We start from the raw sequence: 115,343 nt of genomic DNA on the forward strand, positions 1-115,343 counted from the left end.
AATAGGAATTAAAGATAATGTTTTAAATAAACCTGGTAGATTTACAGATGATGAATATAATGAAATAAAAAAACATCCACAAATAGGATATGATATATTAAAAGATATAGAATTTTTAAAAAATTCTGCAACTATTCTTTTATATCATCATGAAAAACTAGATGGGACAGGATATCCTAAAGGTATAAGTTCAAAAGAGATACCTTTACTTTCAAAAATATTAATGATAGCAGATTCTTTTGATGCTATGACTTCAAAAAGAGTTTATAGAAAGAAAAACATGTTGCCAGAAGAAGCTTTTGAAGAGATGAAGAGGTGTAAAAATCAATTTGAACAGAAATTAGTAGAAGTTTTTATAGAGGCCTATATTGAAAAATATTCAAATAAATAAAAAAGAGTGGAATTTTCCACTCTTTTTTATATTAAACAGTTGTTTTTTTAATATCCCATATTTCATCAGCATATTGTTGAATAGTTCTATCAGATGAGAATTTTCCACTATTAGCAATATTTAACCAAGCTTTTTTAGCCCATCCTAATTCATCTCTAAATGCTTTATCTACTCTTAATTGAGCTTCTCTATATGAAGCAAAGTCTTTTAATACATAGTATTGATCAGGTCTATTACCATCAGCACCATACATTAATGAGTTATAAATTTCAGTAAAAATACTTCTATCATCAGAGAAAGTACCATCTAATAATTGTTCCATTACTTTTTTTAGACCAGGAACACTATTATATTCATTCCAAGGATTATATTCACCAGTTGAATTTAAGGCTACAACTTCTTCAGCAGTTAAACCAAAAATGAAGTTATTTTCTATTCCAGCTTCTTCAACAATTTCAACATTTGCTCCATCCATAGTTCCAATTGTAGGAGCTCCATTTATCATAAATTTCATATTTCCAGTTCCTGATGCTTCTTTTCCAGCAGTAGAAATTTGTTCAGATAAATTTGCAGCTGGGAATAATTTTTCAGCAACAGATACTCTATAATTTGGTACAAATACTACTCTAATTTTTCCTTTAATATCAGGATCGTTATTTATCTTTATAGCCACTGCATTTATTAATTTAATAATTTGTTTAGCTCTTTTATACCCTGATGCAGCTTTAGCACCAAATATAAATGTTCTAGGAACAATATCTAAATCAGGATTAGCTTTTAAATTATTATATAGATCAATTACATGTAATATATTTAACAATTGTCTTTTATATTCATGTAATCTTTTTATTTGTACATCAAACAATGAGTCAGGGTTTATATAAATTCCTAAAGTATCTAAAATATATTTTGCCAATTGTTCTTTTTTAGTATGTTTAATTTTTATAAATTCCTTAAGAATTTTTTCATCATCGGCATATTTTTCTAATTTTTTAAGTTCTGATAAATCAGTAATCCATTTATCACCAATTAATTTTGTAATTAATTCAGATAATTCAGGGTTAGATTTTAATAACCATCTTCTTTGAGTTACTCCATTTGTTTTATTTTGGAATTTTTCAGGATATAATTCATACCATTCTTTTAATTCTTGATTTTTTAAGATTTCTGTATGAAGAGCAGCAACTCCATTTACAGCATGTGAACCAACTATAGCTAACCATGCCATTTTGATCATTCCATCTCCAATAATTGCCATTTTTTGATGTTTTTGCCAATCAGTAGGATATTTTTCTCTTAATTCTAATAAAAATCTTCTATTTATTTCATCTACTATTTGATATATTCTAGGTAGTAATTTTTTAAATAAATCAATTGGCCATTTTTCAAGTGCTTCAGCTAATATTGTATGATTTGTATAAGAAAATACTTTAGTACAAATTGGCCAAGCTACTTCCCATTCAAGTTTTTCCCAATCTAACAATAGTCTCATTAGTTCTGGGATTGCAACAACTGGATGTGTATCATTTAGTTGGATAGCTACATATTCAGGTAATTTAGAAAAATCATTTCCGTGTTTAGCCTTGAATTTTTTCATAATGTCTTGTAAAGAAGCAGAAACAAAGAAATATTGTTGTCTTAATCTTAATTCTTTTCCAGATGGACCAGAATCATTAGGATATAAAACTCTTGAAATATCCTCAGCTTGAGTTTGTTTTTTAACAGCTGTATTATAATGTTGATCATTAAAAGCTTGAAGATCAAATCCATCTTCTGATTCTGCTTGCCATAATCTTAAAGTGTTTACATTTTTTACTCCATAACCAATAATTGGCATATCATATGGAACAGCAGTAACAACTTCTGCACTTTCTCTTCTAAAATGTTCTCTGCCATCAGCATCTTTTACTACAATAACTTCACCACCAAATTTTACTTTTACAGCTTCAGATCTTCTTTCTACTTCCCAAGGATCTTCATAATCAAGCCATCTATCAGGATATTCTACTTGAAATCCATTTTCTATTTTTTGTTTAAACATACCATATTTATATCTTATTCCATAACCATGACCTGGTAATTCTAAAGTAGCTAGTGAATCAAGGAAACAAGCTGCTAATCTTCCAAGACCACCATTTCCAAGACCGGCATCTTCTTCTTGATCTTCAATTTCATTTATATTAATATTTAAATCTTCTAAAGTTTCTTTAACTTCATCTAAAATAGTTAAATTAACTAAGTTATTAGAAAAAGCTCTTCCCATTAAAAATTCAGCTGATAAATAATAAGCTTGTTTAACATTTTTTGAATCATAAGTTTCTTTTGTTTCTCGCCAGTTTTCCATTACTAATTCCATAGCTGCTTTAGATACAGCATCAAAAAGTTCTCTTTTAGTAGCATCTTTTAATGTTGTACCAGCTAGTTTTAAATGTTTTAAAATCGAATTTTTAAAATCGTCTTTTTTAATTGACATAATTGCCATCTCTCCTTTTTTTATAAATTATATTAAATTATATCTAATATTGTAACTTGCATATTAATTTTAATTCTAAAAACTTAAAAAATCAAATTTTTTTATCATTTTTTTTTAATTAATTGAAAAATGTGCTAAATATAAGAAACTGTCAAAAATAACACACTTTTAAATATGGTTGTAGTATAACAACAACGACAAAGTTTGTCAATATTTTTTTTGAATCGGAGTTTTACTCCGAAAATGTGAATAAAAAATGTCAGTGTTATAAATTTTAAAAAATAACACTGACATTTTTTTAAAAAAGAATTAAAAAAAGAATTTTTCTTATTAAATTTGTGATAAAATAAACAGCTATTGGAGCTATATCAAGACGCATATTTCCAATAGGAATTATAATACGTAAAGGAGCTAATATAGGCTCTGTTAAAAAATGAATAGTATCAGTAAGTTCATTTCTTGTATAAGGCATTATCCAAGAAAGAACAATTCTAATTAAAACCAATAATTCAACAGCTCTTAAAATAAAATCAACTAATTGATAAATAAATACCATTATTCACCTCACTATAAAAAATATTTTTTAGATTTTACAATGTATTCAAGTCCAGAATAAACTGTAAAAAATACAGGTATATACATTATATACTCAGAAATATTAGAATTTCCTAATAAAACAATTATTAAAATAGCAATCATTTGAGTAGTAGTTTTAATTTTTCCACTCATACCAGCTGCTATTACCGCACCTTTAGAAGCGGCAAGATTTCTTATACCATTAATTAAAAAATCTCTGGTTAATATAACTATTACCATCCAAGATGGAATATACTTTAATTCAACAAAAATAATTAATGCAGAAAATACTAAAATTTTATCAGCTAAAGGGTCCATTAATTTCCCAAAATCAGTAATTAAATTGTATTTTCGAGCTATATAACCATCTAAAAAATCAGTTATACTTGCTATAGTAAAAATTATAAATGCAGTATATTCATTATTTGGAATTTTCAAATAATAAATAAATGGTATGATTAATATAATTCTAAAAATTGTTAAAAAATTTGCTATATTCATAAACTCACCTACTATTCCGAGATAATTGGACCTAACAAATCGTAATTAAAATTTTGTTCGATTTTAACTTTAACTATTTTACCAGGATTTGCAGTTCCATCAGTAGTTAAAACTTTTCCATCTATTTCTAATGCTTGACCTTTTGTCCTACCTTCTAGCATAAATTCTGATTCTTCTGAGATACCATCTATCATAACTTCAATTTCTTTTCCAATTAAAGCCCTATTTTTAATTTCAGCAATTTCATTTTGGAGATTTACAAGCTCCACTCTTCTTTTTTCTTTTATTGTTTCTTCAATTTGATTTTCCATATCATATGCTTTTGTGTCTTCTTCTCTAGAATATGAAAAAACACCTACATAATCAAATTTAAACTCTTGAATAAACTCTTTTAATTCTATAAATTCTTTTTCTGTTTCACCAGGAAATCCCACAATAACAGTAGTTCTAATTGTAGCATCTGGAATTTCTTTTCTTATTTTTGATAAAATTGATTTTATTTGTTTAGAATTTTTTGCTCTTCCCATTTTTTGTAATTGTAAATCTGAAATATGTTGAATAGGAACATCAAAATAGTTACATATTTTTGGTTCATTTTTTATTACTTCTATTAATTCATCAGTTATAGAATTTGGAAACATATAGTATAATCTAATCCATTCTATTCCTTCTACTTTTACAAGTTCTTTTAATAAATCAGGGAGAGCTTTTTTATTGTATAAATCAAGTCCATATTCTGTAGTTTCTTGAGCTAAAATATTTAATTCTTTTACTCCGGATTTTGCTAATGCAGTAGCTTCATTGACAATATCTTCAATAGTTCTACTTCTCAATCTTCCACGAAGAGATGGAATTATACAATAAGTACATTTTCTATCACAACCTTCAGCAATTTTTAAATATGCTGTATGAGGGAAAGTAGTTAAAATTCTTTCTGTTTGAGCATTTGCTAAAAAATCAAGACTTTCATTTTTAATAACTCTATTATCTTTTAAAACTTCATCAATTACTTCTTCTATTTTATCAATATCACCAGTTCCTATAATAGCGTCAGCTTCTGGCATTTCTAGTAAAAGTTCTTCGGCATATCTTTGTGCAAGACAACCAGCTACAATAAGTTTTTTTAGTTTTGCTGTTTTTTTATATTCGCCAACTTCAATTATTGTTTGAATTGATTCTTCTTTTGCATCTCCAATAAAACCACAAGTATTGATAATCGCAATTTCTGCTTCTTCGATATTATTTGTAAGTTCTAAACCTTTTCTAGCTACAAGTATTCCTATAAGATTTTCACTATCAACTAAATTTTTACTACAACCTAAACTAATAATTCCTAATTTCATTTATAACACCTTTCTAAAATAACTATAAAGATATAAATAGCACAGAAATCTGTGCTATTTTTTTAATAATGCTTTTCTACTTACATTTATTTTTCCTTTTTCAGTACTTATAACTTTTACTTCTATTTCATCGCCAACTTTTAATACGTCCTCAACTTTTTCAGTTCTTTCATTAGCTATTTCTGATATATGAAGTAACCCTTCTTTTCCAGGTAAAAGTTCTATAAAAGCACCAAATTTCATTAATTTTGTTACTTTACCAATATATATTTCATCTACTTTTATTTCTTTTACTAAATTATTAATAAGTTTAATTGTTTTTTCTAACATATCCCCATCATTTGTAAAAATAGAAACTCTTCCATTATCTTCAATATCTATTTTTGCACCAGTTTCATCAATAATAGCTTTAATATTTTTTCCAGCTGGTCCTATTAATAAAGATATTTTTTCTGGATTAATATTTAAAGTATGAATTCTAGGAGCATATTTTGATATTTCATTAGGTTCTGAAATAGTATTTTCCATTTTTTCAAGTATAAATAATCTAGCATCTAAAGCTTGTTTTAAAGCAATTTCCATAATTTCTTTTGTAATACCTTCTATTTTTATATCCATTTGAAGAGCTGTGATACCTTTTTTTGTACCAGCAACTTTAAAATCCATATCTCCTAAATGATCTTCTAATCCCATAATATCAGTAAGAACTATATAATCATCATCTTCTTTAATAAGTCCCATAGCAATACCGGCTACATGAGATTTTATAGGTACACCAGCAGACATTAATGCCAAAGAACCGGCACAAATACTTGCTTGAGATGATGAACCATTTGATTCTGTTATATCAGAGACTACTCTTATTGTATAAGGAAAATCATTTTCTGAAGGGATAACATATTTTAATGCTCTTTCAGCTAAAGAACCGTGTCCTAATTCTCTTCTTCCAAGAGCTCTCATAAATCCAGTTTCACCAACAGAATATGGTGGGAAATTATAGTGTAAAAAGAATTTTTTATATGATTCTCCTTCTATTGAGTCAACTAGTTGTTCATCTTCTTTTGTACCTAATGTAGCTGTAGCAAGAGATTGAGTTTCTCCTCTTGTAAATAATGCAGATCCATGAGTTCTAGGTAATACTCCTATTTCCATAGCTAAAGGTCTAATATCAGTTGTATTTCTACCATCAGCTCTATATTTATCATATAAAATGGCATCTCTAACTAATTTTTTCATTAAATCATGATAATAATTTTTTAAATCTTTTTCTAATTCTGCTGGAAACTCTTCGGCTTCATTATTTTGTAAATACTCTTCTTTATATTCTTCGACTAATTTTTCTTCTAATGCATCAATAGCATCATATCTCTCTTGTTTACCTTCAGTTTTTATAGCTTTTTTAAGTTCTTCAGTACCATTTTTATCAACAAAATCTTTAATAGATTTATCGATTTCTTTTATATCAAAAGTAATCTTTTCTTTTCCAGCTAATTTTTGGAATTCTTCTTGGAATTCACAAATAATTTTAATATTTTCATGACCAAACATGATAGCTTCTAACATATCTTTTTCGGATACTTCATTAGCACCAGCTTCTACCATTGTTACAGCTTCTTTTGTACCAGCAACTGATAAATGAATATCACTAGTAGCAAGCTCCTCTGGAGTAGGATTTAACACTAATTCGCCATCTATTTTACCAACAACTACACCACTAACTGGTCCTGAAAATGGAATATCTGATATAGTTAAAGCAGCAGACGCAGCTATAATTCCTAGATAATCTGGTGTATTTTTTTCATCATATGATAAAGTTGTTACAACTATGTGAATATCATAAAAGAAATTTTCAGGGAAAAGTGGTCTAATAGGTCTATCAATAAGACGTGAAATTAAAGTAGCATCAACAGAAGGTTTGCCTTCTCTCTTTACAAATCCCCCAGGGACTTTACCTGCAGCATAAAATTTTTCAATATAATCAACAGTTAATGGGAAAAAAGTAGCACCTTCTCTAGGTTCTTTACTTCTTGTAGCTGTAGCTAAAAGAACAGTTTCTCCATATTCTAATAATACAGAACCATGAGCTTGTCTAGCTATTTTACCAGTTTTAATAGTAAGTTTTCTACCCGCCAAGTCCATTTCTAATATTTTTTCATCAAACATAAATACCTCCTAAATTTTTTTAAGAGATAAAGTTGTAAATAATAAGAAAAAAACAAATTAATAAATAATTAATTTATCCCTTACTACTTACTCCACTTTATCTCTTTATATAAATAAAATATATAATATTATATCATTAAATAAATTAAAAATCAATAAATTGAAAAAATATTTGAAACAGAAATTTATATATGTTAATATTAATTAAGTAAAATTATTTTGGGGGTGCTAAAATGAGTCATTATAGATTAGTAACAAGAAGTGATATGGATGGTTTAGTGTGTGCAGTATTATTAAAAGAATTGGACATGATAGATGATATTAAATTTGTTCATCCAAAAGATATGCAAGATGGTATAATAGAAATAACAGAAAATGATATTATAACTAATTTGCCATATGCTGAAAAAGCACATTTAGTATTTGATCATCATTTAAGTGAAACAATAAGAAATAAGGGGAAAAAGCCAAATCATATAATTGATCCCGATGCTCCATCAGCATCAAGAGTAGTATATGATTATTTTGGTGGTAAAAAAGTATTTAAAAATATATCAGAAGATATGATGATAGCTGTAGATAAAGCAGATGCAGCAAGATTTAATAAAGAGGATGTATTAAATCCAAAAGGTTGGGAACTTTTAAGTTTTCTAATGGATGCTAGAACAGGACTTGGAAGATTTAGAGACTTTACAATTTCAAATTATAATTTAATGATGAATTTAATAGATTATTGTAAAGATCATTCAATAGAAGAAATATTAGAACTTCCAGATGTAAAAGAAAGAGTAGATTTATATTTTAAATATGAAAATGATTTTAAAGAACAACTTAAAAAATGCTCAACTTTATATAATAATGTTTTAGTTGTAGATTTAAGAGAAGAAGAAATTATTTATCCTGGAAATAGATTTATGAAATATGCTTTATTTCCAGAAGCAAATATTTCAATTCAAGTAATTTGGGGATTAAGAAAACAAAATACAGTATTTGCAGTGGGGAAATCTATATTTAATAGAACATCTGAAAAAAATATAGGTGAACTTATGTTAAAACGTGATGGCGGGGGTCATAAAGCGGCTGGAACTTGTCAAGTTAATAATGAAATTGCTGAAGAAGAATTAAAGAAATTAATTGAAGAATTAAAAGATTAATATTAAAAGTCTATCGAATGAATCTTCGATAGACTTTTTTAATTAAAACATGTCTTCAGGTCTTTTAGGTTCAATAAATGCTTCTCTAATAACATATTCTACTGACTCTGGAATAGTTAATTCAATAATTAATGGACCTCTTTTTACAGTTAACCAACCAAGACCTTTTATAACTAATTCTTCTTTATCTTCAATTTCAATAATTTCACTTTTAAATTTATTATTATAATAATCTGTTTTGCAATCATTACATGGTGGTGTTAACATATTACCACTATGTTTTTCAATAATTGAATCAATTTTATCTTTATTAGTTTCATGAAATATTACATTTTTTGATAAATAAACTGAAAAAATAGGTTTTACATCAAATTCTTTTAATATTCTAAAATATGCAAGACCACCTAAAAATAAAACTCTATCTTTTCCAAACTTAAAAGTTTTTCTTGAAATTTCATTAGACGGAACTATATCTAAATTACATTTTTCGCATACTAAATCAGATAATCTTCCTTTTGGAATTATTCCTGGAGTATCAAAAAAAACAAATTTTTCTTTTGTATGTTTTACAGTTTTTAAAGTAGTACCAGGATATTTAGAAATGGTAGCTCTATTATCATTAAAAAGTTTGTTTATTAGACTTGATTTTCCTACATTTGTAGCTCCTATAATAGCTATTTTTGCTCCATTAGGAAAAAAATGTTTAAATTTTCTAAAGATTCCATTTACACCATAATTTTTATGAGTGCTCAAAACAGCGATATCTAAAGCTTCAAGGCCTTCTTTAAATAGTCTCATTTTTATCCAATCAGATACTTCAGAAGCATGTTTATTTCCAGGAATTAAATCTATTTTATTTACGGCAATAATAAATTTTTTATTTTTAAGTAGCGATAAAATTTCTTTATCAAAAGAGCTTTCAAACTCAATTATATCTAAAATTAATAAAATAGCATCCATATCTTTTATTACATTAATAACTTCATTTTTATAAAACTCTTTATCCAAATTAACAGGAATATAAGAGCCATAATTTTTAATTTTGAAACATCTTTGGCATAATGGCTGAGATTGTTCAATAGCAACTTTTTCAGGGACATATCCTATTTCTTTTGGATAATCGTATTGAAGCCAAGCTCCACAACCAGTACATTTTTTATTCAAATTAAATCCTCCTAATCTAATGTTTCTACTGAAATATTTTGATTTGTATATATACAAATTTCGCCAGCTATATTTAATGATTTTTTTACAATATCTTTTGCACTCATATCTGTATGGTAATATAATGCTTTAGCAGCAGCATAAGCATATGAACCACCAGAACCAATAGCAGCAATATCATCATCTGGCTCTATTACTTCACCTTTACCAGAAACTAAAAGTAAATTATTTTTATCAGCAACAATAAGCATAGCTTCTAGATTAATACTTTTTTTTCGCCACTCTTTAGTAAGTTCAACTGCAGCTTTTTTTAAAATACCTCCATGTTCATCAAGTTTATTTTCAAATTTTTCAAATAATTTAAAAGCATCGGCAACTGAACCCGCAAATCCAGTTATTATTTCGTTATTATATATTTTTCTTATTTTTTTAGCACTGTTTTTCATAACAGTATTTCCAAAAGTAACTTGACCATCACCAGCGATAGCTACTTGATTATCTTTTTTTACAGCAATAATTGTAGTTGCTTTAATATCCATTTAGTACCTCCTAAATTAAATATTTTTATTATAATATGTTTTATCATCAATTTTGATACTATTATTTAAGTAATTAAGATATACTTTAGTACTTTCTAAACTACTATGTCCCATTATTTCTTGTAAATAATGTATATTCATACCATTTTGTAGCATATATACAGCAAATGAATGTCTAAAAGTATGTGGACTTATTTCTTTATTAATATTTGAGTTTATTCTTATTTTTTCAACAATTCTTCTAAGTGATCTATCAGTTAGTTTATTGTTACTATTATTTGTAATTAATATCTTGGGATTAAAATTTTCTTTGAATTTTTGCTTTTGAGCTTCTAAATATTTTAAATAATATTCTTTTGCAGTTCGACTAAAAAAAGTAATTCTATCTTTTTTATTTTTAGATACTATATATAATTCTCTTTCTTCGATATTAATATTATTATGAGATAGTTCTAGCAATTCACTTGGTCGTATTCCACTTGAATATAATAATTCAATAATAAATCTATTTCTGATATTATTTATTTTATTTTCTTCGATACTTTCTCTTAATTTGATAAAATCATTTTTAGTTAATATATCAGGAAGTTTTGTATGAAGTTCTTGATTTTCTAAAAATAGTGTAGGATTTTTAATAACTATATTTTTATCTTTTAAATATTTAAAAAAAGTTTTAATAGCAGATAATTTTCTATTTCTTGAACGTTTAGTAATATTTTTATTTTTTAAATGCTTAAAGAAAGCTTTAATATCAATTTCTTCAACTTTATCAATAGATTTTTTTTCGATATTAGAAATAAAATCACTAAACTGTAAAAGATCTGCTTTATATGATTTAATGGTATTTTCAGTTTTATTTTCTGAAATATCTTGATAATACAAAAAATTGTCAATAATTTGATTTAATTCCATAGATACACCTACTCATAATTTTTTTTGTTAATAGTTTTTAGATACTCCATAGTTCTATTAGCAATAGTCATATACCGTTCCCTTTTATCTCTTATTTTTTTTCCGTCAAGAGATCTAATAATACCCATATTTGGTCCCATTGGTTGAAAATTTTTATTTTCAGTAGTTATATAGTCTATAATTGCTCCAATAGAAGAGAGATTATTTAGTTCAAAATATGGTTTATTATTTAATTGATTAGCAATATTAATAGCACTAATAAGTCCAGTAGCAATAGCTAAAACATATCCTTCACTACCAGTTATTTGCCCAGCAAAAAAAATATTTTTATTGTTTTTTAAATTAAGACTTTTGTTTAATAATTTTGGGGAATTAATAAAAGTATTTCTATGCATCACTCCATATCTAATAAATTCAGCATTTTCAAGACCTGGAATCATCTGGAATACTCTTTTTTGTTCGCCCCACTTTAAATTAGTTTGAAATCCTACAAGATTGTATAATTTTCCTTCTTTATCATCCTGTCTAAGTTGTACAACAGCATGATCTCTAGTACTGGTTCTAGGATTTGTAAGTCCTTTTGGTTTTAATGGACCAAATAAAAGAGTTTTTTCTCCTCGAGAAGCAATTTTTTCTACAGGCATACATGCTTCAAATAATTTTTCTTCTTCAAACTTTTTTAAAGGAATTCTTTCTGCGTTTATTAATTCAGTATAAAACTTTTTATATTCTTCTTCTGTCATAGGGCAATTAATATATTCACCATCACCTTTATCATATCTTGATTGAAAATAGACTTTATTAAGATTAATAGATTCTTTAGTAATAATAGGTGCAACAGCATCATAAAAATACAAATATTCATCACCAGTAAATTTTTTTATATCTTTTGCTAGTGCATCACTTGTTAGAGGTCCAGATGCTATAAGAACTGTTTTATCATTAGGAATTTCAGTGACTTCTTTATTAATTATTTCAATATTTTTGTTTTTTTTAAGCTCTTGTGTAACAAGTTTTGAAAAAAGATCTCTATCCACAGCTAAAGCTTGCCCAGCAGGAACTTTTGTTTTATCTGCAATTTTAATTAACAATGAGTCAAAAAATCTAAGTTCCTCTTTCATAAGACCAGCAGCACTATTTATTAGATTTGAGCCTAAAGAATTACTACATACAAGCTCAGCAAATGTTTCTAAATTATGAACTTCAGTATATTTTTTAGGTTTCATATCATACAATTTAACTTTTATTCCTCGTTTTGCAAGTTGATAAGCAGCCTCACTACCAGCAAGACCAGCTCCAATAATAATTACTTCTTTCATTTTTTTCCTTTCTACATAACATATAGAGCCTCAATTTGAGGCTCTATTATTTTTTAGGTATTTTTTTTATATTTTTACATTCAGGATAACCAGTACAAGCTAAAAATTTTCCAAAACGACCTCTTTTAATTTCAAAAGAACTTCCACATTTTTCACATTTTCCAGCTTCTTTAATAATTTGTTCTTCTTCTCGTTTTATATTTTCAAATATTTCTTTTAAATAAACAATATTATTTTCTTCTTTTATTAGTTCTTGTGCAAGCATTTTTCTTATTTCACTAGGTAAACTTATTCTTATATTGTCTTCTTTATAGTTTTCACTCTCTAGATAACTGCCAAAACGACCATATTTTAAAAGTAGATTTTTACCATTCTCTGTATACATATCAGTTTTTTTACCGTTTTTTTCAGTTAATTTTTTTGCAATTGCTTCTTTTACAAAAATTTTACCATTTTCAATATCCTCTTTTGGAATTTCGATACCTTTCAAACTAATTTTTTCTTCGCATTCTTCATTTTCACATAAAAGATATTTTCCAAATCTACCCGTTTTAAGAATCATAATACCATTACACTTCGTACACATAACATCAGATTCTATTCTACGATTTTCTATTTTTTTTACTTCTTTTTCAAAGTTTTCTAAATATCCTTTTAAGTCATTATAAAAATCATTTAATAAATTAATCCAATTAATATCTCCTGATTCTATTTTATCAAGATTTTCTTCCATATTTGCAGTAAATTTTATATTCATAATATTAGGAAAATATTTTTCTAACTCGTTTTTTACAGTAAATCCTAGATTAGTAGGTATAAATTTTTTACCTTCAACAATTACATATTCTCTTTTTTTTAAAGTTTCGATTATAGAAGCATATGTAGAAGGTCTTCCAATTCCCTCTGATTCTAATTTTTTTACCAATGAAGACTCAGTTAAACGAGCAGGAGGTTTTGTTACACCATCTATGATATTTAATTTTGTTAAAATAAATTTATCATTTTCTGTTATATTTGGAAGTGAGCTGTTTTTTATCTCGTCTTCGTCTTTAAAAATTTTATAATAACCATCAAAAATAATTTTAGTAGCTACACCTCTAAAAGTATACTCACCATCACTTGCTAATATTTCCATATTTTTATATTTCATAGGCGCTAATTGAGAAATTAAAAATCTTTCCCAAATAAGTCTATAAAGTTTAAATTGATCAGTATTAAGTTTATTTCCAAGATAATCAGGAGTAAGATTAACATCAGTAGGTCTTATACCTTCGTGAGCATCTTGAATTTTTGTTTTACTTTTTTTAGTTTTTTGATTATTTATATATTCTTTTCCAAATTCATTAATAATATATTCTTTTGCAGCTTCTTTTGCCTCATCAGAAATTCTTGTAGAATCTGTTCTCATATATGTTATTAGACCTTTATGAGAACCATCTATTTCTAAACCTTCATATAAAGATTGTGCTATTCTCATTGTTTTTGAAGCAGAAAAACCTAAATATGAAGATGCTAATTGTTGTAAAGTACTAGTTTTTAATGGTTGAGGTGGATTTTTAACTCTATCAGATTTTTTTACTGAAATAACAGTAAAATCTTTTTTTATTTCAGATTTTAGAGTATCAATTATTTTTTTATCTTTTATTTTACTAACTTTTTTTTCACCAATTTTATTTAAAGTAAAATCAAATTCATCATTAAATAAACCTTTTACTTCCCAATAATTTTCAGGGATAAAGTTTTTTATCGCCTCTTCTAAATCACAAATAAGTTTAAGTGCTACGGATTGAACTCTTCCAGCACTTGTATTTGACTCAATAAGTTTCCATAATAACGGACTAATTTTATAACCAACTAGTCTATCTAATATTCTTCTAGCTTGTTGAGCATTAACCTTATTTGTATCAATTTTTCTTGGATTTTTAATAGCTTCTTTAATAGCTGTTTTTGTGATTTCATTAAATTCAATTCGAATATTATCATCTAAGTTTAATTTTAGTAAATTTGCTACATGCCATGCAATAGCTTCTCCTTCTCTATCCATATCGGATGCTAGAAAAACTTTATCAGCTTTTTTAGCAAAAGTTTTTAATTTTTTTACTAATTCAGCTTTCCCACGAATAGTTTTATATGAAGGAGTAAAATTATTTTCGATATCAACACCAATTTTACTTTTAGGAAGGTCTCTTATATGTCCATATGAAGCCATAACATCATAATTTCTTCCTAAGATTTTTTTTATTGTTTCAGCTTTGGCAGGAGACTCAACAATAACTAATTTTTTTGACACAGTAAACCTCCCTGTTAATTTATAGTAATATTTTCAGATATTCCTTTTAAAGATAATAAATTTTTAAGGTCCTCAAGCTCAAAAAAATAATAACTAAAATTTATTTCATCTAAAATATTTTCAAATTCTTCTTCTGATATAATCATCTTATTTTTTAAATTAAGTAGATAATCACGAGCACTATCTGAGAGATTTTCAAGTTCAAATGGACTCAACATTCTAAATACTGCTCTATTTTTCTCTTTATTAATAGTTTTAAATATTTCATCTAAGATATCATTGATTTCATGCAACGAATAACCTTTTTTTATTAATTTTTCAACAATTAATTTTTCGAGTTTTTCTATATCTTGGTCAAAAGGATTAAGCATTGTATTAATGACTTCACTTAAAACTTCTAAAAATTTTTCCTCTTTTTTCATGTTAAACCTTTCTATTAAATATGATGTTATAAAAAACACTAGTTTCTAAATTATAATAAAAACTTAATAAAAAATCAAGTCCGATTTTATAAAAAAGAAAATTAATCATTCTCCTTGTAATAGCAAACACGATTTCTACCACTATTTTTTGCTATATATAAAGCAATATCTGCTGATTTTATAACATCGTCTATATTATTATGTTTTTTTATATCATTTTTTGCGACGCCCATACTAACTGTAAATTTTATATTATTGTAATTTAAATTTTCAATAATTTCTCTAATTCTATTTGCTATATTTATCGCTGTTTCCAGAGAAGTATTTTCTAAATATATCAAAAATTCTTCACCACCATACCTGCAAATAATATCATTATTTCTAAAATGTGTTTTAAATTCTTTTGAAATTTTTTTAAGAATTTCGTCACCCGCTTGGTGGCCATAAGTATCATTAATTTTTTTGAAATAATCAATATCAGCTAAAATAATAGAATAATTTTCAGATGACCTTTTTTCAGTATAATTGAAGAAAAATCGTCTATTATATAAATTTGTTAAGCTGTCAATATTTGATAAATCATTAACTTTTTTATAATGTAATACGTTTTTTATATATGGATTTATCATATTGATAAAATTTTTAAGTAAATTAATAGTATCTATATCAAAACAACTTGGATTATGCTTTATAAAAAAAATAGGTGATTTTTTATAAGGCTCTAATTGAAGAATTAAATAATCTAAATAGCAGTTTAAATTATTAAGATTATTTAAAAATTCTATTTTAACTTGTTGTTCTACGGAAGTAAGTTTATCGACTCGTTTTAAAATAGAAAAATTTTTGTTATTTAATTTTATATCATATATATTATTTTCATCTATATAAAAAATAATTGATTTAAATGGAATTATTGTGTAAAGAAAAGATGAAAAATTTAATAAAAGGTCATTTAGTTTCAAACTAAAATTTAGTAATTTATTTAATTCTAAAACTCTATTTAAATGAGCAATTTCAACATCTTTTTCTATCTTTTCTTTTAATATTTTTTTATAAATCTTTTTTAAGTGTTCTTTTGATTTATTTTTCATATTTATGTCTCCTACTCTATTCTTTGATACTTTCCACCAGAAATACTTTTTACAAGATTTTTCAATTCTAATTGAGTTATTTGAACAAGAATCTCTCTAAAATCTAAACTTGTATCTAATATAAGTTCATCTAAAGTTTTAGGTACAAGTAGTGAAGTATATACAATAAGTTCTTTTTTACTTAAATTCCAATCAAAATCTAGTCTTTTTAAATTCCAATCAAATTCTTCTATAATATCATCTACTTTAGTAACGAGCTTTGCTATGTTTTTTTTGATTAATTGATTACATCCTTCAAAAGAGGGATAATTAAAAAAACCAGGAACAGCAAAAACTTCTCTATTTTCTTCATATGCAATTTTGGCTGTAATTAAAGAACCGCCTTTTTTATAACTTTCACAAACTAAAATACCTCTAGATAAACCAGCGATGATTCTATTTCTTTCAGGAAAATTCCATCTAAAAGGTTCGGTTCCTAAAGGATATTCGCTAATTATAGTTCCTTGTTCTTCCATTTTTTCCCAGAGATATCTATTTTCTTCTGGATAAATTTTGTCAAGACCATTTGCAACAACTCCGATAGTACTTCCATTATATTTTAATGCTCTAGAATGTGCAACAGCATCCACTCCGCTAGCTAAACCACTTATAATAGTAACACCTGCATTAACTAAATCTTTTGTAAATTTTTCAACAGCCATTTTTCCATAATCGCTCATTTTTCGAGTTCCTACAATACCAATACTTTTTTCAGGAAAATCAATTTTTCCTTTTACATGTAAAAAGGGTGGAGGAGAGGATATATTTTTTAGTAATAATGGATAATTTTGATCAGAAATAGAAATAAGTTTAATTTTTAGCTTTTCTAATTTTTCTAATTCTTTTGAAATATCAATTTTACTGCTATTATAAATTTTCTCTAGAGTAAAATTTGTAATATTTAGTGTTTTTAAAATAGAAATGTCGTCTTGAGCAAAAAGCTCATCTAAAGAATTATAATTTTCTATAATTTTCATTATAGTTTTTGAGTCAATCCCATTAATTAATAATTTGTATAAATCTAACATTAGTATCCCCCTAATTTTTTATAGATTTGAATAAACTTCAATTAAAAGATTTTCAATTTCTTTTGACAAAGGAAAATCTTTTTTTGCTAATTCAAGAGTAGTTTTCGCAGCACTATAACGATTTCTTGCGATCTCTATTTCTGCAATTGCAATATATGCTTCTTTGCTTTTGTTATATTCTAAATATTTATTAAAATTTTTTACTGCTTCAGCAAATTGACCACTTAATTTATAACTAACCCCTATTCCAAAATAACTTTCTTTTATTTCAGGATAATTATTAATTAAATATTTATATTCTTCTATAGATTTATCATAATAACCTAAAAATCTATACATAAGAGCTCTACCAAAAACATTTTTATAATAATTACTTTTATCAGTTAAAAATATCTCTAATGCAGAATTATATTTATTATCTTTAATATAGTTATTTCCTATTTCATAAATAAGTTTAGCGTCATTATAATTGACTAATGATAAGTATTCTTTTGAAATAGTGTAATATTCATCCTTATAGTTATTATCGGTAGAAATTAATTTAGAAAGGACATTTAAATACGCTTTATAAGTTTTTTCTGTTTTATTATTTTCAAATAATTTTTTTGCAATTTCAAAAGCATCAGATACTCTATTAATATCTAAAAATAAATTTATCTTTTTTATAATAAATTTCGTATCATTTGGAAAATCTTCTAAATGTGAATCAAGAAGAAATAATGCACCGTAGTAATCATTTAGTTTTATTAATTTATCAATCTCTGCAAATTCATTTGTAGTAATAGCAGAATTTGTGGAGAAATTTTCAGTAAAACTAAGTGTCGTAAATAATAAAAATATTAAAAATAATAAAAATATTAAAATTCTATTCATTGTCACTCCTTTTTATGTCTAATATTTTAGCTTTAAATTCACCATCAGATACTCTTATTTTAATTATATCATTTTTTTTAAAATTTTGCATAGTTTTTACAACATTTTCATCTTTGTAAACAATAGAGTATCCTTTTTCTAATATAGATAGAGGATTAACTTTCTTTAAGACATCAATTTTGTTTAATAAAGTTTTTTTGTCAAATTTAAATTTATTATCTATAAGAACATTTAAATTGTTATATTTATTGGATAAAACCTCTTTTTTTATTTGGATTAATTTATTAATATTATTTAAAGTATAATTATTTTTAGAGCTAATTAATTTTTCTTTTTTAGAATTAATTTTATTATCTATAATTTTATTTAATATATTATATTTATTATTTAAAATTTCATAAAAATATTTTTTTTCGGGAAGGATTATTTCGATAGCTTGAGTAGGAGTAGAAGCTCTTTTATCTGCAATTAAATCTGTAAGTAATAAATCAGATTCATGTCCAACAGCAGAAATAGTGACTTTTTTACAATAATAAAAAGCTTTAACTGTGATTTCTTGATTAAAAGCCCATAAATCTTCTATACTTCCACCACCTCTACCAGCTATAATAACATCAATAAAATCAAGATTAGAAAGAGTATCAATGCCTTTTGCAATCTCTACATCTGCACCGGTTCCCTGAACTTTAGCAGGATATAAATAAATATTAGCATTTTTAAATCTTTTTTTTGTAGTATTAATAATATCATGTATAGCGGCACCATGTTCAGAAGTAACGACTCCTATATTAAGAGGTAAAAAAGGTAATGATTTTTTTCTTTCGGTGTCAAACCAACCTTTTTCACGGTATTTTTTTTTTAATCTTTCAAGTTTTTCAAAAAGCGATCCTAATTTATCTTGTTTTTCAATAAAACTAACTAAAATTTGAATTTGTCCAGTTTTTTCATAAAAATTTACACGACCAAATAATTTTATCAAATCTCCATTTTTTAAATCATTAGATATTTTTTTATAACGATAATTAAATGCAGTACAATTTATTGAAGAGTTTTCATCTTTAAGTGTAAAATATAAATGACCACTTTTGTAATATTTAATATTTGAAATTTCACCTTTAATAAAAAGATCATAGAAATTTATTTCATTATCAATAAAATCTTTAATTTTTAAATTAATTTCATTTACACTATATATTTTTTCAGACATAGTAATCACGCTACAATTCCAATAATAATTTTTTTAAATTTAACATTATATCTCTTTTTTCAATTGCTTTTTCAAAGTCAAGTTCTTTTGATAAAATTTTTATCTCTTTTTCAAGTTTTGCTATTTCTTTCTCTATATCTTTTTTAGATTTAAAGACCTGTTTTATTTTTATAGTTTCTTTTAAATCAAGTCCATAGTCAAAATTGAGAACTTCTTCAGAAATAGTTCTAATTACAGATTTTGGATTAATATTATATTTTTTATTATATGCTATTTGTTTTTTCTTACGTCTTTCTACTTCTTTTATTGCGTCATTCATAGATTTTGTCATAATATCTGCATAAAGTATAACTTTACCATTTATATTTCTAGCAGCTCTTCCCATTGTCTGTATAAGAGAACGTTTACTACGTAAAAAACCTTCTTTGTCTGCCTCTAATATAGCTACAAGAGAAACTTCAGGAATATCTAAACCTTCTCTAAGAAGATTTATACCAATTAATACATCAAAACTACCTTTTCGAAGTTCTCTAATGATTTCGATTCTTTCAAGAGTGTCTATATCAGAATGCATATATTTCACTTTTATTCCATATTCTAAATAATATTCAGTAAGTTGTTCAGCCATTTTTTTTGTAAGAGTAGTAATAAGAATTCTTTCTTTTTTTTCTTCTCTTATACGGATTTCTTCCATAAGGTCGTCAATTTGGTTTTGAGTTTTTCTTATTTCTATTTCAGGTTCTATTAATCCAGTTGGTCTAACAAGTTGTTCTACAACACAACTACTTGCTCCAAGTTCATAATCTCCAGGAGTAGCAGAAACATATATTAATTGATTAGCTTTTTTTAAAAATTCTTCAAATTTTAAAGGTCTATTATCAAGAGCTGAAGGAAGTCTAAATCCATTTTCAACTAATGTAGTTTTTCTACTTTTATCACCATTATACATTCCTCTAATTTGTGGAATTCCAATATGAGATTCATCTACAAATATAAGAAAATCTTTTGGAAAATAATCTAAAAGAGTAAAAGGTGTCTCACCAGGTTTTTTATTTGTAAGATATCGGCTATAATTTTCTATTCCTTTACAATATCCAATTTCTTTTAACATTTCCAAATCATAGTTTGTTCTTTGTTTTATTCGTTGAGCTTCTAAAAGCATATTTTTTGATTCAAAAAATTTTACTTGTTCTTTTAAATCTTTTTCAATAGAAGAAATAATATTATTAAAATTACTTTCTTCTGCAAGATAATGTGTAGCAGGAAGCAAAGAAAATCTTTCGATATTTTTTCTTGTCGTTTGACCAGTAAGAGTATTAATTTCTGAAATTTCTTCTAAGTCATCTCCAAAAAATTCAAGTCTATATCCAGTATCCATATAACTAGGAAATATATCAATAATATCACCTTTAACTCTAAATTTTCCTCTTTCAAAATCATAATCATTTCTTTCATAACGTAATTTTATTAATTTTGATATAATTTGATTACGTGAAGCTCCGACTTTTCGATCAAGAGAAAGCGTCATTTTTTTGTAAGTATCTGGAGAACCTAAACCATAAATAGCAGAGACAGATGCAACGATAATTACATCTTTTCTAGTCATAAGAGCAGCTGTAGCGGCGTGGCGTAACTTATCGATTTCTTCATTTATGGAACTATCTTTTTCAATATATGTATCAGTAGTTGGGACATATGCTTCAGGCTGATAATAGTCATAGTATGATACAAAATATTCAACAGCATTATAAGGGAAAAATTTTTTATATTCAGAATAAAGTTGTGCTGCTAAAGTTTTATTTGGTGCGATAATTAGAGTAGGTTTACTTGTTTCATTTATTACATTTGCTATCGTAAAAGTTTTACCAGAACCAGTAACACCAAGTAAAACTTGATGTTTATGTCCAAATTCTATATTTTCTTTTAATTTTTTTATTGCTTCAGGTTGATCACCAGATTTTTTAAAATTAGACACTAATTTAAACATATTTATCACCTATTTTTTTAAATTTAAAAAATGCCGAATTATTTCGGCATTTTAATTGTAACATGTTTAATTGAATTCTAAAATTATTTTTTTAAATATTTTTTCATTTTTTATAAATAAATTTGACAAAATAGGATCAAATTGAGAGCCACTATATTTTTTTATTTCCTTAAGAGCAATTTCATGAGAAAGAGCTTTCCTATAAGGTCTAGCAGTAGTCATAGCATCATAACAATCTGCAATTGCAATAATTCTAGCTTCAAGAGGAGTATGATATCCTTTTAATCCTTCAGGATATCCTTTACCATCCCATCTTTCATGATGATATTTAATTATTTCAGCAATTTTATCCATTCCTTCTATATCTTTAATTATTTCAAAACCAAATTCGGGATGTTTTTTAATTTCTTCATATTCTTCATTTGATAATTTACCTGGTTTTAAAAGAACAGAATCTCTAATACCGATTTTTCCAACATCATGTAAAAAAGCAGCCATTTCAATAGTTTCTACATGATTTTTAGGTAAATTAAGTATTAGTGCTATTTCTTTTGAAAGTTTTGCTACTCGAGAAGTATGTCCTTTTGTATATTTATCTTTAGCTTCAATTGCTTTTATTAAGGCTTTAACAATATTATAGTAATGATTTTTACTATTTTCTAATAAAAAATAATTTTTACAAACAACAGCAAATTGACTTAAAATAATATTTAATAATTCCAATTCTTTCGGCGAAAGAATTTTTTGACGAAATAATAGCACTTTACCAATTATATCATTTTTATTTATAATAGGCAAAAGTAAAGCTTTCTCTTTTTCAAAATTAATTGGCGTATAATAATTTTCTTCATTAAATTTATTTAAAAAATTTAATTTATAATGATTAGATAAAATCGCTTCATTTTTACTATTAAATACTTTTTTTCTATAATAATACTTTTCTTTTATTATAAAAAGAGTATCTACATTAAAACTATTTTTAATAAATTTTTCTAATTGTAGTATGATGTTTTCTATATCAAGATTTAATCTAAGAATTTTCGTAAATTCGTAAAGAAGCTTATAATCATTATTTTCATTATTTTTTAAATAGTTTTTAATTAAGTCAAGATTGAAATCATTATAAAAATCATGAGTTATTATTGATTTTGCGCCATTTTTTAAATACCAGTTAGCATCTTCAAACTCTTTATTATTATAAAGAGCTAAAAAAGGTATATTGTATTTATTTAAAATAGAAACAACTTTTTTAGAATTATTCCCAATTTTAATAATACTAAAAACAAAATCTTTAAAAGTATTAAGTTTTTCTAATAATTCTTCAATAGTTTTAACAAATGCAAGTTCAAAATTTAAAGGGGAGTTGATTGATAAATTTTCGTCACTAAAAATAAGAATTTTCAAAGCATTGCCTCCTAGTAATAATAAGTTTTGACCTCAGTACTGTATTCTCCCTTTTTATCAAATATGTATAGAGGTTCAAGTACTTTAAAATCCCCTTTTTTTCCCTTTATAGATTTCAAAATAAACAAATCAGAATTTTTATTATTTTGTTTTGTGTATACAAACCTTATTTCTTTTGGATATAATTTGTAATTTTCTAACTTAGTAATAACTTCATAAAACCTGTTAGTTCGATATATTAAGTAAAAACTACCATTTAATGTAAGATGTTCTCTAACAGATTGAAGTAAATTATCTAAAGTCAATTTTATCTCATGACGTGAAATAGCTTTTATTATATTACTACTAATATTACTAGTTTCACATTTCATATATGGTGGATTAGTAATAATTATATCATATTTTTTATTTTTTTTAAATTCTTTTATATCTATATTATAAATATTAATTAAATTTTCTAATGAATTATATTCTATACTTCTTTTAGCCATATTAGCTATTTCATCTTGAATTTCAATTGCATCAATGTATTCAATATTTTTGTTATTTGAAATAAGAAGAGGTATAATAGCTGTTCCAGTACCAATATCTAATATTTTAGAGGGTTTATCTATTTTTATATTATTGGCTAATAAAACAGCATCAACACCAAATCTAAATCCTTTTTTCTTTTGAATAATTTTTTTATTTACTTTTTGTAAAGTATCAAGTGTTTCATCATTTTCTATAAAAGACATATTATTCCTCTTCTAATTTTTTTAATAAATCTTTATCAATTTTTTCATCTGATTCATAATGGTTGTTTTTTAATGAGTTAGCTTCTTCTAAATCAAATCTAATTTCACGCAAAGAAAATTTATTTATTCCTTTTTCAGGAATTTCAATATACATATAGTCATTTAAAGGGTTAACAGTAGTCACCTTACCAGAACCTAGAGGCGTTTCAACAATTTGATTAACAGCAGGATATTTTTTTAATTCATCTACATATTGTGAATATTCATATTTTATACAACATAATAATCTCCCACATGCCCCTGATATTTTAGATGGATTTATAACTAATCCTTGTTCTCTTGCCATTTTAATAGATACAGAGTCAAATTTATTAATAAATTTTCTACAGCAAAGTTCAACACCACAAAGACCAACACTACCAAGGATTCTAGCTTCATCTCTTACACCAATTTGACGAAGTTCTATTCTTAATTTAAATATAGCTGCTAAATCCTTGACTAATTTTCTAAAATCAATTCTTCCTTCAGCAGTAAAATAAAAAATCAATTTACTTTTGTCATAAGTATATTCTGAAGTGACTAACTTCATTGGTAATTCATGTTCAAAAATTTTCTTTTTACATATATCAAAAGCGGAATCAGCTTCTTTACGAAGTTCTAAAAAATAATCATATTCTTCTTTTGAAGCTTTTTTTATAACAGGTTTTAAAGGTAAAACAAGCTCTTTTTCATCCTTTATAGAAGCTTCTGCATAAACAGTACCTAATTCTTGACCTCTTGCAGTATCGACTATAACATGATCCCCTTTTTTATAAGTTGTTTTATCTTCTTTTTTTATTTCGAAAAAATATCTTTTTTTAGTAACATTAAAAATTACTCCAAGTACATTGTATTCCAAAAAAAATTCCTCCTAACTAAATAATGTTATTTTCTTTAAAGCTATAATAACAATTTTTACCAATAATAATGTGATCTAATAAAATTATTTCTAATTTATATAATAAATCTTTAAGAAAAAGTGTTAAATCAATATCTGATTTTGAAGGTGAGACATCACCAGAAGGGTGATTATGAACAAAAATAACAGATTTTGCTTCATGAAAAAGGATTTTTTTTACTAATTCTCGAGGATAAATAATACTTTTATCAAGAGTACCTTCAAATAAAATCTCATCAGAAATAAACTGATTTTTAGTATCTAAATAAATAATTTTAAAATTTTCTTTTTCAAGATAAGAAAGTTCTAAATATAAAAAATCTAAAATATCCTTTAAAGAAGTAAATTTTATTTTAGAATACATTTTATCCTTTAAAGAAAGTTTTACTAAAGAATTTAATAATTTTATTAAAATAAAACTATTTTCTTTAAAACCTTTTATTTGAAAAAGTTCTTCTTTTGATGCATTTAAAATTGAATTTAAATTATCAAATTTTTTTAAAAGTTCTTTTGCAATAGGTTTAGTATCTTTTCTAGGAATTGAAAATGTTAAAAGTAATTCAATGATTTCATAATCTAAAAAAGAATCTATATCATTATTTAAAAATTTTAATTTTAATCTTTGTCTATGTCCTTCATTGCCCACTTTAATCACCTATTTATAATTATAACTAGATTTATTTTTTTTGTCAATTAAATAAAAAATAGAAAAGAATAAAATTTTTTAAAAAAATAAAAAAGCTAAAGCATTTAGCTTTAGCTTAATATATTAATTCCAATCAGGTTCTACGTGACCGTAATCACCATCATCTCTCTTATAAACTATATTTAATTCATCAGTTTCATGATTTAAGAATAAATAAAAAGATGTTTCAAGAGCTTCCATTTGTAATATAGCTTCTTCAACACTCATTGGTTTAGTTGTAGAAACTTTTGTAGAGATTATTTTTTTTAATTCTCCGTTTATATTTATTTTTTCTTCTTCTTCAGTAAAAATTCGATTTGCTTTTTTTAAAGTAAATTTCTCGCTATGTTTGTGTTTATTATCTCTTAATTTTTCTTTATATTTAGTTATTTGATTTTCTAAAATATCAATAACCTCATCTATTGAAGCATAGAGATTTTTGTCAGCTGCTTCAGCTTTTAACTTTGTACCATTTGCAAATATTAAAACATCTGCAATATGTTTTTCCCCTTCTGATTTAGTGTTTTCCACTGATAATGTGATATCTACTTCGATAATATTATCAAAGTATTTTTTTAGTTTTCCAACTTTTTTTTCTGCATAGTCTCTAATTGCTTCTGTGATTTCAAGGTGTTTTCCACTTATGATAATTCTCATAAGTCCCACTTCCTTTCTTTGTGTAGTATTTTTTAGTTTATTATTATGTAAATATATCATTTAATTGAGATATAAAATAATGTTATACTTATATATACTTATGATTTGAAAAAATCCTTTTTTATTTTTCATTTTTTTTTAAAAATTTTTTCATTTTTATTTTCACTAAATCATTTTCTTGGTAATATTCAACTTCATCCATCAAGGTATGAATTAAAAAGATTCCTCTTCCAGACTCTGAAAGTGTATTTATATTTAAAGAATCATTTAAATGTTTCCCTTTATTTAAAATATTTTCATCAATTATTTCCCCTTCGAAAGATATATCTAGTAGAATAGAATTATTTTCTAAAAAAACATTAATATTAATGCCAGGTTTTTCTATAAGTTTTTTTTGACCATGTTTTATAACATTTGTTAAAGCTTCTCCTAAAGCTAATTCAATATAAGAATGAAATTCTTCAAAAAAATCGTATTTTTTTGAGATTTTTTTAATTTCTTCTCTACAATATTTTATGTCTTTGTATTCAGAATTTATAAAAAATGATTTTAAAAGCATAAATCCTCCTTTACTTTAAAACTAAAGCTCCTTTTTTTAAATGATACCTTTTTTGAGAAACATTTGCAAGCTCTGAACTATGAGTTACAACAATAATTGTTTGATTAAATTCAGTATTAATTTTTTTAAATAAAGAGTTAATATGCTCACTTGTTTCTTCATCAAGATTTCCAGTAGGTTCATCAGCAAGAAGTACTTTTGGATTATTAATAAGAGCTCTTGCTACAGCAACTCGTTGTTTTTCACCACCAGAAAGCATAGAGGGTTTATGATTTAATCTATCTTTTAATTCTAATATTTCTAATAATTCGCTAGCTCTTTTTTTTATGCTGTTAATATTTTTTAAATTTTTATTTTGGACAAAACAAGGCAAAGTAACATTTTCAAGAGCAGTAAATTCAGGTAAAAGATAGTGAAATTGGAAAACAAAACCAAGATATTTATTACGTGTAATATTTTTTTCTTGCTCATTAAGCTCATTGATATTTATACCATCATAGTATAAAGCGCCGCTATTAACTGCATCTAAAAGGCCTAAAATATTTAAAAGTGTTGTTTTTCCAGAACCGGATTTTCCTAAAATACTTATAAATTCACCAGATTTTATTTCTAAATTTAGATTATTAAGTATATGAAGTTTATTTTTATTTTCAAAATAATATTTATGTATATTTTCAAGTTTAAGAATGTGATTATTCATATTTTAAAGCCTCCACAGGGTTTAAATTACCAGCCTTTAAAGCAGGGAAAAAACTAGAAAGAATAATAATTATAAAAGCTGATATAACAATAATTGATATCTCAAAAAAACTTATGTCAACTGGAATACTAGTTAGATAATAAATAGCTGTTAATTTTTCAAATAAAAAATTTTCTATTAAATATAATATAAAAGCTGAAAAAATTAATCCTAAAAATATTCCTATTCCACCTAAAAATATTCCTTCTAATAAAAAAGTATTAATAATAGTTTTTTTAGAATATCCTATAGAACGTAATATACCAATATCTTTTGTTTTTTCTCTAACCATCATATTTAAAATAACACCTATTACAAATCCTGCAACTATAATTATTAATGATACAAGTACAATCATTACAGTTTTTTCTAAAGATATAGATTTTAGTAAAGTACTATTTAATTCACCCCAAGTACGTGAACGGTAATTAATTTTATTTTTTATAATATCATTTATTTTATAAGCATCATAAGGATTTTTTAAACGAACATCTATATTTTTTACAACTTCTCCACTATCTGAAATTATTTGAGCTGTTTTTAAAGGAATAATTACCAAAGTAGTATCATGTTCTAAATATCCAGTCTGAAAAACACCAACAATAGTAAGATAGATTTTTTTATTCTCGGCAGAAATAAGTTGAACTTTATCTCCAACTTTAGCACCTAATTGGTCAAAAAGTTCTTTTCCTAATAAAATAGAAGTTAATTTAGAAAAATTAATATTGCCTGCTACAATTTTTTCTTTGAAATTCATATCATTAATTAATTTATCTTCTGATATCCCTTCTACTTTTATACCAAGCATTGCATTTATGAAATTATTTTGATATTTCAATATTCCTTGAGTTGAAAATTGTGGTACAATACCAGAAATTCCATTTATATTTGATAAATTTTCTTCAATTTTTTTATAATCTTCAATATTATATCCACCATTATCAATAAGAATATGTGGCGAAATAGATAAAATTCCGTTTATCATATTTTTATCTAATCCGTTACCAATTGCAATAGATACAATAAGAACAATTATACCAATAGCTATGCCTAAGATTGCTAAAAAACTTTGTTTTTTTCTTTCAAGAAGATGTTTTTTAGCTATAAAAAATTCTATTGTCATGAATCCTCCTAAATTTTAATAAAATTATGAAAAAAATAATGTTTTATTATATTATATACTTTATTGTATCATAAATAAAGATATTCTTAAAAATTATTTATAAAAAATGTCCTGTAAAAAACAGGACATTAAAATTATTTTCTTCTCATATGAGGAAAGAATATGACATCTCTTATTGAAGGAGAATTAGTAAGTAACATTACTAATCTGTCTATTCCAATTCCTAAACCACCTGTAGGCGGCATTCCATATTCTAGTGCTTCAACAAAATCAAAATCAATTTCAGAATTTGCTTCATCATTACCAAGCTCAGCTTCTTTTAATTGTGCTTCAAATCTTTGTTTTTGATCAATAGCGTCGTTTAATTCGGAAAATGCGTTAGCATATTCTCTTGCATCAATAAATAATTCAAATCTATCTGTAAATCTAGGATCTTTTTCATTTCTTTTTGCAAGAGGTGATATTTCTACAGGATGTCCATATATAAATGTAGGTTGTATAATATGTTCTTCACATTTTTGTTCAAAAAATTCATTTATAATATGCCCTACTGTATACATATGATCAGCTATTTCAACATCATTATCTTTTGCTAGTTGTTTAGCTTCTTCTAAAGTCATCTCTTTCCAAAAATCAACATCTGTTATTTCTTTTATTATATCTACCATATGAACTCTTTTAAAATTTTCTAAAATAATATCTTTATTATTATAATTAATATTTGTAGTTCCTAATACTTCTTTTGCAACTGTAGTGATTATTTCTTCTGTTATATCCATCATATCATGAAAATCAGCATATGCTTGATATAACTCTATCATTGTAAATTCAGGATTATGTCTAGTAGAAATTCCTTCATTTCTAAAGTTTCTATTTAATTCAAAAACTCTTTCAAATCCACCAACAATTAATCTTTTTAGATATAATTCTGGAGCGATTCTTAAATATAATTCCATATCCAAAGCATTATGATGAGTAATAAAAGGTCTAGCTGAAGCTCCACCAACAATTGGATGCATCATAGGAGTTTCTACTTCTAAAAAGCCTTTTGATTTTAACAAACTTCTAATAGAATTAATAATTTGAGTTCTCTTAATAAAAGTATCTTTTACTTCTTTATTCATTATAAGATCTAAATATCTTTGTCTGTATCTAGTTTCAATATCTGTTAAACCATGAAATTTTTCAGGTAATGGTCTCATGTTTTTAGAAAGCAATTTAAATTCTTTAATTTTTAGTGTTAGTTCACCAGTTTTAGTTTTAAATAAAAATCCATAAACACCTATGAAATCTCCGATACCCATTTTTTTAATAATCTCATAATTTTCTTCACCAACAATATCTTTTCTTATATATATTTGTATTTTTCCAGTATAATCTTCTATATGTGCAAAAACATTTTTTCCCATTCTTCTAAAAGACATTATTCTTCCTGCAGTTTGATAAAAAACTTCTTCATTTTCATCATTTTTTAAAATTTCACCAATCAAATCTTTTTTATTATATTTTTCTCCATATGGATTTACTCCCATTTTTTTTAATTCATTGATTTTTTCGATTTTATCATTAATAATTTGATCAATGTGTTTTTCAGTATTTTGACTCATATTTTTCTCCTTCTATATTAATAATTATATTTTTTGTAATCTAATTTTATATATATTTGATTTTGTAGCCCAGATTGTTTTAGGGTATTTATTTATTATATCATTAAAAATCTTTAAACTATTTTCTTTGTCATTTAATTTGTAATAAATAAGACCGATATTATAATAAATATCAATATCTTTTAAAGAAATCAATTTTTTTAAATATTTATTATAAGTACTCAGTGCTTCAGTATATTTATATTTTAAATTATAAATAGAAATTAAATCAATAGCTGCCTGTTTTTTAAGCTTGTCATCATTTGATTGGCTAAGGACTCTTTTTAAATATATTTCAGCAAGTTCAAAACGTTCTTTTAAAATATTTTCTTTTGCATATTGGTAATACTCGCTATATCTAGTTTTATTTTTTTTGTCGTCTTCAATTAATTTTAATTTGTTTTTTTCATCTTCAGATAATAATTTAAATAAACTTGAATAATCTTTATTAGCTAAAAGCAAATTTTTGGCAGCTAAATAATTATTAAATTTAGAGTAAAAAAAAGCAGCTTTTTCATAATTTTTATTTTTTTCATAATAATTGGCTAAAATATTAGCTATATTTATATCAAAATTTTCAAAAAAATATTTTTCAAGATTTTCTAAACCTAAATTATGGTATTTTACATCATTAAAATATGTAATAAAAAGTTCTTTTTTATATCGATTATCATATTTCACTAATTTTTTTAAAACTTGTATTTTTAATTCAGTTTTATTAAAAAAATCATAAAATAGATAATTTATTTTTAACAAATCTACATATTCATTTTCTAGACCAATAAAATTAGAATTCAATTTATTTAAATAATTCAAACCTGTTTTAAAATCATTATCAATTTTACTTAATTCAATAGCTTTTTTGTAACTAAAATTAATATATTTAGAATTAGGAAAATTTAATTCAAGTAAATTTATACCATATTTTAATAATTTTAAATTTTTAGAATTGAAACTCTCAGTTATTATATCATAAATTTGTTTTTCGTCAAATTGATTAATGCTTTTTATTTCAAAGAAATTTATTTCTTTTTCACCATTATTATGTTCAAAAGTTACCTCAAAATTACCAATTGTATCTGGGATAAAAGTAGCACTATATCCACTATCAATCAATTTACCTTTTGAATATGTTGGTTTTCCGGAAATATACCATTTTCCTTTTGTTTGAGAAATAAGAGTAATAGGAGTATTAACAAAATTTACTCCAGATATTTCTATTTTTGAATAAGAAATTGATGAAAATAAAAGCATAATAAATAGTAATTGCCTTTTCATAAAACTCCTTTCTAAAATTAAGAGAGCAAATTAAATTTGCTCTCTTATAATTCTTTTATGTGAATTGTAATATTATTTACTAATTCTGAATCATCATATATAGAATACACTAATTTTATATCTTTTTCAAGTGTTTCAATTTTTTTTGTTGAAATTTTAAATATTTTATTTATATATGAGCTCGAATAACTAAATTGAGTATGTTTATTAAGCTCTAAAATAAGTTTACTATTTATTTTACCCTTTCTAAATATTTTTATACTATCATTTTTTAAAAATATTTTATTTACACCAAATTCATCATTATAAGTATATTTTATAATACCATTATTAATAGTTTTAGTACCATTGAAAATATTTTCTGTTTTTTCGTTAAAACTATCAAATGTAGAAATTTTTAATTTTATATTCATTATTAAAATTCCTCTTCATAAAATTCATCATAGTCATCAAAATCATCTTCGATATAAAGTTCGTTATTATCAATTAAATCTTCATCTTCTAAAGATTCGTAATCATCATCCCAAAACTCTATTTCAGCAGCAGTACCATAATATTCAGATTCCCACTCTTCTAATAGTTCATCAGATTCTTCTTCATCATCGATCAAAACAATGATTTCTTCAAGGTCATCATAATAAAAAATATATTTTTTTTCTTCAAATATATTTTGTGCAACTAAATATTCTTTGCCATGCATTATCATATCACCAATTACTTCAAACTCTATATCATCATCATCAATTTCATAAATAAATCTCTCTCCGATAGAATACATTTTTAACACCTCACTTATGATATTTAATATTATTAGTTATAGAAAACCATCTATATAATTGCTCTAAAAAAAGTAAACGCATTAATTGATGCGGGAATGTCATTTTGGAAAAACTAAGTCTATAATTTGAAATAGACCTAATACTGTCATTAACACCATATGAACCGCCAATGATGAAATTGATTCTACTTACTCCATTAACAGTAAGTCCTTCAATTTTTTTTGACATTTTTTCCGATGAAATATGCTCTCCAGAAACATCTAATAAAACTGTGTAACCTTTTAGTTTTTCTAGAATTTTTTGTATATCAACACATTCTTTTTTTATAGAGTCATCTCGATTATTATCATTGCCTCTTTCTTTTAATTCTATAATTTTAAATTTACAAAAGGGTTTTAATCTTTTTGTAAATTCATCAATTCCATTATTTATATATTTTTCTTTTATTTTGCCAACACAAATCAAATTTACTTCTATCATTATATAACACCTACTTTATTTTTTAGAAACAGACGAATTATAACATCTTAGGAAGATATAAGTCAATACTATTTTCGACCAAATTTTTTATCTAATTCCAAAAATGGAATTTTTAAAATAATAGGTCTACCATGCGGGCAAGTAAATTTTCCGTATAAATATAATTTATTAAGAAGTATTGAAATTTCTTCGATTTCTAATTTTTCTCCTGCTTTTATGGCGTTTTTACATGACATGGATATAATAATATTTTCTCTGATATCTGTTTCTTTTTTGGACATCATCTCCTTTATAATATTAAAAAAAGTTTCTTTAACACTTTTTCTAAAATTAAATGTAGGAACTGTTCTAATAATAATTTCATTTTCACCAAAATCTTCTATTTCAAATCCAAAATCATTAAAAATATCTAAATTTTGTATAACTTTTTCTTTTTCGATTTCACTAACTTCTATACTGATTGGAGTAAGAAGATTTTGTTTTGATATTTTTTTATTATAATATTTTTCTTTTAATTCTTCATAGAGAATTCTTTCATGAACGATATGTTGGTCATATATTTCTAGAGTTTCATTTCTTTCAACTAAAATATACATATTATTTAATTGTCCAAGTATTTTGATATTTTTTAATCTATTTATTTTATACTCCATAATATTATCATTAACAACTTTTTTTTGTGAAATTTTATTAAAATTTTGAAAGTTATTATTACTTTGTATATTAATATTTTCTACAAAACTATTTTTTTCCTCTTTTATTTTATAAATAGAATCAATTTTTTTAATCTCTTGATAATTTTGTTTATTTAATTCAAAATTATTAAATATTTGAGTAGGAGTAGTAGTAATTTTTTCATTATTAAAATATTTGGTAGGTTTAATATTATTATTTTCAATATTTAAAGAGGGCATAGAATCGCTTTCATTTTCCCATAAAGTTTTCTTTAATTCTGATTTAATATCGTTATAAACAGTATTGTCATTAGAAAATTTAATTATTTTTTTAGAAGGATGAACATTTACGTCAATTTCTTTAGGGTTAATATCAAAATATATTATAGCAAAAGGATATTTTCCTTTCATAAGTTTTGTATAATAAGCATCAATTATAGCAGTTTCAATAATTTTTGATTTTACATATCTTTTATTTATATAAGTAAAAATATAATCTTTTGTACTACGCAAAATATCCATAGTTCCGTAGTAACCATATTTAAACTTTTTTAAATTTTTAAGTATATTAAATGAAAAAAGTTCAGTAATACAATTTTCAAAGCCTTTTCCACTTGTTTTTAAAACGATCTTATTATCCAAAGAAAGTTGAAAAGAAACATTGTAATTAGCAAGAGCTTGTGTTAATACGACATGTTTAATTTTATTGTATTCGGTATTTTTTGTACGTAAAAATTTTAATCTAGCGGGAGTATTAAAAAATAATTCTTTTATTTCTATTTCAGTTCCTTGATTTTTTACAACTTCTTTATCTTTTATAATTTTACCAGCATTAACGTATATTTGATGTCCAGTAATGCTATCAATATTTTTAGAAGCAATAGACATTTTAGAAACAGAAGCAATAGAAGCAAGTGCCTCACCTCTAAATCCATAACTTTTTAAATTATAAATATCTTCTTTTGAAATAATTTTACTTGTAGCATGCCGTTCAATAGATAAAAAAAGATCAGTTTTTGACATACCATTACCATTATCTATTATTTTTACATTTCTTCCTTTGTTTGTAACATTTATTTTAATTGAAGATGAGTTTGCATCCAAGCTATTTTCAATAAGTTCTTTTATCATACTTGCGGGGTTTTCGACTACTTCACCAGCAGCTATTATATTTGAAATAGATTCATCAAGTATTTTTATTTTATTCATTTTAAAACCTCTTTCTTAAATATTAATAAATATATTATAATAGTATATTATACAATTTTTTTAGAATAAATACTACAATAAAAAGGAAAATTAATAGGAATAGAGTAGATAATATTAGTGAGTAAATATTTCTTAAAAATTAATTTTAAATGAATTTTAAGAATGATAGAATAATATTCTAGTGTAATAGCTTAGAATAGTTGACTTTTATATTTTAATACATTATAATTTCAATGTTGATAAAATAACCAATGGAGGCGATTAAATATGAAAAAAATTTATTTGGTATTAGCAGCAATTGTTTTACTTGTTTTTACAGCTTGTAGCAATAACCAAACAAAAGGGAATAATGTAATGCAAAAAGTAGACAATAGTGGTATGGAAGAAATGGTTAATTATCCAGCTTGGGTATTAGATCCATCAATAGAAGATGGAATAGGAGCAGTTGGGAGTGCTAAAATAGGAGCAGCAGGCGTATCATTTGCAAGACAAGAAGCTTTAGCGCAAGCAAGAGATGAATTAGCTAGACAAATAGAAGTAAAAGTAAATAATATGTTTAAATCTTATACTAATGCTATAGGATTGGCTGGTGAAGATGGTGTAGAAAAAATAGCTACAAATGTATCAAAACAAGTAGCAAGTCAAACTCTTAGAGGAACAAAACAAAAAGAATTATGGATATCACCAGATAAAGAATTATTTGTACAAGTAGTATTACCTAATGAAATATTAGTAGATGAAGCTAAAAATGCGTTTAAAAATGAAACTCCTATAGGAAATAGTGATAGAGCTTTATGGCAAGAATTTAAATCAGAAAAAGCTCAAAAACAATTAGATTATGAAATTGAAAAAATGGTAAATAATCAATAAATAATACAATGGGGTGACTAAAATTAAATAAAATTTTATGTCACCTTTTTTTGTAAATGAGAGGATGTTGATAAACATGAAAAAAATAATTATATTATTACTATTTGTATTAACTATTATAGGTTGTACCAATAGTAATATAAATAATTTTGGTCAAGAAAAAAAAATAGTAAAAATAAAAAAAGTTTATCCAGAATGGTTTTATAATCCTAGAATGAATAAATATAGTTATGCAGGAGTAGGAATAGCAAAAGAAAGTGCATATGGTGTATATAGACAAAGACAATTAGCTATAGAAAGAGGAATAGATGAAATAGCTAGACAAATTGGTACGAAAGTAAATACAATAACACAGAGAATAGAAACAAAAAACAATTCTAAATTTAGTATATATAGCATTCAAACTGTAGATGGTAATATTGTACAAGCTATTTTACAAGAAATATGGATAGATAAAAGAACAAAAGAGATGTATGCATGGCTTGTAGTAAAATAAAAATAGGAGTGTGAGATTTTATGAAAAAAAGACACTTTTTTAATCTTTTTTTATTAGTTCTTTTTTCTACTTCAAATGTGTATAGTGAAGAAAATTTTGATACATATAAAAAAACACAAGTTGGAGAATATAAAGAATATAAAGAAGATATTTTAAAAGAGTATGAAACTTATAAAAAAGTTTTTGATGAAGAATTAAAAAAATATAAAGAAAATATTTTAAAAAAATGGGAAGATGTTAAGATTAGTGATAAAAAAAATTGGGTATTATATTCAAATGATTATAATATAAGAAAAAGTGCAGATTTTGAAAATAATGAAATAGAAGTTGACATTATTGTAGATGAAAAAACTAAAGATGATGAAATAAAAAAAATATTTATTAAAGAATTTGCTTCTTTTATATTAGAAGATACAGAAACAGCATATAGTAAAGATAAATTATTTCAATCTATTGATAAAAAAATGAAAGAATTAAATTCTAAATATGTTATTTCAAATATAGAAAAAATACCCGTGTTATCAGATATTTTTTTGAATAAAGATTCGAGCAAAGAAGTGAGATATACACAAAATGATGTAAAAGAATTGGTGAATATAAGTAAGGAAAATGTTGAAAAAGGAAAAATCAAAGAAAAAAAATCAAAATTAAAAGGTAAAAAAATAGTGTCTTTAAATATCAAAATGCCAAGTGATGCATTATTAAAAAAAGCAAAAGCATTTAAAAATTATGTGTTTAGTTATTCAAATAGAGAAGGAATAGATCCAGCACTTGTATATGCTATTATTCATACTGAAAGCAGCTTTAATCCAATGGCGAAATCATATGTACCAGCTTATGGACTTATGCAAATTGTACCTAGAAGAGCAGGAATAGATGCGAGTAAAAAAGTATATGGATACGAAAAAATATTATCACCGTCAGAATTGTATAATTCTAGAAAAAATATAGAACTAGGGACAGCATATATAAATATTCTTTATTATAGATATTTAAAAAATGTAGAAAATAGAGAAAGTAGATATTATTTAACAGTAGCGTCATATAATACAGGTGCAGGAAATGTGGCAAAAGCATTTGTAGGCACTACAAATTTAAATAAAGCAATAAATAAAATAAATAAAATGTCTTCAAAAGAAGTGTATAATACTTTACTTAGAAAATTACCATATGATGAGACAAAAAATTATTTACAAAAAGTTACTAAAAGAACAAATGAATATGAAAAAGCTATAAATAGAGGAGAATTATAATGAAAGACTTTAATAAAGTAATATTATTTTTCATAATAAATATAACTATTTTTGCAAATATTACAGGATATGGAAATAAAATTACATTAGAAGAAGCTAAAAAAGAAGCTCTTGTTAACTTAGCGAATCAAATTTCAGTAAAAGTAGATAGTGAGTTTTATAAAGAAGTGAATGTAGATGAAAAAAATAATTATAGTGAAAAAAAATCAAATAAAATAAAATTAACCACAATAAAAGAATTTTTGGGAGTAGAATTTATAATAAATAAATTAAAATCAGGATATGAAGTATATGCAGTATTAGATAAAGAAGATATACCTTTATATCTTAATGAAATAGACAAACTAAATGAAAAAATAAGTTATAAATTAAATATTAAAGAAGAAAATTTGTTAAAAGAAAAAGAAAAATATAAAGAAGTGATTAGTTTGCTTGAAAAAATAGAAGATTATAGATACATCTTAAATGGACTTGGATATAGTAAAAATATAAAAATGATAGTTTCTGTAACTAAGATAGAAAATAATCTTGAAGAAATAGAAAAAAAACTAAATGAAAAAAAATATTTATATATAGATATAAGGAAAAGTTTTAAAAATATTTTATATAATGATTATTTAATAAAAGATTTAAATAGAAAACTGGAATATTTTGCAAACAATAATAATATAATGATAACTACAAATAAAACAAAAGGAAATATTATAGTAAAAATAAATATAGATAATAATATTACAGAAAAAACAAAACCATTTTATTATAATAACAAAAAAATATCAAATGGAATCTATAAAAATAGTCTAACTGTAACAATTGAAATATATGATAAAAGAATAGGTAGTATAATCGGAGAAAAAAATATAAATACAACTTCAAAAAGTGTAATCAGTAAAGATAGTGTAATAAAAAATAATATAAAAAAAATATCAGCTGAAATTAATAAAGAAATAAAAAAAGCTTTACAAACTAATAAAATAGTAATATAATTCTTCTGATAAAGTTAAAGCAGAAAGGGAAATTCTAAATGAAAGAAATAATTGAAATTAAAAGAGACTATGATGTATATAATATTTGTTCACTTTGTTATAACTTAGGAAAAACTCATAAAATTTATACATTAGAAATAGGTAATGAAAATAAAGGAGAAAAAAAGACTAAAAAAATAAAGATATGTAATAGTTGCTTAAAAAAATTAAAATTAGAAATTGATAAAGAATTTTAAAAAAGGTTGTTTTAGGAGTTCTTAAGGTAATATAATATTAATGTAAGAGTCTCTATAAAAATAGGAGGCGAGTATATTGATGTTTTGGGATGTTTTAGGAATTTCTATATTTATAAGTTTTTTAATTGTATTTGTACATGATTTATTACGGACATTTAATACATAAAAAGAGACGTAAAAGTCTCTTTTTTTTATAAAAAACTTTATTTATATTAAAAAATAAGGTATACTTTGTAAGTAATTTTAATTAATTTGGAGGCGGTTAATGTCAGTAACTTATATTGTAGATACTAATGTGATTATAAAAAATCCATATTTTACTGGTGATTTTAAAGAGTGTAAAATCATTCTTCCAATAAATGTACTAGAAGAACTTGATAAAATAAAATCAAGAGAAGGAAATAGTGGATTTAGAGCAAGACAATTTTTTAGATATTTTAAATCTCTAGAACAAAAAGGAAATCTTTTAGAGGGCATAAAAATAGAAAATAATGTTATACTTCAGACTATTCTATACGAAGGAGATATGACAAAATTACCTTCTAGTTTTGATAAAGATTATGTAGATAACAAATTGCTTGCAATTATGCTTGATGAAAGATATAAAAATTGTATACTATTAACTAATGATATTAGTATGAGAGTAAAAGCATCTTCATTAGGTATTAAAAGCGAAGTCTTAGATTTATCAGATAAACATAAATTAGATGATTTGTATAATGGAGTAATAGAAAAAAAAGTAGATATAGATATTGTAAAAAAATTTTATCAAAATGGTGGAATTACTCTAAATGAGCTTGAAATTAAAGAAATGTATCCAAATCAATTTTTTTACGGATATACTGATTATGACTATAATAAAATAATAGGGTATTATGATAGTAATAAAAATTTAATAAGAAAATTGCATTATGAAAACTATTCGCCATATGGAATAAGTGCAAAAGATATTAGACAAAAATTTGCTTTTGAAGCATTGCTTAATCCTAAAATCAATTTTATAACAATTACATCAAAACAAGGTTGTGGAAAGACATTTTTAGCAGTTGCAGCGGCTATGCATCATGTAATTGAATCTGGACAATATGAAAAAATTGTAATAGGGAAAAATACTTCTCCTATTGATAAATGGAGTTATCAAGGATTTACTACTGGAGATACTGAAGAAAAATTGTTAACGCATTTTGGAAATTATATAACTACTTTTGAAAATATACAGGCTGCTAGAAATAAAAAAAATAAAAATGGAATTGATATACTAAATGCATTAAAAAATCAAAATAAATTAGAGGTGTTGGATATATCATCGGTACTTGGAAGCAGTTTTTTAAATAAAATAGTTATTATAGATGAAGCACAATCATTTGATATACATGCTATGAGATCAATAATTACTAGAATAGGAGAGAATTCAAAACTTATTCTTATAGGAGATATAGCACAACAAACAATTTCTAGGCTTGATCCAGATAAATCAGGTCTTTATGCAGCAGTTGAGTGGTTAAAAGAATTGCCAGAAACAGCACATATTACATTGAATAAAGTGCATAGAAGTGAGTTTGTAGAGAAAGCAAGTAAAATATTTGATGAAAATATATTTGGATAGAGTAAAGAAAGATCTTTACTCTTTTTTAATTTATTTAAAATAATATTAATAATTTATAAGTAAAAGCTATTAAAATGATTATAAAAATGATATAATTACATATATAAATTAGAGGTGAAGATAAATTGGAAAGAAAATATATTTATGAAAAAGTAAAAAAAAATATAGAAATTTTAAATAAAGGGCTAGTAGAAAGAGAAGAAATAATATCATTAGCTATACTTGCTATATTATCAAAAGAAAATATTCTTTTGATAGGACCACCAGGAACTGCTAAAAGTGAAATATCACGGCGAGTATCATCTGTAATAGAGAAGAAAAAATATTTTGAATATTTATTAACAAAATTTACAACTCCTGAAGAAATATTTGGACCAATATCAATTAAAAACCTTGAAAATGATATATTTAAAAGAGTAATAAATGGATATATGCCAGATTCGCATATAACATTTTTAGATGAAATATTTAAAGCTAATTCATCTATATTAAATGCATTACTTACTTTATTAAATGAAAAAATATACCATAATGGAAATAATATAGAAAAATCTAACCTTATTTCAATAATAGCGTCATCAAATGAAATCCCTTTAAATGAAGAAGAATTACAAGCTTTGTATGATAGATTTATTTTAAAATTAACAGTTGAATATGTAAATGATTTAAAAGAACTAGTATTTATAGATGAAGATGATTATAATGAGAAAAACATAAAAAAATTTACTTTAAAAGAGATAGAAGAGATAAATAATTTATCGAAAAATGAAAAAATATCAGATGAAATAGTAGAAAAAATCATTAAAATAAAACAAGAAATAGAAAAAGAATATGAGAATAGTAATGAGGTTATAAATGAAAAAATATCAGATAGAAAATTTGTAAAAACAATAAAACTTTTAAAATTAGTTAGTTTTTTAAATAATAAAGATGAAATAACCATAGATGATTTAATTGTTTTAAAAAATATATTTTGGAGTGATCCTAAAAATATAAATAGAGTAAAAACTATAATTATTAATAATATTTGTTTAACAGGAAAAAATTATGATAAAAAAATAAATATGATATATAATTCTTGGGAAGAAAATTTTGAAGAAATTTTTAAAATTCAAGAAAAAGATAGTAATGGAAACTTATTATATTTAGATATTAATGGAGAAAAAACTACAGAAGTAAAAGGGAAAATTCATTTAAAAGATGAATTTGGAGATTTTTTATTTTTTAAAGGACATAGAGAATATATAAAAATAGCAAAGCAGTTATCATCATGGGATCATGATTATGAAGATACTGGGATTATTACAATAGATGGTAGAAAAATATGGAAATATGAATTTTCAAATATTCAAATAATAAAAACAAATAAAAATAATGTTGAAGGTTATGAAAAATTATTTGAGATCGGGAAATTAAAACCTTTGTTATTAAGTGGCTATAATGAATTCATTAAAAAAAATTTAAAATTATCAGAGGATAAAAAGGAAAAACTAGAAACAATAACTATTAATATAAAAAAAGAGTATAAAATAGTTTTTGAAAAGTATAATGAAATAAGTAAAATATATAATGAAATAAAGAAATACATATATAATAATTTATTTATTGTAGAAAAAGATAAAGATTATGTTATAAAGAAAATAGAAAATAATAAAAAAAATATAGAATTGATAGTAGAAAAATACAATAAATTATTAGAAAAAATAAATATGGTGAAAAAATGAAAAATATAGAGAATTTAACAAAAATAGAAAAAATAAAAGAGATGTTTAATAATGAAATTGCAGATGATAACGAATTTAATAATGTAATCTGGATAAATTATATTGAGGATAGAGAAATCAGAGAGAAAGTGGCACTCAATCAGTTTATAAAATTATACTTAGGTGAAAAAAAAGATTTTATAGAAGTGGATTCAATATTAAATAGAGGTATAATTATATTAGACAAATTTTTTGACTATACAAAAAATAATTTAGAATTTACAAAAAAACTCATAAAAGATTTTTTTTTTAAAATAAAAGAAGATATAATAAAAAATAATATAAATTTTAATATAGAAGAATTTATTAATAAAATTGACAAAACAAGATATAATTATAAGAAAAAACAATTTGATAAAATGAAAAATTTATATTTAAATAATGAATTGACTATAGAAGAAATAGAAAAATATAAATTACAAGCTCTAAAAGATATAAAAAATATAAAAGATAGTAGCAAAATAAAGAATTTGTATGAAAAAATAAAAGATAGTAAAAATAAATGGAGTGAAATATTAAAAAAATATGAAGAGTTTTATGAAGATTATTATAAAAAAATAGAAAAATTAAAAGAAGTATGGGGAAATAATAGTATAACAGCTTCATTAGGATGGGATTTAAGTAACTCAGATTTTTCTATGGAAAATATAAATAACTTAATTAAAATAGAAAAATTTATAAGAATAGAAGATAATAAAGAAATAAATAAATTATTAAAAAAATTAGGAAAAAGTAAAGTAGATACAAATAAAATTAAATCTAATAGAATAAGAAAAAGGATTAATTTTAGAAGTAATAATGAAATATTAGGAATAACTAGAAGTAGCGATATAACAAGAGTTCTTTCTTCGGAATATACATTATTAAATAATAAATTATTAAAATATTATTTTTATCAAAAATATATAGAAAGTGAATTATTATCATATCGATTAGCTGATAATAAAAATGAAGATAATAAGAATAATAAAAGAAATGAAGGGCCTTTTATTATTTGCTTAGATACATCTAGTAGTATGGAAGGATTGCCAGAAATTTTATCAAAATCAATAACAATAGATATTATAAAACAAGCTAAAAAACAAAAAAGAGATATTTATTTAATAATGTTTGGAAGTATTGATGAAGTAATAGAATTAAAAATAGATTACACAAAAGAAAATAGTATCAGATTATTAAAATTTCTACAAAAAAAATATTATGGTGGAACAGATTTTGTAACACCAATAAAAAAATCATTTGAATTAATTGATAATAAAAAAATAGAAAATGCAGATATACTTATGATAAGTGATGGACTTGTAAAAATTCCTAATGATTTTATAAAAAAAATAAATGAAACAAAACAAAAAAGAGATATAAAAATTTATTCATTAATTATAAATACTGAAAAAATAAAAGATAAATTTAGTGATGAAGTATATTATTATAAATATAAAAATAGTGAGAAAAAAGTTGATAGAAAGGTAACAAGAAGAGAAATATCATTTTATGCAGATGATTTATCATTATTTATTGATTAAAAAAACTAGATATTAATATATCAAATTAGAATTTTCTTGACTAAATATATTTTATATGATTTAATACATTCGCTTAAAAGCAAAAAAGATAAAAAATAATGGATAAGTAAAATTTTTATTGTTAATTTTAATTGTTTTTATTTTTTAAAGACAAGTTTAGAGTGACTTTAATAAGATTTAAGAAAAAAATCAACTAAATAATTCTTGACTAAAAAAGTTAAATATAGTAATATGAATTATTAATATATATCTCCAGGGGTGCTGTAAAAGGCTGAGAATATACCCTCAAACCTGATATAGATAATGCTATCGCAGGGAGTGAGTGTAAAAAAACACTTCTTCATAGCAAGAAGTGTTTTTTGTTTAAAGAAATATAATTATTTTAAAGAAAGGTTATTATGAAAAAAGCTATTATAGTATTAAATAATAAATTTGATATAAATATAAATTTTGATAATTATGATGTGTATTGTGCTGATGGAGGAGCAAATTATTTATATGAAATAAAAAAAATCCCTAAATTAATAGTAGGAGATATGGATTCTATAAAAAAAGAAATATTAAAATATTATATAGAAAAAAATGTAAAAATAGAAAAATATCCAAAAGATAAAGATATAACTGATGGAGAATTAATAATAAAAAAAATATATAATAAATATGAAGAAATAATAGTTTTAGGTGCTATTGGTGGGAAAAATTCACATTTTCTAACAAATCTTTATTTGTTAGAAAAATATCCTAAAATAAAATATTTTAATAATAACGAAGAAGTTTTTATTATAGAGAAAAACTGTATTTTAAAAAATTATCAAAATAAAGAGATATCTTTTATACCAATTGATAAGATGATAAAACTTACTCTTAAAGGGTTTAAATATAATTTAAATAATAAAGATGTTGAAAGAGGGAGCTCTCTTTTAGTGAGTAATATAGGAATTTTAAACGAATTAGAAATAAAATTTGAAAAAGGTAAAATGATATGTATAATTAATGATTTTATATAAAATATATAAGACTAAGGAGGAGATTAAATGAAGAAAATATTATTAATATTTTTATTGTTATCTAATTTTATATTTGGAGAAACGTTAACTGTATATATACCAGATGCAATGAAATGGATGGAAAAAGAGATAAAAGATAGTTTTGAATCACAATATGGAGTAGAATTAAAGTTTGTAAAATTTGAAGGTGCAGCTAAAATAGTATCAAGGTTAAAACTAGAAAAAATAAATCCAAAAGCGGATATAGTAGTAGGACTTAGTAGTTCTACATTAGCACTAGCTAAAAAAGAGGAAATATTAAAGCAATACAAGCCAGTAAATAGTAATAAAATAAAAGATATAGGACTTGTAATAGACAAAGATTATTTTGCAACTACATTTGATTATGGAGGACTTGCGATAATATATGCACCAGATAGATTAAAACAAGTACCTACTAGTTTTAATGATATAATAAAATTAGATAAATCTTTGATTGTAGAAGACCCAAGAACATCTACAACAGGACAAGATTTTTTATTATGGACAATAGCAATATATAAAGATAATTGGAAAGAGTTTTGGGAAAAATTAAAACCAGCTATTCTTACGATAACACCAGGATGGAGTGAAGCGTTTAATAAATTTGAGGCTAAAGAAGCGCCTATGATGGTAAGTTATGCTACTGATGGAGCTTATTCAACATATTATTATGGTGGGACATCTTATAAAGCACTTATACCAAATGAGGGTGGATATGTACAGATAGAAGGAGCAGCTATAATAAATAAAAAAGATATAAAAGACAGTGCATATAAATTTATAGAATTTTTATTATCAGATGAATTTCAAGAAAAAATACCTTTAAATCAATGGATGTTTCCTGTAACTAATGTAAAATTACCTGCAGCATTTGATTATGCTGAAGAGATAAAAAATCCTGTAACTGTATCTGGAGAAGATATTTCTAATAATCTTGAAAAATGGTTAAAAGAATGGGAAGAATTAATGAAAAAATAGGATATTTAACCTCTTGTATTACAAGAGGTTTTTTATTTATAAAATTATAGTATATATTTAAAAACAAAGTAAAAATAATAAAATTAAAATAATAAAATTTGTGATATAATATAAAAAAATTATTTGTAAAATAAAAAAAGAATTGGATGTGAATTAATGAAAAAAAGGTTTAATAAATTGAATCTAATATACCTCTTACTATGGATTATACCTTTTTATATATTTGGTAGAGATTTTTTTAAATTTAAAAGAATAGATAATAGTACAGTTAATGTGATATTATTTACAGTATATCAAGCATTTATTTCATCAGGATTTGCATTTTTAATAGCAATATTTCCATCTTATTATGTAGCATCACATAATAATAATATATCAAAATTAATAAAAACAACCCTTTTTATACCTTTTTTATTTCCAGTAGTATCAGCAATTACAGCATTCTCTATTATTGGAAATTTTATGATTTTAAAAAAAATAGGATTTTTATATAGTTTAAAAGCTATAATTGTCGCAAATGTATTTTATAATACACCAATATTTATAAAATATATCTCAATAGCAATTCAAAGAATACCGAAGAATTTAGAAGAAACATTGGAAATAGAGGGAATAAAAGGTATAAAAAAATTTTTATATATTGATTTACCATTAATTTTGCCCTCTGTTTTTAGAGCTTTCTTTTTAGTTTTTACTTATTGTTTTACTTCACTTGGAATAGTTTTAGGACTTGGTGGAATAAAATACAGTATTTTAGAGGTAGAAATAGCTACAATAATGATGTCTAGTTTGGATTTTTCAAAAGCTTTTTTACTTGGAATCATTCAATTTATAATATTATCTTTTATAAATGTAATAAATAATATTATTCCACATTATGAATTGGAAAAAAGCGAGATAAAAAAATATAAAATAAATATATTAGGTAAAATTATAGTAATATTATTTATAATTTTAGAATATATTGTATTAATAATTTCTTTTTTATTTTCAGTATATAATTTTTATGATAATAAATTTACATTAAGAGGAATAAAAAATCTTTTTAGTAAAGAATTTAATATTGATTATAAAATAATTGATGCTTTTAAAAATACAACACTAATAGCGATAATAACAGCAATTATAGTAATAATTTTCACTTATGTATTTATAAAAAATGAAAATAAATATAGTAATTTTATACTTATGGGAACATTTGGTATATCAAATGCATTTATAGCAATAGCTCTTATCTATCTTAATATTTTATATAATATTCCATATATAATATTATTAATAATAGGATTTTTCTATATTACAGTACCACTTGCATATTCATTTTTACATCATCCTATTAAAACTATAAAGAATGAGATAATAGAAGCAAGTAAAATAGATGGAGCTAATACTTTTGATTTGTTTTTTAAAATAGAGTTTCCTATATTAAAAAACAGTTTTATATCAGTATTTATACAGATATTTGCTATAATTTTTGGAGAATTTTCACTTGTATATACTATGCAAATAAGTGATTACTTTCCTGTAATATCAGTAGTGAACTATTCTTTAGCTAGTGATAAAAAAATATTTGAAAGTATGGCATTAAGTAGTATAGTTTTATTGATTATATTTACATTATTTTATCTTTCTGAAAAATTGAGTGATGAAGAAAAAAGATAAGAACTATTAATATATCTATAATAAAATAATGTATTGTTTATAATAAAAAATAAAAATGAATAAAAAGTAGGAGGTAAAAGATGTATCCTTTAGTTTTTAAAAAAGTACTTATTAAAAAAATTTGGGGTGGAAGGGCCTTTGAAAAAGAATTGAACTTTAGGTTAGAAGATAATGATAAATATGGAGAAAGTTGGGAAGTAAGTAGCCATCCTAATGGAATGTCAGTGGTAGAGAATGGGGAGTTCAAAGGGAAAACTTTACAAGAATTATTAAGTGAATATAAAGGAAAATTAGTTGGAGAGAGAATTTATAAAAAATATGGAGATAAATTTCCTTTATTGATAAAATATCTTGATATTAATGATAGACTTTCTGTACAAGTTCATCCAGATGATGAGTATGCATTAAAAAATGAGAATGAATATGGGAAAAGTGAAAGTTGGTATGTATTAAAAGCGAGTAGTGACGCTAAATTAATACTTGGAATAAAAGAAGGGATAACAAAAGATATATTTAAAAAGAAAGTAGAAAAAAATGATTTTAATGATTTATTTAATATAGTAAGAGTAAAGGAAGGCGATTTAATAAATATAAATCCAGGAACAGTTCATGCATCATTAGAAGGTTCTATACTTATTTGTGAACCACAACAAAATTCTGATTCAACATATAGAATATATGACTTTGATAGAATAGTAGATGGTAAAAAAAGAGAGCTTCATATAGATAAAGCACTTGATGTAATAAAATTTGATGAAAAAGCAAAAATAATTAATGAAAATAGTGTGGAAAGTATAAAAAAAGAGAATTTCATAAAGAAAGAGTTAACAAAGGATAAATACTATGATCTTGAAATATTAGAGATAAAAAAAGAATACAATGAAAAAGCAGAAGATTTATTTAAAGTGTATATGATATTAGAAGGTGAAGGGGAAATAGAGTATGATAATAATAAATATAATATAAAAAAAGGTAAAAGTTATCTAATACCTGCAAATTTAGAAATTAATATAAATGGTAAAGTGAAAATATTGAGAATTATACCTAAATAATATATTTTTTAAATAAAAGGAGCGAATGCTCTTTTTTTTATTTGAAACATAAGATAATTAAATTTATTTATCTATTAAAATTAAATAAATATACTAAATATATATAAAAATTTATTTTTATATATTTAATTAATTCGTATAATTGTGTTAAGATATCATATATAATTAAAAGTAAATTAATTGTATGTAAAAAAAGGAGGGGGTTATAATGTTAGGATTAGCTGAAAAAGAAACATTACTTAATATTGAAGAAAAAATAGAATTATCAAGTTATTTTCAACCGATAATTTCATTAAAAGAAAATAAAATTATTGGATATGAATTATTACTTCGTGGAATTATTAATAAAGAAGTAATATCACCAGAAAATATATATAATGTTTTTGAATCAAATAATGAACTTATTGACTTTGATTTTAAAGTAGTAAAACATCATATAAAGGAGATATCAAAAATTTATAATGAAAATTATTTATATTCAGTTAATATTAGTTTTCCAAATAAAAAATTATCTACTATAGATGAAACTATGTTAAAAATAAATATAAATGAAATAGTAGAAAAAATAAAAAAATACAGAATGGACACTAAAAATATTATTATAGAGATAAGTGAAAATGAGGTAGTTTCTACAGGAGTACAAATAGCATTTGTAAATCAATTAAAAGAAAAAGGGTTTTTAGTAGCACTTGATGATGTTGGTAAAAATAATAGTAATTTTTCTAAATTGGTAGATTTAAAACCAGATATTTTAAAAATAGATAAAAGTCTAATAAAAGATATAGAAAAAAGTGGATATAAAAGTTCTATAGTAAAAAATATAATATCAATAGCAGAAGAAACAGGAAGTATTGTAATAACAGAAGGAGTAGAAAAAATAGAAGAGCTTGAAAAAATTACTTGGCTTGGTTGTGATCTTGTACAAGGATATTTTTATAGTAAAGCAATGGAAATAAAAAAAATAGATATCTATAACATCATTAATAAGATAGAGTGGGGGAAAAATAAAGTTATTCAATATATTGATATGAGAATGAAACAAATAATAGATAATGAAATAATATGTAATGATATTATACTACAAGCAGAAAGAACTTTTGTTTTGTTTGGTAATGAATTTGCTGCATTTTCCTATAATTTATTTAGAAAATTTTCTAAAATAGAAGCTGTATATTTATTAAATGAAAAAGGGATACAAATAAGTGATACATTTTTGAATAAAGAGATAAAGATAAAGAAAAATAAAATATTTCATCCAGCTAGAATAGGAGATAATCATAACTTAAAAGAGTATTATTATAATTTGAAATATAAAGAAATGTATGTATCTGATGTATATATCTCAAAAGCTACTGGAAATAGATGTATAACAATATCTAAAAAAATTATAAATAATATATTATGTGTAGATATAAAAATATAAAGGAGGTTTTACTCCTTTATATTTTTTTTGATGATTTTAATATTAAATAAATTTATATAATGTAAATTAATATCTCGTAATTGTATTTTGCAACAAATAATTGTATTTTATCATTTAGAAAAAGTAAAAATTTTAAAAATATAGTATTATTATATTAGAAAAGAATATATATGGAAATTTAAAGAAAAGAGGGGGAATATGAAAATAAAATTAATATGTGATGAAAATAAAAAAGAAAATTATATAAAAAAAATTATTGAAAAGGGTTTTGAAATAGTTGAAAATAGCAAAATTTTATTAGTTGAAAAAGGTTATGAAAATAAAATAAAAAATGATATATATATTGTATTTAATGAAAATAATTTTGAAAAAATATTTGAACTTATAAAAATAATACAAAATCAGAAAATAATAAGAAATGAAAAATTTATAACTGTAAAAAATGCAGAAAATTTTGAATTAATTAAATATGAAAAAATACAATATTTTGTTGCTGATAGAAACAAAATTTTTTGTGTAGTTGAAAATAATAAAAAATTTTATGAAGTAAAAGAAAAACTTTATTACCTAGAAAAAACATTAGATTCTAAAATGTTTATACGTGTTAGTAAATCTCATATTGTAAATGTTTTAAATATAAAAGAGATAGTACCTTGGTTTAATAGTAAATTAATTATAAAATTTAAAGGAACAAACAAAACTGTAGAGGTAACTCGTAGTTATTTAAAAGATTTTAAAAAATTTTTAGGAATATAGGAGGCTAAAATGAATATAAAAAATTATATAATAAATAATTTAGTATCAGCATTTATTGGGATTTGTATAGGTGGTTTTTATCTTTTAGTTTTATTAAGTAAATATATAGTTTTAAAATATTTATTAATATCACTGGGATTAAGTAGTTTAATAGGAATATTTATTGGAAATGTAGCAATGATTATTTTTTGGTTATTTAAAAAAAATATATTAAAAAAATTATGGATCGCTTATTTAATAGAGAGTATAGTTGTGATGTTATTAACAGCAATCTTTAGTTATTTAATGGGAGTAAGAGGAATAATTTATATTTTAATAATGAGTTTTATAGCAATGATATTTGCAAATACTTTTTCGTATATTCATTATAGATATTTTGCTAAATTAAACAAAAAATTAAAAGAATATCAAGAAAAAATTAGTTAAAAGGACTTTAAATTAAAAGTCCTTTTTTAAATAGAAAATTTATGACTTTTTATTTCTTCACATTTTTTCCATAACTATATTATAATATTATTATCTTTAAATATTTTAAAGGATTTTTAATAAAAAAAAGTATATTATATTCATGTAAAAATATTAAGGAGGTAGGTTATGAAAAAGCAATTAGGAATTATGTCAAGAAAAATTTTACAGGGATTATTTTTAATTTATATTTTATTTGTAAGTTTAGGACATGCATTTAACTGGAAAATAGGAGAAAATTTACATGGAATATGCCCATTTGGAGCAATAGAAACTTTTTATACTTGGATAACAACGAATAATTTTATACATCATACAGGAGTAGGAAATTATTTTATATTATTAGGGCTAGTATTTACATTAATAATTTCAGGAGCATTTTTTTGTGGTTGGATATGTCCATTTGGTACAGTGCAAGAATTTTTAGGAAAATTAGGTAAAAAAATCTTTAAGAAAAAATATAATAATATTATACCTAAAAAGTTAGATTCAATATTAAGATATTTTAAATATTTATTTTTAATATTTATATTAGTGCAAACAGCTAGAAATTTTAAACTTGTATTTGAAAATATAGATCCGTATTATACTTTTTTTAATATTTGGAGTGATGAAATAGCTATTTCAGGATATATTGTATTAACTATTACTTTATTATTGTCATTAATTGTAGAAAGACCTTATTGTAAATATATGTGTCCATTAGGAGCAATAAATGGAATATTTAATTTTAAAAGTATTATTCAGATAAAAAGAGATAATAATAATTGTATTAATTGTGGTGCTTGTGATAAAGTATGTCCTGTTGGAATTAATGTATCAATAGCTAAAGAGATTTCAGATCCAAGATGTATAAGATGTGCAGAATGTGTAGCAATATGTCCAGTTAATAAAACAAAAGATACACTTAACTTTAAAATAAGCTTATTAAAAAATAAAAAATTAAATATTAGTAAATTAATGTTAATTTCATTAATAATATTTTTAACACCTATTTTTATAGGTAGTATAACAGGCGGATTTAAAGAAGATACAAGTGATAGAAAATATGAAACTGCAAATGATATAAAAGGTTCTTATACAATTAATGAGATCTCTGAACATTATAATATCACAGCAGAGGGACTTATTCATACATTTAATATTGAAGATAATAGAGATCAAAAATTAAATGATTTATTAGAAAAAAGTGGATTTTCTATAGAAACATTAAGGGTTTATATGGAGAATATTGATAAACCATTAAAAGATGTATTAGAAGATTATCCTGAAAAATATGAGGCCAATAAAACATTAAGAGAATTAGCAAAAGAAAATGAAGCAGGTGTTATTGCAAAATTATTTAATTCATCTGAAGAAGACACTACAGTTGAAATAAAAAGAAAAACAATGTTAGTAGAAATAAAAAATATAATAAAAGATTATAATGATTTTCTAAACACATTTAATATAAATAAAGATGAACCATTAAATACAACGTTAAAAGATATTATTGATAAATATAGTATAGAAATGGAAGATATTAAAACTTATGTAGAAGATAATAAAAAATAAAAAATAGGATTTCATTTTGAAATCCTATTTTTTATCTTAAATATTTAAATATTTATTGACAAATATAAAGTTATAGAATATAATTTAAAGTGCATATGCACATTTTATTTTAGTGAGATATAATAACTTTTAAATAAACTTTAAAATGGGTAGTTGCAAGAAAGATTATTAAAAAATTTTAATTATTATAAAGAATGGAATTTTATATTAATTAAATAAGTTTAATTGTATCTTTTAATTAAAAAATATTTAAAAATTAGATAATGTTTAAATAAATATATAAATTTAAAGTAATAAAATTAATAATAGATGGTTAAAAGAGTTGAAAATTTAGAAATTTTAAGGAGGAGAAAATGCACGGAATATCAGATGAAATGCAAAAGCAATTAGAAGAAAATATGAGCAAAATAAAGCATAAAATAGTAGTAATGAGTGGAAAAGGGGGAGTAGGAAAGTCTACAGTTTCTACTAATATAGCTTTTGGACTTGCTATGGCAGGTAAAAAAGTAGGATTATTAGATGCTGATTTACATGGACCAAATATTCCTTTAATGCTAGGAATAGAAGGAACTAAATTAGGAGATTTGTCAAAACCATTTCAAGTAAACAAGAATCTTTTTGTTGTTTCTTTGAGTTTCTATATGAGAACTTCTGACGATCCGATTATTTGGAGAGGACCAGCTAAAATAGGAGCTATTAAACAAATGTTAGGTGAAGTAATATGGGGAGAATTGGATTATTTAGTTGTTGATCTTCCACCTGGTACAGGAGATGAACCGCTTACTATTGCTCAAGAATTAGGTAAAATAGATGGAAGTGTAATAGTAACAACACCTCAAGATGTAGCAATACTTGATTCGAGAAAATCAGTAAAATTTTCTACATTAGTAAATATGCCAATATTAGGAATAGTAGAAAATATGAGTGGATTTGTTTGTCCTCATTGTAATAAAAGAATAGATATATTTAAACAGGGTGGAGGAGAAAAAGCAGCTAAAGAACTAGGAGTGGAATTATTAACAAAAATACCAATGACTCCTGGAATAGTACATGCTGGAGATGATGGTAAGCCATTTATATTTAATAATAAAGGTCCAGAAGTAGAAATTATGAAAGAATTAGTAAATAAACTTATAAATAAAGTAGAAATTAATAAAGAAATAGAAAATAAAGAGAAAGAGAGTGATAAAAAAATGGGAAATATATTGAAAGTTGCCTTTCCAACTAACGATAAAACAAATGTGGAAGAACATTTTGGACATTGTAAAGAGTTTGTAATATTTGAAATAGAAGATGCAAAAATAATAAATAAAAGTTTTGTGACACCACCTCCACATGAACCAGGTGTAATTCCTAGATTTTTAGGAGAACAAGGTGCAAACGTTATAATCACTGGTGGAATGGGTCAAAAAGCAATAGATATTTTTAAATCTCAAAATATTGATGTAATATTAGGAGCTAGAGGAAGTATAGAAGAAAATTTAAAAACATATCTTGAAGGTGAGTTATATTCAACTGCATCAGCGTGTAATCATGAACATGATGAAGATCATAGTTGTAACCATTAATAATTATAATAAAGCGGAATAAATTCCGCTTTATTTTTCACAGATGTATTAAGAGAATCAAACTATTTATATATAGATATATTGTTAAAAATAATATTTTTAATAAAACATTAGAAATTTCTAATGTTTTATTTGACAAAATTCTAAAAAACATTATAATGTGCATATACACAAAACGAAGAAAAAATCAGGAGGTAAAAAATGAAGAAGATGTGGGGAACTATTGAATTTTTAAAAAAGAATTTGGCATGGTCTATATTAAGCTTTATGATAATGGGAATTTTAGCCGGAGCACTTTTTAATGTTAAAGGATTAAAAGTTTTTATAATGCCACTTACATTTTTAATGGTTTATCCAATGATGGTTACATTAAAAATAAATGAATTATTTGAAAAAGGTGGAGAAAAGGCTAATGTATTAGCATTAATAATTAATTTTTTAATAATACCATTTATAGCTTTAGGAATTGGGAAAATATTTTTTAGAGATTCACCATTATTAATTGTTGGTTTATTATTAGCAGCATTACTTCCTACTAGTGGGATGACAATATCATGGACAGGATTTGCAAATGGAAATATGCACACAGCTATAAAAATGACAGTAATTGGGCTTATTGTAGGTTCGATAGCGACACCTATTTATATAAAATTATTAGTAGGGCAAACTATGAACATTCCTTTGATCAGTGTTACTAAACAAATAATTTTAATAGTATTTTTGCCTATGCTTTTTGGTTATATTACTCAAAAATTATTAATAAAAAAATTTGGTGAAAAAAAATTTAATAAAGATATAAAACAAAAATTTCCTGTTTTATCAACAATTGGAGTTTTGGGAATAGTTTTTGTAGCAATGGCATTGAAATCAAAAACAATAATAAGTAATCCATCAATTTTAATAAAAGGATTAATCCCAATATTCATTTTATATGTTATAAATTATACTATAAGCACTTTTATTGGAAAAATGTTTTTAGATAGAGATAATGCAATAGCATTAATATATGGAACAGTTATGAGAAATTTATCAATAGCATTAGCAATAGCAATGTCAGTATTTGGTAAAAATGGTTCAGAAATAGCTTTAATAATAGCATTGTCATATGTTGTACAAGTAAAATCAGCAGTATGGTATATAAAAGTCGTTAATATTATTTTTAGTGAAGAAAAAACTTTAAAAAGAGCATAATTGTTTTTTATTTAAAATATGAGAAATATAACTATATATAAAAAAATAAAATAAATAGGAGGAATAAATATGAAAATAGCAGTATCAGCAAAAGAAGTTGGATTAAATGGGAAAATAGACGATAGATTTGGAAGAGCAGAATATTATGTAATATTTGACACAGAAACAAAAGAAGTTAAAACTGTAGAGAATAGTGCAAAAAATGAAAGTGCTGGAGCTGGTGGGAAAGCTGTAAAAGTATTAGGCGATGAAAATGTAAATATAATATTAGCACCAGAAGTAGGACCTAAAGCAATAACAGCATTAAAAGCTTTTGAAATAGAAGCTTATCTTTATGCTGGAATGGGATTAAATACAGTAGAAGACGCTATTAATGCTTTTAATGAAGGGAAATTAATAAAAGCAAATAACGCAACTGTTGAAGAGCATAGTGGATTAAGAAAAGCTTAAAATATTTTAATAAAAGAGTGGATTTTTTCCACTCTTCATTATTAATTAAAAATTATAAAAATTAAAAGTTTTTTTTATAGTTAAAAGTTTTGAAATTCACAAGAATTAAAAATAATAAAAAATTAAAAATAAATAAGAGAAGCGAGGGAAAAATATGAAAATAGCTGTTTTAAGTGGGAAAGGTGGAACAGGAAAAACGACAGTGTCTAATAATTTAGCAATAAATATAAAAAATACAATACTTATAGATACTGATGTCGAGGAACCAAATTCACATATATTTTTAAAACCTGATATTGAAAAAATAGATTCTGTATTTATAGGGTATCCAGAAGTAGATATGAATAAATGTAATTTATGCGGTAAATGTGGAGAATTTTGTAGATTTAATGCAATTATTCCAGCTAAAAATAGTGTTGTTGTATTTAATGAAAGTTGTCATGATTGTGGTGGATGTGCAATGGTATGCCCAACTAATGCAATTACTTATAAACAAAGAGAAATTGGGAAAATATATAGCGGAAAGACAAAATATGATATAGATATGAAATACGGTGAGATAAATATTGGAGAAATGTCTGGTGTAAGAATTATTGAAGAAGTAAAAGAAAAAATAAAAAATGAAGAAATAGTAATAATAGATTCACCGCCAGGAACAGCTTGTTCTACAGTAGCTGCTGTTGAAGGAGTAGATTATGCTATTTTAGTATCTGAACCTACGCCTTTTGGAGTTAGTGATATGAAAATGGTGGTTGAAATGCTAAGAGAAATGAATATACCTTTTGGATTAGTTATAAATAAAGCAAAATTAGGTGATGATGAGATATATGAATATGCTAATAATGAAAATATTGAAATATTAGCAGAAATTCCATTTAATAAAGAAATAGCAAAATTATATGCAAATGGAGAATTATTTAGTATTCATTTAAAAGAATATAAAGAAATTTTTGAAAATATATATAGTCAAATTTTATCAAAATTATAAAAGAAAGGTTGATAATCATGAATGAGATAAATGAAATAGTTGTTATATCGGGAAAAGGTGGAACAGGGAAAACAACATTAACAGCATCAATTATTCCATATTTAGATGATGTTATAATAGCAGATTGTGATGTTGATGCACCGGATCTTAATATTTTATTTGAGTTAGAAATAACAAAATCAGAAGATTTTATTGGTACTCAAAAGGCAGTAATTGATTATGAAAAATGTATAAAATGTGGTAAATGTTATAGAAGCTGTAATTTTGGAGCAATTACAAAAGAGATAGAGGTAAATATTCCGAAATGTGAAGGATGTGGAGTATGTGAATTTGTTTGTCCTGTAAATGCAATAGAAATGAAAGATGCAGTTGTTGGGAAATTATTTGTATCAAATAGTAATTATGGACAAATAGTTCATGCAAGATTAAAACCAGGTGAGGAAACATCAGGGAGATTAGTTGCAGAAGTTAGAAAAAGAGCAAAAAAAATAGGAGAAGAAAATAATATAAAAAATATGATAGTAGATGGGTCTCCTGGAGTTGCATGTAATGTTATTTCTTCTATTACAGGAGCTAAAAAAGTTATAATTGTAGTAGAATCAACTTTTTCTGGATTACATGATTTAAAAAGAGTATATGAATTAACACAAAAATTTAGATTGTCTATAATTGTAGTTATTAATAAATATGATTTATCAGAAGAATTAACACAAGAAATTGAAAAATATTGTAAGGAAAATAAAATTGAAGTAGGATTAAAAATACCTTTTAATAAAAATATGGTAAAAGCAATAGTTAATAAAAAAATACCTTCATTAGAAGAAAAAGAATTTTTTGAACAAATAAGATTTGATAGATTTATAGATAAAATAAGAGTCTAATATAAATATAATTAAGATAAAATAAAAAAACATTTCAAACATTTTTTGGGGGATTAAAAATGGAAATAACAGTTTTAATAGAAAATTTAGTATATAATCAAGGTCTTTTTGGAGAACATGGATTATCACTTCATATATTAGATAAAGAAACGAGCATATTATTTGATACAGGACAAACAGAAAATTTTTTATTAAATGCTAAAACATTAGGAATAGATATTAATAAGGTTAAATATACTATTTTAAGTCATGGACATTATGATCATACTGGGGGATTAAAATCATTATTAGAAAAAAATAATAAAATTGAATTGATGGTTAAAAAAGATATTTTTCAAAAAAAATATTCGAATTCTACAGGAAATATAAGAGAAATTGGATTAGATAATAAAATTTCTAAATATAATAATATTAAGTATTTAGATAAAAATATAGTTAGTTTAACAGAAAATATTTTTATTATTACAAAAATTAATAACTATAATGATTTTGAAAATGATGAAAAAAAATTATTTGTTAAAGAAAATAATAAATATGTAGTGGATAAGTTTATAGATGAAGTTTTTTTAGTATTAAAAAATAATGATGATACTTTAACAATAATAACAGGATGTGCACATAATGGAATAATAAATATTTTAAAAACAACAAAAGAGTATTTTCTAAATAACAAAATTAAACAAGTAATAGGAGGATTTCATTTAAAAGGAAAATCCAAAGAAAGAATAGATAAAACTATAAATGAACTTATAAAATTAGAAATTCAAGAAATTTATATAAATCATTGTAGTGGAATAGAATTTTTTAGTGAATTAAAAAATAAAAATTCAAATATTAAAGTTATATATGCTTATACTGGAAGTAAAATTATTTCATAAATTAAAATAAAAGAAGATATATTTTTATTTCTTCACATTTTTTTCATAACTATATTATAATATTATTATATAACGATATAAAAGGAGTGAAAAAAATGAAGAAAATAAAAGAATTATATTTAAAATGGAATTGGTTGTTAATGATATTGTTTTTATTATTAGCAATAATTAATCCTTTATTTGGATTAGCAGCATTATTTTGTATGGTACCTGCAATATATGTAAGTATTAAAGAGAAAAAAAAGACATTTTGTGGTTTTTATTGCCCAAGAGGAAATTTTTTAACAAAATTATTACAAAAAATTTCATTGAATAAAAAAGCACCAAAATTTTTTCAAAGCAGTAAATTTAAATCTTTATTTTTTGCATTAATGTTTGCTTTCTTTATATATTCATTAAATAAAACGGAAGGTGATTTATTTAAAATCGGATTTGTATTTTTTAGATTTATATTAACAAGTACAATAATAGGAAGTATATTAGGAATATTTTTTAAACCAAGAACTTGGTGTCAAATATGTCCTTTTGGATATATGACAGAATTATCAGCACAACCTAAAAAAATAAAAAATTTAATAATAATTCCTAAATATATTGTAATAGGTATAATATTATTTTTAGCTGTTGTAGGAGCTAATACATTGATAGAAAAAGAAAATAATAGTTATACAAAAAATAATATAGTATATTATAAAAATAATAATACAAAGTTTTATAAAAAAAATTTTAAAAGAAACAGACAAAATTTAATACAAAATAATAAAATTATATTTGAAAAAAATATTAAAAATTAGGAGATGAGTAAAATGAAAAAAATAATTACTATGGTGTTGGGATTAATGATTTTTTTAGGGTCAGTAATAATGGCTAAAGGGAATACAAATATTGTTACAGATACTCAAAATATAATTTAACTAATAAACAAAAAGAAGCTTTAATTTATATGTATCAAGAAGAACAATTAGCAAGAGATGTATATATAAAACTTGGAGAATATTGGAATGCTAGAGTTTTTCAAAATATATCTAAAGCAGAACAACAACATATGGATGCAGTAAAAAGTTTATTAGATAAATATGATATAAAAGTAGAGGTAAATGAACAAGGAGTATTTCAAGATAAAGAATTTCAAGATTTATACGATGAGTTAATAAAAAAAGGAATGAAAAATATAACGGAAGCATATAAAGTTGGTAGGGATATAGAAATATTAGATATTAAAGATTTAGATAAAAGATTACAAGATGCAACTTTGGATATGAAATTAGTATTTGAAAATCTAAAAAAAGGAAGCGAACAACATTTAAGAGCTTTTAATAGACAATTGTAATTAATTAAAATGGAGATTATATCTAAATAATCTCCATTTTAAAATTTTTAATAAAAATTTTGTAGATATTTTTATTAATGATATAATTATAAAATAATAAAAATATTTATGAAAAAGTTGATTAAAATAGTAAATTATTATATAATCTGTATATATTATTTAGAAAGGAGATAAAATGCCAAGATTAAAGAAAAAAAGATGTTGTAGGCTACTTCCTAATGAAAAGGGTTTTAAATTAATGGGAGTAAAAGGTCAGGGTCTGGAAAAAGTAGAGTTGTCTCCAGATGAATTTGAGGTAATTAGACTTTGTGATTATGAAGGTAAAAATCAAATAGAAGCAGCTGAGATTATGCAAATCTCAAGAGGAACTATTCAAAGAATAATGAAATCAGCTAGATATAAAATAGTTGATGCTTTTTTAAATGATAAAATAATAATTATAAAAAATACTGAGGAGGGAAAAAAATAATGCATGGAATTACTGATGAATTACAAAAACAATTAGAAGAAAATATGAAAAAAATTAAGCATAAAATAATAGTAATGAGTGGTAAAGGTGGAGTAGGAAAATCAACAATTACTACAAATATAGCTGTAGGTTTATCTATGCTTGGGAAAAAAGTAGGAATATTAGATGCAGATTTACATGGACCTAATATTCCTCTTATGTTTGGATTAGAAGGGAAAAAATTACCTGATATAAGTAAACCTTATCAAGTAACAGAAAACTTATTTATTACGTCTCTTAGCTTTTTTATGAGAACTTCTGATGATCCTATTATTTGGAGAGGGCCAGCTAAAATAGGAGCTATTAAACAAATGTTAGGTGAAGTAATATGGGGAGAATTGGATTATTTAGTTGTTGATCTTCCACCTGGTACAGGAGATGAACCGCTTACTATTGCTCAAGAACTTGGAAAAGTAGATGGAAGTGTAATAGTAACAACACCTCAAGATGTAGCAATACTTGATTCGAGAAAATCAGTAAAATTTTCTACATTAGTAAATATGCCAATATTAGGAATAGTAGAAAATATGAGTGGATTTATTTGTCCTCATTGTAATGAAAGAATAGATATATTTAAACAGGGTGGAGGAGAAAAAGCAGCTAAAGAACTAGGAGTAGAAATATTGGCAAAAATACCAATGACACCAGAAGTTGTACATGCTGGTGATGATGGGAAACCTTATATTTTCAATCAGCAAGGGCCTACTGTAGAGATAATGAAAAAAATGATAGATAAAATAATATCAAAAGTAGAAGAATAATAAACCATATATAAATTTAGTGTAAAAAATATTAAAATATTGAAAAAAGGGGAGAATATGGAAAAAGCAAAAGATTTTAAACTTTTAAATCAAAATGGTGAAACTAGAAAATTATCAGATTATAAAGGGAAATGGATAGTACTTTATTTTTATCCTAGAGATAACACTCCAGGGTGTACTCTTGAGGCAAAAGATTTCACTTCATTAAAAAGTGAATTTGAAAAAGAAGAAGCTATAATAATAGGAATAAGTAAAGATTCTGTAAAAAAACATAAAAATTTTGTAGAAAAACATGATTTGAAAATTGAATTGTTAAGTGATGAAGATCTTAAAGTATTAAAAGACTATGGGGTATGGCAATTGAAAAAAATATATGGAAAAGAAAGTTATGGAATAGTGCGTTCTACATTTTTAATTAATCCAGAATTTGAAATAGTTTTTAAATGGGAAAAAGTTAAAACAAAAGGGCATGCAGAAACAGTATTAGAAAAATTAAAAGAATTAAAAAGATAGGAGAATATTTTATTCTCCTATCTTTATTTCTTTTTCCAATGAAATAAAGAAGTAAACTCTTTAAAAGTTTTAAATTTTTTAGAGAAAATAAATATAATTAAAATATAAATTAATCCAAGGACTACAATAATGCTCCAAGCATTGATAGATATAAATGCGTATAGATATATCCATAACGACCAAAAAACTCTATCAAAAATATTATAATCTGGAGAGTGTAATTTAACTAATTCATAATTAATACCTTTTTCACTTACATGAACTTTTAAATAATGATAAAAATAATGAGCTTTATCAGTTCCTGCAAGTTCTGCGCCTGCTCCACCAGTAATAATATATGGAGTGTTTCCCCATTTACCTTCATAATAAGCATGAATATGTGATGCAAAAATCATAGTAATATTATAGTTGTCAAATAATTTATTTAAATATTTAGCTTGAGTAACATTTTTTAGTGAATGACCTGGTTGGATTTTGCTTCTTGGATCAAATAATGGGACATGCATAACAATAAATTTATATTTATAATTTTTAGATTTTTCAAGTTCTTTATGTAGCCATTTCATTTGCCATTTATCTATATAATTTTCATTTGCATCATCTAAAAAGATGAAGTATGAATTTTTAGTATGAAAAGAATAATAAAATTTATCAAAAATTTTATAGTATCGACCTCTTCCATTATCTGCAATTTCGTGATTTCCAATGCTATAAAGCATAGGTTTTTTTAATTTTGAAATTTGTTTTAGAAAAAAAGTATATTTTGCTTCACTACCATCAAAGACAATATCACCACCATTTATTACAAATTTAGAATTATCGTTATTTATTAATTTTATAATTTTATTAAATGTAGTAATAGAATTTTTATTATCTCCAAGAATATCAAAAGTGAAATTTGACATGTTAGTATCTATTTTAGCTACATTGTCAAAGGTGATATTGTCTTTTAAATTAAAAAAATAATAATGTGTATAAATTTTAATAGTAATGGCAATAATTGACATGCAAATTATAGATATTGTTAAATATTTTTTCCATTTCATAATTTATTTCTCCTTATTTTTAATTTTATATAGTTTATGTATAAAATATAAATTTAATTTAGAAAAGTTATTATTATAATGTGAAATTTTTAAAGTTAAAATATTTATAATAAAACTATATTTTCTATTATATCATAAAAATAATAATTTTTAAATTTTTATAAATTTCAAAAAAAGTTAAAATTTCATCTGGATATTTGTAGAAATTATTGCTAAAATATAAATAATATATTAAGTTTAATTAAGTTCAAAAAATATTTTTTTAGAAAATATTAAAAAATTTAAAAATAGAATGATATTTAATATAATCAGTATTTATTTTTTAATTAATTATTTTTAATGTTTTATGTGATGGTTATAGAGTATAAAAATAGATTATATAAAATATTTTAATGTAAAATTTAATTAAAAATATATCAATTCAAAAAAGAAATTCGAATCATACTTTCTATCATTTACTGAAGGATGTCGTTTAGAAATGATGCAGATGCCAATTTTGAATAGTAGAAATATTGCCTTAACACATTTTACAGTATCTATAGGTAATAAATCAAAAGTAATATCACTAATAGAAGAATTACGAAAAGGCGTATAGTGAACCAAGAACAACAGGTGATGGATATTTTAAAAATATTGTAAGTAATCCTGACGGTAATCAAATTGAAATAACCATTTAATAAAATAGAATAAAATTAATGTTTGAGATAGCATATAAAAAGATGTTTTCAATATATTGAATAACAATGATTTAAGAATATTTGGAAATTAGTAAGTGGATTTAAAATTTTTTAAGAGTATAAAAACAGAATTTTTTAAATTAAATAACTATAAATTGTATTTCTATAATAACTACTAATGCATGAATGTATTTTTACAAGAAAGGAGCATGATAGTGAATACGGAAATAATAGAAAATATAATATTAGAACAATATCCGGGAGTTTTAGAAACATTATTACGTGATCATACAACTCAAAAAAATATATTTTGGGCGACCAATGACTATGAACATTTAGGCGAAGGATACAAATATAATAATCAAATTTTAATAGAGTTAATTACTGGTAATAATGGCAAGATTGTAATGCCTAGAGTGAAAAAAGATAAAATTTTACAACAAAATCGTTCGAAAAAAATGGCTGAAGTATTTACTCCTTCTTGGGTTTGTAATGCACAAAATAATTTAATTGATAATGCTTGGTTTGGAAGAGAAAATATTTTTAATACTGAAATCAAAGAAAATAATGGTAATTCAACTTGGAAAGTAAATCAAGAAAAAATAACATTTCCTAAACATAAAACATGGCAAGATTATATAAAAGATACTCGACTTGAGATTACATGTGGGGAAGCTCCTTATATTACGAGTCGTTATGACACTACAACAGGTGAATTTATTCCTATAAAAAATAGAATAGGACTTCTTGATAGAAAGTTAAGAATTATCAATGAAAATGTAAATACAAGTGGTGAATGGCTTAAAGCGGCACAAATAGCTTATAAAAATATTTATGCTTTTGAATGGCATGGTGATAATCTATTGCTTGCAAGAATATCTATGCTTATTACTTTTATTGAAAATTATCAGTATAAATTTGGGAAAAAACCAGTATTAAAATCTATTAATTATATTGCATATATTATATCATGGAATGTTTGGCAAATGGATGGAATAAAAGGAGTTATTCCGAATAGTTGTGGTTATAAAATAGAAACAAGAGTAAATCTTTTTGGCGAAATAAAAATAAAAAAAACAAAATGTGTTGGTTGTCAGAAGAATGATATTTTTCGACACAATGGAATATATTGTCTTATTAAAGATTGGACTAGTGGGAAAAAAATAAGATTTATTGATTTAATGAAAGGATATATAAAATGAAATTTACGTCATCATTTAAATTGAAACTGATATATGTATTTCGTATTAATGACGAAGCACATATGGGATGCTTAAAAGTTGGTGAAACAAGTTTAGATAATAAAAATATTTTGGGGCTTGAGCCAAATAGTAAAGTTCTTAACAAAGCTGCAAAGAAACGTATAAATCAATATACTCAAACTGCTGGTATTTCCTACGACTTAGTTTATACAGAGGTGGCGGTCTATGTAGATAAAGGTATTATTAAGGCTTTTTCCGATTCGGAAGTTCATAATGTATTGTTGCGTTCAGGTATAAAAAGAAAAATATTTGACAAAGAAAATAAAGCAAATGAATGGTTTATAACAGATCTTGAAACTGTAAAAAAGGCAATTAAAGCAGTAAAAGAGGGAAAAGAAGGCTTAAATGCCAACGAAATTACGCATGAACAAAATCCTATAATATTTAGACCGGAACAAAAAGAAGCAATTGAAAAAACAAAAAAACAATTCAAAAAAAGCAATGAAATGCTTTGGTTTGCAAAAATGCGTTTTGGGAAAACACTCTCAGCATTACAAGTGGTAAAAGAACTTAATTTTACACGAACTCTCATTTTAACGCATAGACCGGTTGTAGACAAAGGTTGGTTTGAAGATTTTGGCAAAATCTTTTACGATTCTCCTAATTTTCAATATGGCTCTAAAAACAAAGGTAACCAATTTGAAACATTGGAAAGACAATGTAAAAAAGAAAACAGTAAATATATCTATTTTGCATCAATGCAAGATTTAAGAGGTTCTGAATTAGTTGGAGGAAATTTTAATAAAAATGATGAAATATTTTCTACTCCCTGGGATTTTATTATTATAGATGAAGCACATGAGGGTACTCAAACCGAACTTGGTAAAAATGTTCTCAACGAATTAAAAAAAGAAAAAACTAAAATTTTGCATCTATCGGGAACGCCATTTAATCTGCTTGATAATTACAAAGAAGATGAAATCTATACTTGGGATTATGTAATGGAACAAAAGGCGAAAGCGGATTGGGATAAAGTTCATTTTGGCGATCCAAACCCTTATGCTTCGCTCCCAAGACTCAATATTTTTACTTATGATTTGGGAAAACTACTAAATGATTTTATTGATGAAGATGTAGCTTTTAATTTCCGTGAATTTTTTCGTGTAGATGATATCGGAGAATTTATTCATAAAAATGATGTTTTATCTTTTTTGAATTTAATTTGTAAAGAAGATAAAGATAGTAATTACCCTTATTCAACAGAAGAATATCGTGATAATTTTCGTCATTCCCTTTGGATGGTACCCGGTGTAAAAGAAGCAAAAGCTTTAAGTAAAATGCTTAAAGAACATCTTGTTTTCAGTCAATTTGAAATTGTAAATGTAGCAGGTGACGGTGAAGAAGAAGAACCAAACGAAGAAGCACTTAAAAAAGTTGAGCAGGCCATAACAGATAAAGCTCACGAAACATATACGATTACTTTATCTTGCGGACGCTTAACAACAGGAGTATCTGTAAAAGCCTGGACGGCTGTGTTTATGCTTTCCGGATCGTATAATACTTCGGCTTCTTCCTACATGCAAACCATTTTCCGTGTACAAACCTCGGCAACAATAAATGGAAAAGTTAAAGAAGAATGTTTTGTTTTTGATTTTGCCCCGGATCGTACTTTAAAAGTAATTGCAAAGACAGCAAAAGTATCGGCAAAGGCTGGTAAAACAAAAGATTTGGACAGACTTATTATGGGAGAATTTCTTAATTTTTGTCCTATCATTTCTGTCCATGGCTCACAAATGAAAAGTTACGATGTTAATGGAATGCTTGAACAACTTAAGAAAGTTTATATCGAACGGGTTGTTCGTAATGGATTTGAAGACGGCTACCTTTACAATAATGACCAATTAATGAAATTAGGCGAACTCGATTTGGAAGAGTTCAATAGTTTGAAAAAAATTATTGGTAAGACAAAGGCAATACCCAAAAGTGGTGATATTGATATAAACCAGCAAGGGTTTACTGATGAAGAATATGAAGAGATTGAAAAAGCAAAGAAAAAAAAGAAAAAAAAGAAAAAAGAACTTACTGAAGAGGAAAAAAGATTATTAGAAGAAAGAAAAAAAAGAAAGAAAAACAGAGATACCGCTATTTCAATTTTAAGAGGTATATCCATCAGAATGCCTTTACTTATTTATGGGGCAGATGTTTCCGATGAAGAAAAAAAACTAAATATTGATAATTTTACGGAGTTGGTTGATGATCAATCTTGGCAAGAGTTTATGCCCAAAGGTGTGACAAAAGAGGTTTTTGAAAAATTTAAAAAATATTATGAACCTGATATCTTTCGTGCTGCCGGCAAGCGTATTCGTGCTATGGCACGAGCTGCCGATAATCTTACAATCGAATATAGAATAGAACGAATTACAGCTATTTTTAACACATTCAGAAATCCCGATAAGGAAACGGTTCTTACTCCGTGGCGAGTTGTCAATATGCACCTTGGAGATTGTTTGGGTGGCTATGTATTTTTAGATGAAAGTCGCGAAAGAACCATAGAGCATCCCCGATTTGTATCGCATGGCGATGTTACTGATAATGTTTTCTCACCCGATGCTCATATTTTGGAAATCAATTCTAAAAGCGGACTTTATCCCTTATATATGGCGTATGGTATTTTTAGAAATTCAATAAAACAAAAGTTTCCTGGAAAGGGACCTAACGAATTGTCTATTGATGAACAACAGAAAGTGTGGGATAAAGTTGTTAAAGAAAATATTTTTGTTATCTGCAAAACACCAATGGCTAAAAGTATTACAAAACGCACCTTAATCGGTTTCAGAGATGCAAAAGTCAATACACGCTATTTTGAAGATTTGGTTTATCAAATAACTCACAGAAATGAAGACTTCATCAAAAAAATAAAAAAAGGTAAAACTTATTGGAAAACAAAGGAGAATGACGATATGAAATTTAACGCAATTGTAGGCAATCCGCCTTATCAGGATATGGGCGGGGCTGGAGGTAATAATGATGCTCCAATTTTTCAACATTTTTGTAGTATAGCAAGCAAAATATCTAATCAGTATGTTTCATTAATTATACCAGCACGATGGTTTGCGGCTGGTCGCGAAAATTTATTGGGCGATTTTAGAAAAGAAATGCTGAATAGTGAACGAATAGAAAAACTTGTTACTTATAGTGATAGTAGCAATCTGTTTTCTAAGGTTGAAATAAAAGGTGGTATCTGCTATTATCTTGAAAATAAAAGATACAAAGGCAAATGCAACTATATATTGCATAGAGACCAAACAATACAACAAGCCGAAATTCAATTAAATGTTTTTGATATTCTTATTAGAGAACCACAACTATCGAAGATTGTGGAAAAAGTTGATAAACAAAGGAGTGCCAGCAATATACCAAGCGTTGCTACAATAATTTCGTCAGATACTCCCTTTGGGATACCTTCAAATCCAAAAACAAGTAAAAAAACGCCATTTAAAGTCTATTCAAAGTCTGAACCCGACCATGATGTTTTACTATATCATATTGAAAATGGAATGAGAAAAGTTGAATATGTTAATTATAATGATATAAAAAAGAACAAAAAAGATGTAGATAAGTTTAAAATTTTTGTCACGGGTTCTGGAGGTTCCGGTGCAGATCCTAAAGTAATGGGAGATCCTGAATTTGCTCCAAAGCATTCAGTATGTTCACAGTCATATTTATATGCCTGCTTTGATTCGGAAACCGAAGCAAAAAATATGATAAAATATATTAAAACCAGATTTTTTAGAGTGCTAGTTTCAGCAATGAAAATTACTCAATCAGCACCTAGCCGTGTCTATCGCTTTGTCCCTCTTCAAGATTTCACCTCCAAATCAGACATAGATTGGAGCAAACCTATTGCTGATATTGACCGCCAGCTTTACAAAAAATATAAATTAACGGATAAAGAAATTGCATTTATTGAGAGTATGATACGACCAATGTAACTATGAATATTAAAACAACGCATAAAGCCATACATAAAATTAAAATAAGAAAAAAGAGTTGATAATAAATTTTAAAAATTAGTTAAATCCATTTCTTTTGATATCCTCTTTCTAAGTAAAGAAAGGATAAAAATTTCCTTTTAAAAAAAATGTATTAAGAGGAGTTAGAACTATACCTTAGAAAAAAGAAAATAATTTAAAATGTTTGAATAAAACAATAAAAACTATATAAAAAATAACCGATTTAGTTTTTGATTTAAATTTTAGACCAGTGTATGAGCGTGAAATTAAAAAAGTATAAATGAAATAATCAATCTTAATAAAGTTATATTAAAATTAAAAGAAATAATTAGATTTTCAAAGCTATTTAAGATAGGAGGCAAAAATGGAAAAATTATTGAAATTTATAAAAGAAAAATATCCTGAAAATACTATTGATATATCAGAAAGTATTGAGTTATTAATCGATACAATTGATAATTTACGAAAAGAAATCAAAAATATTCAAGAAAAAATTGAAGAAGTAATGGAAAAATTATCTATTGATGAAGAAAAAATAGAAGAAGTAAAGGAAGAAAACAAAAAAGATATTCCAAATTATTCTGATTATAAAGTAGATAACAATATAGAGCATAATCTTTATGAAGATTTTACATATAAAAAACCATTTGGTTTTAAATTAAATGAAAATCGTGTTATTAAAGTTAGTTCATGGAAAGAACTTTTAGTAAAAACTTGTGAAATTTTAATATCTATTAATGAAAATAAATTTATATCTTTTGAAAGTAATGATGCAATGAAAGGTAAAAAGAGAAAGGTTTTTTCAAGTGATCCTAATGAACTTAGGGTTCCTAGAAAAATTGGAGATAAAATTTATATAGAAACTAATCAAAGTGCTAATTTTATACGAGATTTAATAAAAAAACTTCTTAAAGAATATAATTTTAAAACTATTGAGTATAAAGTATATCTTAAAGCAGATTATACAAATTTAAATAAATAAAAAAATTAAAATAATATAAAAGTTAAAAAAATTAAAATATATGTATAAATAAGCTGGATAAAATTATCCAGCTTATTTATACATAAACTTTATCATCTGAATGAATATCAATTTCTAATATTGCACCACAGCCAGTGCAATGAATAAAATATTTATTATTTTTAGTAATAATTTCTACTTCATCACCTTTCCAAAATACTTTATGACAATAAGGACACTCTATATCTTCACCTAATGTTTTTTTCATAAAAACCTCCAAATATTAATAATAATTTCTAAAAATTAATACAAAAAATATTAATCTAACGTTTTTTTAATCTACTTCAAATCCTCTAGAAGCATCTAATATTTTAAACCATTGTTTTCTTGTGAGTTTTATATTTGTGGAATTTATAGCAGATTGTATCCTTTCAAGATTACCACTACCACATATAGGCATAATATTTGCAGGATGATTTATAAGCCAAGCATATGCAATTTCATCAATTCCGTTAGCACCAATTTCATTTTTTATTTCATTAAGTGTATTTCTAAGTCTAACATATTTTTCTTCATTTGAAGTAAATAATTTACCACCAGCAAGAGGTGACCAAGCCATAAGCTTTACTCTATTTTTCATTGCATTATCAATGGAAAAATTTTTAAAATTATCATAACATGCAACTGAAATTTCTAATTGATTTACAACTAAAGGGAATTCTAAATATGATTTTAGCATTTCAAATTGTTCGGGTAAAAAATTTGATACACCAAAATTTTTAACTTTTCCACTATTTTTTAATTCTGTAAATGCTTTATTTATTTCTTCGGGATTCATATACATATCAGGTCTATGAATAAGTAAAAGGTCAATATAGTCAGTATTTAAACCTTTTAAAGATTTTTCTACTGTATACATTATATGTTCATAACTAGTATCATAATAATGACCATCATTTTTAGGCATGTTAGGATGAATAAATTTAATTCCACATTTAGTAACAATTTCTATTTTCTCTCTAATTTCAGGCTTAGTTTTTAAGACTTCTCCAAAAAGCTCTTCTGCTATTCCGCCACCATAAATATCAGCATGATCAAATGTTGTAATTCCATTTTCTATACATTTTTCTATAAATTCTACTCTTTCATCTAAAGATTTATTCCAATATTCAGCTCTCCACCATCCATGTATAATTCTTGAAAATGATAAATCGTTAGTTATTTTTATTCTTTCCATGAAAACCTCCTAAATTTTTTAGTTTTATAAAAAAATATAAAATTTTTATAAAAATCTCTGTACAAAGTATACTTATTAAAGTATACTTTAAGTCAAGGAATAAAATCAAATATTATAAATTTTATTTTGAAAGGAAGAAAAGTGAAAAAGTATAGTATAAAAGAAATAAGTGAAATGTTTGATATAAAAGCTTCTACTCTTAGATATTATGAAGAAATAGGAATACTTGAAAATGTAGAAAGAATAAGTGGAAAAAGAGTATATAAACAGGAAAATATTGATAGATTACACGCTATATTTTGTTTCAAAAGAGCAGGAATGACTATGGATAAACTTCAAAAATTTTTTGAATATGAAAAAAAAGAAAAATTACATATTGATGATATGTTAAATTTATTAATTTTACAAGAAAAAGAAGTAAAAGAAAAATTAGAACAATTAGCAAAAGATTATGAACACGTAAAGAAAAAAGTAAGATTTTATTCTAGTATAAAAGAAGCGATAGAAACTAATAAAGAAATACCAACTTGGGAAGAATTTATAAAAAAATATAATAAAAAATGATTATAAGAAATGTTTTATTTATAGAGGATTTAAAAATAAATAGAGTATAATATAAAAAAGGGGGATACTGAAATGAATTTGGATCATTTTTTATTAATTATATCATTTATTTTAAATTTATTGGCTATTCTTACTATTATTTTTTATGAACGAAGAAAACCAATAAATGCACTTGCATGGGTATTTATACTTAGTTTTACATCGTATATAGGTTTTATTTTTTATTTATTTTTTGGAATGAGTTTTAGAAAAAAAAGAATTGTTAAACAAAAATTTAGAACAAAATCATTTAAGAAATTAACAATGATAGAAGAATTATCTGATAAGCTCGAAATTTCAGAAGAAACATTAGAATTTATTACTTTTTTAGAGGCAAATAGTTATTCATCTTTTTATTTAAATAATAATTTAGAGATATATACAGAAGGTAAAAAATTTTTTTCAGAACTCATAGATAAAATAAAAAATGCAAAAGAGTATATTCATATGGAATATTATATATTTAGAGATGATAATATTTCAAAATGTATTTTAAAAGAATTAGAAGAAAAAGTAAAACAAGGAGTGGAAGTAATACTTATATTAGATGGGTTTGGTAGTAGAAAAATAAAACCAAAATTTTTTAAAAAATTAAAAGAATATGGTGGACATGTATATATGTTTTTCCCTTTATTTATACCTTTTTTAAGTCTTCGGGCAAATTATAGAAATCACAGAAAAATATGTATTATCGATGGCGAATATGCTTATATGGGAGGATTTAATGTAGGTGATGAATATCTAGAAAATTGGAGAGATACCCATATTAGAATAGAAGGTGATGCTATATATGATATACAACTTGAGTTTTTATTAGATTATGAATTTGTATCAAACAAAAAAATAAATAGAGAAAAATATTTTAAAATAAAAAAAGAGTATTTAGATTTACCTATGCAAATAGTAGGAAGTGGACCAAATTATTCTTTGCCAATTATAAAAAGTTCATTATTAAAAATGATATATACAGCTAAAAAATCAGTACTTATTCAAACACCGTATTTTATACCAGATGATGCACTATTAGATATATTAAAAATACATTTAATGAGTGGGAAAGAAGTATCCATAATGATACCAAATAAACCTGATCATATTTTTGTATATTGGGCAACATATTCTTATATAGGAGAATTATTAGAATATGGGGCTAAATGTTATATATACCAAAAAGGGTTTTTACATTCTAAAGTTATAATAATAGATGATGATATTGCTACAATAGGTTCTACAAATGTAGATATGAGGAGTTTTTATTTGAATTTTGAAATTAATGCATTTATATATGATTTTAAAAAAATTCATGAATTAAAAACTATCTATTATAAAGATATAAAAAATAGCAAAAAACTTACTTTAGAAGATTATAATAAAAGAAGTAAAATAATAAAAATGAAAGAATCCGTATCAAGGCTACTTTCTCCAGTGCTATAAAAAGGAGATGATTAAAATGTTAGAATATTCAAGTATTAGTTATGACTTGTTATCTTATGCTAAGCAAGATGTTATGTTAAAAAACAGTTATATTGATTTTCATATGCATACTACAGCTTCAGATGGATTTTTATCAAAAAAATTTCTTGTAAATTTTTTAAGAAATAAACCACATTTGATATCAGTTACAGACCATAATGAAATACGAAAAAGTATAAAAATAGTAGAGAGCACAAATATTAATATCATACCAGGAATAGAGCTTGGGGCAAATGATGGAACTGAATTGTTAGTATATTTTAAGCATGAAGATGAGTTAGAAGAGTTTTATAGAAAATATGTAGAACCAAATAAAAGTGTATTTAGAATGGTAAAAACTAAAAAAGATATTTTTTATTATCTTGATAATTTAGTGGTATATGATGTATTTATATCTATACCTCATATTAATGGATATGCCCATAAAAATTATTTAAATAAAAAATATATAAAAGAGTTAATAATGCAAGTAGATGCAATAGAGACATTTAATAAACCAATGGGAAAAAAGAAAAATTTAGTAGCTAAAAAAGTGAGAAAAGAGTTTAATAAGTATGCAACTTTTGGAAGTGATGCACATTTACCACAAGAAATTAATGATTTTTATAATTTTCAATTACATGAATTAGAAAAATTAAATAAATTAAATGAAAATATATTAAAAATGTATACCTTGAGTTATATTTTAACAAAGCATACAAAATATTTCTTTTCAAAATAAAAATTTGGATTAAAAAGCAGATATAAAGGGAAAGATAAACCTTATATCTGCTTTTTAAATTATTTTATTATTAAACTTCTTCCATTATTTTTAGCAATATATAGTTTTTTATCAATACATTCATAAATTTGATTAACTGTAGGAATTAAAAATTCGTTTATATCACACATTCCAGCAGAAAATGATAGTTTTATTATTTCATTATTATAAATAAAATCTTTTTGGAGGATAAAATCAAGAATTCTATTTAAAATTTCATACATTTCATTATTACCTACATGTAATAAAATTAAAATAAATTCTTCACCGCCATATCTTCCAAAAATATCATATGGACGAATATGAGATTTTATTATTTTTGTAAATTCTTGAAGTATAAAATCACCAGCTAAATGGCCATAATTATCATTTATATTTTTAAAAAAATCAATATCTAATATTGCAACAGAAAATATATTATTTTCTCTTTTATTTTCTAAAATCAAATTTTTTAATTGTTCATCTAAATAACGGCGATTGTATATATTTGTTAAGGGATCCCGTATTGAATTTTCTTTTATAATGGCTTCAAATTTTTTCTTTTGTGTAATATCAGTATGAGTACCAAACATTTTTAAAGGTTTATTATCAAAAGACCATTCTATAACTTTTCCTTTAGCAGATATCCATACCCAATGCCCTTTCTTATGTTTCATTCGAAATTCAGATTCATAATAACTAATTTTTTTTTCAAAATGTTTTTGTAAAATATTTTCAGTTTCTTCTTTATCATCGGGGTGAATAAATTTTTCCCAAGTTTTTATAGTAGTAGGTTCTAATTCTTTGAGTGTATATCCAATCATATTTGCCCAATATTCATTAAATATAGTTTGATTAGTTACAAGATCCCATTCCCATGTTCCAAGTTCGGTTCCTTCTATTATATTTATTAGTTGTTTTCTTTGAGTATCCAGTTTTTTATTTAAAATAACTTGCTCTGAAATATCTAGCATAACTAGTAATAATAGATTTTTATCTTTATCATCGATTAAGTCCCCAGAAATAATTAAGTAAACAGTTTTTCCAGATTTTGTAGTAACTTCAACGTTAAGATCACTTATATTATGAATCCGTTTTAAACTAGTTATCATTTTATTTTTATCAATACTATTATTAAATAAATCTAATTCAGTAATGTTTTTATTTAAAATCTCTTTTCTATTAAGTTCTAATTTAGATAAAAAAGCATTATTTGCATCTAAAATAGTTAAATTACTATAATCAATTATCATCATCATAATTATTTTATTATTAAATAATTTTTTAAAATTTTCAAAGGCCTTTTGTTTTTGTATTTTTTTTGAAATAAAAATAATAACTTCTGAGTTATTCCATATTCCATATAGAATAGAAGTAGCTAATTCAATAAAATTTCCTTTTTTATCAAGAATTAGTAAAGAGTATAAAGAATCTGCATTAGCTTTTTTGTTATGAATATTATCTATTAAAAAACTTGTATCTTTTTTTGAATAAATATCAGTAATATTTTTATTTTTTAATTCTTCAAAAGTATATCCTAATTTATCGAGAGTTATTTTATTACAAAAAATAATTTTTCCGTTAGTATCAGTAATTATTAGTAAATCATCAATATTTTCTAAAAATTTGTTTTGTTCCAATTGAATCACCTACTATAATAAAATTTTTGTTCTATATAATATATTACTAGTTATTTAAAAAAATCCTTTTTTTATAGTTTTTATTTGCAATTTTTTATATTATATTTTATAATATTGCAGAAAGACTATAATTAGGAGGATATTATAATTGGATACAAAATTTAAAAGAAATTTTTCTATTATTGCTCATATAGACCATGGAAAATCTACATTAGCTGATAGATTGTTACAAATTACAAATACTGTATCAGAGAGAGAAATGAAAGAGCAGCTTTTAGATTCTATGGATTTGGAAAGAGAAAAAGGAATTACAATAAAAGCACAAGCAGTAACATTATTTTATGATGCAAAAGATGGAAATAGATATGAATTAAATCTAATAGATACTCCAGGTCACGTAGATTTCATTTACGAAGTTTCTAGATCACTTGCAGCTTGTGAAGGAGCTTTGTTAGTAGTAGATGCTGCACAAGGAGTAGAGGCTCAAACACTTGCAAATGTGTATTTAGCACTTGAGAATGATCTTGAGATACTACCTGTTATAAATAAAATCGATCTACCGGCAGCGGATCCTGAAAAAGTAAAAGAAGAAATTGAAACAGTAATAGGACTTGATACAGATGAAGCGGTACTTACTAGTGCAAAAAGCGGAATAGGAATAGAAGAATTATTAGAAGAGATAGTTAAAAAGGTACCTAGTCCTAGTGGAAAACCAGAGTCACCATTAAAAGTATTAATATTTGATTCTCATTTTGATGATTTCAGAGGCGTTATTACCTATGTAAGAATAGTAGAAGGGACTCTAAAAAAAGGTGATAAATTAAGAATTTGGTCAACTGGAAAAGACATAGAAGTACTAGAGTGTGGGATATTTTCACCAATTATGAAACCACAAAATGAACTTACAGCAGGTAGTGTAGGATATATTATATCAGGAATAAAATCTATACAAGATACAAGAATTGGAGATACAATATTTAATCCTAAAAATCCTATAGAAGAACCATTAGAGGGATATAGACCTGCGCAATCTATGGTATTTGCTGGAATATATCCAATATCAACCGAAGATTATGAAGATTTAAGAGAAGCATTAGAAAAATTACAATTAAATGATGCATCACTTAGTTTTACTCCAGAAACATCAACTGCATTAGGTTTTGGATTTAGATGTGGATTTTTAGGACTTTTACATATGGAAATAATAGTAGAAAGACTTCGTAGAGAATATAATATAGATCTTATTTCTACTACTCCATCAGTTGAATATAGAATACATATGGAAAATGGAGAGATTAAGATAATAGATAATCCAGCAGAATTTCCTATAGTAGGGAAAAAAGCTGTAGAAGAACCTTATATAAAAGGTACAGTAATTACTCCAAAAGATTATGTTGGGAATGTAATGGAACTTTGTCAAGAAAAACGAGGAATATATGTAGATATGCAATACCTTGATGAGACAAGAACAATGATTACTTATGAACTTCCGTTAGCAGAAATAGTACTAGATTTTTATGATAAATTAAAATCAAAAACAAAAGGTTATGCTTCATTTGAATATGAAATGATAGGATATAAAGAATCAAAACTTGTAAAAGTAGATATTCTTGTTAGTGGAGAGCCAGTAGATGCATTTTCTTTTATATGTCATAGTGATAATGCATATTATAGAGGTAGAGCTATTACTGAAAAATTAAAAGATGTAATTCCTAGACAAATGTTTGAGATACCTATTCAAGCAGCTCTTGGAAGTAAAATTATAGCTAGAGAAACAATAAGAGCTTATAGGAAAAATGTACTTGCTAAATGTTATGGTGGAGATATTAGTAGAAAGAAAAAATTATTAGAAAAACAAAAGCAAGGTAAAAAACGTATGAAACAAATTGGAAATGTAGAAATACCACAAGAAGCCTTTATATCAGTATTAAAATTAGATAAATAAAAAACGCACCCTTATTTAGTGTTAGACAATTTTTTTGCCTGCTAAATGGGGTGCCTTTTCTTTTTTATTTATTAAATAAGTTTATTTGTTTACTTGCAGTAGTCAAAATATTCATTACATTAATAGAATGTTCGAGATAATTATAACATTTATTATAATCTTTAGTAATAAAAATATTGTAAAATGCAATAAATTCATAAACCATTCTATTTTCATATTCGTTATAGTTATAAGAAATTAGATTATTATCAATTAATCCTTTTATTGATTTACATTCATTTGGTGGACCATCAATTTTTAAATACCCTTTTTCTCCTTGAATAGTAATAAAACTAGGACTAGAGGAATCTTTAGCACCAATAGATATTGCAATAAAATTGTCATAAATTATAGTAAGAACTCCAGAAGTATCAATACCATTAAAACCTAAATTAGCATTATATTGTACTGAATTTGGCATTCCAAATAAATTGTTTATAATATGAATATTATAAACATTTATATCATAAAGAGCTCCGCCGTTTAATTCTGGATTGAATGCAGGAAGAACAATTTTATTTAAATAACTATCATATCTACTAGAATATTGAGAGTAATTGCATTGAATTATTTTAATTGGCCCTATTTTGTCAATGTTTTTTTTTAGATAAATAAAATTTGGAGAGTATAATGTAGTTATTGCTTCAAATAAAAATAACTTTTTAGATTTTGCTAAAATAGTTAAATTTTTTAATTCATCATCATTATTTGTGAATGGCTTTTCACAAATAACATTTTTATTGTTTTCTAAAGCTTTTTTAGTGTATTCATAATGCAAATTATTAATGATTCCAATATAAATAAAATTAATATTAGAATCATTTAACATTTCGTCATAATTAGTGTATATATTTTTTATATTAAATTTTTTTGAAAGTTCAAAGTCTTTATAATAACTTTTTTCTCGTACGCAAATAGCAGTACACATAATGTTTTTAATATTACTTATAGCTTCTAAGCATGTATTAACAATCTTTCCACTACCGACAATCCCGATATTCAAAATAAAACCTCCTTATAGTATACTTATAGCTTCTATTATAGTATAATTTATAATTAAATAAAAAACTATTAAATTTAATAGTTTTTTATGATAAAATATATAAATGCAGAATCTTTTAGTTAATTCTAAAAAGAGTGGTAGCAAAACATTAAAAAAAATTATAATAAAAGGTGATTTAATTGAAAAAATTATTTATGTATATATTTAGTTTAATGATTTTTATTAGTTGTGGGAAATATCAAAATGGAGAATATTATGTAATTCAAAAAAAAGATTATAAAGGCTGGAAAACATTTTTAAAAATAGAAGTAAAAAATAATAAAATATTTAATGTAGAATTTAATAAAATAAATAAAGAAAATAAATTAGTAACAGAGAATGAAGAATACAATAAAAAAATGAAAGAAAAATCAGGAATAGACACAATAGAGTATACTAAAATTTTAGAAGAAAATTTTTTAAAATCTAATGGAAATATAAATCAAATAGACATTATAGCAGGAGCAACACACTCAGTTGTAGAATTTAAAAAAATGAGCAAATTTTTATTAAAAAAAATAAAATCAGGAAAAATAGGTAAATATGAAATAGATTAAAATAAGACATCTGGATATAAATATTTTTAGATGATTTGCAAAAATTAATTAATTATAATATAATTTTAAATATCAAAAAATAGGAGGTTTATTATGAAAAAAATTGCATTAGGAGCAGACCACGGAGGATATGAATTAAAAAATATTGTTAGAGAATATTTAAAAAATAATGGATATGAAGTAATAGATTTTGGGACAAATTCAAGTGATAGTGTAGATTATCCAGAATTTGCGCATAAAGTAGGGGAAGCAGTAGTAAATAAAGAAGCAGATTTTGGAATTGTGGTATGTGGAACAGGAATAGGGATTTCAATAGCAGCTAATAAAATAAAAGGAGTAAGAGCAGCATTATGTCATAATGTATGGACAGCGAAATTAACGAGACAACATAATGATGCAAATGTACTAGCAATGGGAGGAAGAGTAATAGGTCCAGGAATTGCGTTAGATATGGTAGAAGCATTTTTAAATACAGAATTTGAAGGTGGAAGACATACAAATAGAGTAAATAAAATAGAAGAGTGTTAATTAGATACTTTTAATAATTAGCTCTTTTATAATTAAATTATAAAAGAGCTATAAAAATAATAAAATAGAAAAAAATAAATATACAGGGAGGGAAAGATGGCATCTATATTTACAAAAATAATAAATAGAGAAATACCAGCAGATATAGTATATGAAACAGAAGATATAATAGCTTTTAATGATATAAATCCACAAGCAAAATACCATATATTAGTAGTACCTAAAAAAGAGATTTCAACAATAAATGATATACAAAAAGAGGATACAGATTTAATAGGTAAAATATATCTAGCAATAAAAGAGATAACAAAAGAATTAGGAATCGATAAAACAGGATATAGAGTGATAACAAATTGTAATGAAGATGGTGGGCAAGAAGTATTTCATATTCATTTTCATATATTAGGTGGAGAAAAAATAGGACCGATGCGATCAAAGTAATATTTTAAAGAAAGGTGAAAATGAAAATAATAAGTAGTAAAGAAAATAAAATATATAAATTAATAAAAAAGATAAAGAAAAAAAAATATAGAGAAAAAGAAAAATTGTTTATTGCAGAAGGTAAAAAATTTTTAGATTTTGAGTATAAACCTAAATATTATATTTTAAATGAAAATAATATAGGGCTATACAGTAAATTATTAGAAAAAGAAGAAACTTATATTTTTTCAGAGGATTTATTTTATGATATAACAACGCAAATTAATTCTCAAGGAATAATATTAATATATGAATATATTCCAAGTTGTATAGAAAAAATAAAAAATAATATAGTTATCTTAGATAAGATACAAGACCCAGGAAATTTAGGTACAATAATACGACTAGTAGATGCAGTTGGATTAAAAGATATAATATTAACAAAAGGTAGTGTAGATATTTATAATGATAAAACAATAAGAAGTAGTATGGGTTCAATATTTAATTTAAATATATCGTATTTAGAGACAGATAAATTAATAAAAATATTAAAACAAAAGGAATATAATATAATATCGACTGCTTTAACTAATGAAACAATAGAATATACAAAAATGGAATTAAAAGAAAAAAATGCATTTGTTTTTGGAAATGAAGGAAATGGAATTTCAAAAGAGATATTAGATATAAGTACTGCAAAGATAAAAATCCCTATATATGGAAGTGCAGAATCATTGAATGTAGGAGTTGCAACAGGAATAATATTGTATAAATATATAGAAAAAGTAAACTCATAAATAGAGTTTACTTTTTTTTAAAATACTTGACTTAAAGTGTACTTTAAGTTGTATAATACATCAAGTAAAAAAAGAGTTAGGATAAAATGTGGAGGGAAAAATGTCAAAAAATAAGAAGCTAAATTTTATGAGTCTAGCAGTACCTATATTTATTGAAATGCTTTTGTGGACTACATTTAATAATGTAGATACAATAATGCTTTCTAGGTATTCAGATGTAGCAGTAGCAGCGGTAGGTAGTACCGGACAATTAGTATTTTTTATAATGTTATTTTTACAAATAATAGCAACAGGTACAGGAATATTAATCTCACAAAATCTTGGGAAAAGAGACTATGAAAAAGCAGAAAATAGTGCTAAAATTGCACTTTATTTTAATTTTTTAGTAGGAATTTTATTGAGTATATTAGTATTTAAATATCATTTTCAAATGGTAAAATTTTTAGGTCTTGAAGATAAAGCTCTTTTAATGGGAAGTAGATTTTATAAAATAATAGGAACATTTACTTTTATTCAAGCAATAGGACTTATTAATACAACAATACTTAGAAGTTATAGGTTCCCAAAATATTCTATGTACATAAATATTTTTTCGAATATATTAAATATTATTGGGAATGCAATTTTTATATTTGGATTATTTGGTATGCCTGTACTTGGAGAAGTAGGAGTGGCTATATCCACTGTATTTAGCCAATTTATAGGTATAATAATATCATTTATTATAATTAAGAAAAAATTAAATATACATTTACTTTCAAATATAAAAATAAAAGAAAATCTATATTTATTAAAAGAAATAGGAAAAATAGGGATTCCATCAGTGGCTGAAAATTTATTATATAATACCTCTCAAATAATGATAATAAAAATGGTAGCAACATATGGAACAGATGCACTTACAGCGAGAGCATATATATTTACTTTGCTTAGATTTGTATTTATAATAAGTATATCGTCAGGGAGTGCAGCTCAAATTATTACCGGATTTTTAGCTGGTGCAAATAGACATAGAGTAGCTAAAAAAGCAGTAATTAAAATATATCTTCAAACAGTTTTATTAATAATAATAGTAGCTACGACACTTATAATATTTAGAGAAAATTTAATTAGAATATTTACAACAAATGAAGCAGTTATATTACTTGCAAAAGATGCATTTTTAACAATATTATTTTTAGAAACAGGACGAACTCTTAATATAATATTTATTAGTTCTATGAAAGGAGCGGGAGATGTTATTTTTCCTGTTATTATGGGGGTAATATTTATGTGGATTGTTGGAGTAGGTGGCGGATATTTATTAGTTATAAAATTTGGATTCGGACTTTTTGGAGCTTTTATAGCTACAGGGCTTGATGAATGGAGTAGAGGAATAATAATGTTTATTAGATGGATTCGTGGTGATTGGATAAAAATAATTAAAAAGTAACTCTTAAATTATAATGAATAGAAATAGAAATTTTTTTAATTTTAAAGTTAGAGATAAATATAAAAAAATTATAGGAATAACATTAAACGAAATAGATATAGCATAAAATAATTCTTGACAAATGTGTTTGATAAGAGTAAACTTATTTTGTAAAAATAAAATAAAATAAAACTGCTAGGGGAGCTTATGAAAATTTTTATTTTCAATAGCTGAGAGGAGAAATCCGACTCTTAGAACCTGATCTGGTTAATACCAGCGTAGGGAAGCGGTAAATATATATATTATAAAATAGTAAAATATTACTATGTTTAAAAATAATAATTTATTACCGTATAACTATGTTGGTTATACGGTTTTTTTTATTTATTTTAATTAGATTTAATTTTTAATAGATTAAATATAATTAATAACATAATTAAAAGGAGGGATAAACTTGAAAATAAAATTAAATGGAAAAGAATATGAAACTAGTAAAAATATAACAATTTTAGATTTAATTAAAGAAAAAAATATTTCAAAAGATCAAGTAGTAATTTTAAAAAATGGAGATATTGTATTTAAAGAAGATTTAGAAATGAATTTAATAGAAAATGATGAATTAGAAATTTTAAGATTTGTATCAGGAGGATAAAAAATGGATAAATTAATTTTAGGAGAAAAAGAATTTAATAGCAGATTATTTACAGGAACTGGAAAATTTTCAGATAAATCACTTATTAAACCAATGCTTGAAATGAGTAAATCAGAAATGATAACATTAGCACTTAGAAGAGTAGATTTTGATATGCCACAAGAAAACATATTAAATTATATTCCTAAAAATGTAACATTGTTACCAAATACTTCGGGGGCAAAGACAGCGGAAGAAGCAGTTAAAATAGCAAGAATTGCAAGAACTGTTGGATGTGGAAATTTTATAAAAATTGAAATTATAAATGATATGAAATATTTATTTCCAGATAATGAAGAAACAATAAAAGCAACAAAAATATTAGCAAAAGAAGGGTTTATAGTATTACCATATATGATGCCAGATCTAATAGCGGCTAAAAGACTAGAAGATGCGGGAGCTGCTGCGATTATGCCTCTTGGTTCACCAATTGGCTCAAATAAAGGATTACAAACAAAATATATGATTGAAATACTTATAGAAAATTGTAAATTACCAATAATAATAGATGCTGGAATAGGTAGACCATCTCATGCAGCAAAAGCAATGGAGATGGGAGCTGCTGCAGTACTTGTAAATAGTGCTATTGCATGTAGTGAAAATCCAATTAAAATGGGAAAAGCGTTTTCACTTGCAGTACAAGCAGGAAGAGAAGCTTATTTAGCAAAACTTGCAGAAGAAAAAAAATACGCAGAAGCTTCTTCACCATTAACTGGTTTTTTATTTGAAGAATAAAATTATAAAATTAATTAAATAAAAAAGGGGGAAAAATGTCATTTTATGATGTAATAAAAAAATATGAAGATTTTAATATAAAAGAATATTTAGAAAATGTTTCGTATGAAGATGTAGAAAAAACTATAAATAAAGAAAATTTAAATGAATTTGATTTTTTAAATCTTATTTCAAATACATCTTTAGAATATATAGAAATTATAGCTAGAAAATCTCAAAAACTTACAAAGAGATATTTTGGGAATACTATTTCATTATACGCCCCTTTATATATTTCAAATTATTGTACAAATAAATGTACATATTGTGGATTTAATAAAGAAAATAAAATAAAGAGAAAACATTTAAGTTATGAAGAAATAGAAAAAGAAGCAAAAGAATTAGCAAAAACAGGAATAAAACATGTATTATTTCTTACAGGCGAAGCAAAAGAACTAGTAAGTTTTGAGTATATAAAAAATACATTAATAATATTAAAAAAATATTTTAAATCGATTTCTATAGAAATATACCCTCTAAAAGAGAATGAGTATAGAAAACTTAAAAATTTAGGACTTGATGGAGTAACTATATATCAAGAAACATATGATCTCGAAACATATAAAAAAGTACATTTAGAAGGACAAAAAAAAGATTATTTTTATAGATTAGACACTCCGGAAAGAGTAGCTAGAGCGGGAGTTAGACAAATAGGAATTGGTGCACTATATGGACTTAGTGATATTTATAAAGATGCATTTTTTAGTGCACTTCATGCAAAATATTTAATGGATAAATATATAGATTGCGAAATAAGTATTTCTTTACCAAGAATGAAATATTCTGAAAGTAAATTTAAACCCTATCAAAAATTAGATAATAAAAAATTTATTCAAATAATGTTAGCTTTTAGATTGTATTTAAAGTATATAGGAATTAACATATCTACACGAGAAAGTGCAGAATTCAGAAATAATTTAATTGGACTTGGAGCAACTAAATATTCTGCAGGATCAAAAACTGATGTAGGTGGATATACCAAAGAGAACAAATCAACACCACAATTTGAAACAGATGATAAAAGAGATGTAAATGAAATTTGTAATGCTATAAAAAATAGAGGGTATCAACCAGTATTTAAAGATTGGGAGTTGATAATATGAAAATAGGAATTGCTGGAGCGGGAGGACTTGGTTCAAATGTTGCAATGAATTTAGTTCGTACAGGAGTATTAAATTTAAAAATAATAGATTTTGATAGAATAGAAGAATCAAATCTTAATAGACAATTTTATTTTTATGATCAAATAGGAATAACAAAAGTAGAAGCATTAAAAGAAAATTTGATTAGAATAAATAATAATCTAAGAATTGAAATAATAAATGAAAAAATAGAAAAAACAAATATTAAAAAATTATTTGAAGATTGTGATATTGTAATAGAAGCTTTTGATAAAGATATATATAAAAAACTATTTTTTAATACTTTTTATAATAAGAAAAAATTATTAGTTTCTGCCTCTGGAGTAGCTGGAAATACAATAGATAATTTAGAGATAAAAAAGATTGGAAATAGTTTTATTGTAGGTGATTTTCAAAAAGGAATAGATAAACATAAAACATATTCAACAAAAGTATCTATGGTAGCTGCAATGATGGCAAATATTGTTTTATTAGAAGGTGGTTTTTGTAATGAAGATTAACGATCTAGGAAAATATAGAATATTGGACGCTAACGTTAATAGAGTAGCAGAAGGTATCAGAGTAATAGAAGATATAGCTAGATTTGACTTAGAAGATAAAAAATTGACAGATAAATTAAGAAATATTCGGCATATTTTAAGAAAAAATTTTCAAAATCTTGATAAAAAATTTATTTTAGCAAGAGATAGCGCACATGATATAGGGAAAGAAATAAGTAATTTAAATGACAATGACAAAAAATTAGATGAAATTCAAATTATTTTAGCAAATTTTAAAAGAGTAACAGAAGGATTGCGAGTAATAGAAGAAATTACAAAATTAATTGATTATAAAAAATCAAAAATTATAGAAAATATTAGATATGAATCATATTATTTAGAAAAAGAGTTTAATTTAAAAATTTTTAAAAATACCAAAAAAAAAATACCAAAAGGAATTTATGGAATAACTGCTGAAAATTTTTCTAATGGAAGATCAAATATTGAATGTGTAAAAGAAATGATAAAAGCGGGCATAAAAATAATTCAATATCGTGAAAAAAATAAAACAATAAATGAAAAATCAAGAGAAGCATATGAAATAGCAAAGATTTGTAAGGAAAATAATGTAATTTTTATTGTAAATGATCATATAGAGATAGCAATGTTAGTAGACGCTGATGGAGTACATTTAGGTCAAGAAGATTTAGATATAAAATCAGCTAGAAAAATTTTAGGTGAAAATAAAATAATAGGAATTTCTACTCATGCAATAGAAGAAGCTCAGAAAGCTAAAAAAGATGGGGCTGATTATATAGGAGTAGGGCCTATTTTTCCAACAACTACAAAAGATAGAAAAGCTGTAGGATTAGAATATTTAAAATATATAGTAAATAATATAGATATTCCTTTTGTAGCAATAGGAGGGATAAAAGAGCATAATATTGATAAAATATTAAATATAGGAGCTTATTCTATATCGCTTGTAAGTGAAATAGTAGGAGCAGATAATATTATAAAAAAAGTAAAAATAATAAATGAAAAAATAGAAAAATATAATAATTTTAATAAATGAAAAAATTAGGATTATAAATTATTGAAAAAATTTTGTCTTTTAAAAAGGGAGGAATAAAATGAATTATACTACTCAAATGGATGCAGCAAAAAAAGGGATTTTTACTAAACAAATGGAAGAGGTAGTAAAAAATGAAGCAATATCAAAAGAAAAACTTATACAAAAGATAGCAGAAGGGAAAATAGTAATACCAGCTAATAAAAATCATAAAAATCTTATAGGAATAGGAGTAGGAGAAGGCCTTAAAACAAAAGTTAATGTAAATATTGGAGTATCAGAAGATGAATATAGTGAAATAAAAGAACTTAAAAAAGTAGAAAAAGCACTTGAATATAAAGCAGATGCAATAATGGATCTTAGTATATTTGGAGATACTAAAAAATTTAGAAAAAAATTAATAGAAACTTCACCAATAATGATAGGGACTGTACCTATGTACGATGCAGTTGCAAAATATGGGAAAAATATAAAAGATATGACAGTAGATGATTTATTTGAGGTGGTAGAAGAACATTGTCAGGATGGAGTGGATTTTATTACAGTTCATGCTGGGTTTAATAGGATATCAGCAGAAAGGCTTGATAATAATAAAAGACTTACTCATGTAGTTAGTAGAGGAGGTTCTATACTATATCAATGGATGAAACTTAATAATAAAGAAAATCCATTTTATGAATATTATGATAGACTTTTAGAAATATGTAAAAAATATGATGTTACTTTGAGTCTAGGAGATGGACTTAGACCAGGAAGTATAAAAGATTCAACAGATCCATCTCAAATACAAGAATTATTATTTTTGGGCGAACTTACCAAAAGAGCATGGGAGGAAAATGTACAAGTAATGATAGAAGGACCAGGACATATACCATTACACGAGATTGTTACAAATATGCAGATAGAGAAAAAATTATGTCATGGAGCACCATTTTATGTACTTGGACCAGTAGTAACAGATATAGCACCAGGTTATGACCATATTACAGCAGCAATAGGTGGAGCGATAGCGGCATCAAATGGAGCAGATTTTTTATGTTATGTAACTCCAGCAGAACATTTAAGACTTCCAGATATAGATGATATGAAAGAAGGACTTATAGCTACAAGAATAGCAGCACATGCAGCAGATATAGCAAAAGGAATAAAAGGTGCAAAAGATTGGGATAATGCAATGAGTAAAGCTAGAGGAGAGTTAAATTGGGCAAAAATGTTTGATTTAGCTATTGATAAAGAAAAAGCTATTGAATATAGAAAATCATCTATGCCTGAAAATGATGAAGTATGTACAATGTGTGGTGATATGTGCCCAATTAAAAGAATTAAAGAGGTTGAATAAATATGGAAGAGGAGTATTTAATGTATTATAAAAAAGGTGTTGAATTTAGCAAAAATACCAATTTTAAAGCAGATTATATAGTGCCAATAGATAAAAAAGATAAATTTTTTGCTTTAGGATATAGTCATAATACAAAAATACCGTTTAGAGATATTATTTTAGAGAAAGAAAATCAAATATTAAAATACAGTTTTGTAAAAAGTATAATAAAAAATAAATCCATAATTTTAGTCACGATTAAAGTTATAGACGAACATCTAAAATTATTAAATAAAATGAAAAAATACACTCAAAATATAGTTTTAATATCATTGTACTAAATTCGAATATATAATCGCATTACTATATAAAAAAAGATATCAAATTTGTTAAAAAAATATTTTTATTAAAACATATTGACAATTTTGCTCTTTATTGATACTATAAAGATGATTTTAAAATAATATTAAGAACGAAAAGCGAACATAAATTTATAGAAGAAAGTATTTAGAGAATATTTCTTTAACTTTCTTCTATAAAAAAATAAAAACACTCATATAATTCTGTAATATGGTCAGAAGTCTCTACAGGTTACCGTAAATAACCTACTATGAGTGAAATATATTAAGCTATTTTTGTATTATTATGTTTATAAAAGTGCTTAAGAGTGTATTTCACTTATAGAAATATATTCTTAAGCATTTTTTAATTTATAAAATATTTTTAGGAGGAATCAATGAACTGCAGACTTTTTGTAGAAAAGAAAAAAGAGTTTGGTGTAGAAGCTAATAATTTGCTAAATGATTTTGTTGAAAATTTGCAAATAAGGAGTATTGATAATGTAAGGGTATTAAATATATATGATATATTTAATATTGATGAGACTACATTAGATAGAGCTAAGTATACAATTTTTTCAGAACCTGCTGTGGACAATATTGTAAATGTTGAATTAGATAAATTAACTAATTTTTTTGCAACTGAATTTTTGCCAGGGCAATTTGACCAAAGGGCTGATTCTGCGGTTCAATGTATAAAATTAATTAGTGATATTGAAGATGTAGAAGTAAGAAGTGGAAAACTTTTAATATTAGAAGGAAATATTACAAAAGAAGAATTAGAAAAAATAAAATCATATTATATAAATCCTGTCGAAACAAGAGAAAAAGATTTATTCTCGCCTTTAAATATCGAATCACAACCTATTCCAGAAGAAGTATGCACTTTTACAAATTTTATAAATTTCACAGAACGAGAATTAGAACAATTTAGAATAAATAATGGATTTGCTATGTCATTTGAAGATATTAAATTCATACAAGAGTATTTTAAAAATGAAGAAAAAAGAGATCCAACAGAAACAGAGATAAAAGTGCTAGATACATATTGGTCTGATCATTGCAGACATACTACTTTTGAAACAGAAATTTTAAATGTAAAAATAGAAGATGAAGTAATAAAAAAAGCATTTGAAAATTATTTAAATGATAGAGAATATGTACATAATAATAAAAAAACTATGTGTTTAATGGATTTAGCCACTCTTGGTATGAAAAAAATGAGAAAATTAGGTTTGTTAGATGACTTAGAAGTATCAGATGAAATAAATGCATGTAGTATAGAGATAAAGGTAGATGTAAATGGTAAAAAAGAGGATTGGTTATTAATGTTTAAAAATGAAACTCATAATCATCCGACAGAAATAGAACCATTTGGTGGTGCGTCTACATGTATAGGTGGAGCTATAAGAGATCCTTTATCAGGAAGAGCATATGTATATCAAGCAATGAGAATAAGTGGAGCTGCAGATATTACAGAAAAAATTGAAGATACTTTGAAAGGAAAACTTCCACAAAGAGTAATAACAAAAGAAGCAGCTCATGGATATAGTTCATATGGAAATCAAATAGGACTTGCTACTACTTTTGTAAAAGAGATATATGATGAAGGATATAAAGCAAAAAGAATGGAAGTAGGAGCTGTAGTAGGAGCAGTAAAAAAAGAGTATGTAAGAAGAGAAAAACCAAATCCTGGAGATATAGTAATTTTACTTGGAGGTAAAACAGGTAGAGATGGATGTGGAGGAGCTACTGGTTCATCAAAAGAACATAATATTGATTCAATAGTTGAATGCAGTGCAGAAGTACAAAAGGGAAATGCTCCAGAAGAGAGAAAAATTCAAAGATTATTTAGAAATCCAGAAGTAACAAAACTTATTAAAAAAAGCAATGATTTTGGAGCTGGAGGAGTATCAGTAGCAATTGGAGAATTAGCAGATGGACTTGAGATAGATTTAGACAAAGTACCTGTAAAATATTCCGGTTTAAATGGAACAGAGCTGGCAATATCTGAATCACAAGAAAGAATGTCTGTTGTAATAGAAAAAGAAAATTTAGATAAATTTATAAAACTAGCTAATAATGAAAATATAGAAGCAGTTAAAGTAGCAGAGATTACCGATACAAATAGACTTGTAATGAAATGGAAAAATATTACAATAGTAGATATTTCAAGAGAGTTTTTAAATACTAACGGAGCAAGAGCTAAAACAGAAGTTATAGTAGAAAAAGTAGATTATAATAATAGTCCATTTAATATTAATAAAGGGAAGGAACTAAAAGAGAGATTAGTAGAAACTTTAAAAGAATTAAATATAGCGGGGCAAAAAGGACTTGTTGAAATGTTTGATGCAACAATAGGAGCAACAACTGTACTTATGCCATTTGGTGGTAAATACCAATTAAGTGAAACAGAAGGAAGTGTACAAAAAATACCTGTAATAGAAGGAGATACAAATACTGTAAGTGTAATGACATTTGGATATAATCCTAAAATTGCAAAATGGTCACCATATCATGGGGCAGCATATGCTGTAATAGAATCAATAGCAAAAGTAGTAGCTCTTGGAGCGGATTATAAAAATATTAGATTTTCTTTTCAAGAATATTTTGAAAGACTTGGGAAAGATGCAAAAAAATGGGGTAAACCATTTAGTGCTTTACTTGGAGCATTAGATATGCAAAATGCATTTAATTTACCTGCAATAGGTGGAAAAGATAGTATGAGTGGAACTTTTAATGATTTAAATGTGCCACCAACACTTATATCTTTTGCAGTAACAACAACTGATGCAAGTAATATTATTTCTACAGAATTTAAAAAAGCAGATAATTATATATATTTAGTAAAACATAATAAAAATGATGATTTTACTCCAAATGTAGAGGAATTAAAAGAAAATTTTGATTTTATATATAAAAATATAATAAGTAAAAAAATTGTTTCAGCATTTTCTATTAAACATGGAGGAATAGCAGAAGCAATATGTAAAATGAGTTTTGGAAATAAATTGGGAGTGGAAATTAATACAAATATAGATCTATTTGAAATGGATTATGGAAGTATTGTAATTGAAGCTACAGAAAATTTAAATTATAAAAATTTAATTAAATTAGGTAAAATAGTAAATAATAATAAAATAAATATAAATGGAATAGAATTTGATATAGATGAATTAATAAATATATGGCAAGGTAAAATAGAAAAAGTATTTCCTATTTATACTGATAAAAAATCAGAAAAAATAGAAAAAATAGATTATTCTAAAGAAATTTTTATAAAAAAATCATCTAAAGATATTAAACCAAAAGTTTTTATACCTATTTTTCCAGGAACTAACTGTGAATATGATTCTATGAAAGCTTTTGTAAAAGCGGGCGCTGATGTAGAAACTATGGTGTTTAGGAATAGAACACATAATGATATAATTGAATCAATAAATGAAATGAAAAAAAACATAGAAAATTCACAAATAATTATGTTTGCAGGAGGATTTTCTGCAGGAGATGAACCAGATGGTTCAGGTAAATTTATTGCAAATATTTTATTAAATAATGAAATAAAAAGCAGTATAAATAAATTTTTAGAAAAAGATAGCTTAATATTAGGAATATGCAATGGATTTCAAGCACTAGTAAAAAGTGGATTATTACCATATGGAGAAATAGGAAAAATAGATTCAAAAAGTCCAACTCTTACTACAAATAATATAAATAGACATGTATCACAAATGGTTTATACAAGAATAGCATCAACTAAATCACCATGGTTAACAAGTTTTTCTATTGGTGATATTCATAGGATAGTTGTATCACATGGAGAGGGTAAATTTGTAGCATCTAAAGAAATACTAGATGAACTAGTAAAAAATGGTCAAATAATTACACAATATGTAGATTTAGAAGGAAATCCTACAATGAATGGAATATATAACCCAAATGGATCATATATGGCAATTGAAGGGATAATAAGTAAAGATGGAAAAATATTTGGGAAAATGGGACATTCTGAAAGAATGGGAGAAAATTTATATAAAAATATAGATGGTAATAAAGTACAGAATATTTTTGAAAATGGAGTGAAATATTTTAAATAAAGTGAGGATAAAAATGGGAAAAGTAGGAATAATAATGGGAAGTGATTCTGATTTACCAGTAATGAAAGCTGCTGCAGAAATATTGGAAGAATTTAATATTGAATATGAATTAACAGTAGTTTCTGCACATAGAACGGTAGATAGAATGTATGAATATGCAAAAACTGCAGAAGAAAAAGGAATTGATGTAATTATAGCAGGTGCTGGAGGGGCAGCACATTTACCAGGAATGGTTGCAGCAATTACTAATTTACCTGTAATAGGAGTACCTGTAAAGAGCTCTAAATTAAATGGGTTAGATTCTTTACTTTCTATAGTTCAAATGCCAGGCGGAGTACCTGTAGCTACTGTTGCAATAAATGGAGCTAAAAATGCAGGTATATTATCAGCAAAAATAATAGGAATAAAAGATGAAAATATAAGAAAGAAAATAAAATTATATAGTGAAAACATGAAAAAAGAAGTTGAGGAAAAAGCAAAAAGATTAGAAAATATTGGTTTTAAAGAATATTTAAAATAGGGGGAAAAACCTTGAAGACGATTGGTATTATTGGTGGCGGACAATTAGGGAAAATGACAATTTTAGAGGCAAGAAAGATGAGCATCCCAACAATAGTATTAACTACAGAACATCCTTCACCAGCTAGTGAAATTTCAAATGATTATATAGTAGGAGATTTATATGATGATGAAAAAATTTTAGAATTAGCTAACAAATGTGATGTAGTTACATATGAAATAGAACATATCAATGTTAAAATATTAAAAGAAATAGAAAATCAAGGTAAAAAAGTTTATCCAAGTTCTAATGTAATAGAAATTATTCAAGATAAGTCAAAGCAAAAAAAATTATTAAATAATTATAATATTCCTACATCTTATTGGGAATATGTAGATAAAAATAATTTAAAAATACAAATAGAAAAATTTGGTTTTCCAGTTGTACAAAAAAGTTGTACAGGCGGATATGATGGAAAAGGAGTTTTTATACTAAAATCAAAAGATGATATAAAAAATATAATAAAAGAAGAAAGTTATTTTGAAAAATATATTAAATGTAAGAAAGAATTAGCAATTATGATAGCAAGAAATACTAATGGAGAGATAAAAACTTATCCAGTAGTAGAGATGGCCTTTGATGAAAAAACAAATATATGTGATACAGTAATAGTTCCTGCACAAATCTCAAAAGAGATTGGAGAAAAAGCAAAAAAAATTGCTATTGAATGTATAAAAGCACTAGATGGTATTGGAATATTCGGAATTGAATTTTTTCTAACTGAAGATGATGAAATTTTAGTAAATGAAATAGCTCCAAGACCTCATAATTCAGGACATTATACAATTGAAGCATGTACAACATCTCAGTATGAACAATTTTTAAGAGCTATTTTAAATTATCCTTTAGGAGATACTACACTTTTATCTAATGCATGTATGATAAATATATTAGGAGAAGATGGATATCATGGTAAAACTAAAATTAAAAATGAAGAAGAAGTTTTTAAATTACCTAAAACATATTTGCATATTTATGGTAAAAGAGAAACAAGGCCTTTTAGAAAAATGGGACATATAACAGTATTAAATAAAGATATTAATAAAGCAATATCAAATGCTAAAGCAGCAAGAGAAAAATTAAAAATTATTAGTGATTCACTTGGTTAAAATAATTTGGGAGGAATAATGGAGATTATAAAAAAAGAAATGTTATATGAAGGTAAAGCTAAACAAATATTTGCTACAAATGATGAAAATTTAGTAATAATACATTATAAAGATGATGCTACTGCATTTAATGGAGTAAAAAAATCTCAAATAAATAATAAAGGAATTTTAAATAATAAAATAACAGCAATATTATTTGAACAACTTGAAAAACAAGGGGTAAAAACACATTTTAAAGAAAAATTAAATGATAGAGAACAATTATGTGAAAAATTAACTATTTTTCCTCTTGAAGTAATAACAAGAAATATAATAGCTGGAAGTATGGCAAAAAGAGTAGGGATAAAAGAAGGAACAAAACCTAAAAATATAATATTTGAAATATGTTATAAAAACGATGAATATGGAGATCCTTTGATAAATGATCATCATGCAATAGCATTAGGACTTGCAACCTATGATGAATTAAAAGAGATATATACAATTACAGCTAAAATAAATAGGTTATTAAAAGATATGTTTGATAAAGAAGGAATAACATTAGTTGATTTTAAAATTGAATTTGGTAAAAATAATAGAGGTGAAATTTTATTAGCAGACGAAATAACACCAGATACTTGTAGATTATGGGATAAAGAAACAGGAGAAAAATTAGATAAAGATAGATTTAGAAGAAATCTTGGAAATGTAGAAGAAGCTTATATTGAAATTTTAAAAAGATTAGGTGAGTAATATGTATAATTTAACAGATGATAAATTACAAGAAGAATGTGGAATTTTTGGGATTTATTCAAAAGAAAAGAGATCAGATATAGCATCATTGATGTATTATGGTCTTTATGCCTTACAACACAGAGGACAAGAGAGTGCAGGAATTACAGTATTTGATGGTTCCGAAATAAAAGTACATAAGGGAATGGGAAGAGTGGCAGAAGTATTTACTACGCCAAAGCTTAATGAGATGACAGGAAATCTTGCTATTGGACATGTAAGATATTCTACTTGTGGAGATTCTTCTTTAATAAATGCCCAACCATTAGAAGCTCATTGTAAATTAGGATATATTTCAGTTGCTCATAATGGAACTTTAGTAAATTCTAAAATTATAAGAGAGTTATTTGAAGATACGGGGACAATATTTCAAACAACAATAGATTCAGAAATAATATTAAAATTAATATCAAGAAAAGCAAGTAAAGGAATAGATGAAGCGATTCTTGATACGGTAGGAGCTATACAAGGTTCATACGCACTTATTATTGCAAAAGAAAAAAAATTAATAGGGATAAGAGATCCATATGGAATAAGACCTCTTTGTTTAGGACAACTTGAAGATGGGAGTTATGTTCTTAGTTCTGAAAGTTGTGGACTTGATGCAATAGGAGCAAAACTTATAAGAGATATTAATCCAGGAGAAGTACTTATAATAGATGAAGATGGACTACATTCATATCAATATGCAGAAAAAAGTTATAAATCACCTTGTGCATTTGAATATATATATTTTGCTAGACCTGATAGTGAAATGGATGGAATATCAGTATATGAAGCTAGATATCAAGCTGGTAGAAAATTATATGAACAACATAAAATAGATGCAGATATAGTTATTGGTGTACCTGACTCTGGGATTCCTTCAGCTATTGGATTTGCAGAAGCATCAGGTATACCTTATGGAATAGGATTAATAAAAAATAAATATATAGCCCGGACTTTTATAGCACCTACTCAAGAATTAAGAGAAAAAGCTATATCAGTAAAATTAAATGTACTTAAAGCAAATATTGAAAATAAAAGAGTAGTAATAGTAGATGATTCTTTAGTAAGAGGTACGACAAGTAAAAGACTTGTAAAACTTCTCCGTGATGCAGGGGCAAAAGAAGTTCATTTTAGATCAGCTTCTCCAGCAGTAAAATTTCCTTGTTATTTTGGAATTGATACTGCCCATAGAGATGAATTGATTGCTTCTAAAAAAAGTGTAGCAGAAATATGTAAAGAAATAGGAGCAGATTCATTAGAATATTTAGAAATAAATAATTTATTAGATAGTTTAGAAAGTAAAAATTATTGTTTAGGTTGTTTTAATGGAGTATATCCAATATATGCACCAATGGAAAATAATAAATAATTATGGAGGATAATATGATAACATATAAGGATGCAGGTGTAGATAAAGAAGAAGGATACAAGGCAGTTGAAAAAATAAAAGATGCTGTAAAAAAAACACATAATGAAAATGTTTTAAGTGGATTAGGAAGTTTTGGAGCATTTTATGCACTTAGTGATTATAAAAATCCTGTATTAGTTTCTGGAACTGATGGTGTAGGAACAAAATTAGAAATAGCATTTACTACAAAAAAATATGATACAATAGGACAAGATTGTTTTGCTATGTGTGCAAATGATATATTATGTCATGGAGCTAAACCTTTATTTTTTTTAGATTATTTAGCTTGTGGTAAACTTGATTCTGAAGTATCAAAAATAATAGTTGGAGGAGTAGCAGAAGCATGTTATAAAGCAGAATGTGCGTTAGTAGGTGGAGAGACTGCGGAAATGCCAGGATTTTATAAAGAAGGTGATTATGATATAGCGGGATTTTGTGTAGGAGCTGTTGAAAGAGATGAAGTAATAACAGGAGAAGAAATATCAGAAGGGGATACAATAATTGCTGTAAAATCATCGGGAGTACATAGTAATGGATTTTCGTTAGTTAGAAAAATAGTTACAAACTACTATGAAAATTTTAATGGAAAAGAGATATACAAAGAATTGTTAAAACCTACAAAAATATATGTAAAACCTGTATTAGAAGTATTGAAAAAAGTAAAAGTAACTGGTCTTGCACATATAACAGGTGGAGGACTTGTAGAAAATATACCTAGAATTATTCCTGATGGACTTTGTGCTGATATAGAAAAGTCAAATATTCAAATACTTGAAATATTTAAATATCTTCAATCAAAAGGTGTACCAGAAAATGAAATGTGGGGAACATTTAATATGGGGGTAGGCTTTGTAATAATAGCAAAAGATAAATATAAATCTGAAATAATAGAAATATTAAAACAAAATAAAGAAGAAGCATATGTAATAGGGAAAATAATTAAAGGGGAAGAAAAAATATGCTTAAGATAGTTGTACTAATATCAGGTAGTGGTAGTAATCTTCAATCAATAATAGATGCAATTGAAGAAAAAAAACTTAATGCAAAAATAGAATGTGTGATTTCAGATAGAGAAGCATACGGAATTGAAAGAGCTAAAAAACATAATATAAAAACATATTTATTTAATAGAAAAGAATTAAAAAAAAATCTTTTTAATGAAATAGAAAAAGTTATTTCAAATGATATAGATTTAATTATATTAGCTGGATTTTTATCAATTGTATCATCTGAATTTATAAAAAAATGGGAAAATAAAATAATAAATATTCACCCATCACTTTTACCAAAATTTGGAGGAAAAGGTATGTATGGAATGAATGTACATAGAGCAGTAGTTGAAAATAAAGAAATTGAATCAGGATGTACAGTGCATTTTGTAACAAATGAAATTGATGGTGGAGAAATAATAGCCCAAAAAAAAGTACCAGTATATGAAAAAGATACAGCAGAAGATGTACAAAAAAGGGTATTAGAAAAAGAACACGAGTTATTAGTGGAAGCAATAAAAATACTTGAAAAAGATAAAAAAAAACGATAATATATAGATAAATAAAATCTTGTATGACCGGCGGATAATGTGGGAAAAACTCACAGGGATTACAAGAGGATATATAAGAGCCGACCGCCTGGGCAAATTCTAGTAGAGAATTTCTGCTGTTTTTGTCTAGGCGGTTTTTATTTATAAAAAAGTAATTATAATAAAATCAAAATATATTTTTATGAGTGTAAAATAAGTTTATTAATTTTTAATATTAAAATATAAATTTAGGAGGGATACAATGAGAGCTTTAATTAGTGTATCAGACAAGACTGGTATAGTCGAATTTGCTAAGGAACTTGCAAATTTAGGAATTGAAATAATTTCAACTGGAGGAACATCTAAAAAGCTAGAAGAAGCAGGAATAAACGTAATAGGGATATCAGAAATAACTGGATTTCCTGAATGTCTTGATGGTAGAGTAAAAACTCTTCATCCAAATATTCATGCTGGACTTTTAGCAATAAGAGATAATAAAGATCATATGAATCAAATTAAAGAATTAAACATAACTCCTATTGATATTGTTGTGGTAAATTTATATCCATTCAAAGAGACTATATTAAAAGAAGGAGTAACCAGAGAAGAAGCAATAGAAAATATAGATATTGGAGGGCCAACGATGCTTCGTTCTGCTGCTAAAAATTTTCAAGATGTATCAGTAATTGTTGATCCAAAAGATTATGCAATAATAATAGGGGAATTAAAAGAAAATAAAAAAATATCTAAAAAAACAAATTTTTATTTAGCTAAAAAAGTATTTGAACATACAGCTCATTATGATTCATTGATAGCTGATTATTTAAGAAAAGAATATGAAAAAGAAGAAAATAAAAAAGAGTTTCCAGAAACAATTACTTTAACTTTTGAAAAAGTTCAAGATATGAGATATGGAGAAAATCCTCATCAAGCAGCAGCATTTTATAAAGAAGTAGTAAGAGATAAAGGTTTTTTAACAGATGCAATTCAATTACATGGAAAAGCATTATCATATAATAACATTAATGATACAAATGGAGCACTTGAACTATTAAAAGAATTTGATAAACCTACAATTGTAGCTTGTAAACATGCTAATCCATGTGGTGTAGGAAGTGCTGATGATATTTATGAAGCATATATGAAAGCATATAATGCAGACCCAGTATCAATATTTGGTGGAATAGTTGTATCGAACAGAGAGATAGATGAAAGAGTAGCTACAGAAATTAATAAGATATTTATAGAAATAGTTGTAGCTCCTTCATTTACAGAAAAAGCACTTGAAATATTAAAAGCTAAGAAAAATATAAGATTATTAATTCTTGATAATATTACAAATAAATATAGCACTGATGCATATGATCTAAAAAAAGTAGGAGGAGGCTTATTAATACAAGAAGTAGATAATTTATTATTACAAGATGAATTAGAAGTAGTAACAGATAGAAAACCTACAGAAAAAGAAATTGCTGATATGATGTTTGCATGGAAAGTAGTAAAATATGCAAAATCAAATGGTATAGCAATAGCAAAAGATGAAACTTCACTTGGAGTAGGACCAGGACAAGTAAATAGAATATGGGCATGTAAACAAGCAATAGAACACGCAGGAGAACATTTGGGAGTAGATATATTAAAAGGAGCAGCACTTGCTTCAGATGCATTTTTTCCATTTTCTGATTCAGTAGAAGAAGCAGCTAAAGCGGGAATTACAGCTATTATTCAACCAGGAGGCTCTATAAGAGATAAAGATTCAATAGAAGCTTGTAATAAATATGGAATAGCTATGGTATTTACTAAAATGAGACATTTTAGACATTAATATAAAAAAAGTTTAATCAAAAAATTTAATGCTAATTTTATGAAAATATTATAAGTTCGAAATTAGTTTCAAAAAATAAAGATTAGGAGGAGAAATGAAACTATTAGTTATTGGTAGTGGTGGAAGAGAACATGCAATTGTATGGAAAATGTCGCAAAATCCAAAAGTAACTAAAATTTATGCCTGTCCAGGAAATGCAGGAACTCAAAGTATTAGTATTTGTGAGAATATAGAGCTTATAAATATAGATGATATAATTGAATTTGCTAAAAAAGAAAATATTGAATTAACAATACTTGGTAGTGAAGAATTATTAGTTGCTGGAATAGTAGATAAATTTAAAGAAAATGGACTTGTTGCTTTTGGACCACATAAAGCAGCAGCTATACTAGAAGGAAGTAAAGCATTTGCAAAAGAATTTATGTTGAAATATGGAATAAAAACAGCAGCTTATAAAAAATTTGATAATTATAAAGCAGCTAAAAAATATTTAGAAGAAATAGAATATCCAACAGTAATAAAAGCTAGTGGACTCGCAGCAGGAAAAGGTGTAATAATCTGTGAAACTAAAGAGAATGCAGAAACAGCAGTAAAAGAGATAATGCTTGATAAAAAATTTGGTGATTCAGGAAATGAAATAGTAATTGAAGAATTCTTAACAGGAGTAGAAGCATCAATATTATCAATATATGATGGAAAAACTATACTTCCATTTATATCAGCAAAAGATCATAAAAAAATTGGGGAAAATGAAACAGGATTAAATACTGGTGGAATGGGAGTGATTGCACCAAATCCATATGTTACTAATGAAGTTTTAGATAAATTTAATAAAGATATTTTAGAACCAACTTTAAAAGGATTAAAAGAAGAAAACTTAAAATTTTGTGGATTTATATTCTTTGGATTAATGATAAATGAAAAAGGAGTATATTTACTTGAGTATAATATGAGGATGGGGGATCCTGAAACTCAAGCAATATTACCTTTAATGAAATCAGATTTTGTGGATATAATAATAGCTGCTCAAAATCAAAAACTTAATGAGATAGAAGTAGAATGGGAAGAGAAAAATAGCTGTTGTGTAGTGGCTGTATCAGGTGGTTATCCAGAAGCTTATGAAAAAGGATATGAAATAAAAAATATTGAAAATATTGATAATCTGTTATTTTTAGCGGGGGCAAAAAATAATGATAATAAAATAGTAACTAACGGGGGAAGAGTATTAAATATAGTTGCTATTGGAGACGCACTTGATATTGCAAGAAAAAAAGCATATAATGATATAGAAAAAGTTGATTTTAAAAAGAAATATTTTAGAAGAGATATCGGAATCGTAAAATAGAAGTTTTAGAATATAAAAAAAGTATAAAAAGTGGAAAATTTATAGTTAAAAAAGTATGAATACAGGAGGTAAAAGATTGAAAACTGATGTACAAATCTCTCAAAAAGCAAAATTAGAACCAATTTATAAAATTGCAGAAAAAATGGGTTTAACAGAAAATGATATAGAAATTTATGGGAAATATAAAGCAAAAATAAACTTAGATATATTAAAAAAAGAAGTAAAAAAAGATACAAAATTAATACTTACTACAGCAATAACACCAACACCTGCTGGAGAAGGAAAATCAACTACATCAATTGGGCTAGGAATGGCATTAAATAAAATAGGTAAAAAAACAGTAATCGCATTAAGAGAACCATCACTTGGACCATGTTTTGGGATGAAAGGTGGAGCTACAGGTGGTGGATATGCGCAAGTTGTACCAATGGAGGATATAAACCTTCATTTTACAGGTGATATACATGCTATAACAGCAGCGAATAATTTATTATGTTCTATGATAGATAATCATATAAAATGGGGAAATGAGCTTAAAATTGATGTAAATAATATTCTTTTTAAAAGAGCAGTTGATTTAAATGATAGAGCTTTAAGAGAGATTGTCATCGCTCTAGGAGGTAAAGCAAATGGAATTCCTAGAGAAGATTCATTTTTGATAACTGTAGCATCAGAAGTAATGGCTATACTTTGTTTAGCAGAAAATATATTTGATTTAAAAGAAAAATTGGGGGAAATAGTTTTTGCGTATGATATAGAAGGAAATCCGTTAAAAGCTAAACAATTAAAAGCAAATGGAGCAATGGCAGCATTATTAAAAGAAGCAATAAAACCAAATTTAGTTCAAACTATTGAAAATACACCAGCTATAATTCATGGGGGGCCTTTTGCAAATATAGCGCATGGATGTAATTCGGTAGTTGCAACTAAAGCAGCTATGCAACTTGGAGATTATGTAGTTACAGAAGCTGGTTTTGCTGCAGATTTAGGAGCAGAAAAATTTTTAAATATAAAATGTAGAAAAGCTGATTTAAAGCCAAATTGTATAGTGATTGTAGCTACAGTTAGAGCTTTAAAAATGCACGGGGGAATAAAAAAAGAAGATTTGAATATAAGAAATCTTGAAGCACTTGTTAAAGGAATGGAAAATCTGGAGAAACATATAGAAAATATGCAAAAATTTAATATACCTATTGTTGTAGCAATAAATGAGTTTCCTACAGATACAAAAGAAGAGCTTGATTTAGTAGAAAAAATTTGTAATGATCTTGGAGTAGAAGTAGCACTTTCTCAAGTATGGGCAAAAGGAGGAGAAGGAGGAATAGAATTAGCTAATAAAGTAGTAAATTTAATAGAAAATAAACCTTCTAATTTTAAACCATTATATGACTTAGATATAACTATTCAAGAAAAAATAGAAAAAATTTGTACTGAAATTTATGGTGCAGATGGTGTAAATTATAGTAAAAAAGCATTAAATAAAATAAAAAAATTTGAAGAACTAGGATATGGTAAATTGCCAGTATGTATGGCAAAAACTCAAAACTCAATATCAGATAAACCAGAATTAAAAGGTAGACCAAAAGGATTTAAAGTGGATATAGCTGATTTAAATATATCAGCAGGAGCTGGATTTATAGTTGTATTAACGGGGGAAATTTTAACTATGCCAGGACTACCTAAAAAACCTGCTGCTGAAAATATTGATATTGATGAAAATGGAAATATAATAGGATTATTTTAAAAAAGAGCCTTTAGGCTCTTTTTTTATATTTTCAAATATATTATAAATTGATGATAAAAGTTCAAGCATGAAATTAAATCCTAATATCATTAAGGATGATGTACCGCTCTCTAAAATAGTATAATAGAATAATATTTTTGTTGTTATTTTTTATTTTAGACTATCTATTATTTTATATTTAAAATTGTTATACGATTCATAATTTAATTCAATTATTTCAATATTCGCTTGTTCCATTATTTTTAAACCTTCTTGATCTCTATCATATTTTTTTAAAAATACAACTCGTTTTATACCAGAAGCTATTATCATTTTAGTACAATGTCTGCAAGGAGAATATTTAACATATATAGTAGCATCTTTTATAGCGATTCCTTGCCTAGCTGCCCAACTAATAGCATTTTGCTCTGCGTGAAGTTCATGAATATCACTCCAAATATGATGTTCTTTTGAAAAATTTTTTTTTGATTTGTCTTCATTTTTAAAAATATCATCACAATTATCAAGACCTTTTGGAGTACCATTATATCCAATAGATAATATTCTACCTTCTTTTACTATCATTGCAGCAACTTGTAATCTTTGACAATGTGATTGTTTTGCTAAAATTTCAGTTTGTAACATAAACATTAAATCATCATTAAATTTTCCCATATTATTTATGTATAAAACATACTCCCTTCTATAGATTTTTTATATTATAAAATATATTTGTATTTTATTCAAATAAAAATTAAGCGACAAATAAATTGTCGCTTAAAAATATTTTTAACAAATTATTTTAATTCTATTAATAATTCTCCACTTTTTACTTGTTTACCTTCTTTTATTAATATTCTATCTACTACACCAGCTGATTTAGCTGTAATATTTGTTTCCATTTTCATAGCTTCTATTACAATAAGACTTTGATTTTCTTCTACAGTATCTCCCTCTTTTACAAGTATTTTTGTAATAGTTCCAGGAATACTGGCACCAATTTCAAATGGATTATTAGGGTCAGCTATTTCAACACCTTCTATTTTTTCAAGAGTTTGTATTTCTGTGATATCTTTTATTTTAATATCTCTTCTATTACCATTTACTTCAAAAGAAACTGTCCTAAACCCTTCATTATCTATTTTTGAAATAGAAACTAATTTTATAGATAAAGTTTTACCTTCTTTAATTTTTATTTCTGTAATTTCTCCTTCGCTTAATCCATGGAAATATACATCGCTTCCTATAACAGAGAAATCACCATTTTCTTTTATATATTTTAAATATGCATCAAATACGTCAGGATATAGTGCATAACTAATAATATCTTCTTCTGTTGGCTCTATATTATGTGTTTCTTTTAGATGCTCTTTTATTTTTTCAAAATTTTCTGGTTCTAATAATTCACCAGGTCTACAAGTTATCGGTTTTTCTCCTTTTAATACTATTTTTTGTAAATCTTCAGGAAATCCAAATTCTGGTTGTCCCATCATTCCTTTAAAATAAGCAACAACAGAATCTGGAAAAGCTAAATCTTTTCCTTTTTCTAAGATATTGTTAGGAGTTAATCCATTTTGTACCATGAATATAGCTAAATCTCCGACCATTTTTGATGAAGGAGTCACTTTTACTATATCACCAAGCATATCATTTACATATTTAAACATTTCTTTAACTTCGTCAAATCTATCTCCAAGTCCAAAACTCTCTACTTGTGGTTTTAAATTAGAATATTGTCCACCAGGAATTTCATATCTATATATTTCTGTAGTACCTGATTTTAAATCAGATTCAAATTTTTCGTATACAGGTCTTACTGCTGACCAATAATCTGATATTTTTTGAATATTTTTTAAATTTACTCCAGTATCTCTATCTGTATTTTCAAGAGCAGCGACAACAGAATCAAGTGATGGTTGACTTGTAAGTCCAGACATAGCACTAAATGCAGTATCTACTATATCTACTCCAGCTTCTGTAGCCATAAGAATAGTAGCCACCCCGTTACCGGTAGTATCATGTGTATGTAAATGGATAGGGAGAGATATATTTTCTTTTAATGCTTTAACTAATTTGTATGCTGCATAAGGTTTAAGTAAAGCAGACATATCTTTTATTCCTAAAATATGTGCACCAGCATCTTCGATTTCTTTTGCTTTTTTTATATAATATTCTAAAGTGTATTTATTTTTCTTTGGATTTAAAATATCTCCAGTATAACAAATACAGGCTTCAGCTATTTTCCCTTGATTTTTAACTTCATCAATAGCAACTTCCATACCTTTTATCCAGTTTAAAGAATCAAATATTCTAAATACATCTACTCCGTTTTCAGCAGCTTTTCTAATAAATTCTCTAATCACATTATCAGGATAATTTTTATATCCAACAGCATTTGAGCCTCTTATAAGCATTTGAAGCATTATATTAGGAACTCTTTTTCTTATTTCTCTAAGTCTTTTCCAAGGATTTTCTTTTAAAAATCTATATGAAACATCAAATGTTGCACCACCCCAAGCTTCTAAAGAAAATAAATCTTTTGCAAGCATAGCGGTAGGAGTAGCTATCTTTAACATATCAATGGTTCTTACTCTTGTTGCAATGAGTGATTGATGAGCATCTCTAAGAGTAGTATCAGTTAAAAGTAATTTTTTTTGAGCTTTAATCCAGTTAACTACTCCTTCTGGACCTCTTTCATCAAGAATTTGTTTAGTACCTTTGATATTTGGCGAAAGCTTGATATCTGGAATAATAGGAACATCAAAATCTTTTTTTATTCCATGAGTTTCATTTACAACTTTTTCGCCTATAAATTTTAACATATGGTATTCATAATCTTTTTTTTCTTTAAATTCAAATAATTCGGGATGATTTCCAATGAAATTAGTATTACAAGTACCATTTTTAAATTCAGTATGGTTTAATACATTTATTAAAAAATCAATATTAGTTTTTACCCCAACAATTTTTATTTCTTTTAAAGCACGAAGTGATTTTTTTACAACATCCTCAAAAGTTCGTCCATGAGTAATCACTTTTACTAATAAGCTATCGTAATACGGACTTATTTCTGCTCCAGCATAACCATTTCCACCGTCAAGTCTTACTCCAAATCCAGAGCCAGTTCTATATACTTCAATTTTACCTGTATCAGGTGCGAAGTTATTTTTGGGATCTTCCGTAGTTACTCTACATTGTATAGAGTATCCTATTGGAACTATGTCTTCTTGAGATTTTATACCAATTTCGCTAGAATCAAGTCTATGACCTTCAGCAATTAAAATTTGAGATTGAACTATATCAATTCCTGTAGTCATTTCAGTAATAGTATGTTCTACTTGTACTCTTGGGTTCATTTCAATAAAATAATGGTCACCATTTTGATCTACTAAAAATTCCATAGTTCCAGCATTTTGATATTTAACTACTCTAGCAATTTTTAATGCATCATTACATATTGCATCTCTTTTTTCTTTACTTAAAGTAAGAGCAGGAGTAAATTCAACTACTTTCTGATGTCTTCTTTGTACAGAACAATCTCTTTCATATAGGTGCACAATATTCCCGTATTTATCCCCTAATATCTGTACTTCTATATGTTTTGGATTTTCCAAAAATTTCTCTATAAAAATATCATCTATTCCAAAAGCTTTTTTAGCTTCACTTTTAGCACTTTTAAATGCATATACAAATTCCTCTTCAGAACGAGCAATTCTCATTCCTCTACCACCACCACCAGCAGCAGCTTTTATCATTACAGGGAATTTTATAGTTTTAGCATATTCTAATCCTTCTTCTATACTTTTTACTGGTTTTTCTATACCAGGTATAGTAGGAACTTCAGCTTTATGAGCAACAAGTTTAGATTGGATTTTATCTCCTAAATTTTCCATCATTTCAGCTGTTGGACCTATAAATTCAATACCTTCTTCTGCACAACGTCTTGCAAATTCTGAATTTTCTGATAAAAATCCATATCCAGGATGGATAGCATCAACAGCTTTATGTTTAGCTAATTTTATTATTCCCTCAATATCTAAATAAGCTTCAATAGGCCCTTTATCTTTACCTATTAAATAAGCTTCGTCAGCTTTAGACCTAAAAAGTGCATTTTTATCTTCTTCTGTATAGATAGCAACACTTCGTATCCCTAATTCTTTACATGCTCTAATAACTCTAATAGCAATTTCCCCTCTATTTGCTATAAGAATTTTTTTAAATTTCCTCGCCATATTTTACCACCTTTCTTCATACTGTATCCCTGACAATTATATTAATGTTTATTATAAATATAGTATATAAAAAACAATTAAAAATTTCAAGATATAAATATCTGTCCATTTTTTTTTACTAATTATACCATTTTTTTGGAAAAGTGTCTAGTATAAATTTTACTTGATAAAAAAGTAGCAATAGGTACAACAATAACAATTCCAATACTTCCAGCAAGTCCTCTAAGCAATTCTATTAAAATAAACTCAGTATTTAAGACTCTAATTAATGGAAATTTACTATTTTGAGCTACTATTAATAATATTGTAAAAATAGAACTTCCTACATAAGCTAAAATAAGAGTATTAACCATAGTTCCAATAACATCTTTTCCTATATTCATTCCTGAGTTTATTAATTCTTTTTCATTCATTTCTGGATTTTGTTCTTTTAATTCCCAAAGTGCAGATGAAATTGATACTCCAATATCCATTACAGCTCCAAGAGCTCCTATTATTATTCCAGCTGAAACTATTTCTTTTAAATTTACTTGCCCTAATATATACATATAGCTATAACTTTCTGTATTGCTATATCCTGTTATATTTAAATATTTTACAAATATTAAAGAAATTATACCAGAAAAAATTACTCCTAATAAAGTAGAAATAATAGCTACAATTTTTTTAATACTATTATCATTATTTAAATAAATAGTAATTACAGTAGATAAAGTACTAAAAATAACAGCTAGAACAATAGGTGAATAGCCTTTTAATATTCCAGGAATTAATAATTTATATACAAATAATAATGAAATAATAAGAGCAATTATGGCCTTAATACCACTTTTTTTAGCTATTAAAACAACTAAAGTTAAAAATATACTTATTAAAATAATAATAGCTACATTATTATTAAAGCTAAAAATATAGTATTCCTGATTTTCATCTTCAGTATATTTATAAAGAACTATTTTAGATCCTTTTTTTATATTCAAATTATAAATTTTATTTTTATAAATAGGATATTTTAAAGTTATAATTTGATTTTTATAATTTTTATCAAGAATTTTAATTTTGAGGTTTAAATAATATTCGACATTTTCATCTTCTTGAGTTGCTTTTTCTTTTGATAAAATATTAATAATTTTTGCTGATAAATATTCTTCTTTGATATCATTTGCAAATGATAAAGTACTTATAAAAATTAACATTAATAATAAAATTTTTTTCATTAATCTACTCCTTTTTTATAATTGAAATAGTTACTATAAAACTATTTTTATAAATCTCTGTACTGAGATTTTTCTTAATTGTTATTGTATATTTTTTTATTTAAAAAAAGCTAAGAAAAATCTTAGCTTTTATCTTTTATATTTAAACTCTCCATCAAGTGATGATAAAACATCATATTTTTCAGGTCTTCTATCTCTAAATATTCCCCAAGAACTTCTTTTTAATTCTATTTCATCTAAATCAAATTCATGTACTAATATAGCTTCATTTGTTCTATCAGCTTCATGTAACATTTCACCTTCAGGCCCTGCAATAAATGATGAACCATAAAAAGTAATTTGAGAATCATCTATAACTTCTGTACCTATTCTATTTGATGCAATTACAGGAGTAATATTTGATGCAGCATGACCTCTCATGCACATTTGCCAATGATTTTTAGAGTCAATAGTATTATCTTGAGGTTCGCTACCAATAGCTGTAGGATAGAATATAAGTTCTGCACCGAGAAGTGCTAGAGCTCTAGCTGTTTCTGGAAACCATTGATCCCAACAAATTCCGATACCTATTTTAGCATATTTTGTATTAAATACTTTAAATCCAGTATCACCTGGATTAAAATAAAATTTTTCTTCATATCCTGGGCCATCTGGTATATGAGTCTTTCTATAAACTCCTAAAATTTCTCCATTAGCATCAATTACAGCTATAGAATTGTATTTTGCTCTGTTTTTTCTTTCATAAAAACTAATAGGTAAAACAACATTCAATTCTTTAGCTATTTTTTGAAAATGTTTTATAGCCTTGTTTTTTTCTAATTCTACAGCATATTTAAAGAAATCAGGTTTTTCTTTTTGACAAAAATATACAGTTTCAAAAAGTTCTTGTAACAAAATTATTTGAGCACCTTGATTATGAGCTTTTCTCACAAGTTTTTCAGCAGTTTTTATATTTTCATCAATATCCCAGCTACAAGCCATTTGGGTAGCGGCTACTTTTACTTTTCTCATTATTTTATCACTCCTTTTGGCATTTGTTGTGTTATACAGTGTACATTTCCTCCACCTTTAATAATAGGCATTCCATCAACCATAACAACTTTTCTATCGGGATATATTTTTTCCAATATTTCTTTAGCCTTTAAATCATATTTTTTTGCATCTCCACCAAATGTTGGCAAAATTATCCCTCCATTTACAGGATAATAATTTAAATAACTTAAAGTTAATCTTTCACCATTTATGTATCTAGCAGGTGGTTGTTCTATTTCTATGATTTCTAACTTTCGCCCTTTTGCATCAATAAAATTTCTTAAAATTTCTAAATTTTCTTGAGTAATTTCATAATTTGGATCATTTTTATCATAACATACTTGAAGAACAACAACACCAGGTTTTGCAAAACAAGCAACATTATCTACATGTCCATCGGTTTCATCACCAAATAATCCTCTTTTTAACCAAATAAATTTTTCAACGGATAAATATTTATTTAAATAATCTTCAATATTTTCTTTTTTTAAATGTGGATTTCTATTTTTATTTAATAAACATTCTTCAGTAGTAAGTAAAGTTCCTTCACCATCAACGTGAATAGAACCACCTTCAAGAACAAATGGAGCGTCATATGATTTTACACCATAGTATTCTAAGAGTTTTTTAGCTACTTGATTATCTTTATCATAAGGAAGATACTTTTCCCCCCAAGAATTAAATTTCCAATTTATTCCTCTAAGTTCACCATTATTATTTTTTATAAAAGTAGGTCCATTATCCCTTATCCATGAATCATCATGTTCGATAACTAATATTTCTATTTCATTGTCACACATTTTTTCAGCTTCTTCTTTGTCTGCTTTATTAACAATCATTACAACTGGTTCAAACTTTGAAATTGCTTTAGCAATATTTGCATATCCTTGTTTTGCTTCTAATATACCATCAAACCATATTTCTTCTCTACAAGGCCATTCCATAAATGTTTTTTCTCTTTTTTCCCATTCAGCAGGCATAAAAAAACCTTCTTCTTTTGGATACATTTCTCCTCCTTATATACCTAAATTTCTAAATTCTTAGCGGTTAATTATACCTTATAATATGTTTATTTTCAAGATTTTTTTGACTATAGATTATGTAAATGTTTTTTTGAAGATAAGAAAAATTATAATATATTATTTTAATTTTTTTTGTAAAATTTTGTAAAATAGAGAATTTTAATAATGAAATCAAAATTAATTAAATTTTTTTTATTTTTTGACGATAATTAATAATAAATTATAACTTTGTTAAAGGTGGTCCTATGAAAAGAAAAATAATTATAATATCGATTTTTATATTGATTTTTTCAAATATTTATAGTTATAACTTTAAATTAAATACAGGAATTAATCTAAAAGGAAATTTTAAATTAGACGGTAGTAAATATACAACTTCAAATTCTAGTTTTGGAATAGCAAATTATCTTATTGATTTAGGAAATAATTCTTTTATGGATACGGAAGTTGGAATGGGATTTTTAATATATAATAATAAAGAGTTTGTTGATTATGCAAATGCTGGAATAAATCTTAAATATTATAATGATTTTGATAAGATAAAAGCTTTTTATTATACAGGAGCGGGATATGCATATCCATATTTGATTACATATTATGATGGACAAACAATCGAAGAGATATCTACAGGATTTTATTGGAAAGTTGGGTTTGGGGCAGATTATGAAAAATTGACTTTTGATATAGCTTACAAGATGATGGCTTTAAAAATAAAATCAAATATAATTGATATAGATACAAGTGAGCTTGTAGAAACAACATATAATGTTATATTAAAAAATCTCACTTTATCAATTGGATATTATTTATTTTAAAAAAATACTATAATAAAAAAAGATACTTAAAAAGTATCTTTTTTTAATCTCTTAATTTAATTTAAGTTAATTAAATTAGTGTTGACTTTTTGGAATATATATGGTAATAATGTATTGTAAATTTAAGTTAGTTAAATCAAATTATATAAAAAAAAGATGGTATAGTTATTGCAATATATGAGGAATAAAGAGAAAAAAATATTGGTATATACAAATACTGTTGTTAATTTAATAAAATTAAAATATGGAGGTAAAAAATGAATAGAAAATTAAAATTAGTTGTTATTGGTGGAGGTAGTAGTTATACTCCTGAGCTTATTGAAGGAATTATAAAAAAAAGAAAAGAACTTCCAATTACAGAATTGATATTAGTTGATGTAATAGACGGTGAGGAAAAATTAAAAATAAATTATGATTTAGTAAAAAGAATGTTTAAAAAAGAAAATATTGATATTGATTTTACTTATTCATTAGATAGAAAAGAAGCTTTAAAAGGTGCAGATTTTGTATTAACACAATTTAGAGTAGGAGGTTTTAAATCAAGAATATTAGATGAAGAGATTCCATTAAAATATGGTTTCATAGGTCAAGAAACTACAGGTGCTGGTGGATTTGCAAAAGCACTTAGAACCATTCCTGTAATTATTGATATTTGCAAAGATATGGAAGAAGTAGCAAAAAATGCATGGCTTATAAATTTTACAAATCCAGCTGGAATTATAACAGAAGCTATAAATAAATATACTAATGTTAAAGCAATAGGAGTATGTAATGTACCTATTAATATGAGATATGATGTTGCAAATCAATTAGGTATATCATTAGAAAAAATAAGAGTCCAATTTGTTGGATTGAATCATCTAAGCTTTATTTCTAAAGTAATTGTAGATGGTAAAAATATAATTGAAAAAATTTTATTTGCAAATAAAAATAATGAAAATATAGTTAAAAATATAGAAAAAATAGATGATATAGATATAATAAATCAAAAGATAGGATTAATTTCATCTCCGTATTTACAATATTTTTATTTTCCACAAAAAATGATAAATAAAGAATTAGAAAATATTAATTCTGGAAAAGGAACAAGAGGAACTCAAGTAGCAGCAATTGAAAAAAAATTATTTGAAAAATATAAAGATCCAAATCTTAATGTAAAACCAAAGGAATTAGAAGAGCGTGGTGGTGCTAGATATTCTGAAATTGCAATAAATGTAATAGATAGTATTTATAATAACAAGAATAAAGAATTTGTAGTAAATACGATAAATAATGGAACTTTTGTAGAATTACCTAATAATGTGTCAATAGAAACAAATTGCATAATAAATAATGAAGGAGCTAGACCTATAAATTCTGGAAAATTACCTAAATCAGTAGCACCTTTGATTAAACAAGTAAAAGCCTATGAAGAATATACAATAGAAGCAGCAGTAGAGGGAAATAAAAGAAAAGCATATTTAGCGCTTTTTAATAATCCATTAGTAAATAATAAAGAAAAAATAGAAGAATTATTAAATGAAATTATTATTAAAAATAAGAAATATTTACCAAATTTTTTAGACTAATTTTATAAAAAAACAGGAGGTAAACAAGTGTATATTGCAGGAATTGACGGTGGTGGAACTAAAACACATTGTATAATTGGAGATGAAAAAGGAAATATTATTTCATTTGGAAATGGTGGTCCTGCTAATTATCATAGTGTCGGGATAGAAAGAAGCAAAAATTCATTAAAAGATGCTATTAATGAAGCTTTATTAAATAGTAATCTTAGTTTTGATAATATAGATTTATTTGTTTTTGGTCTATCAGGAGCAGATCAAGAAGATGATTTTATTGTAATAAATAAATTTATAAAAGAAATAATAGGAGATAAAAAATATAAACTTTATCATGACTCGTGGATAGGGCTTCGTAGTGGTAGTAAAGATTATACAGGAATAGCAGCAATTTGTGGTACAGGAACAGGATTTTCTGGTAGACGTAAAGATGGAAAAGAAGTAGTTCTTAGAAATCTTGATTATAAACTTGGAAATAAAGGTGGTGGAGATGAGTTAGCTATTGAAGCATTACATTTTGCATTTAGATCAGAAGAAGGTACATTTTGTAAAACAGAGTTAGAAAATGTAATTCCTAAACTTTTTTCAGTAAAAACAATGGAAGATGTATCTAAGATTATCAAAAATAATAATGTACCAGAAGAAATATTAAAACAAATTCCTATTGAAATTTTTAGATTGGCAAATGAAGGAGATACTATAGCACAAGAATTATTAATTGAACTTGGTGAAACTTTAGGTAGATTTTCTGTATCGGTAATTAAAAAATTAGAAATGGAAAATGATGAAATAAATGTAATTCTGATAGGTAGTATTTATAAAGGAAATTCACCTTTACTTTTAGATGCAATGAAACAAACAATACATAAAGTAGCTAAAAATGTTAATTTGATTTTACCTGATAAACCACCAGTATATGGTGCATATTATTTAGGAATAGATTTGTTATCAAAATCTGGAGGTGATATTAAATGACATGATACTTTTAGCATTAGATATATTTAATATATTAAAGTTTTTCAAAAATTTTTAAAAATTTAGTTATGAAATCAACAAAATGATTTTAATGAAAAAAATGAAAAAAGGAGGAGTTAAATTGAAAATTAAAACAAAATTTTTATTGGTTATTTCTATTTTGGTATTATTTAGTATGACATCTTTTGCAGGTCTTTTTTTTAAAAAAGAAGAAACAAAAGAGCAAAAAAAAGATGATAAAGTAGTAATTAAATTATGGGTAACTCCAGATGCAGAGCATGAAGAAGATTTACAAGCTATTTTAGATAAATTTGAAAAAAAATCTAGAATAAAAGTAGAGAAAACAGTTCTTGGATGGGATATTGTATGGGATAAATTGACTACAGCAGCAACAAGTGGAATAGGACCTGATGTAGTGGAAATAGGTGGAACCTGGGTATCTAGTATAGCTGCTATGGGTGTATTAGAAGATTTATCAAAATATTATGATGCTAATGAGGTAAAAAGTCATTTTTTAGAGCCAACTCTTAAATATAGTAAAGTAAAAGGTGTAGAAGGAGATTTAATTAGTTTACCGTGGATAACTGATGGATATTTATTTTATTATAGAAAAGATTTATATGAAAAAGCTGGGTTAGATCCAAATGAAGTATTTAAAGATTGGGATTCTTTTAAAGAAGCTATGAGAAGATTAGATAATATGGACTTTACAAATGAAAAAGGGGAAAAAATAGCAGCATTTGCACATGGTGGTAAAAATGACTGGAATATTATACATATGATGGGTGGATTTATATGGCAAGCAGGAGGAAACTACATAAATGAAGAAGGAACAAAAGCTTTAATTGCAGAAGATAATGCTATAAATGGAATAAAATATTTTACTAGTTTTGCACAAGAAGGAATAGTTCCAAAAGAATATTTAGAAAAAGATCCATCTGAAATAGAAGCGTTATATGGAGCAGGGAATATAGCAACAATATTGACAGGACCTTGGTTTGCTTCATATCTAGAAAAAACTTTAGCAGGAAAATATGACAGTGAAGCTGATGATGTAAATGCACTAAATCTTGAAAAAAATTCTTATAAAAATACAGATGTTGCTCAACCATTAGCAGGGCCTGCAGGAAGATATACTTTTTCTGGAACAAATAATTTAGCTGTATTTAATTTTTCAAAACATAAAAAAGAAGCAGCAGAATTAGTAAAATATTTAACAACAGATAAAGAAGCACAAATAGATTATTGTAATGCAACAGGGTTATTTACAGTATCAAAAAATGTTGCAAATAGTCCTTATGTAACAGAAAATCATTTTAGAAGTGCTGTAAAATATGCATTTGATCATGGCTATATAAAAGTATATCCAGCTGTACCTGCATGGGGTCCAATTGAAACTGTATTAACTAAAAATTTAGGAATAATATGGGATTTAGTGTCTGGAGTAGAAGGTGAATATACAGAAGAAAAATTAATTGAAAAAATAAAAGAAACAAATACTGAAATGGAAAGAATTATTAGTCAAACAGGGAATAGATAATTTATATAAGTTTTAGAAAGCTTGCCAAAATTGGATTGATTATACTCCCTTTCCAAAGAAACTTTATATAATTTATATCCTAATATTTTGGCAAGACTTCTTTTATAAAATGGAAGGAGCAACAAATGAAAAAAACAATAAAAAAATATAGCTTTGCATATCTTTTAATACTCCCATCAATTATTTCTTTATTTATTGTCCAAGTCATTCCATCATTGCAAGGATTATATATATCATTAATAAAATTAAATCAATTTACATTTAAGGATTTTTTAAAAGCTCCTTTTGTAGGATTACAAAATTATTTTTTTATATTATTTGATCCAAATAGTATGGTGCGTGTTGGATTATTAGGAGCAATAAGAAATAGTGCAATTTTTACAATTTGCGTAATATCAGGAACACTTGTAATGGGATTAGGGTTAGCGATTTTACTTAATCAAAATTTTAAAGGAAAGGGATTAGCTAGAACTTTACTTCTTCTTCCTTGGATAATACCTACATATATTGTTGGGTTATTAGCATCTTTTATGTATAGTTATGATGGAATAATAAATAGAGTTTTAGTTAATATATTACATATTTTACCTGAGCCATTATCATGGAAAGTTGGACCATTGACATTAGTCAGCATTATTTTAATAACAATATGGAGATTTTTTCCTATGACAATGCTTATGTATCTTGCAGCACTTCAAGGAATATCAAAAGATTATTATGAAGCAGCAGAAATAGATGGAGCAAATGATTTACAAAAATTTTGGTATATAACATTGCCATTTTTAAAACCTGTAACGGCAATGATGATTCTTTATGGATTAATTCAACACATTTATTCATTTAATATAGCAGCAATGATGTTTGGGCTTGGTTCTGGATATCCAGGGAAATGGGGAGATCTTATTATGACAAATCTAATGAGGAATTCATTTAGTTTATGGCAATACGGTCCTGGTGGAGCTGCATCAATTGTATTAATGTTATTAGTATTGTTACTTGTTATGGTTTGGTTAAAAATATTTAAAGATTCAATTACAATAGAATAAAGGTGGGAATATGGATTATAAAACTAAAAGAAAAATAAAAAGAATAGCTTCACAAGTACTGTTGTGGATAGCTGTAATAATAGTAATTTTTCCTATTGTATATCTAGTTGCTATATCAGGTTCTACAAGTAATAGTATACGTACAGGAACAGAATTTCAGCATATATCGATTCATAGATATATAAAAAATTTCATAGAAATGCAAAAAAATGCTAATTTTTTTAATTATTTTAAAAATAGTTTAATAGTAATAACAATAACGACGTTTATTGCATTGACACTTTCTATATTTGCAGGATATGCATTAGCAAAATTT

The 115,343-nt window shown here is 25.0% G+C and carries 104 protein-coding genes and 4 riboswitches (2 of these 108 cut by a window edge); of the genes, 64 read left to right on the top strand and 40 right to left on the bottom strand.

The genetic code is table 11. The features are described from left to right. On the top strand, positions 1–391 hold the 3' portion of the coding sequence (locus EV215_RS02900; protein ID WP_134112491.1) for an HD-GYP domain-containing protein. Its footprint begins 1,337 nt before the window's first position; the window shows 391 of its 1,728 coding nt (coding positions 1,338–1,728); the start codon falls outside the window, past its left edge; the stop codon is at positions 389–391. A gap of 31 nt (positions 392–422) precedes the next feature. Here EV215_RS02900 and EV215_RS02905 read toward each other — a convergent pair whose 3' ends face one another. The 5 genes from EV215_RS02905 to pnp form a co-directional block, all read right to left on the bottom strand. Further along, a complete protein-coding gene (locus tag EV215_RS02905; protein WP_134112492.1) occupies positions 423–2,864 on the bottom strand; it encodes a glycogen/starch/alpha-glucan phosphorylase in 2,442 nt (813 codons plus the stop codon). Positions 2,865–3,162: 298 nt separating this feature from the next. Beyond that, positions 3,163–3,420 carry a YggT family protein gene (locus EV215_RS02910; RefSeq protein WP_134112493.1) on the bottom strand — a complete coding sequence of 86 codons (258 nt, stop codon included), beginning with the start codon at positions 3,418–3,420 and terminating at the stop codon, positions 3,163–3,165. Positions 3,421–3,431: 11 nt separating this feature from the next. Next, complete coding sequence (gene pgsA / locus EV215_RS02915; protein WP_134112494.1) at positions 3,432–3,941, bottom strand: CDP-diacylglycerol--glycerol-3-phosphate 3-phosphatidyltransferase; 510 nt, start codon at positions 3,939–3,941, stop codon at positions 3,432–3,434. Between the two features lie 11 nt (positions 3,942–3,952). Next, complete coding sequence (rimO, locus tag EV215_RS02920) at positions 3,953–5,284, bottom strand: 30S ribosomal protein S12 methylthiotransferase RimO (RefSeq protein WP_134112495.1); 1,332 nt, start codon at positions 5,282–5,284, stop codon at positions 3,953–3,955. Between the two features lie 54 nt (positions 5,285–5,338). Then, positions 5,339–7,447, bottom strand: coding sequence for a polyribonucleotide nucleotidyltransferase (gene pnp / locus EV215_RS02925; RefSeq protein ID WP_134112496.1), 2,109 nt, complete (start codon positions 7,445–7,447; stop codon positions 5,339–5,341). A gap of 233 nt (positions 7,448–7,680) precedes the next feature. Here pnp and EV215_RS02930 point away from each other — a divergent pair, with 233 nt between their 5' ends. Next, a complete protein-coding gene (locus EV215_RS02930) occupies positions 7,681–8,601 on the top strand; it encodes a DHH family phosphoesterase (protein ID WP_134112497.1) in 921 nt (306 codons plus the stop codon). A 42-nt stretch (positions 8,602–8,643) separates the two neighbouring features. Here EV215_RS02930 and yqeH read toward each other — a convergent pair whose 3' ends face one another. The 25 genes from yqeH to mutL form a co-directional block, all read right to left on the bottom strand. After that, positions 8,644–9,765 (bottom strand): ribosome biogenesis GTPase YqeH, encoded by a 1,122-nt coding sequence (gene yqeH / locus EV215_RS02935; RefSeq protein ID WP_134112498.1) that lies wholly within the window; start codon positions 9,763–9,765, stop codon positions 8,644–8,646. 11 nt (positions 9,766–9,776) lie between these two features. Next, positions 9,777–10,304: an ATP-dependent protease subunit HslV gene (gene hslV, locus EV215_RS02940; protein ID WP_134112499.1), complete on the bottom strand. Its 528-nt coding sequence runs from the start codon at positions 10,302–10,304 to the stop codon at positions 9,777–9,779. A 15-nt stretch (positions 10,305–10,319) separates the two neighbouring features. After that, a complete protein-coding gene (locus EV215_RS02945) occupies positions 10,320–11,216 on the bottom strand; it encodes a tyrosine-type recombinase/integrase (RefSeq protein ID WP_134112500.1) in 897 nt (298 codons plus the stop codon). Positions 11,217–11,224: 8 nt separating this feature from the next. Further along, on the bottom strand, positions 11,225–12,535 hold the full coding sequence (gene trmFO, locus EV215_RS02950; RefSeq protein ID WP_134112501.1) for a methylenetetrahydrofolate--tRNA-(uracil(54)-C(5))-methyltransferase (FADH(2)-oxidizing) TrmFO: 1,311 nt from the start codon (positions 12,533–12,535) through the stop codon (positions 11,225–11,227). 46 nt (positions 12,536–12,581) lie between these two features. After that, positions 12,582–14,825, bottom strand: a complete 2,244-nt coding sequence (gene topA, locus EV215_RS02955) for a type I DNA topoisomerase (RefSeq protein WP_243832385.1) — start codon at positions 14,823–14,825, stop codon at positions 12,582–12,584. A 14-nt stretch (positions 14,826–14,839) separates the two neighbouring features. Next, entirely contained in the window at positions 14,840–15,247 is a 408-nt protein-coding gene (locus tag EV215_RS02960; protein ID WP_134112502.1) for a DUF494 family protein, read from the bottom strand. Between the two features lie 101 nt (positions 15,248–15,348). Next, on the bottom strand, positions 15,349–16,338 hold the full coding sequence (locus tag EV215_RS02965; protein ID WP_134112503.1) for a GGDEF domain-containing protein: 990 nt from the start codon (positions 16,336–16,338) through the stop codon (positions 15,349–15,351). A gap of 11 nt (positions 16,339–16,349) precedes the next feature. Further along, the gene (dprA, locus tag EV215_RS02970) at positions 16,350–17,405 is read right to left on the bottom strand and encodes a DNA-processing protein DprA (protein WP_243832386.1); all 1,056 of its coding nucleotides are present in this window, start codon (positions 17,403–17,405) and stop codon (positions 16,350–16,352) included. Positions 17,406–17,423: 18 nt separating this feature from the next. Next, positions 17,424–18,278: a tetratricopeptide repeat protein gene (locus EV215_RS02975; protein WP_134112504.1), complete on the bottom strand. Its 855-nt coding sequence runs from the start codon at positions 18,276–18,278 to the stop codon at positions 17,424–17,426. After that, positions 18,271–19,485 carry an exodeoxyribonuclease VII large subunit gene (xseA, locus tag EV215_RS02980; RefSeq protein ID WP_134112505.1) on the bottom strand — a complete coding sequence of 405 codons (1,215 nt, stop codon included), beginning with the start codon at positions 19,483–19,485 and terminating at the stop codon, positions 18,271–18,273. Before xseA ends, EV215_RS02975 begins: the two co-directional genes overlap by 8 nt. Before the next feature lie 10 nt (positions 19,486–19,495). Continuing rightward, complete coding sequence (gene uvrB, locus EV215_RS02985; RefSeq protein WP_134112506.1) at positions 19,496–21,472, bottom strand: excinuclease ABC subunit UvrB; 1,977 nt, start codon at positions 21,470–21,472, stop codon at positions 19,496–19,498. A 66-nt stretch (positions 21,473–21,538) separates the two neighbouring features. Further along, positions 21,539–22,876: an HD-GYP domain-containing protein gene (locus tag EV215_RS02990; RefSeq protein WP_134112507.1), complete on the bottom strand. Its 1,338-nt coding sequence runs from the start codon at positions 22,874–22,876 to the stop codon at positions 21,539–21,541. Between the two features lie 11 nt (positions 22,877–22,887). Next, entirely contained in the window at positions 22,888–23,613 is a 726-nt protein-coding gene (locus EV215_RS02995) for a tRNA1(Val) (adenine(37)-N6)-methyltransferase (RefSeq protein WP_134112508.1), read from the bottom strand. A 1-nt stretch (position 23,614) separates the two neighbouring features. Further along, positions 23,615–24,511: a PSP1 domain-containing protein gene (locus EV215_RS03000; RefSeq protein WP_134112509.1), complete on the bottom strand. Its 897-nt coding sequence runs from the start codon at positions 24,509–24,511 to the stop codon at positions 23,615–23,617. A gap of 16 nt (positions 24,512–24,527) precedes the next feature. Further along, a complete protein-coding gene (radC, locus tag EV215_RS03005) occupies positions 24,528–25,196 on the bottom strand; it encodes a RadC family protein (protein ID WP_166667329.1) in 669 nt (222 codons plus the stop codon). Between the two features lie 123 nt (positions 25,197–25,319). Further along, a complete protein-coding gene (gene hpf / locus EV215_RS03010; RefSeq protein ID WP_134112511.1) occupies positions 25,320–25,892 on the bottom strand; it encodes a ribosome hibernation-promoting factor, HPF/YfiA family in 573 nt (190 codons plus the stop codon). A 121-nt stretch (positions 25,893–26,013) separates the two neighbouring features. Then, complete coding sequence (locus EV215_RS03015; protein WP_134112512.1) at positions 26,014–26,451, bottom strand: ATP-binding protein; 438 nt, start codon at positions 26,449–26,451, stop codon at positions 26,014–26,016. Positions 26,452–26,461: 10 nt separating this feature from the next. Further along, on the bottom strand, positions 26,462–27,151 hold the full coding sequence (locus EV215_RS03020; RefSeq protein ID WP_134112513.1) for an ABC transporter ATP-binding protein: 690 nt from the start codon (positions 27,149–27,151) through the stop codon (positions 26,462–26,464). Next, positions 27,144–28,313: an ABC transporter permease gene (locus EV215_RS03025; RefSeq protein WP_134112514.1), complete on the bottom strand. Its 1,170-nt coding sequence runs from the start codon at positions 28,311–28,313 to the stop codon at positions 27,144–27,146. The genes EV215_RS03020 and EV215_RS03025 overlap by 8 nt, the downstream gene beginning before the upstream one ends. Before the next feature lie 134 nt (positions 28,314–28,447). After that, complete coding sequence (gene lysS / locus EV215_RS03030) at positions 28,448–29,920, bottom strand: lysine--tRNA ligase (protein ID WP_134112515.1); 1,473 nt, start codon at positions 29,918–29,920, stop codon at positions 28,448–28,450. A 24-nt stretch (positions 29,921–29,944) separates the two neighbouring features. Further along, on the bottom strand, positions 29,945–31,237 hold the full coding sequence (locus EV215_RS03035) for a tetratricopeptide repeat protein (protein WP_134112516.1): 1,293 nt from the start codon (positions 31,235–31,237) through the stop codon (positions 29,945–29,947). Positions 31,238–31,281: 44 nt separating this feature from the next. Further along, entirely contained in the window at positions 31,282–31,650 is a 369-nt protein-coding gene (locus EV215_RS03040) for a YwiB family protein (RefSeq protein ID WP_134112517.1), read from the bottom strand. Between the two features lie 2 nt (positions 31,651–31,652). After that, positions 31,653–32,015 (bottom strand): hypothetical protein, encoded by a 363-nt coding sequence (locus EV215_RS03045; RefSeq protein WP_134112518.1) that lies wholly within the window; start codon positions 32,013–32,015, stop codon positions 31,653–31,655. A gap of 10 nt (positions 32,016–32,025) precedes the next feature. Beyond that, positions 32,026–32,493, bottom strand: coding sequence for a 23S rRNA (pseudouridine(1915)-N(3))-methyltransferase RlmH (locus EV215_RS03050; RefSeq protein WP_134112629.1), 468 nt, complete (start codon positions 32,491–32,493; stop codon positions 32,026–32,028). A 71-nt stretch (positions 32,494–32,564) separates the two neighbouring features. Further along, positions 32,565–34,379: a DNA mismatch repair endonuclease MutL gene (mutL, locus tag EV215_RS03055; RefSeq protein ID WP_134112519.1), complete on the bottom strand. Its 1,815-nt coding sequence runs from the start codon at positions 34,377–34,379 to the stop codon at positions 32,565–32,567. Between the two features lie 267 nt (positions 34,380–34,646). On the opposite strand from mutL, the gene EV215_RS03060 reads away from it, so the two are divergent. From EV215_RS03060 to EV215_RS03190, 27 genes are all read left to right on the top strand, one after another. Beyond that, positions 34,647–35,249, top strand: a complete 603-nt coding sequence (locus tag EV215_RS03060; RefSeq protein ID WP_134112520.1) for an LPP20 family lipoprotein — start codon at positions 34,647–34,649, stop codon at positions 35,247–35,249. 76 nt (positions 35,250–35,325) lie between these two features. Next, positions 35,326–35,745: a hypothetical protein gene (locus tag EV215_RS03065; protein ID WP_134112521.1), complete on the top strand. Its 420-nt coding sequence runs from the start codon at positions 35,326–35,328 to the stop codon at positions 35,743–35,745. Positions 35,746–35,765: 20 nt separating this feature from the next. Further along, positions 35,766–36,998, top strand: a complete 1,233-nt coding sequence (locus tag EV215_RS03070) for a transglycosylase SLT domain-containing protein (RefSeq protein WP_134112522.1) — start codon at positions 35,766–35,768, stop codon at positions 36,996–36,998. Continuing rightward, complete coding sequence (locus EV215_RS03075; RefSeq protein WP_134112523.1) at positions 36,998–37,984, top strand: LPP20 family lipoprotein; 987 nt, start codon at positions 36,998–37,000, stop codon at positions 37,982–37,984. The genes EV215_RS03070 and EV215_RS03075 overlap by 1 nt, the downstream gene beginning before the upstream one ends. Positions 37,985–38,022: 38 nt before the next feature. After that, positions 38,023–38,220, top strand: a complete 198-nt coding sequence (locus tag EV215_RS03080; RefSeq protein ID WP_134112524.1) for a hypothetical protein — start codon at positions 38,023–38,025, stop codon at positions 38,218–38,220. A gap of 265 nt (positions 38,221–38,485) precedes the next feature. Beyond that, positions 38,486–39,826 (top strand): PhoH family protein, encoded by a 1,341-nt coding sequence (locus EV215_RS03085; protein WP_134112525.1) that lies wholly within the window; start codon positions 38,486–38,488, stop codon positions 39,824–39,826. Between the two features lie 125 nt (positions 39,827–39,951). Then, on the top strand, positions 39,952–41,550 hold the full coding sequence (locus EV215_RS03090; RefSeq protein WP_166667330.1) for an AAA family ATPase: 1,599 nt from the start codon (positions 39,952–39,954) through the stop codon (positions 41,548–41,550). Beyond that, on the top strand, positions 41,547–43,112 hold the full coding sequence (locus EV215_RS03095; RefSeq protein WP_134112527.1) for a vWA domain-containing protein: 1,566 nt from the start codon (positions 41,547–41,549) through the stop codon (positions 43,110–43,112). Before EV215_RS03090 ends, EV215_RS03095 begins: the two co-directional genes overlap by 4 nt. Before the next feature lie 244 nt (positions 43,113–43,356). Further along, positions 43,357–43,448, top strand: a riboswitch (TPP riboswitch). A gap of 62 nt (positions 43,449–43,510) precedes the next feature. Further along, complete coding sequence (locus EV215_RS03100) at positions 43,511–44,119, top strand: thiamine diphosphokinase (RefSeq protein ID WP_134112528.1); 609 nt, start codon at positions 43,511–43,513, stop codon at positions 44,117–44,119. Between the two features lie 27 nt (positions 44,120–44,146). Then, positions 44,147–45,118 (top strand): thiamine ABC transporter substrate-binding protein, encoded by a 972-nt coding sequence (locus EV215_RS03105; RefSeq protein WP_134112529.1) that lies wholly within the window; start codon positions 44,147–44,149, stop codon positions 45,116–45,118. Positions 45,119–45,274: 156 nt separating this feature from the next. Beyond that, positions 45,275–46,780, top strand: a complete 1,506-nt coding sequence (locus tag EV215_RS03110; protein WP_134112530.1) for an ABC transporter permease — start codon at positions 45,275–45,277, stop codon at positions 46,778–46,780. A gap of 80 nt (positions 46,781–46,860) precedes the next feature. Next, positions 46,861–47,832 carry a type I phosphomannose isomerase catalytic subunit gene (locus EV215_RS03115; protein ID WP_134112531.1) on the top strand — a complete coding sequence of 324 codons (972 nt, stop codon included), beginning with the start codon at positions 46,861–46,863 and terminating at the stop codon, positions 47,830–47,832. 208 nt (positions 47,833–48,040) lie between these two features. Continuing rightward, positions 48,041–49,255, top strand: coding sequence for an EAL domain-containing protein (locus EV215_RS03120; RefSeq protein WP_134112532.1), 1,215 nt, complete (start codon positions 48,041–48,043; stop codon positions 49,253–49,255). 198 nt (positions 49,256–49,453) lie between these two features. Then, positions 49,454–50,011, top strand: coding sequence for a LytR/AlgR family response regulator transcription factor (locus tag EV215_RS03125; protein ID WP_134112533.1), 558 nt, complete (start codon positions 49,454–49,456; stop codon positions 50,009–50,011). Positions 50,012–50,020: 9 nt separating this feature from the next. Continuing rightward, positions 50,021–50,437, top strand: a complete 417-nt coding sequence (locus tag EV215_RS03130) for a hypothetical protein (RefSeq protein WP_134112534.1) — start codon at positions 50,021–50,023, stop codon at positions 50,435–50,437. 168 nt (positions 50,438–50,605) lie between these two features. After that, positions 50,606–52,030 carry a 4Fe-4S binding protein gene (locus EV215_RS03135; protein WP_134112535.1) on the top strand — a complete coding sequence of 475 codons (1,425 nt, stop codon included), beginning with the start codon at positions 50,606–50,608 and terminating at the stop codon, positions 52,028–52,030. A gap of 353 nt (positions 52,031–52,383) precedes the next feature. Next, positions 52,384–53,598, top strand: a complete 1,215-nt coding sequence (locus EV215_RS03140) for an iron-sulfur cluster carrier protein MrpORP (protein ID WP_166667331.1) — start codon at positions 52,384–52,386, stop codon at positions 53,596–53,598. Positions 53,599–53,799: 201 nt separating this feature from the next. Continuing rightward, positions 53,800–54,789 (top strand): arsenic resistance protein, encoded by a 990-nt coding sequence (locus EV215_RS03145; protein ID WP_208320323.1) that lies wholly within the window; start codon positions 53,800–53,802, stop codon positions 54,787–54,789. A 69-nt stretch (positions 54,790–54,858) separates the two neighbouring features. After that, a complete protein-coding gene (locus EV215_RS03150; protein ID WP_134112536.1) occupies positions 54,859–55,239 on the top strand; it encodes a NifB/NifX family molybdenum-iron cluster-binding protein in 381 nt (126 codons plus the stop codon). 154 nt (positions 55,240–55,393) lie between these two features. After that, positions 55,394–56,227: an ATP-binding protein gene (locus EV215_RS03155; RefSeq protein WP_134112537.1), complete on the top strand. Its 834-nt coding sequence runs from the start codon at positions 55,394–55,396 to the stop codon at positions 56,225–56,227. Positions 56,228–56,244: 17 nt separating this feature from the next. Further along, entirely contained in the window at positions 56,245–57,108 is an 864-nt protein-coding gene (locus EV215_RS03160; protein WP_134112538.1) for an ATP-binding protein, read from the top strand. Positions 57,109–57,167: 59 nt separating this feature from the next. Beyond that, positions 57,168–57,986 carry an MBL fold metallo-hydrolase gene (locus tag EV215_RS03165; protein WP_134112539.1) on the top strand — a complete coding sequence of 273 codons (819 nt, stop codon included), beginning with the start codon at positions 57,168–57,170 and terminating at the stop codon, positions 57,984–57,986. 95 nt (positions 57,987–58,081) lie between these two features. Further along, positions 58,082–58,780 (top strand): 4Fe-4S binding protein, encoded by a 699-nt coding sequence (locus EV215_RS03170; RefSeq protein ID WP_134112540.1) that lies wholly within the window; start codon positions 58,082–58,084, stop codon positions 58,778–58,780. Positions 58,781–58,923: 143 nt separating this feature from the next. Next, a complete protein-coding gene (locus tag EV215_RS03175; protein ID WP_306767439.1) occupies positions 58,924–59,316 on the top strand; it encodes a DUF2202 domain-containing protein in 393 nt (130 codons plus the stop codon). A 175-nt stretch (positions 59,317–59,491) separates the two neighbouring features. Continuing rightward, positions 59,492–59,785 carry a DUF134 domain-containing protein gene (locus EV215_RS03180; protein ID WP_134112542.1) on the top strand — a complete coding sequence of 98 codons (294 nt, stop codon included), beginning with the start codon at positions 59,492–59,494 and terminating at the stop codon, positions 59,783–59,785. Next, entirely contained in the window at positions 59,785–60,585 is an 801-nt protein-coding gene (locus tag EV215_RS03185) for an Mrp/NBP35 family ATP-binding protein (protein ID WP_134112543.1), read from the top strand. The genes EV215_RS03180 and EV215_RS03185 overlap by 1 nt, the downstream gene beginning before the upstream one ends. A gap of 57 nt (positions 60,586–60,642) precedes the next feature. Then, positions 60,643–61,098, top strand: a complete 456-nt coding sequence (locus EV215_RS03190; RefSeq protein WP_134112544.1) for a peroxiredoxin — start codon at positions 60,643–60,645, stop codon at positions 61,096–61,098. 23 nt (positions 61,099–61,121) lie between these two features. On the opposite strand, the gene EV215_RS03195 is transcribed toward EV215_RS03190, so the two are convergent. Continuing rightward, positions 61,122–62,144, bottom strand: coding sequence for a metallophosphoesterase family protein (locus EV215_RS03195; protein WP_134112545.1), 1,023 nt, complete (start codon positions 62,142–62,144; stop codon positions 61,122–61,124). A gap of 886 nt (positions 62,145–63,030) precedes the next feature. Here EV215_RS03195 and EV215_RS03200 point away from each other — a divergent pair. The 3 genes from EV215_RS03200 (at position 63,031) to EV215_RS03210 (ending at position 69,018) form a co-directional block, all read left to right on the top strand. Further along, a complete protein-coding gene (locus tag EV215_RS03200; protein ID WP_134112546.1) occupies positions 63,031–64,023 on the top strand; it encodes a restriction endonuclease subunit M in 993 nt (330 codons plus the stop codon). Continuing rightward, on the top strand, positions 64,020–68,015 hold the full coding sequence (locus tag EV215_RS03205; RefSeq protein ID WP_134112547.1) for an Eco57I restriction-modification methylase domain-containing protein: 3,996 nt from the start codon (positions 64,020–64,022) through the stop codon (positions 68,013–68,015). The genes EV215_RS03200 and EV215_RS03205 overlap by 4 nt, the downstream gene beginning before the upstream one ends. A 385-nt stretch (positions 68,016–68,400) precedes the next feature. Beyond that, positions 68,401–69,018: a hypothetical protein gene (locus EV215_RS03210; protein ID WP_134112548.1), complete on the top strand. Its 618-nt coding sequence runs from the start codon at positions 68,401–68,403 to the stop codon at positions 69,016–69,018. Positions 69,019–69,094: 76 nt separating this feature from the next. Here EV215_RS03210 and EV215_RS10500 read toward each other — a convergent pair whose 3' ends face one another. Then, positions 69,095–69,265, bottom strand: a complete 171-nt coding sequence (locus EV215_RS10500) for a hypothetical protein (RefSeq protein WP_166667332.1) — start codon at positions 69,263–69,265, stop codon at positions 69,095–69,097. Positions 69,266–69,331: 66 nt separating this feature from the next. Next, the gene (locus EV215_RS03215) at positions 69,332–70,234 is read right to left on the bottom strand and encodes an aldo/keto reductase (protein WP_134112549.1); all 903 of its coding nucleotides are present in this window, start codon (positions 70,232–70,234) and stop codon (positions 69,332–69,334) included. A 141-nt stretch (positions 70,235–70,375) separates the two neighbouring features. Here EV215_RS03215 and EV215_RS03220 point away from each other — a divergent pair, with 141 nt between their 5' ends. From EV215_RS03220 to EV215_RS03230, 3 genes are all read left to right on the top strand, one after another. After that, a complete protein-coding gene (locus tag EV215_RS03220) occupies positions 70,376–70,798 on the top strand; it encodes a MerR family transcriptional regulator (protein ID WP_134112550.1) in 423 nt (140 codons plus the stop codon). 72 nt (positions 70,799–70,870) lie between these two features. Next, the gene (gene cls / locus EV215_RS03225; protein WP_134112551.1) at positions 70,871–72,271 is read left to right on the top strand and encodes a cardiolipin synthase; all 1,401 of its coding nucleotides are present in this window, start codon (positions 70,871–70,873) and stop codon (positions 72,269–72,271) included. A gap of 16 nt (positions 72,272–72,287) precedes the next feature. Continuing rightward, positions 72,288–73,031 (top strand): PHP domain-containing protein, encoded by a 744-nt coding sequence (locus tag EV215_RS03230; protein WP_134112552.1) that lies wholly within the window; start codon positions 72,288–72,290, stop codon positions 73,029–73,031. 59 nt (positions 73,032–73,090) lie between these two features. On the opposite strand, the gene EV215_RS03235 is transcribed toward EV215_RS03230, so the two are convergent. Next, a complete protein-coding gene (locus EV215_RS03235) occupies positions 73,091–74,689 on the bottom strand; it encodes a diguanylate cyclase (RefSeq protein WP_166667333.1) in 1,599 nt (532 codons plus the stop codon). Between the two features lie 148 nt (positions 74,690–74,837). Between EV215_RS03235 and lepA the strand changes: the two genes are divergently transcribed. Then, the gene (gene lepA / locus EV215_RS03240; protein ID WP_134112554.1) at positions 74,838–76,634 is read left to right on the top strand and encodes a translation elongation factor 4; all 1,797 of its coding nucleotides are present in this window, start codon (positions 74,838–74,840) and stop codon (positions 76,632–76,634) included. Positions 76,635–76,698: 64 nt separating this feature from the next. Here lepA and EV215_RS03245 read toward each other — a convergent pair whose 3' ends face one another. Then, positions 76,699–77,676, bottom strand: a complete 978-nt coding sequence (locus EV215_RS03245; RefSeq protein WP_134112555.1) for a Gfo/Idh/MocA family protein — start codon at positions 77,674–77,676, stop codon at positions 76,699–76,701. Positions 77,677–77,855: 179 nt separating this feature from the next. On the opposite strand from EV215_RS03245, the gene EV215_RS03250 reads away from it, so the two are divergent. From EV215_RS03250 to EV215_RS03355, 22 genes are all read left to right on the top strand, one after another. Next, entirely contained in the window at positions 77,856–78,272 is a 417-nt protein-coding gene (locus EV215_RS03250) for an FMN-binding protein (RefSeq protein WP_134112556.1), read from the top strand. Between the two features lie 93 nt (positions 78,273–78,365). Beyond that, positions 78,366–78,800: a ribose 5-phosphate isomerase B gene (rpiB, locus tag EV215_RS03255; protein WP_134112557.1), complete on the top strand. Its 435-nt coding sequence runs from the start codon at positions 78,366–78,368 to the stop codon at positions 78,798–78,800. A gap of 96 nt (positions 78,801–78,896) precedes the next feature. Beyond that, a complete protein-coding gene (locus EV215_RS03260) occupies positions 78,897–79,241 on the top strand; it encodes a histidine triad nucleotide-binding protein (RefSeq protein ID WP_134112558.1) in 345 nt (114 codons plus the stop codon). A gap of 20 nt (positions 79,242–79,261) precedes the next feature. Continuing rightward, a complete protein-coding gene (locus EV215_RS03265) occupies positions 79,262–80,017 on the top strand; it encodes a TrmH family RNA methyltransferase (RefSeq protein ID WP_134112559.1) in 756 nt (251 codons plus the stop codon). A 100-nt stretch (positions 80,018–80,117) separates the two neighbouring features. Beyond that, entirely contained in the window at positions 80,118–81,449 is a 1,332-nt protein-coding gene (locus EV215_RS03270; protein ID WP_134112560.1) for an MATE family efflux transporter, read from the top strand. A 166-nt stretch (positions 81,450–81,615) separates the two neighbouring features. Further along, positions 81,616–81,730: riboswitch (TPP riboswitch) on the top strand. A 152-nt stretch (positions 81,731–81,882) separates the two neighbouring features. After that, positions 81,883–82,080 carry a sulfur carrier protein ThiS gene (gene thiS, locus EV215_RS03275; RefSeq protein ID WP_134112561.1) on the top strand — a complete coding sequence of 66 codons (198 nt, stop codon included), beginning with the start codon at positions 81,883–81,885 and terminating at the stop codon, positions 82,078–82,080. A gap of 3 nt (positions 82,081–82,083) precedes the next feature. Then, positions 82,084–82,854, top strand: a complete 771-nt coding sequence (locus EV215_RS03280; RefSeq protein ID WP_134112562.1) for a thiazole synthase — start codon at positions 82,084–82,086, stop codon at positions 82,852–82,854. A gap of 35 nt (positions 82,855–82,889) precedes the next feature. Continuing rightward, complete coding sequence (thiH, locus tag EV215_RS03285; RefSeq protein WP_134112563.1) at positions 82,890–83,996, top strand: 2-iminoacetate synthase ThiH; 1,107 nt, start codon at positions 82,890–82,892, stop codon at positions 83,994–83,996. Beyond that, entirely contained in the window at positions 83,993–84,535 is a 543-nt protein-coding gene (thiF, locus tag EV215_RS03290) for a sulfur carrier protein ThiS adenylyltransferase ThiF (protein WP_134112564.1), read from the top strand. Before thiH ends, thiF begins: the two co-directional genes overlap by 4 nt. Then, a complete protein-coding gene (locus tag EV215_RS03295) occupies positions 84,525–85,589 on the top strand; it encodes a thiamine phosphate synthase (protein ID WP_134112565.1) in 1,065 nt (354 codons plus the stop codon). The genes thiF and EV215_RS03295 overlap by 11 nt, the downstream gene beginning before the upstream one ends. A 58-nt stretch (positions 85,590–85,647) precedes the next feature. Next, positions 85,648–86,925 (top strand): phosphomethylpyrimidine synthase ThiC, encoded by a 1,278-nt coding sequence (thiC, locus tag EV215_RS03300; protein WP_134112566.1) that lies wholly within the window; start codon positions 85,648–85,650, stop codon positions 86,923–86,925. A 20-nt stretch (positions 86,926–86,945) separates the two neighbouring features. Then, positions 86,946–87,245, top strand: a complete 300-nt coding sequence (locus EV215_RS03305) for a hypothetical protein (RefSeq protein ID WP_134112567.1) — start codon at positions 86,946–86,948, stop codon at positions 87,243–87,245. A 192-nt stretch (positions 87,246–87,437) separates the two neighbouring features. Next, a riboswitch (purine riboswitch) is annotated at positions 87,438–87,535 on the top strand. A gap of 105 nt (positions 87,536–87,640) precedes the next feature. Further along, positions 87,641–91,339: a phosphoribosylformylglycinamidine synthase gene (locus EV215_RS03310; protein WP_134112568.1), complete on the top strand. Its 3,699-nt coding sequence runs from the start codon at positions 87,641–87,643 to the stop codon at positions 91,337–91,339. A 13-nt stretch (positions 91,340–91,352) separates the two neighbouring features. After that, positions 91,353–91,859: a 5-(carboxyamino)imidazole ribonucleotide mutase gene (purE, locus tag EV215_RS03315; RefSeq protein WP_134112569.1), complete on the top strand. Its 507-nt coding sequence runs from the start codon at positions 91,353–91,355 to the stop codon at positions 91,857–91,859. Positions 91,860–91,870: 11 nt separating this feature from the next. Continuing rightward, entirely contained in the window at positions 91,871–93,007 is a 1,137-nt protein-coding gene (locus EV215_RS03320; protein WP_134112570.1) for a 5-(carboxyamino)imidazole ribonucleotide synthase, read from the top strand. An 18-nt stretch (positions 93,008–93,025) separates the two neighbouring features. Continuing rightward, entirely contained in the window at positions 93,026–93,739 is a 714-nt protein-coding gene (gene purC / locus EV215_RS03325; protein ID WP_371682581.1) for a phosphoribosylaminoimidazolesuccinocarboxamide synthase, read from the top strand. A 1-nt stretch (position 93,740) separates the two neighbouring features. Next, on the top strand, positions 93,741–95,135 hold the full coding sequence (purF, locus tag EV215_RS03330; RefSeq protein WP_134112571.1) for an amidophosphoribosyltransferase: 1,395 nt from the start codon (positions 93,741–93,743) through the stop codon (positions 95,133–95,135). A 14-nt stretch (positions 95,136–95,149) separates the two neighbouring features. Next, positions 95,150–96,145, top strand: coding sequence for a phosphoribosylformylglycinamidine cyclo-ligase (purM, locus tag EV215_RS03335; protein ID WP_134112572.1), 996 nt, complete (start codon positions 95,150–95,152; stop codon positions 96,143–96,145). Then, the gene (gene purN / locus EV215_RS03340; RefSeq protein WP_134112573.1) at positions 96,133–96,714 is read left to right on the top strand and encodes a phosphoribosylglycinamide formyltransferase; all 582 of its coding nucleotides are present in this window, start codon (positions 96,133–96,135) and stop codon (positions 96,712–96,714) included. Before purM ends, purN begins: the two co-directional genes overlap by 13 nt. 13 nt (positions 96,715–96,727) lie before the next feature. Continuing rightward, positions 96,728–96,815: riboswitch (ZMP/ZTP riboswitch) on the top strand. A 140-nt stretch (positions 96,816–96,955) separates the two neighbouring features. Beyond that, positions 96,956–98,518: a bifunctional phosphoribosylaminoimidazolecarboxamide formyltransferase/IMP cyclohydrolase gene (gene purH, locus EV215_RS03345; RefSeq protein ID WP_134112574.1), complete on the top strand. Its 1,563-nt coding sequence runs from the start codon at positions 96,956–96,958 to the stop codon at positions 98,516–98,518. A 94-nt stretch (positions 98,519–98,612) separates the two neighbouring features. Then, positions 98,613–99,863: a phosphoribosylamine--glycine ligase gene (gene purD, locus EV215_RS03350; RefSeq protein WP_134112575.1), complete on the top strand. Its 1,251-nt coding sequence runs from the start codon at positions 98,613–98,615 to the stop codon at positions 99,861–99,863. A 55-nt stretch (positions 99,864–99,918) separates the two neighbouring features. Then, positions 99,919–101,607, top strand: a complete 1,689-nt coding sequence (locus tag EV215_RS03355; protein ID WP_134112576.1) for a formate--tetrahydrofolate ligase — start codon at positions 99,919–99,921, stop codon at positions 101,605–101,607. A gap of 150 nt (positions 101,608–101,757) precedes the next feature. On the opposite strand, the gene EV215_RS03360 is transcribed toward EV215_RS03355, so the two are convergent. The 5 genes from EV215_RS03360 to aguA all read right to left on the bottom strand — a co-directional run bounded on the left by EV215_RS03360 (position 101,758) and on the right by aguA (position 109,074). Continuing rightward, positions 101,758–102,261, bottom strand: a complete 504-nt coding sequence (locus EV215_RS03360; RefSeq protein WP_208320324.1) for a deoxycytidylate deaminase — start codon at positions 102,259–102,261, stop codon at positions 101,758–101,760. A gap of 122 nt (positions 102,262–102,383) precedes the next feature. Next, on the bottom strand, positions 102,384–105,818 hold the full coding sequence (locus EV215_RS03365; RefSeq protein WP_134112578.1) for a pyruvate carboxylase: 3,435 nt from the start codon (positions 105,816–105,818) through the stop codon (positions 102,384–102,386). 122 nt (positions 105,819–105,940) lie between these two features. Then, on the bottom strand, positions 105,941–107,035 hold the full coding sequence (locus tag EV215_RS03370) for a YibE/F family protein (protein ID WP_134112579.1): 1,095 nt from the start codon (positions 107,033–107,035) through the stop codon (positions 105,941–105,943). Positions 107,036–107,164: 129 nt separating this feature from the next. After that, positions 107,165–108,046: an N-carbamoylputrescine amidase gene (gene aguB / locus EV215_RS03375; RefSeq protein WP_134112580.1), complete on the bottom strand. Its 882-nt coding sequence runs from the start codon at positions 108,044–108,046 to the stop codon at positions 107,165–107,167. Beyond that, complete coding sequence (aguA, locus tag EV215_RS03380; protein WP_134112581.1) at positions 108,046–109,074, bottom strand: agmatine deiminase; 1,029 nt, start codon at positions 109,072–109,074, stop codon at positions 108,046–108,048. Before aguA ends, aguB begins: the two co-directional genes overlap by 1 nt. A gap of 260 nt (positions 109,075–109,334) precedes the next feature. Between aguA and EV215_RS03385 the strand changes: the two genes are divergently transcribed. From EV215_RS03385 to EV215_RS03410, 6 genes are all read left to right on the top strand, one after another. Next, a complete protein-coding gene (locus EV215_RS03385; RefSeq protein ID WP_134112582.1) occupies positions 109,335–109,904 on the top strand; it encodes a hypothetical protein in 570 nt (189 codons plus the stop codon). A 257-nt stretch (positions 109,905–110,161) separates the two neighbouring features. After that, complete coding sequence (locus tag EV215_RS03390; RefSeq protein ID WP_134112583.1) at positions 110,162–111,472, top strand: 6-phospho-beta-glucosidase; 1,311 nt, start codon at positions 110,162–110,164, stop codon at positions 111,470–111,472. A gap of 27 nt (positions 111,473–111,499) precedes the next feature. Continuing rightward, complete coding sequence (locus EV215_RS03395) at positions 111,500–112,441, top strand: BadF/BadG/BcrA/BcrD ATPase family protein (protein WP_134112584.1); 942 nt, start codon at positions 111,500–111,502, stop codon at positions 112,439–112,441. Between the two features lie 121 nt (positions 112,442–112,562). Next, positions 112,563–113,981 carry an extracellular solute-binding protein gene (locus tag EV215_RS03400; RefSeq protein WP_166667334.1) on the top strand — a complete coding sequence of 473 codons (1,419 nt, stop codon included), beginning with the start codon at positions 112,563–112,565 and terminating at the stop codon, positions 113,979–113,981. A gap of 125 nt (positions 113,982–114,106) precedes the next feature. Further along, complete coding sequence (locus EV215_RS03405; protein WP_134112586.1) at positions 114,107–115,027, top strand: carbohydrate ABC transporter permease; 921 nt, start codon at positions 114,107–114,109, stop codon at positions 115,025–115,027. Between the two features lie 10 nt (positions 115,028–115,037). After that, positions 115,038–115,343: the 5' end (the start) of a carbohydrate ABC transporter permease gene (locus tag EV215_RS03410; RefSeq protein ID WP_134112587.1), read on the top strand. Its footprint extends 555 nt past the window's final position; the window shows 306 of its 861 coding nt (coding positions 1–306); the start codon lies at positions 115,038–115,040; its stop codon lies off the right edge, out of view.

It is taken from the genome of Hypnocyclicus thermotrophus (assembly GCF_004365575.1).
GTDB lineage: Bacteria > Fusobacteriota > Fusobacteriia > Fusobacteriales > Fusobacteriaceae > Hypnocyclicus > Hypnocyclicus thermotrophus.

What these genes read in the sequence shown, in the direction of transcription:
- EV215_RS02910 (WP_134112493.1), bottom strand. Translation starts at nt 3,420, where the DNA reads ATGGTATTTATTTATCAATTAGTTGATTTTATTTTAAGAGCTGTTGAA.
- EV215_RS03155 (WP_134112537.1), top strand. Translation starts at nt 55,394, where the DNA reads ATGAAAATAGCTGTTTTAAGTGGGAAAGGTGGAACAGGAAAAACGACA.
- pnp (WP_134112496.1), bottom strand. Translation starts at nt 7,447, where the DNA reads ATGTTTGATGAAAAAATATTAGAAATGGACTTGGCGGGTAGAAAACTT.
- aguB (WP_134112580.1), bottom strand. Translation starts at nt 108,046, where the DNA reads ATGAGAAAAGTAAAAGTAGCCGCTACCCAAATGGCTTGTAGCTGGGAT.
- EV215_RS03060 (WP_134112520.1), top strand. Translation starts at nt 34,647, where the DNA reads ATGAAAAAAATTTATTTGGTATTAGCAGCAATTGTTTTACTTGTTTTT.
- EV215_RS10500 (WP_166667332.1), bottom strand. Translation starts at nt 69,265, where the DNA reads ATGAAAAAAACATTAGGTGAAGATATAGAGTGTCCTTATTGTCATAAA.
- EV215_RS03295 (WP_134112565.1), top strand. Translation starts at nt 84,525, where the DNA reads ATGAAGATTAACGATCTAGGAAAATATAGAATATTGGACGCTAACGTT.
- EV215_RS03370 (WP_134112579.1), bottom strand. Translation starts at nt 107,035, where the DNA reads ATGAAAAAAATTTTATTATTAATGTTAATTTTTATAAGTACTTTATCA.
- purN (WP_134112573.1), top strand. Translation starts at nt 96,133, where the DNA reads ATGCTTAAGATAGTTGTACTAATATCAGGTAGTGGTAGTAATCTTCAA.
- EV215_RS03170 (WP_134112540.1), top strand. Translation starts at nt 58,082, where the DNA reads ATGAAGAAAATAAAAGAATTATATTTAAAATGGAATTGGTTGTTAATG.
- thiF (WP_134112564.1), top strand. Translation starts at nt 83,993, where the DNA reads ATGAAAATAGGAATTGCTGGAGCGGGAGGACTTGGTTCAAATGTTGCA.
- hslV (WP_134112499.1), bottom strand. Translation starts at nt 10,304, where the DNA reads ATGGATATTAAAGCAACTACAATTATTGCTGTAAAAAAAGATAATCAA.
- purD (WP_134112575.1), top strand. Translation starts at nt 98,613, where the DNA reads ATGAAACTATTAGTTATTGGTAGTGGTGGAAGAGAACATGCAATTGTA.
- EV215_RS02905 (WP_134112492.1), bottom strand. Translation starts at nt 2,864, where the DNA reads ATGTCAATTAAAAAAGACGATTTTAAAAATTCGATTTTAAAACATTTA.
- EV215_RS03080 (WP_134112524.1), top strand. Translation starts at nt 38,023, where the DNA reads ATGAAAGAAATAATTGAAATTAAAAGAGACTATGATGTATATAATATT.
- EV215_RS03130 (WP_134112534.1), top strand. Translation starts at nt 50,021, where the DNA reads ATGAATATAAAAAATTATATAATAAATAATTTAGTATCAGCATTTATT.
- EV215_RS03230 (WP_134112552.1), top strand. Translation starts at nt 72,288, where the DNA reads ATGTTAGAATATTCAAGTATTAGTTATGACTTGTTATCTTATGCTAAG.
- rimO (WP_134112495.1), bottom strand. Translation starts at nt 5,284, where the DNA reads ATGAAATTAGGAATTATTAGTTTAGGTTGTAGTAAAAATTTAGTTGAT.
- aguA (WP_134112581.1), bottom strand. Translation starts at nt 109,074, where the DNA reads ATGTATCCAAAAGAAGAAGGTTTTTTTATGCCTGCTGAATGGGAAAAA.
- EV215_RS03385 (WP_134112582.1), top strand. Translation starts at nt 109,335, where the DNA reads ATGAAAAGAAAAATAATTATAATATCGATTTTTATATTGATTTTTTCA.
- EV215_RS03115 (WP_134112531.1), top strand. Translation starts at nt 46,861, where the DNA reads ATGTATCCTTTAGTTTTTAAAAAAGTACTTATTAAAAAAATTTGGGGT.
- purE (WP_134112569.1), top strand. Translation starts at nt 91,353, where the DNA reads ATGGGAAAAGTAGGAATAATAATGGGAAGTGATTCTGATTTACCAGTA.
- EV215_RS03190 (WP_134112544.1), top strand. Translation starts at nt 60,643, where the DNA reads ATGGAAAAAGCAAAAGATTTTAAACTTTTAAATCAAAATGGTGAAACT.
- EV215_RS03095 (WP_134112527.1), top strand. Translation starts at nt 41,547, where the DNA reads ATGAAAAATATAGAGAATTTAACAAAAATAGAAAAAATAAAAGAGATG.
- EV215_RS02965 (WP_134112503.1), bottom strand. Translation starts at nt 16,338, where the DNA reads ATGAAAAATAAATCAAAAGAACACTTAAAAAAGATTTATAAAAAAATA.
- cls (WP_134112551.1), top strand. Translation starts at nt 70,871, where the DNA reads ATGAATTTGGATCATTTTTTATTAATTATATCATTTATTTTAAATTTA.
- EV215_RS02975 (WP_134112504.1), bottom strand. Translation starts at nt 18,278, where the DNA reads ATGAATAGAATTTTAATATTTTTATTATTTTTAATATTTTTATTATTT.
- purM (WP_134112572.1), top strand. Translation starts at nt 95,150, where the DNA reads ATGATAACATATAAGGATGCAGGTGTAGATAAAGAAGAAGGATACAAG.
- EV215_RS03365 (WP_134112578.1), bottom strand. Translation starts at nt 105,818, where the DNA reads ATGGCGAGGAAATTTAAAAAAATTCTTATAGCAAATAGAGGGGAAATT.
- EV215_RS03265 (WP_134112559.1), top strand. Translation starts at nt 79,262, where the DNA reads ATGAAAATAATAAGTAGTAAAGAAAATAAAATATATAAATTAATAAAA.
- EV215_RS03195 (WP_134112545.1), bottom strand. Translation starts at nt 62,144, where the DNA reads ATGAAATGGAAAAAATATTTAACAATATCTATAATTTGCATGTCAATT.
- EV215_RS03160 (WP_134112538.1), top strand. Translation starts at nt 56,245, where the DNA reads ATGAATGAGATAAATGAAATAGTTGTTATATCGGGAAAAGGTGGAACA.
- EV215_RS03040 (WP_134112517.1), bottom strand. Translation starts at nt 31,650, where the DNA reads ATGAATATAAAATTAAAAATTTCTACATTTGATAGTTTTAACGAAAAA.
- EV215_RS03025 (WP_134112514.1), bottom strand. Translation starts at nt 28,313, where the DNA reads ATGACAATAGAATTTTTTATAGCTAAAAAACATCTTCTTGAAAGAAAA.
- purC (WP_371682581.1), top strand. Translation starts at nt 93,026, where the DNA reads ATGGAGATTATAAAAAAAGAAATGTTATATGAAGGTAAAGCTAAACAA.
- EV215_RS03070 (WP_134112522.1), top strand. Translation starts at nt 35,766, where the DNA reads ATGAAAAAAAGACACTTTTTTAATCTTTTTTTATTAGTTCTTTTTTCT.
- EV215_RS03085 (WP_134112525.1), top strand. Translation starts at nt 38,486, where the DNA reads ATGTCAGTAACTTATATTGTAGATACTAATGTGATTATAAAAAATCCA.
- EV215_RS03045 (WP_134112518.1), bottom strand. Translation starts at nt 32,015, where the DNA reads ATGTATTCTATCGGAGAGAGATTTATTTATGAAATTGATGATGATGAT.
- EV215_RS03390 (WP_134112583.1), top strand. Translation starts at nt 110,162, where the DNA reads ATGAATAGAAAATTAAAATTAGTTGTTATTGGTGGAGGTAGTAGTTAT.
- EV215_RS03210 (WP_134112548.1), top strand. Translation starts at nt 68,401, where the DNA reads ATGGAAAAATTATTGAAATTTATAAAAGAAAAATATCCTGAAAATACT.
- EV215_RS03125 (WP_134112533.1), top strand. Translation starts at nt 49,454, where the DNA reads ATGAAAATAAAATTAATATGTGATGAAAATAAAAAAGAAAATTATATA.
- mutL (WP_134112519.1), bottom strand. Translation starts at nt 34,379, where the DNA reads ATGAATAAAATAAAAATACTTGATGAATCTATTTCAAATATAATAGCT.
- EV215_RS03355 (WP_134112576.1), top strand. Translation starts at nt 99,919, where the DNA reads ATGAATACAGGAGGTAAAAGATTGAAAACTGATGTACAAATCTCTCAA.
- EV215_RS03075 (WP_134112523.1), top strand. Translation starts at nt 36,998, where the DNA reads ATGAAAGACTTTAATAAAGTAATATTATTTTTCATAATAAATATAACT.
- EV215_RS02960 (WP_134112502.1), bottom strand. Translation starts at nt 15,247, where the DNA reads ATGAAAAAAGAGGAAAAATTTTTAGAAGTTTTAAGTGAAGTCATTAAT.
- EV215_RS03260 (WP_134112558.1), top strand. Translation starts at nt 78,897, where the DNA reads ATGGCATCTATATTTACAAAAATAATAAATAGAGAAATACCAGCAGAT.
- thiC (WP_134112566.1), top strand. Translation starts at nt 85,648, where the DNA reads ATGAATTATACTACTCAAATGGATGCAGCAAAAAAAGGGATTTTTACT.
- EV215_RS03110 (WP_134112530.1), top strand. Translation starts at nt 45,275, where the DNA reads ATGAAAAAAAGGTTTAATAAATTGAATCTAATATACCTCTTACTATGG.
- EV215_RS03180 (WP_134112542.1), top strand. Translation starts at nt 59,492, where the DNA reads ATGCCAAGATTAAAGAAAAAAAGATGTTGTAGGCTACTTCCTAATGAA.
- thiH (WP_134112563.1), top strand. Translation starts at nt 82,890, where the DNA reads ATGTCATTTTATGATGTAATAAAAAAATATGAAGATTTTAATATAAAA.
- trmFO (WP_134112501.1), bottom strand. Translation starts at nt 12,535, where the DNA reads ATGAAAGAAGTAATTATTATTGGAGCTGGTCTTGCTGGTAGTGAGGCT.
- EV215_RS03405 (WP_134112586.1), top strand. Translation starts at nt 114,107, where the DNA reads ATGAAAAAAACAATAAAAAAATATAGCTTTGCATATCTTTTAATACTC.
- EV215_RS03140 (WP_166667331.1), top strand. Translation starts at nt 52,384, where the DNA reads ATGCACGGAATATCAGATGAAATGCAAAAGCAATTAGAAGAAAATATG.
- EV215_RS03015 (WP_134112512.1), bottom strand. Translation starts at nt 26,451, where the DNA reads ATGCTTTTAAAATCATTTTTTATAAATTCTGAATACAAAGACATAAAA.
- EV215_RS03310 (WP_134112568.1), top strand. Translation starts at nt 87,641, where the DNA reads ATGAACTGCAGACTTTTTGTAGAAAAGAAAAAAGAGTTTGGTGTAGAA.
- hpf (WP_134112511.1), bottom strand. Translation starts at nt 25,892, where the DNA reads ATGAGAATTATCATAAGTGGAAAACACCTTGAAATCACAGAAGCAATT.
- EV215_RS03360 (WP_208320324.1), bottom strand. Translation starts at nt 102,261, where the DNA reads ATGGGAAAATTTAATGATGATTTAATGTTTATGTTACAAACTGAAATT.
- EV215_RS03100 (WP_134112528.1), top strand. Translation starts at nt 43,511, where the DNA reads ATGAAAAAAGCTATTATAGTATTAAATAATAAATTTGATATAAATATA.
- EV215_RS03205 (WP_134112547.1), top strand. Translation starts at nt 64,020, where the DNA reads ATGAAATTTACGTCATCATTTAAATTGAAACTGATATATGTATTTCGT.
- EV215_RS03035 (WP_134112516.1), bottom strand. Translation starts at nt 31,237, where the DNA reads ATGAAAAGGCAATTACTATTTATTATGCTTTTATTTTCATCAATTTCT.
- EV215_RS03185 (WP_134112543.1), top strand. Translation starts at nt 59,785, where the DNA reads ATGCATGGAATTACTGATGAATTACAAAAACAATTAGAAGAAAATATG.
- purF (WP_134112571.1), top strand. Translation starts at nt 93,741, where the DNA reads ATGTATAATTTAACAGATGATAAATTACAAGAAGAATGTGGAATTTTT.
- uvrB (WP_134112506.1), bottom strand. Translation starts at nt 21,472, where the DNA reads ATGTTTAAATTAGTGTCTAATTTTAAAAAATCTGGTGATCAACCTGAA.
- EV215_RS03305 (WP_134112567.1), top strand. Translation starts at nt 86,946, where the DNA reads ATGTATTATAAAAAAGGTGTTGAATTTAGCAAAAATACCAATTTTAAA.
- EV215_RS03280 (WP_134112562.1), top strand. Translation starts at nt 82,084, where the DNA reads ATGGATAAATTAATTTTAGGAGAAAAAGAATTTAATAGCAGATTATTT.
- lysS (WP_134112515.1), bottom strand. Translation starts at nt 29,920, where the DNA reads ATGAGTCAAAATACTGAAAAACACATTGATCAAATTATTAATGATAAA.
- EV215_RS03215 (WP_134112549.1), bottom strand. Translation starts at nt 70,234, where the DNA reads ATGGAAAGAATAAAAATAACTAACGATTTATCATTTTCAAGAATTATA.
- purH (WP_134112574.1), top strand. Translation starts at nt 96,956, where the DNA reads ATGAGAGCTTTAATTAGTGTATCAGACAAGACTGGTATAGTCGAATTT.
- EV215_RS03165 (WP_134112539.1), top strand. Translation starts at nt 57,168, where the DNA reads ATGGAAATAACAGTTTTAATAGAAAATTTAGTATATAATCAAGGTCTT.
- EV215_RS03105 (WP_134112529.1), top strand. Translation starts at nt 44,147, where the DNA reads ATGAAGAAAATATTATTAATATTTTTATTGTTATCTAATTTTATATTT.
- EV215_RS02930 (WP_134112497.1), top strand. Translation starts at nt 7,681, where the DNA reads ATGAGTCATTATAGATTAGTAACAAGAAGTGATATGGATGGTTTAGTG.
- EV215_RS02945 (WP_134112500.1), bottom strand. Translation starts at nt 11,216, where the DNA reads ATGGAATTAAATCAAATTATTGACAATTTTTTGTATTATCAAGATATT.
- dprA (WP_243832386.1), bottom strand. Translation starts at nt 17,405, where the DNA reads ATGTTAGATTTATACAAATTATTAATTAATGGGATTGACTCAAAAACT.
- pgsA (WP_134112494.1), bottom strand. Translation starts at nt 3,941, where the DNA reads ATGAATATAGCAAATTTTTTAACAATTTTTAGAATTATATTAATCATA.
- EV215_RS03020 (WP_134112513.1), bottom strand. Translation starts at nt 27,151, where the DNA reads ATGAATAATCACATTCTTAAACTTGAAAATATACATAAATATTATTTT.
- EV215_RS03200 (WP_134112546.1), top strand. Translation starts at nt 63,031, where the DNA reads ATGATAGTGAATACGGAAATAATAGAAAATATAATATTAGAACAATAT.
- EV215_RS03065 (WP_134112521.1), top strand. Translation starts at nt 35,326, where the DNA reads ATGAAAAAAATAATTATATTATTACTATTTGTATTAACTATTATAGGT.
- xseA (WP_134112505.1), bottom strand. Translation starts at nt 19,485, where the DNA reads ATGTCTGAAAAAATATATAGTGTAAATGAAATTAATTTAAAAATTAAA.
- EV215_RS03270 (WP_134112560.1), top strand. Translation starts at nt 80,118, where the DNA reads ATGTCAAAAAATAAGAAGCTAAATTTTATGAGTCTAGCAGTACCTATA.
- EV215_RS03150 (WP_134112536.1), top strand. Translation starts at nt 54,859, where the DNA reads ATGAAAATAGCAGTATCAGCAAAAGAAGTTGGATTAAATGGGAAAATA.
- EV215_RS02995 (WP_134112508.1), bottom strand. Translation starts at nt 23,613, where the DNA reads ATGTCTTTTATAGAAAATGATGAAACACTTGATACTTTACAAAAAGTA.
- EV215_RS03145 (WP_208320323.1), top strand. Translation starts at nt 53,800, where the DNA reads ATGAAGAAGATGTGGGGAACTATTGAATTTTTAAAAAAGAATTTGGCA.
- rpiB (WP_134112557.1), top strand. Translation starts at nt 78,366, where the DNA reads ATGAAAAAAATTGCATTAGGAGCAGACCACGGAGGATATGAATTAAAA.
- EV215_RS03120 (WP_134112532.1), top strand. Translation starts at nt 48,041, where the DNA reads ATGTTAGGATTAGCTGAAAAAGAAACATTACTTAATATTGAAGAAAAA.
- EV215_RS03135 (WP_134112535.1), top strand. Translation starts at nt 50,606, where the DNA reads ATGAAAAAGCAATTAGGAATTATGTCAAGAAAAATTTTACAGGGATTA.